Source organism: Mesorhizobium sp. WSM4976 (assembly GCF_029625685.1).
Taxonomy (GTDB): Bacteria; Pseudomonadota; Alphaproteobacteria; order Rhizobiales; family Rhizobiaceae; genus Mesorhizobium.
The window spans coordinates 16,636-131,978 of record NZ_JARTVT010000016.1; the positions used below are offsets into that span (position 1 = coordinate 16,636).

The 115,343-nt window shown below is 64.1% G+C and carries 106 protein-coding genes and 1 tRNA gene (1 of these 107 running past the window's edge); 38 read left to right on the top strand and 69 right to left on the bottom strand.

The window, feature by feature from the left end:
- Positions 1-183 precede the first annotated feature (183 nt).
- Positions 184-1,077: an MBL fold metallo-hydrolase gene (locus P9272_RS19850; protein ID WP_128256082.1), complete on the bottom strand. Its 894-nt coding sequence runs from the start codon at positions 1,075-1,077 to the stop codon at positions 184-186.
- Between the two features lie 22 nt (positions 1,078-1,099).
- On the bottom strand, positions 1,100-2,149 hold the full coding sequence (locus tag P9272_RS19855) for a low specificity L-threonine aldolase (RefSeq protein WP_278161855.1): 1,050 nt from the start codon (positions 2,147-2,149) through the stop codon (positions 1,100-1,102).
- A 492-nt stretch (positions 2,150-2,641) separates the two neighbouring features.
- Here P9272_RS19855 and gltB point away from each other — a divergent pair, with 492 nt between their 5' ends.
- Together gltB and P9272_RS19865 are read left to right on the top strand one after the other, a co-directional pair.
- On the top strand, positions 2,642-7,378 hold the full coding sequence (gltB, locus tag P9272_RS19860) for a glutamate synthase large subunit (protein WP_278161856.1): 4,737 nt from the start codon (positions 2,642-2,644) through the stop codon (positions 7,376-7,378).
- A 191-nt stretch (positions 7,379-7,569) separates the two neighbouring features.
- Entirely contained in the window at positions 7,570-9,024 is a 1,455-nt protein-coding gene (locus P9272_RS19865; RefSeq protein WP_128256079.1) for a glutamate synthase subunit beta, read from the top strand.
- Between the two features lie 98 nt (positions 9,025-9,122).
- On the opposite strand, the gene P9272_RS19870 is transcribed toward P9272_RS19865, so the two are convergent.
- Positions 9,123-10,331 (bottom strand): DUF459 domain-containing protein, encoded by a 1,209-nt coding sequence (locus P9272_RS19870; RefSeq protein WP_278161857.1) that lies wholly within the window; start codon positions 10,329-10,331, stop codon positions 9,123-9,125.
- A 103-nt stretch (positions 10,332-10,434) separates the two neighbouring features.
- Complete coding sequence (locus tag P9272_RS19875; RefSeq protein ID WP_128256077.1) at positions 10,435-11,655, bottom strand: lytic murein transglycosylase; 1,221 nt, start codon at positions 11,653-11,655, stop codon at positions 10,435-10,437.
- A gap of 239 nt (positions 11,656-11,894) precedes the next feature.
- Here P9272_RS19875 and galU point away from each other — a divergent pair, with 239 nt between their 5' ends.
- Positions 11,895-12,800 carry a UTP--glucose-1-phosphate uridylyltransferase GalU gene (gene galU, locus P9272_RS19880; RefSeq protein ID WP_128256076.1) on the top strand — a complete coding sequence of 302 codons (906 nt, stop codon included), beginning with the start codon at positions 11,895-11,897 and terminating at the stop codon, positions 12,798-12,800.
- 81 nt (positions 12,801-12,881) lie between these two features.
- Here galU and P9272_RS19885 read toward each other — a convergent pair whose 3' ends face one another.
- Complete coding sequence (locus P9272_RS19885; RefSeq protein ID WP_278161858.1) at positions 12,882-14,681, bottom strand: outer membrane beta-barrel protein; 1,800 nt, start codon at positions 14,679-14,681, stop codon at positions 12,882-12,884.
- 160 nt (positions 14,682-14,841) lie between these two features.
- Here P9272_RS19885 and P9272_RS19890 point away from each other — a divergent pair, with 160 nt between their 5' ends.
- Complete coding sequence (locus tag P9272_RS19890; protein ID WP_128256074.1) at positions 14,842-15,843, top strand: KpsF/GutQ family sugar-phosphate isomerase; 1,002 nt, start codon at positions 14,842-14,844, stop codon at positions 15,841-15,843.
- A 6-nt stretch (positions 15,844-15,849) separates the two neighbouring features.
- Here the strand turns inward: P9272_RS19890 and P9272_RS19895 are convergent, their stop codons facing one another.
- From P9272_RS19895 to P9272_RS19945, 11 genes are all read right to left on the bottom strand, one after another.
- Positions 15,850-16,314 carry an NfeD family protein gene (locus P9272_RS19895; RefSeq protein ID WP_278161859.1) on the bottom strand — a complete coding sequence of 155 codons (465 nt, stop codon included), beginning with the start codon at positions 16,312-16,314 and terminating at the stop codon, positions 15,850-15,852.
- Between the two features lie 30 nt (positions 16,315-16,344).
- Complete coding sequence (locus P9272_RS19900; RefSeq protein WP_128256072.1) at positions 16,345-17,295, bottom strand: SPFH domain-containing protein; 951 nt, start codon at positions 17,293-17,295, stop codon at positions 16,345-16,347.
- Between the two features lie 243 nt (positions 17,296-17,538).
- Positions 17,539-18,603, bottom strand: coding sequence for a ferrochelatase (hemH, locus tag P9272_RS19905; RefSeq protein ID WP_278161860.1), 1,065 nt, complete (start codon positions 18,601-18,603; stop codon positions 17,539-17,541).
- Between the two features lie 141 nt (positions 18,604-18,744).
- The gene (locus tag P9272_RS19910; RefSeq protein ID WP_278161861.1) at positions 18,745-20,691 is read right to left on the bottom strand and encodes a 5'-nucleotidase C-terminal domain-containing protein; all 1,947 of its coding nucleotides are present in this window, start codon (positions 20,689-20,691) and stop codon (positions 18,745-18,747) included.
- 189 nt (positions 20,692-20,880) lie between these two features.
- Entirely contained in the window at positions 20,881-21,255 is a 375-nt protein-coding gene (locus P9272_RS19915; protein ID WP_278161862.1) for a hypothetical protein, read from the bottom strand.
- Between the two features lie 85 nt (positions 21,256-21,340).
- Positions 21,341-22,786, bottom strand: coding sequence for a homospermidine synthase (locus P9272_RS19920; protein ID WP_128256068.1), 1,446 nt, complete (start codon positions 22,784-22,786; stop codon positions 21,341-21,343).
- Between the two features lie 132 nt (positions 22,787-22,918).
- On the bottom strand, positions 22,919-23,854 hold the full coding sequence (locus P9272_RS19925) for a DUF3445 domain-containing protein (RefSeq protein ID WP_278161863.1): 936 nt from the start codon (positions 23,852-23,854) through the stop codon (positions 22,919-22,921).
- Positions 23,855-23,892: 38 nt separating this feature from the next.
- Positions 23,893-24,555, bottom strand: a complete 663-nt coding sequence (locus tag P9272_RS19930; protein WP_278161864.1) for an aminotransferase class IV family protein — start codon at positions 24,553-24,555, stop codon at positions 23,893-23,895.
- On the bottom strand, positions 24,504-25,649 hold the full coding sequence (locus P9272_RS19935; RefSeq protein ID WP_278161865.1) for an aminodeoxychorismate synthase component I: 1,146 nt from the start codon (positions 25,647-25,649) through the stop codon (positions 24,504-24,506). The genes P9272_RS19930 and P9272_RS19935 overlap by 52 nt, the downstream gene beginning before the upstream one ends.
- 150 nt (positions 25,650-25,799) lie before the next feature.
- Complete coding sequence (locus P9272_RS19940) at positions 25,800-26,507, bottom strand: proton-conducting membrane transporter (protein WP_128256064.1); 708 nt, start codon at positions 26,505-26,507, stop codon at positions 25,800-25,802.
- A 350-nt stretch (positions 26,508-26,857) separates the two neighbouring features.
- Entirely contained in the window at positions 26,858-28,696 is a 1,839-nt protein-coding gene (locus tag P9272_RS19945) for a M3 family oligoendopeptidase (RefSeq protein WP_278161866.1), read from the bottom strand.
- A 159-nt stretch (positions 28,697-28,855) separates the two neighbouring features.
- Here P9272_RS19945 and P9272_RS19950 point away from each other — a divergent pair, with 159 nt between their 5' ends.
- From P9272_RS19950 to P9272_RS19960, 3 genes are all read left to right on the top strand, one after another.
- Positions 28,856-30,403 (top strand): sigma-54 dependent transcriptional regulator, encoded by a 1,548-nt coding sequence (locus P9272_RS19950; protein ID WP_278161867.1) that lies wholly within the window; start codon positions 28,856-28,858, stop codon positions 30,401-30,403.
- 377 nt (positions 30,404-30,780) lie between these two features.
- A complete protein-coding gene (locus tag P9272_RS19955; protein ID WP_278161868.1) occupies positions 30,781-32,640 on the top strand; it encodes a DUF882 domain-containing protein in 1,860 nt (619 codons plus the stop codon).
- Between the two features lie 85 nt (positions 32,641-32,725).
- Positions 32,726-32,799: transfer RNA gene (locus P9272_RS19960), tRNA-Gln, on the top strand.
- Between the two features lie 181 nt (positions 32,800-32,980).
- Here P9272_RS19960 and P9272_RS19965 read toward each other — a convergent pair.
- On the bottom strand, positions 32,981-33,874 hold the full coding sequence (locus P9272_RS19965) for an AraC family transcriptional regulator (protein WP_278161869.1): 894 nt from the start codon (positions 33,872-33,874) through the stop codon (positions 32,981-32,983).
- Between the two features lie 217 nt (positions 33,875-34,091).
- Here P9272_RS19965 and P9272_RS19970 point away from each other — a divergent pair, with 217 nt between their 5' ends.
- Positions 34,092-34,841, top strand: a complete 750-nt coding sequence (locus P9272_RS19970; protein WP_278161870.1) for an SDR family NAD(P)-dependent oxidoreductase — start codon at positions 34,092-34,094, stop codon at positions 34,839-34,841.
- A gap of 9 nt (positions 34,842-34,850) precedes the next feature.
- On the opposite strand, the gene P9272_RS19975 is transcribed toward P9272_RS19970, so the two are convergent.
- Positions 34,851-35,489, bottom strand: coding sequence for a 2-dehydro-3-deoxy-phosphogluconate aldolase (locus P9272_RS19975; protein WP_278161871.1), 639 nt, complete (start codon positions 35,487-35,489; stop codon positions 34,851-34,853).
- A gap of 145 nt (positions 35,490-35,634) precedes the next feature.
- Here P9272_RS19975 and P9272_RS19980 point away from each other — a divergent pair, with 145 nt between their 5' ends.
- From P9272_RS19980 to P9272_RS19990, 3 genes are all read left to right on the top strand, one after another.
- Positions 35,635-36,564, top strand: a complete 930-nt coding sequence (locus P9272_RS19980) for a rhodanese-related sulfurtransferase (RefSeq protein ID WP_278161872.1) — start codon at positions 35,635-35,637, stop codon at positions 36,562-36,564.
- A gap of 116 nt (positions 36,565-36,680) precedes the next feature.
- Entirely contained in the window at positions 36,681-37,412 is a 732-nt protein-coding gene (locus tag P9272_RS19985) for a tellurite resistance TerB family protein (RefSeq protein WP_278161873.1), read from the top strand.
- 238 nt (positions 37,413-37,650) lie between these two features.
- Positions 37,651-38,412, top strand: coding sequence for an SDR family oxidoreductase (locus P9272_RS19990; protein ID WP_278161874.1), 762 nt, complete (start codon positions 37,651-37,653; stop codon positions 38,410-38,412).
- 40 nt (positions 38,413-38,452) lie between these two features.
- Here the strand turns inward: P9272_RS19990 and P9272_RS19995 are convergent, their stop codons facing one another.
- Entirely contained in the window at positions 38,453-38,800 is a 348-nt protein-coding gene (locus P9272_RS19995; RefSeq protein WP_278161875.1) for an SHOCT domain-containing protein, read from the bottom strand.
- Positions 38,801-39,023: 223 nt separating this feature from the next.
- Positions 39,024-40,208, bottom strand: a complete 1,185-nt coding sequence (locus P9272_RS20000; protein ID WP_278161876.1) for a pyridoxal phosphate-dependent aminotransferase — start codon at positions 40,206-40,208, stop codon at positions 39,024-39,026.
- An 82-nt stretch (positions 40,209-40,290) separates the two neighbouring features.
- On the opposite strand from P9272_RS20000, the gene P9272_RS20005 reads away from it, so the two are divergent.
- Genes P9272_RS20005 through denD form a run of 4 tightly spaced genes read left to right on the top strand, consistent with a single transcriptional unit; the run spans position 40,291 to position 43,207 of the window.
- Positions 40,291-40,977, top strand: a complete 687-nt coding sequence (locus tag P9272_RS20005; protein WP_278161877.1) for a GNAT family protein — start codon at positions 40,291-40,293, stop codon at positions 40,975-40,977.
- A gap of 13 nt (positions 40,978-40,990) precedes the next feature.
- The gene (locus P9272_RS20010) at positions 40,991-41,980 is read left to right on the top strand and encodes a cation diffusion facilitator family transporter (RefSeq protein ID WP_278161878.1); all 990 of its coding nucleotides are present in this window, start codon (positions 40,991-40,993) and stop codon (positions 41,978-41,980) included.
- Positions 41,981-42,023: 43 nt separating this feature from the next.
- Positions 42,024-42,230: a hypothetical protein gene (locus P9272_RS20015; RefSeq protein ID WP_126059583.1), complete on the top strand. Its 207-nt coding sequence runs from the start codon at positions 42,024-42,026 to the stop codon at positions 42,228-42,230.
- 2 nt (positions 42,231-42,232) lie between these two features.
- The gene (denD, locus tag P9272_RS20020) at positions 42,233-43,207 is read left to right on the top strand and encodes a D-erythronate dehydrogenase (RefSeq protein WP_278161879.1); all 975 of its coding nucleotides are present in this window, start codon (positions 42,233-42,235) and stop codon (positions 43,205-43,207) included.
- A gap of 68 nt (positions 43,208-43,275) precedes the next feature.
- Here the strand turns inward: denD and P9272_RS20025 are convergent, their stop codons facing one another.
- From P9272_RS20025 to P9272_RS20040, 4 genes are all read right to left on the bottom strand, one after another.
- A complete protein-coding gene (locus tag P9272_RS20025; protein ID WP_278161880.1) occupies positions 43,276-44,496 on the bottom strand; it encodes a nickel/cobalt transporter in 1,221 nt (406 codons plus the stop codon).
- A 103-nt stretch (positions 44,497-44,599) separates the two neighbouring features.
- Positions 44,600-45,268, bottom strand: coding sequence for a DUF1007 family protein (locus tag P9272_RS20030; RefSeq protein ID WP_128256049.1), 669 nt, complete (start codon positions 45,266-45,268; stop codon positions 44,600-44,602).
- 75 nt (positions 45,269-45,343) lie between these two features.
- Entirely contained in the window at positions 45,344-46,246 is a 903-nt protein-coding gene (locus tag P9272_RS20035) for a LysR family transcriptional regulator (protein WP_128256048.1), read from the bottom strand.
- 2 nt (positions 46,247-46,248) lie between these two features.
- On the bottom strand, positions 46,249-47,445 hold the full coding sequence (locus P9272_RS20040) for an amidase (protein ID WP_278161881.1): 1,197 nt from the start codon (positions 47,443-47,445) through the stop codon (positions 46,249-46,251).
- 543 nt (positions 47,446-47,988) lie between these two features.
- On the opposite strand from P9272_RS20040, the gene odc2 reads away from it, so the two are divergent.
- On the top strand, positions 47,989-49,122 hold the full coding sequence (gene odc2 / locus P9272_RS20045) for an ornithine/lysine decarboxylase (RefSeq protein WP_278161882.1): 1,134 nt from the start codon (positions 47,989-47,991) through the stop codon (positions 49,120-49,122).
- 98 nt (positions 49,123-49,220) lie between these two features.
- On the top strand, positions 49,221-49,934 hold the full coding sequence (locus P9272_RS20050) for an N-acetyltransferase (protein WP_278161883.1): 714 nt from the start codon (positions 49,221-49,223) through the stop codon (positions 49,932-49,934).
- 93 nt (positions 49,935-50,027) lie between these two features.
- Here the strand turns inward: P9272_RS20050 and P9272_RS20055 are convergent, their stop codons facing one another.
- From P9272_RS20055 to flhA, 7 genes are all read right to left on the bottom strand, one after another.
- A complete protein-coding gene (locus P9272_RS20055) occupies positions 50,028-50,312 on the bottom strand; it encodes an SCP2 sterol-binding domain-containing protein (RefSeq protein ID WP_128256044.1) in 285 nt (94 codons plus the stop codon).
- A 195-nt stretch (positions 50,313-50,507) separates the two neighbouring features.
- Positions 50,508-51,038, bottom strand: coding sequence for a hypothetical protein (locus P9272_RS20060; protein ID WP_278161884.1), 531 nt, complete (start codon positions 51,036-51,038; stop codon positions 50,508-50,510).
- Positions 51,039-51,069: 31 nt separating this feature from the next.
- A complete protein-coding gene (locus P9272_RS20065; protein ID WP_128256042.1) occupies positions 51,070-51,489 on the bottom strand; it encodes a hypothetical protein in 420 nt (139 codons plus the stop codon).
- Between the two features lie 8 nt (positions 51,490-51,497).
- On the bottom strand, positions 51,498-52,067 hold the full coding sequence (locus tag P9272_RS20070; RefSeq protein ID WP_278161885.1) for a rod-binding protein: 570 nt from the start codon (positions 52,065-52,067) through the stop codon (positions 51,498-51,500).
- A 70-nt stretch (positions 52,068-52,137) separates the two neighbouring features.
- A complete protein-coding gene (locus P9272_RS20075; RefSeq protein WP_278161886.1) occupies positions 52,138-52,524 on the bottom strand; it encodes a hypothetical protein in 387 nt (128 codons plus the stop codon).
- A 2-nt stretch (positions 52,525-52,526) separates the two neighbouring features.
- Entirely contained in the window at positions 52,527-53,279 is a 753-nt protein-coding gene (gene fliR, locus P9272_RS20080; protein ID WP_278161887.1) for a flagellar biosynthetic protein FliR, read from the bottom strand.
- Complete coding sequence (flhA, locus tag P9272_RS20085; RefSeq protein WP_278161888.1) at positions 53,276-55,363, bottom strand: flagellar biosynthesis protein FlhA; 2,088 nt, start codon at positions 55,361-55,363, stop codon at positions 53,276-53,278. Before flhA ends, fliR begins: the two co-directional genes overlap by 4 nt.
- Before the next feature lie 122 nt (positions 55,364-55,485).
- On the opposite strand from flhA, the gene P9272_RS20090 reads away from it, so the two are divergent.
- On the top strand, positions 55,486-55,785 hold the full coding sequence (locus tag P9272_RS20090; RefSeq protein ID WP_278161889.1) for a putative quinol monooxygenase: 300 nt from the start codon (positions 55,486-55,488) through the stop codon (positions 55,783-55,785).
- Between the two features lie 13 nt (positions 55,786-55,798).
- Here P9272_RS20090 and P9272_RS20095 read toward each other — a convergent pair whose 3' ends face one another.
- A complete protein-coding gene (locus P9272_RS20095; protein WP_278161890.1) occupies positions 55,799-56,272 on the bottom strand; it encodes a MarR family transcriptional regulator in 474 nt (157 codons plus the stop codon).
- A gap of 62 nt (positions 56,273-56,334) precedes the next feature.
- Between P9272_RS20095 and P9272_RS20100 the strand changes: the two genes are divergently transcribed.
- From P9272_RS20100 to P9272_RS20115, 4 genes are all read left to right on the top strand, one after another.
- Positions 56,335-57,066, top strand: a complete 732-nt coding sequence (locus tag P9272_RS20100) for an NAD(P)-dependent oxidoreductase (protein ID WP_278161891.1) — start codon at positions 56,335-56,337, stop codon at positions 57,064-57,066.
- A 242-nt stretch (positions 57,067-57,308) separates the two neighbouring features.
- Entirely contained in the window at positions 57,309-57,584 is a 276-nt protein-coding gene (locus P9272_RS20105; RefSeq protein ID WP_278161961.1) for a cupin domain-containing protein, read from the top strand.
- Between the two features lie 157 nt (positions 57,585-57,741).
- Positions 57,742-59,523 (top strand): chloride channel protein, encoded by a 1,782-nt coding sequence (locus P9272_RS20110; protein WP_128256034.1) that lies wholly within the window; start codon positions 57,742-57,744, stop codon positions 59,521-59,523.
- A 49-nt stretch (positions 59,524-59,572) separates the two neighbouring features.
- On the top strand, positions 59,573-60,958 hold the full coding sequence (locus tag P9272_RS20115) for an FAD-binding oxidoreductase (RefSeq protein WP_278161892.1): 1,386 nt from the start codon (positions 59,573-59,575) through the stop codon (positions 60,956-60,958).
- Positions 60,959-60,970: 12 nt separating this feature from the next.
- On the opposite strand, the gene P9272_RS20120 is transcribed toward P9272_RS20115, so the two are convergent.
- The 32 genes from P9272_RS20120 to P9272_RS20275 form a co-directional block, all read right to left on the bottom strand.
- Positions 60,971-62,614 carry an MFS transporter gene (locus P9272_RS20120; RefSeq protein ID WP_278161894.1) on the bottom strand — a complete coding sequence of 548 codons (1,644 nt, stop codon included), beginning with the start codon at positions 62,612-62,614 and terminating at the stop codon, positions 60,971-60,973.
- Between the two features lie 149 nt (positions 62,615-62,763).
- Positions 62,764-64,629 carry an asparagine synthase (glutamine-hydrolyzing) gene (gene asnB, locus P9272_RS20125; RefSeq protein WP_278161895.1) on the bottom strand — a complete coding sequence of 622 codons (1,866 nt, stop codon included), beginning with the start codon at positions 64,627-64,629 and terminating at the stop codon, positions 62,764-62,766.
- 154 nt (positions 64,630-64,783) lie between these two features.
- On the bottom strand, positions 64,784-65,050 hold the full coding sequence (fliQ, locus tag P9272_RS20130; RefSeq protein ID WP_128256029.1) for a flagellar biosynthesis protein FliQ: 267 nt from the start codon (positions 65,048-65,050) through the stop codon (positions 64,784-64,786).
- Between the two features lie 22 nt (positions 65,051-65,072).
- Entirely contained in the window at positions 65,073-65,480 is a 408-nt protein-coding gene (gene flgD, locus P9272_RS20135; protein ID WP_278161896.1) for a flagellar hook assembly protein FlgD, read from the bottom strand.
- A 1-nt stretch (position 65,481) separates the two neighbouring features.
- The gene (gene flbT / locus P9272_RS20140; RefSeq protein ID WP_128256027.1) at positions 65,482-65,919 is read right to left on the bottom strand and encodes a flagellar biosynthesis repressor FlbT; all 438 of its coding nucleotides are present in this window, start codon (positions 65,917-65,919) and stop codon (positions 65,482-65,484) included.
- Positions 65,916-66,263 (bottom strand): flagellar biosynthesis regulator FlaF, encoded by a 348-nt coding sequence (gene flaF / locus P9272_RS20145; protein WP_027165130.1) that lies wholly within the window; start codon positions 66,261-66,263, stop codon positions 65,916-65,918. Before flaF ends, flbT begins: the two co-directional genes overlap by 4 nt.
- A 31-nt stretch (positions 66,264-66,294) precedes the next feature.
- Entirely contained in the window at positions 66,295-67,344 is a 1,050-nt protein-coding gene (locus P9272_RS20150) for a flagellar hook-associated family protein (protein WP_128256026.1), read from the bottom strand.
- Between the two features lie 3 nt (positions 67,345-67,347).
- Positions 67,348-68,802: a flagellar hook-associated protein FlgK gene (gene flgK, locus P9272_RS20155; protein WP_278161897.1), complete on the bottom strand. Its 1,455-nt coding sequence runs from the start codon at positions 68,800-68,802 to the stop codon at positions 67,348-67,350.
- Positions 68,803-68,832: 30 nt separating this feature from the next.
- Positions 68,833-70,089, bottom strand: coding sequence for a flagellar hook protein FlgE (locus P9272_RS20160; RefSeq protein ID WP_278161898.1), 1,257 nt, complete (start codon positions 70,087-70,089; stop codon positions 68,833-68,835).
- Between the two features lie 215 nt (positions 70,090-70,304).
- Positions 70,305-70,973 carry a response regulator transcription factor gene (locus tag P9272_RS20165; RefSeq protein WP_278161899.1) on the bottom strand — a complete coding sequence of 223 codons (669 nt, stop codon included), beginning with the start codon at positions 70,971-70,973 and terminating at the stop codon, positions 70,305-70,307.
- A gap of 221 nt (positions 70,974-71,194) precedes the next feature.
- A complete protein-coding gene (locus tag P9272_RS20170) occupies positions 71,195-71,785 on the bottom strand; it encodes a transglycosylase SLT domain-containing protein (RefSeq protein ID WP_278161900.1) in 591 nt (196 codons plus the stop codon).
- On the bottom strand, positions 71,715-73,079 hold the full coding sequence (locus P9272_RS20175; RefSeq protein WP_278161901.1) for a flagellar hook-length control protein FliK: 1,365 nt from the start codon (positions 73,077-73,079) through the stop codon (positions 71,715-71,717). Before P9272_RS20175 ends, P9272_RS20170 begins: the two co-directional genes overlap by 71 nt.
- Positions 73,076-74,533, bottom strand: a complete 1,458-nt coding sequence (locus P9272_RS20180; RefSeq protein ID WP_278161902.1) for a chemotaxis protein MotC — start codon at positions 74,531-74,533, stop codon at positions 73,076-73,078. The genes P9272_RS20175 and P9272_RS20180 overlap by 4 nt, the downstream gene beginning before the upstream one ends.
- Positions 74,530-75,948 (bottom strand): MotB family protein, encoded by a 1,419-nt coding sequence (locus P9272_RS20185; protein ID WP_278161903.1) that lies wholly within the window; start codon positions 75,946-75,948, stop codon positions 74,530-74,532. The genes P9272_RS20180 and P9272_RS20185 overlap by 4 nt, the downstream gene beginning before the upstream one ends.
- Entirely contained in the window at positions 75,945-76,580 is a 636-nt protein-coding gene (locus P9272_RS20190) for a hypothetical protein (RefSeq protein WP_128256019.1), read from the bottom strand. The genes P9272_RS20185 and P9272_RS20190 overlap by 4 nt, the downstream gene beginning before the upstream one ends.
- Before the next feature lie 3 nt (positions 76,581-76,583).
- The gene (gene fliF, locus P9272_RS20195; RefSeq protein ID WP_128256018.1) at positions 76,584-78,242 is read right to left on the bottom strand and encodes a flagellar basal-body MS-ring/collar protein FliF; all 1,659 of its coding nucleotides are present in this window, start codon (positions 78,240-78,242) and stop codon (positions 76,584-76,586) included.
- Between the two features lie 173 nt (positions 78,243-78,415).
- Positions 78,416-79,486, bottom strand: a complete 1,071-nt coding sequence (locus tag P9272_RS20200; RefSeq protein WP_278161904.1) for a flagellin — start codon at positions 79,484-79,486, stop codon at positions 78,416-78,418.
- A 255-nt stretch (positions 79,487-79,741) separates the two neighbouring features.
- Complete coding sequence (locus P9272_RS20205) at positions 79,742-80,737, bottom strand: flagellin (protein ID WP_128256016.1); 996 nt, start codon at positions 80,735-80,737, stop codon at positions 79,742-79,744.
- A gap of 214 nt (positions 80,738-80,951) precedes the next feature.
- On the bottom strand, positions 80,952-81,683 hold the full coding sequence (gene fliP, locus P9272_RS20210) for a flagellar type III secretion system pore protein FliP (RefSeq protein WP_140632294.1): 732 nt from the start codon (positions 81,681-81,683) through the stop codon (positions 80,952-80,954).
- Entirely contained in the window at positions 81,680-82,174 is a 495-nt protein-coding gene (locus tag P9272_RS20215; protein ID WP_278161905.1) for a flagellar basal body-associated FliL family protein, read from the bottom strand. The genes fliP and P9272_RS20215 overlap by 4 nt, the downstream gene beginning before the upstream one ends.
- Before the next feature lie 18 nt (positions 82,175-82,192).
- Positions 82,193-82,891: a flagellar basal body L-ring protein FlgH gene (flgH, locus tag P9272_RS20220; RefSeq protein WP_278161906.1), complete on the bottom strand. Its 699-nt coding sequence runs from the start codon at positions 82,889-82,891 to the stop codon at positions 82,193-82,195.
- Positions 82,888-83,508: a MotE family protein gene (locus P9272_RS20225; protein ID WP_278161907.1), complete on the bottom strand. Its 621-nt coding sequence runs from the start codon at positions 83,506-83,508 to the stop codon at positions 82,888-82,890. Before P9272_RS20225 ends, flgH begins: the two co-directional genes overlap by 4 nt.
- Positions 83,509-83,516: 8 nt before the next feature.
- Positions 83,517-84,605: a flagellar basal body P-ring protein FlgI gene (locus P9272_RS20230; protein ID WP_278161962.1), complete on the bottom strand. Its 1,089-nt coding sequence runs from the start codon at positions 84,603-84,605 to the stop codon at positions 83,517-83,519.
- Positions 84,606-84,754: 149 nt separating this feature from the next.
- Positions 84,755-85,276: a flagellar basal body P-ring formation chaperone FlgA gene (gene flgA / locus P9272_RS20235; RefSeq protein WP_278161908.1), complete on the bottom strand. Its 522-nt coding sequence runs from the start codon at positions 85,274-85,276 to the stop codon at positions 84,755-84,757.
- A 6-nt stretch (positions 85,277-85,282) separates the two neighbouring features.
- On the bottom strand, positions 85,283-86,071 hold the full coding sequence (gene flgG / locus P9272_RS20240; protein WP_112126591.1) for a flagellar basal-body rod protein FlgG: 789 nt from the start codon (positions 86,069-86,071) through the stop codon (positions 85,283-85,285).
- A 10-nt stretch (positions 86,072-86,081) separates the two neighbouring features.
- Positions 86,082-86,411, bottom strand: coding sequence for a flagellar hook-basal body complex protein FliE (locus P9272_RS20245; RefSeq protein WP_278161909.1), 330 nt, complete (start codon positions 86,409-86,411; stop codon positions 86,082-86,084).
- A complete protein-coding gene (gene flgC / locus P9272_RS20250) occupies positions 86,411-86,827 on the bottom strand; it encodes a flagellar basal body rod protein FlgC (protein WP_042640471.1) in 417 nt (138 codons plus the stop codon). The genes P9272_RS20245 and flgC overlap by 1 nt, the downstream gene beginning before the upstream one ends.
- A gap of 2 nt (positions 86,828-86,829) precedes the next feature.
- Positions 86,830-87,210 carry a flagellar basal body rod protein FlgB gene (gene flgB, locus P9272_RS20255; protein WP_278161910.1) on the bottom strand — a complete coding sequence of 127 codons (381 nt, stop codon included), beginning with the start codon at positions 87,208-87,210 and terminating at the stop codon, positions 86,830-86,832.
- An 88-nt stretch (positions 87,211-87,298) separates the two neighbouring features.
- Complete coding sequence (locus tag P9272_RS20260; RefSeq protein WP_278161911.1) at positions 87,299-88,087, bottom strand: hypothetical protein; 789 nt, start codon at positions 88,085-88,087, stop codon at positions 87,299-87,301.
- Entirely contained in the window at positions 88,068-89,471 is a 1,404-nt protein-coding gene (gene fliI, locus P9272_RS20265; protein WP_278161912.1) for a flagellar protein export ATPase FliI, read from the bottom strand. The genes P9272_RS20260 and fliI overlap by 20 nt, the downstream gene beginning before the upstream one ends.
- 4 nt (positions 89,472-89,475) lie before the next feature.
- Positions 89,476-90,198, bottom strand: a complete 723-nt coding sequence (flgF, locus tag P9272_RS20270; protein ID WP_128256005.1) for a flagellar basal-body rod protein FlgF — start codon at positions 90,196-90,198, stop codon at positions 89,476-89,478.
- A 7-nt stretch (positions 90,199-90,205) separates the two neighbouring features.
- Positions 90,206-91,327, bottom strand: coding sequence for a DUF1217 domain-containing protein (locus tag P9272_RS20275; RefSeq protein WP_278161913.1), 1,122 nt, complete (start codon positions 91,325-91,327; stop codon positions 90,206-90,208).
- 147 nt (positions 91,328-91,474) lie between these two features.
- Here P9272_RS20275 and motA point away from each other — a divergent pair, with 147 nt between their 5' ends.
- The 6 genes from motA to P9272_RS20305 are packed head-to-tail and all read left to right on the top strand — an operon-like array spanning position 91,475 to position 96,356.
- Complete coding sequence (gene motA, locus P9272_RS20280) at positions 91,475-92,350, top strand: flagellar motor stator protein MotA (RefSeq protein WP_278161914.1); 876 nt, start codon at positions 91,475-91,477, stop codon at positions 92,348-92,350.
- Between the two features lie 34 nt (positions 92,351-92,384).
- On the top strand, positions 92,385-93,323 hold the full coding sequence (locus tag P9272_RS20285; protein WP_278161915.1) for a FliM/FliN family flagellar motor switch protein: 939 nt from the start codon (positions 92,385-92,387) through the stop codon (positions 93,321-93,323).
- Between the two features lie 30 nt (positions 93,324-93,353).
- Positions 93,354-93,734, top strand: a complete 381-nt coding sequence (fliN, locus tag P9272_RS20290; RefSeq protein WP_278161916.1) for a flagellar motor switch protein FliN — start codon at positions 93,354-93,356, stop codon at positions 93,732-93,734.
- 43 nt (positions 93,735-93,777) lie between these two features.
- Positions 93,778-94,800, top strand: coding sequence for a flagellar motor switch protein FliG (locus P9272_RS20295; RefSeq protein WP_128256001.1), 1,023 nt, complete (start codon positions 93,778-93,780; stop codon positions 94,798-94,800).
- 18 nt (positions 94,801-94,818) lie between these two features.
- Positions 94,819-95,901 (top strand): flagellar biosynthesis protein FlhB, encoded by a 1,083-nt coding sequence (gene flhB, locus P9272_RS20300; protein ID WP_278161917.1) that lies wholly within the window; start codon positions 94,819-94,821, stop codon positions 95,899-95,901.
- A 17-nt stretch (positions 95,902-95,918) separates the two neighbouring features.
- Positions 95,919-96,356, top strand: a complete 438-nt coding sequence (locus P9272_RS20305; protein WP_278161918.1) for a hypothetical protein — start codon at positions 95,919-95,921, stop codon at positions 96,354-96,356.
- A 60-nt stretch (positions 96,357-96,416) separates the two neighbouring features.
- Here P9272_RS20305 and P9272_RS20310 read toward each other — a convergent pair whose 3' ends face one another.
- The 4 genes from P9272_RS20310 to P9272_RS20325 all read right to left on the bottom strand — a co-directional run bounded on the left by P9272_RS20310 (position 96,417) and on the right by P9272_RS20325 (position 100,124).
- Entirely contained in the window at positions 96,417-97,187 is a 771-nt protein-coding gene (locus tag P9272_RS20310; RefSeq protein ID WP_278161920.1) for a helix-turn-helix transcriptional regulator, read from the bottom strand.
- The gene (locus P9272_RS20315; protein ID WP_278161921.1) at positions 97,184-97,894 is read right to left on the bottom strand and encodes a LuxR family transcriptional regulator; all 711 of its coding nucleotides are present in this window, start codon (positions 97,892-97,894) and stop codon (positions 97,184-97,186) included. The genes P9272_RS20310 and P9272_RS20315 overlap by 4 nt, the downstream gene beginning before the upstream one ends.
- 439 nt (positions 97,895-98,333) lie before the next feature.
- Positions 98,334-99,365 (bottom strand): histone deacetylase family protein, encoded by a 1,032-nt coding sequence (locus P9272_RS20320; protein WP_278161922.1) that lies wholly within the window; start codon positions 99,363-99,365, stop codon positions 98,334-98,336.
- A gap of 42 nt (positions 99,366-99,407) precedes the next feature.
- Positions 99,408-100,124 (bottom strand): TetR/AcrR family transcriptional regulator, encoded by a 717-nt coding sequence (locus P9272_RS20325; protein WP_278161923.1) that lies wholly within the window; start codon positions 100,122-100,124, stop codon positions 99,408-99,410.
- Between the two features lie 192 nt (positions 100,125-100,316).
- Here P9272_RS20325 and P9272_RS20330 point away from each other — a divergent pair, with 192 nt between their 5' ends.
- The 8 genes from P9272_RS20330 (at position 100,317) to P9272_RS20365 (ending at position 110,994) form a co-directional block, all read left to right on the top strand.
- Complete coding sequence (locus P9272_RS20330) at positions 100,317-101,978, top strand: amidohydrolase (RefSeq protein ID WP_278161924.1); 1,662 nt, start codon at positions 100,317-100,319, stop codon at positions 101,976-101,978.
- Between the two features lie 128 nt (positions 101,979-102,106).
- Positions 102,107-103,207, top strand: coding sequence for an ABC transporter ATP-binding protein (locus tag P9272_RS20335; protein ID WP_278161925.1), 1,101 nt, complete (start codon positions 102,107-102,109; stop codon positions 103,205-103,207).
- Positions 103,207-104,154 (top strand): ABC transporter permease, encoded by a 948-nt coding sequence (locus P9272_RS20340; RefSeq protein WP_128255993.1) that lies wholly within the window; start codon positions 103,207-103,209, stop codon positions 104,152-104,154. The genes P9272_RS20335 and P9272_RS20340 overlap by 1 nt, the downstream gene beginning before the upstream one ends.
- Positions 104,147-104,959: an ABC transporter permease gene (locus P9272_RS20345; protein ID WP_278161926.1), complete on the top strand. Its 813-nt coding sequence runs from the start codon at positions 104,147-104,149 to the stop codon at positions 104,957-104,959. Before P9272_RS20340 ends, P9272_RS20345 begins: the two co-directional genes overlap by 8 nt.
- A 40-nt stretch (positions 104,960-104,999) precedes the next feature.
- On the top strand, positions 105,000-106,028 hold the full coding sequence (locus P9272_RS20350; RefSeq protein WP_278161927.1) for an extracellular solute-binding protein: 1,029 nt from the start codon (positions 105,000-105,002) through the stop codon (positions 106,026-106,028).
- Between the two features lie 117 nt (positions 106,029-106,145).
- Positions 106,146-107,342 carry a serine hydrolase gene (locus P9272_RS20355; RefSeq protein ID WP_278161928.1) on the top strand — a complete coding sequence of 399 codons (1,197 nt, stop codon included), beginning with the start codon at positions 106,146-106,148 and terminating at the stop codon, positions 107,340-107,342.
- Between the two features lie 30 nt (positions 107,343-107,372).
- Positions 107,373-108,551 carry a serine hydrolase gene (locus P9272_RS20360; RefSeq protein ID WP_278161929.1) on the top strand — a complete coding sequence of 393 codons (1,179 nt, stop codon included), beginning with the start codon at positions 107,373-107,375 and terminating at the stop codon, positions 108,549-108,551.
- A gap of 121 nt (positions 108,552-108,672) precedes the next feature.
- Positions 108,673-110,994: a Tex family protein gene (locus tag P9272_RS20365; RefSeq protein ID WP_278161930.1), complete on the top strand. Its 2,322-nt coding sequence runs from the start codon at positions 108,673-108,675 to the stop codon at positions 110,992-110,994.
- On the opposite strand, the gene P9272_RS20370 is transcribed toward P9272_RS20365, so the two are convergent.
- On the bottom strand, positions 110,995-111,906 hold the full coding sequence (locus P9272_RS20370) for a LysR family transcriptional regulator (protein ID WP_278161931.1): 912 nt from the start codon (positions 111,904-111,906) through the stop codon (positions 110,995-110,997).
- 103 nt (positions 111,907-112,009) lie between these two features.
- On the opposite strand from P9272_RS20370, the gene P9272_RS20375 reads away from it, so the two are divergent.
- Entirely contained in the window at positions 112,010-113,200 is a 1,191-nt protein-coding gene (locus P9272_RS20375) for an acyl-CoA dehydrogenase (RefSeq protein ID WP_278161932.1), read from the top strand.
- A 105-nt stretch (positions 113,201-113,305) separates the two neighbouring features.
- Positions 113,306-115,343 carry the 5' portion of a transglutaminase family protein gene (locus P9272_RS20380; RefSeq protein WP_278161933.1) on the top strand. Its footprint extends 1,322 nt past the window's final position, so only the first 2,038 of its 3,360 coding nucleotides appear in the window; it begins with the start codon at positions 113,306-113,308; its stop codon lies beyond the right edge, outside the window.

Here is a 115,343-nt window from a genome sequence, read left to right on the forward strand (position 1 = left end):
CCCCAAATATCTCTAAACCCCAGCCCTCGAAAACGCCCACCCATACCCCGCCAAACGGGGCCGCTAAACCCGCGGTCCCCACCCCACACACACACACCGCCCCCCCCCCCACCGGCACGCGGCGCCGCGCGGCGCCGCTTTTTATTGTGCCATCGGCAACGGGCCTTTCCGCCTTGGGGCACGTTAACGGCGCTTTGCCGCGACAACGGCCTCCACGTTCTGTCGGTGCACGATTTCGTATGGCGCAAAATATTCAACCGCCGTGGTTGAAAACATGCCGGCGCCGAAGGTCTTCAGATCCTGCTTGGCCAGGTCGGGGTCTTGCCGGCAGGCAAGCAGCCTTCGGACATAAGCCTCGGTCGCCGTGATGAAGCTTCTGTCGTAGCCGCCGGCTTCGATTGCCTCGAAGGAACCGTGATTGGGCAGGATCCGATCGAACACCCAACTGGCCATGCGCTCGAGGTCGATCAAGTGTTCCTCCAGATGCTCAGGCTCCGAGACATAAGTGATCGAATCCTCCAGCGTGTCGCCGGCCAGCAGCAAGCCGGCGTCGGGCATCAGCAGAACCGTGCCGTCATGGCTGTGGATTTCGACCTGACGCAGTTCGACGGGGATCGCCCCGACCGTCAGGCTGAGGCTGTCGTCGAACGTCCTGTCGGGCAGCACGAGCGGCCTGATCGGCGGATTGCCACTTTCGATCCCGGCGCGGCCGCGTCCAAGCGCCGATGCCGTGAGGCTGTTGGCGATGATCTCGCAATCCTTGAACACCTCATTGCCGGCGATATGGTCGTCATGCCAATGACTGAGCACAACGCGTATCGAAGTCACGCCCACCTCTTCGAGCGTGCGCCTGATGAAACGGGCATGCGCCAGGGAGATGTGCGTGTCATAGACAAGCGCCTGCGATCCATCGACGATCGCATAGGTGCAGATGCCGAGCGTATACGCCCCGTCGTCGAGCCAGTTCGGTTCGTCCGACCAAATACGAACCCCGTCGACGCGGCCGTCGTAGAAGCCCAACACATTTGGCGCTGGATGAACCAGCCGCATTGTTGAGCCGAGAGGCGGCCTGGTCATCGGCTTGCCCCCGACAGCAAGTTCAGGCCAGCAACTGGCCGAGGCGATCGATCTCCTCGGTCGTGGTCGCGAAGCTGGCGACGAAGCGGTGGATCGCCTCGTTGTCGCCGAGGTGGCCGTCGAATCCTGAAGGCACGCCCCATTCGTAGAATTTGGCGCCGGCCGCCTGCAGCTTCCCGGCGGTCTCGCGGTTGAGTATGGCGAATACCTCATTGGCCTGCGGCAGCCAGGCGAGCCTGCCTGCCGGTGCGTCCTCGATCGTCTCCGCCAGATGCGCGGCCATTTGATTGGCGCGACCGGCCATCCTCAGCCACAGATCGTCGGTGAAATAGGCTTCGAACTGGGCTGAGATGAACCGCGCCTTGGAGAAGGTCTGCCCGGCGCGCTGGCGCTGCAGGCGCAGGTCCTTGCCGACATCCGGATTGAGGATCACCACCGCGTCTGCCATCCAGCAGCCGTTCTTGGTAGCGCCGAAGGAGATGAGGTCGACGCCGCTCTTCCAGGTCATTTCGGCCGGGCTGACGCCCGTCGCCGCAATCGCATTGGCAAAGCGCGCGCCGTCCATGTGCAGTGGCAGCTTGTGGCGGCGGCTGATCTCGGCGATCGCTTTGACGTCGTCGACGCTGTAGACCGTGCCGACCTCTGTCGCTTGGGTGATGGTGACCGCCATCGGCTGACCGGCGGGAGCAAGATCCTGCGAATAGCGCCTGATAGCCCGGTCGAGCGCCTCGGGATCGATGCGCCCCAACGGCCCCGGGATCGGCGCCATGCGCGCGCCGCCGGTATAGAAACCCATCGCGCCGAACTCGTCGACATTCATATGCGCTTCGGAATGGCAAAGCGCGATGCCGCCGACACGGTTCACCGCGGCCATCGAAAGCGCGTTGGCCGCGGTGCCGGTCGCGACGAAGAAGACCTGCACCTCCCGCTCGAAAAGCTCGTTGAAGCGGCGATAGACGGCCCGGTCCAAATCGCCGTCGCCATAAGCGGTCGCGACGCCGTCGGCGTGGCGCGCCAGGTTGGCCGAAATGTCGGGATGGACGCCCGCCCAGTTGTCGGAAGCAAAGAACATCGAGAGGTCCGTTCGTGATTGGCAAAAGCGGCGGGACTTGACCGCTTCGGCGGGAGAAGCGCAAGGGCCAACCGCCGGCAAAGCGGTGAAGCCAGCGAGTCGTCTCGAAAGACCTGGACCAAAGCTTGCGTTTGCAGGGCTCGTCACGAAATTTTGTGTCGCGGCATACCTCAAGTTTTTTGTGAATCGGTCTTGTATAGGCTCTTGATTTCTGCCATAAAAAATTTAGGACAGTAGTGCTGTCTTATTTTGTCGCGCAAAACAGGCTGGACTGGCGTATCATAGCTGCCATTCCGGCCATTGTCGTGAGCGGCGGGTAGACGGCCTGGCTCTGGCCTGTACGATACCGGATGCGAACCGGGCGTATAGCCGTATGGTTCGATGGATTTCGCGAGACGTGCAGCAAGGATCAAGGGGAAGCCCTCTCGCTTCCCAAGGCAAGCCAGCGCCCTGAGACAATCAGGGCCAAGGTGAAGAACGGAGGACAGGACGATGACGGAACTGACGCCATCTGCGATCAACGGCCAGGCCGCGCAGACGAAAGCGGCAGCCGTTAAAAATACCGTCCGGACGCAAGCCCTCCGAACTTCCGGCGGTCCGGCCGCCCAGGGCCTCTATGATCCGCGCAACGAGCATGACGCCTGCGGCGTCGGCTTCATCGCCAACATGAAGGGCGTGAAGTCGCACGGGATCGTCGAGGACGGTCTGGCGATGCTGGAAAACCTCACCCATCGCGGCGCCGTCGGCGCCGATCCGCTGGTCGGCGACGGTGCCGGCGTGCTCGTGCAGATCCCGGATGCTTTCTTCCGTGAGGAAATGACGGCCAAGGGCATCGAACTGCCGCCGGCCGGCCAGTATGGCGTCGGCCATTGGTTCATGCCGCAGGACGCGGCGCTTCGCGCCCATATAGAAGAGATCATCGCTGAATCGGCGCAGTCGGAAGGGCTGCCGCTAATCGGCTTCCGCGACGTGCCGGTCGACAATTCGTCATTGTCGAAGGCGCCGGATATTGTGGCCTCGGAGCCGTTCCACCGGCAGGTGTTCATCGGCCGCACGGCCGACATCCCGGATGACGAGGAATATGAGGCGCGGCTCTATTTGCTGCGCAAGGTGATTTCGGGCCGCATCTATGCCGAGAACGACAATAAGGACATCGGCGCCTATTGCGTGTCGCTGTCGGCGCGCACCGTCGTCTACAAGGGCATGTTCCTGGCCTACCAGGTCGGCGCCTATTACAAGGACCTCAAGGATCCGCGCTTCGAAACGGCGCTGATCCTGGTCCACCAGCGCTTCTCGACCAACACCTTCCCGTCGTGGAAGCTGGCGCATCCCTACCGCATGGTCGCGCATAATGGCGAGATCAACACGGTGCGCGGCAACAACAACTGGATGGCGGCGCGTCAGGCCTCGGTCGATTCCGAGCTGTTCGGCAACAACATCTCGAAGCTGTGGCCGATCTCCTATGAGGGACAGTCGGACACGGCGTGCTTCGACAACGCGCTCGAGTTCCTGTTCCAGGGCGGCTATTCGCTCACCCACGCCATGATGATGCTGATCCCGGAAGCCTGGGCCGGCAACAAGCTCATGGACGCCGACCGTAAGGCTTTCTACGAGTACCATGCAGCGTTGATGGAGCCGTGGGACGGGCCGGCGGCGGTGGTGTTCACCGACGGCCGCCAGATCGGCGCCACGCTCGACCGCAACGGCCTGCGCCCGGCTCGCTACATCGTCACCGACGACGACCGCGTCATCATGGCGTCGGAAGCCGGCGCGCTGCCGGTGCCGGAGGAGAAGATCGTGCAGAAGTGGCGGCTGCAGCCCGGCCGCATGCTGCTTATCGATCTCGCCAAGGGCCGCATCGTCTCGGACGAGGAGATCAAGTCGGAGATCGCGACCAGGCATCCCTACAAGACCTGGCTCGCCAACACGCAGCTGATCCTCGAAGAGCTCAAGCCGGTCGAGCCGCGCGCGCTGCGCAAGGATGTCAGCCTGCTCGATCGCCAGCAGTCCTTCGGCTACACGCAGGAAGACACCAAGCTACTAATGGCGCCGATGGCGACCACCGGTCAGGAAGCGGTTGGCTCGATGGGCACCGACACGCCGATCTCGGCGATGTCGGACAAGTCGAAGCTGCTCTACACCTATTTCAAGCAGAACTTCGCCCAGGTCACCAACCCGCCGATCGACCCGATCCGCGAGGAGTTGGTGATGAGCCTGGTGTCCTTCATCGGGCCGCGGCCGAACATCTTCGACCTGGTCGGCACGTCGCGCCGCAAGCGGCTCGAAGTGCGCCAGCCGATCCTGACCAATGGCGATCTCGAGAAGATCCGTTCCATCGGCCACACCGAAGACCGTTTCGACACCAAGACGATCGACATCACCTACGGCTCGAACGAGGGCGCCGCGGGTATGCAAGGCGCCATCGACCGGCTTTGCGAGCGCGCGGAGGCGGCGGTCGCCGGCGGCTACAATATTATCATCCTGTCGGACCGCCAGGTCCAGCCCGACCGCATCGCCATTCCAGCCCTTCTGGCCACGGCGGCGGTGCACCACCACCTGATCCGCAAGGGGTTGCGCACGTCAGTGGGCCTCGTCGTTGAGTCCGGCGAGCCGCGCGAGGTGCATCATTTCTGCTGCCTCGCCGGCTATGGCGCCGAGGCGATCAACCCTTACCTTGCCTTCGACACGCTGCTCGACATGCACAAGCGCGGTGAACTGCCGGCTGAGGTGGACGAATACGAGGTGGTTTCGCGCTATATCAAGTCGATCGGCAAAGGCATCCTCAAGGTGATGTCCAAGATGGGCATCTCGACCTACCAGTCCTATTGCGGCGCGCAGATCTTCGACGCGATCGGGCTGAAGTCAGATTTCGTCGAGAAGTATTTCACCGGCACGGCGACGCTAATCGAAGGTGTCGGACTGGACGAGATTTCGACCGAGACGCTCAGCCGCCACTTGGACGCCTTCGGCAACGACCCAGTGCTGCGCAACACCCTGGAAGTCGGCGGCGAATACATGTTCCGCATGCGCGGCGAGGCGCATATGTGGTCGCCGGATGCGGTCGCTACCTTGCAGCATGCCGTGCGCCAGGGGTCCTGGGACACGTTCAAGGAGTATTCGGCGCAGATCGACAGCGCGACCGCGCGGGCACAAACCATCCGCGGCCTGTTCAAGATCAAGCTGGCCGACGAAACCGGCCGCAAGAAGGTCGCGCTCGAGGACGTCATGCCGGCGGCCGAGATCGTCAAGCGTTTCTCGACCGGGGCGATGTCTTTCGGCTCGATCTCCCGGGAAGCGCACACCACGCTGGCGCGCGCCATGAACCAGATCGGCGGCAAGTCGAACACCGGCGAGGGCGGCGAGGAGGCCGACCGATATCTGCCGCTGCCCGGCGGCGGCAAGAATCCGGAACGCTCGGCGATCAAGCAGGTCGCTTCAGGACGGTTCGGCGTGACGGCGGAGTATCTGGTTAATTCCGACGTCATGCAGATCAAGGTCGCGCAGGGCGCCAAGCCCGGCGAGGGCGGCCAGTTGCCTGGGCATAAGGTCGACGCCACTATCGCAAAGGTCAGGCATTCGACGCCCGGCGTCGGCCTGATCTCGCCGCCGCCGCATCATGACATCTATTCGATCGAGGATCTGGCGCAGCTTATCTACGACCTGAAGAACGTCAATCCGGCGGCCGACGTCTCCGTCAAGCTGGTGTCGGAAGTTGGCGTCGGCACGGTTGCGGCGGGCGTCGCCAAGGCGCGCGCCGACCACATCACCATCTCCGGCTATGACGGCGGCACCGGCGCTTCGCCGCTGACATCGCTCAAGCACGCCGGCAGCCCATGGGAAATGGGCCTTGCCGAGACGCATCAGACGCTGGTGCTCAACGGCCTGCGCAGCAGAGTCGCGCTGCAGGTCGATGGCGGCTTGCGCACCGGCCGCGACGTCATCATCGGTGCGCTGCTCGGCGCCGACGAGTTCGGCTTCTCGACCGCGCCGCTGATCGCGGCGGGCTGCATCATGATGCGGAAGTGTCACCTCAACACTTGCCCAGTCGGCGTGGCGACGCAGGACCCGGTGCTGCGCAAGCGCTTCAAGGGCACGCCCGAGCATGTCATCAACTTCTTCTTCTACGTGGCGGAAGAGGTGCGTGCACTGCTCGCCGAAATGGGCTTCACCAATCTCGACCAGATCATCGGCGACACCGATCTCCTGGAAAAGCGCGACGTGATCCAGCACTGGAAGGCGCGCGGGCTCGACTTCTCCAAGATGTTCTTCAAGCCCGACGCGTCGCATGAGGCGCTGCACTGGACCGAGCGGCAGAGGCATCCGATCGACGACGTGCTCGACCGTAAGCTGATCGAGCTGGCGAAGCCGGCGCTCGAATCCAAGCAGCCCGTCACCATCGAGCTGCCGATCCGCAATGTCGACCGCTCCGCCGGCGCGATGCTGTCGGGCGAAGTCGCCAAGCGCTTCAAGCACAAGGGCCTGCGCGAGGATACCATCCAGGTGAAGCTCACCGGCACGGCCGGCCAATCCTTCGGTGCGTTTCTCGCGCGCGGCGTCTCGTTCGAGCTGGTCGGCGCCGGCAACGACTATGTCGGCAAGGGCCTATCTGGCGGCCGCATCGTCATCCGCCCGCCGGAAGAAGCCAAGATCGTCGCGGCGGAATCGATCATCGTCGGCAACACGGTGCTGTATGGCGCCACCGAGGGCGAGGCCTATTTCGCCGGCGTCGCCGGCGAGCGTTTCGCCGTGCGCAATTCCGGCGTGGCCGCCGTCGTCGAAGGCGTCGGCGACCATGGCTGCGAATACATGACCGGCGGCATCGTCGTCGTGCTCGGCAAGACCGGGCGCAACTTCGCGGCCGGCATGTCGGGCGGCGTCGCCTATGTGCTGGACGAGAAGGGCGATTTCGCCGAACGCTGCAACATGGCGATGGTCGAGCTCGAGCCGGTCCCGGAGGAGGACGACCTGATGGAGAAACTGCTCCATCACGGCGGCGACCTCGACCACAAGGGCCGCGTCGACGTGTCGGGCGACATGACCAGCCATGACGAGGAGAGACTCTACCAGCTGATCTCGAACCACGTGCATTACACCGGCTCGGTGCGCGGCCGCGAGATCCTCGAAAACTGGCAGAACTTCCGGCCGAAATTCCGCAAGATCATGCCGGTGGAGTATCGCCGCGCCCTGATCGAGATGGAACGCATGCGCATGAGCGTGGCGGCCGAATAAGCATCGGGCATGGCCGGAAAGACGACTTCCGGCCGGCATCCTCACCAACAATCCTGACCCCGAGAGCATGGCCCCGAAACGTGGGAACTCGGCGAGGGTCATGCTCCAACAAGGTGCGGTTGCCATGGCGGCCTTATGGGGTTAACGGGTGCGCGATAAAAAGCGTGCCTTCGGACAGCAGGGACTGGACTATGGGCAAGGTAACAGGCTTTCTCGAGATCGACCGGCAGGTGCATAAGTACCAGCCGGCCTCGGACCGCATCCGGCATTTCCGCGAATTCACGCTGCCGATGTCGGACAAGGAGGTCGAGAAACAGGCCGCGCGCTGCATGGATTGCGGCATTCCGTATTGCCACGGACCGACGGGCTGCCCGATCCACAACCAGATCCCGGACTGGAACGACCTCGTCTACAATGGCGACTGGGACAGCGCGATCCGCAACCTGCATTCGACCAACAATTTCCCGGAGTTCACCGGCCGCATCTGCCCCGCGCCTTGCGAGGAAGCCTGCACGCTGAACCTCGAGGATATTCCGGTTGCCATCAAGACAGTCGAGCAGGCGATCGCCGACAAGGCTTATGAAACCGGCCACATCCGGCCCTATCCGCCGGAAAGGAAGACCGGCAAGCGTGTCGCCGTCATCGGCTCCGGCCCGGCCGGAATGGCGGCGGCGCAGCAGCTCGGCAGGGCCGGGCATGACGTGCATGTCTATGAGCGCGAAAGCCGCCCCGGCGGCCTCATGCGCTACGGCATCCCCGACTTCAAGATCGAGAAGCACTATATCGACCGGCGCATCGAGCAGATGCAGGGCGAGGGCGTGACCTTCCATTGCGGCGTCAATGTCGGCGTCGACATGAAGGTGGCCGACCTCATCGACGAATTCGATGCGGTGCTCTATTGCGGCGGCTCCGAAACGCCGCGTCCGGCTGGCATTCCGGGCAATGATCTCAGCGGCGTCTACGATGCCATGCCCTATCTGGTGCAGCAGAACCGCCGCGTCGGGGGCGAGCCGATCCAGTCTGTGGCTTGGCCTTCGCACCCGATCATCGCCGGCGGGCAGCATGTCGTGGTGGTCGGCGGCGGCGATACCGCGTCAGACTGCATCGGCACCGCCTTCCGCCAGGGTGCGGTGCGCGTCACGCAGCTCGACATCCGGCCGCAGCCGCCGGAGAAGGAAGACAAGCTCTCCGTATGGCCCTACTGGGCGACCAAGATGCGCACGTCCTCCTCGCAAGCCGAGGGCGCCGAGCGCGAATTCCAGGTGGCGACGCTCGAATTCATCGGCGAGGACGGCCAGTTGACCGGCGTGCGCTGCTGCGAGGTCGATGACAAGCGCAAGCCGATCCCCGGCACAGAGTTCGTCATCCGCGCCGACCTCGCCTTCATCGCCATCGGCTTTGCCGGGCCAGCGGGCGACAGCCTGATGAAGGAGCTGGACGGCAAGATCAAGGTCGTCACCGACAGCCGCCGCTCCCGGAATGTCGAGGCCAATGATCGCGATTACAGGACCAGCGTCGACAAGCTCTATGCCGCGGGCGACGTGCGCCGAGGCCAGTCGCTGGTGGTCTGGGCGATCCGCGAGGGCCGTCAGGCGGCGCGCTCGATCGACGAGGCGCTGATGGGATCGACGGTTCTGCCGCGCTAGAGCGTTTCACCGTTTCATAGAAGCGGGCGAACCGCTCTATCTCTTTGTTTTGACGCAATTCCTGACGGATAACCGCTCACACTTTTCCTGGAATTGCTCTAACGGCTGACGCCCGTCGTCGTGTCGGGTTGAGCGGCGGCGGTCGGCTTCGGCGGCCAGGAAAAATCGTCGGCGCGGCCGGGCGAGGCCGTAGGAGCCTTTCCTTCCAGGATCAGCTTTTCGCCGGGCAGGTTCGGGTCGGCCCTGGCCGGTTGCGTTGCGCCGAGCAGTTCGGTGCCGCCATCGAGAGATGGATCGCCGAGCAACATCGGTGCGGTGCGGTCGACGATGACGGGGGCGGCGGCCGGCTTGGTCGCCTCGACCGGAGCGCCCGCCGGCGCCGATACGGTCGTGACGCTTCCCGGCGCCGCCAGCCCGAGGATCTTTGCCAACGGCTTTTCCGTATAGAAGGCGAGCTTGCGCTTGCCAGCCTTGGTGACGTTGATGCCGTCGTCGGAACGCAGGCGCACCGGCTGGCCGTTGATGTCGGGGCCGGAGGTGACGAACGCGCCGTTCTCGTCGACGAACCCGTCCCAGACATCGACGAACTCGCCTCCATGATTTTGGGCGGCGGAGTGATAGATGTCGTTGAAAGCAAGCATGTCGGAGTTCATCTTCGACACACCGAAAGCCGGCATGCCGACCCACAGGAACGGCACCTTGGTCTCCTGAAGGGCCCTGCCGAGCGCATCGGTGCGGCGTTCATACTCCTTGGTCCAGTTCTCCGAGCGCGGCTGCTCGCGCACATCGCCGACCTTCATCTGCTGCCGGTCGTTAGAGCCCAGCATGACGATCACGGCGGCCGGTTTCTCAGTCTCGATCAGCGTCTTGATCTCAACCGGCCAGTTGTAGACGTCGTCGCGCACGAAGCCGGAGGAACCGTTGCTGCGAGCGACTATCCTGACGGCGGGATTGTCGGCAAAAGCGGCGTCCAGGCCTTCGGCCAGTCCGCCTGCCAGGAAATCGCCGACCACCAGGACGACGCGGGCGTCATTCGTCTTCTCGACGATCGGCGTCTCGGGCTGCGCCGGCGGGCGCGGCTTGGATTTCTTCTTCGGCTTTGGCCTTGGCTGGACTTCGACGGGTGGCTCGATGCGTTCGCTGCGGCGGGGGAACAGAAGGTCGCGCAGCGACCAGCCGCGGCTTTCCTCCTGCGCGAACGCAGGAGCGTGAAAGGCGCCTGCCGCGGTGACGACAAGCACGGCGAGGGCGAGAATCAGGATCGGCGCCCGGCGAATGCCCTGCCTGATGCGCGCGACCGAAACCAAACACGTCTCCATCCCTTGGCGCGCGGCACACGGCCGCGCACAGGTGCGAAGCGCTACAGCATCCTTGCCGTCTTTGAAAGGATGGCTGGCGCTTACGCCGGCTCTACTGCTTGCGGAGCCATTTGAGCACTTCCAGGCTCGGATAGCCATCCTGGGTCAGGCCAACCTTTGCCTGATAGGCCATGATGGCGGCCTTCGAGCCGTCACCGATCTTGCCGTCGAACTTGCCGTCATAATAGCCATGCTCGGAAAGACGTTTCTGCAGCTCCTGCCGCTCCTCGAAGGTGAGCTTGGTGAAGGGGCGCTGCCAGTCCTGCACCAGGCCGGTGCCGCCTGCGATCTCGTCGGCGAGAAGCCCGACGGCCAAAGCGTATTTGTCGGCATTGTTGTAGGCCTTGATGACCGAGAAGTTCCTGATCATCAGGAAGGCTGGGCCGCCCCGGCCGTCCGGCACCTTCAACGTCGCCTTGTCGGTCAGATTCCTGAACGGCTTGCCGCTGGCCCTGACGACGCCGAGCGCCTGCCACTGGGCGATCGTCTTTGCGCCGCCGGGCAGCTTGCCGGCCGGTATGGTGACCTCATAGCCCCAGGTCTTGCCGGCCTGCCAGCCATTCTTCATGAGCAGATTGGCGGAGGTCGCCAGCGCATCGGGGATCGAGTTCCAGATATCGCGCCTGCCGTTGCCGTCCATGTCGACCGCAAAGCGCTGATAGCTGGTCGGGATGAACTGGGTCTGGCCCATCGCGCCGGCCCAGGAGCCCATCAGATGGCTCTCGTCGATGTCGCCGGTCTGCAGGATCTTCAGCGCCGCGATCAACTGGGTGCGGGCATATTTCGCGCGCTTCGCGTCGCCATAGGCAAGCGTCGCCAGCGAGCGGACGACGTTGCGCATGATGTCGTCGCGCTTGAGGATCTCGCCATAGTTCGATTCCATCGACCAGATCGCCAGCAGGATGTTGCGATCGACGCCGAACCGCGCCTCGATGCGATCCAGCCACGGCTTCCATTTCCTCGCCATCGCGCGGCCATTGGCGACCGACTGGTCATGCACGCGGTTGTCGAAATAGTCCCAGGCGGGAGCGGTGAATTCCGGTTGGGTGCGGGCCTTTTCCAGCACGACCGGATCGGGCTCGATGCCTCTCATGGCCTGATCGTAGACAGCGCCCGAAACGCCGCCTGCCACTGCGGTGGCGCGGAAGCCGGCGACCCACTGGCGGAACCCGGCATCGGCGAAAGCGGGTCCGGCGGGCATCAGCAGCGCCAGCGTGACGCCGGCGGCGGTCGCCAATGCCGTCAGGCGCTTCGCGGTGTTGCGAACGGACATCATTTCCTCCTTCGTCAAATCAGGAAGGATCATTCAACGCCGAACTGGGTTAGTATTTAGTTTACCATAGGTGTCGCCGGGAACGAAAAGAGGTGTCGCGGCTTTTAGCTGTCACATTCAACCTCGCCGTTCGGTATTCCAACATTCCGGCGTGAAAATGATTTCGTCGTGAAAATGTTCGGGGGGATTGCGGAGCGTGCCGCCGAGCGGATAATTGGCCAAAAAGCAGGGGTGTCAGCATGAAGCGCGTTCGCAAGGCAGTTTTCCCGGTCGCCGGCCTCGGCACGCGGTTCCTCCCGGCCACCAAGGCCATCCCCAAGGAAATGCTGACCGTTGTCGACAGGCCGGTCATCCAATATGTGGTCGACGAGGCGCGCGAGGCCGGCATCGAGCATTTCATCTTCGTGACCGGGCGCAACAAGGCGGTCATCGAGGACCATTTCGACGTCCAATTCGAGCTCTACGACACGCTCGCCCAGCGCGGCAAGGACGACCAACTCGCCCGCCTGCAGCGGCTGCAGCCGGCGCCGGGACAGACGAGCTTCACGCGCCAGCAGGTGCCTATGGGCCTCGGCCACGCCGTCTGGTGCGCTCGCGAGCTGGTCGGCGACGAGCCCTTCGCGCTGCTTCTGCCGGACATGATCATGCAGTCGGAAAAGAGCTGCTTGAAGGGTATGGTCGAGCTTTACGACGAGACCGGCAACAACATCATCGCCGTGCAGGAATGCGACCCCCTCGAAGCGCATAAATACGGCATTGTCGGCCGCGGCGAGGACACGCATAACGGCTTCCGCATCACCGGCATGGTGGAGAAGCCGAAGCAGGGCACAGCGCCCTCCAATCTTTACATCAACGGCCGCTACATCCTGCAGCCGGAAATCTTCGGCATCCTGGAAAGCCAGGAACGCGGCGCCGGCAACGAGATCCAGCTGACCGACGCGATGCTGAAGCTGGAGAAACAGCAGCCCTTCTACGGCTATCACTACAAGGGCCGCACTTTCGACTGCGGCTCGCCGGAGGGTTTCGTCGAGGCCAACGTCGCCTTCGCGCTGTGGCGCAGCGACATGAACGCAAGCATGGCCGGCGTCATCCGCACGCTGCTCGACGAGGTGCGGCCGGTGGAGCGCCGCGGCGCGGCGTTCTAGCCTAAGCCGATATTCAGGTGAGGCCGGGCCGCGAACGGCAGGTTCCCGCGCTTCCCGTGCTCACGTACCTTGAGCAGCTCTTCAGCGCTGGACCTTCAGGCCGAGATAGACGCTGTTGGCCGTGTAGTCGCGTCCAGGCAGGTTGCTGGTCAGTTTCTCCGTCCGCACCCTCGTGGTGAGGCCGGTATAGCGGTTCAGCCACCAGGTCAGCCCGGCCTCGGCGCTCAGGATCAGGTCGTGGCCGTCGGAGCCGGTATAGTCGCGCCAATCGAGGCCAAGTGCCGAGTTCGCGGTCAGGTTGGCGCGGATTTGCCGCTCGCCCGTCAGCCGGCCCGAATAAAGGATATCGCCGCTCTGACCCGCCGTCGTGGTGGTCTCGACATTGGTCTTGCCGGTGAGCCCGATGATGGTGCCGCGTTCTGGCGACCACTTGAGATCGGCATTGATGGATGGCCCGGCGATTGCCGGAAGGCGGCTGTCGTCGAGCGCCTCACGCAACCAGCCGACAGAGAATTCGCCCGACAGCTTCTCGCCCATGTCGAGCTCGACGCCGGCGCGCGCGCCAAGCCGCTTCGAGGAACGCTCAAAGCCATCTGTGTCGAGGCGCTGATCATAGACCCTGCGGCCGAGCTCGACTTCCGTGAAAGGCGTCAGTGCCGGCGAGACCTCATAGCCCGTGCGCAACGTGGCGGTGTAGAGCGTGTTGTTGCGATCCTTCTGCGATATGCTGGTGCCGTCGGTGAGTTCGGCGTCGCCATAGAAATCATGCGAGACTGCGCCGGTCAGCGCGTAACGCATCTTGCCGACACTCTTTTCGAGACCGAGGCTGCCGTCCAGGGTCTGGCGCAGCGGCTGTTGATTGACGCCGGCGATCGCGTCGGGCGAGGAAGCGGATTCCGGTGCCGCCTCGTAGCCTAGCTTGGCGATGGCGCGCAGCTCGTTGTCGAGATCGACATTGAGCTGACCGTCGATGCGGCCCTGCGCATCGTTGATCTTCTCGCCTGAGACCGTGTTGCGGAACAGGCCGTGGCCGGTGATCAGAGCCGAATTCTCGCGCCAGTCGGAGGTCGCCGTGAACCGCAGCGACGTCTCGGACAGAACGGCGGATTTGCCGGTGCTGCTGGAATCAGCATTGGACGTCGCGGTGAAGCCTTGCTCGAGCGTCGGCCGGAAGACAAAGGTGCCGATCCCGACGCCGGGAGCGGCGAAGGGATCGTCCTCCGGCTTGACCTTCTGGCCGTCGATCGATCCGGTGCGCTCCTGGCTTGGGTCGAGCTTCCGCTTGTCGACGCTGTCGATGGTGACGGCGCGGCGGTTGCTGCCGTCGTCGTCGGTCGGCGCAGCATCGGTCTGGTCACCGGTGACGGCGATTCCGGCGGTGGTGGTGCTATCGGTAGACGCGCCCGCTTTCTTCTTGGTCTTCTTCTTGTCGGCGGTCTTGGTGTTCGCCTTTGTGTCGGCCTTGGAGTCGTGAGCGCGTTGAGCCGCCGTCGATGGCCGGCGCGGTTTTGCCGGCTTCGTCGTATCGGCCAATGGATCGTCCGTTGTCTGCGGCTGATCGAAGATGCCGTTCGACGCGCCCGCCGTCTGGCGGTCATCGGGAACCGCGCCGAGGCTTGCCGGCTGATAGGTCGTCGGTGCCGTGTCCTGGGCGGCCGCGGCGGATGCGTTCTGATCCTGCGATCCTTGCGCCCGCAATTGCCTGGCTTTGCGGTGCTGGTCGGCGAGTATGGCCGAGTCGGAAACGTCGCCGCGCAGCTCGGTCTCCTGCGAAAATGCCGGCGCCGGACGCAGCAAGGCTAACGCGCTCGCCGTCAGTAGCAGTGCTGCGACGGCAATGCCCCTCCGACCGATTTTCGTTTCAGGCTGGCCCCCGGACATCGTCACCACTGCTTGCGCGGCGCGGTCGCGCCATACTTACCGAACCGTAAATGCGGATGGTTAACGGAGGGTTGAGAGAGCCGCCTCTGAGCCCCTCCATTCCGAGGCTCAAGGCAATTCTGTTGGACAGGAGCGCGCCAAAGCGCTAATCGCTTCGCCCATGCATGCGGGGTCCCCAGAAAGAAAGCGGCCGGACAGTCAGGCTGCGATCGAATCGGCGCTGAGAACAGTGTCGACGGAGCAGGCCGGCATGGCGGCCCTGGCCGCCGGGCTAGCAAACGGACTGGCCGAGCCCTTCGCGGCGGCCATCGACCTGATTTCACGGATCGACGGCCGCGTTATCGTCACCGGCGTCGGCAAGAGCGGCCATATCGGTTCCAAGATCGCCGCCACGCTGGCCTCGACAGGCACGCCAGCCTTTTTCGTCCATCCGGCCGAGGCCAATCACGGCGATCTCGGCATGATCGCTCGGGACGACGCCATCATTGCCATGTCCTGGTCGGGCGAGAGCAAGGAATTGATGGGCATCGTCGCCTATTCCAGGCGCTTTTCCATCCCGCTGATCGCCATCACGTCGGGCGAGAGCTCTGCGCTGGCGCGGGCCGCCGATGTCGTGCTGTTGCTGCCGCCCGTACCCGAGGCCTGTCCGCATGGGTTGGCGCCCACAACCTCCGCCCTGCTGCAACTCGTCATGGGCGATGCCTTGGCGATCGCGCTGCTCGAGGCGCGCGGCTTCACCCCGGACCATTTCCGTACCTTCCATCCGGGCGGCCAGCTCGGCGCCAATCTGACTCAGTTGCGCGAGATCATGCATGTCGGCGAAAGACTGCCGCTGGTGCCGTCGGGAACCGGCATGCGCGAAGCGATCCTGGAATTGTCGCGCAAGGGCTTCGGCTGCGTGGCGATCACCGCCCCCGACGGCGCGCTGGCCGGCATCATCACCGACGGAGACATCCGCCGCCACATCGCCAGCGACCTGCTTTCCATGAACGTCGATCAGGTGATGACGAAGAAGCCGAAGACCGCAAGCCCCGACACGCTGGTAGCGACGGCGTTGCAGACGATCAACACCTCCGCCATCACCAGCCTGATGGTGATCGAGGGCAAACGGCCGGTTGGTCTGGTGCATCTGCACGATCTGCTGCGCATAGGCGCCGCCTAAACAAACTCAGATCGCCTCGACGATCAGCTCCAGATCGGTGTCCGCCGCCCCGGTCACCCGTACCTGCGTGCCGACCGGCAGGTCGGGGCCGGAGACGCGCCACAGCGTGTCGCCGAGCCGGATGCGGCCGCGGCCGTTCTTGATCGGCTCCGTCAATGTCGCTGTCTTGCCGACCATCTGCGCGCCGCGGCGGTTGAGCAGAGGCTGGTCGACGCTGCCTTGGCGCGACACCGCTATCTGCCTGCCGACATAGGCCGAGACCACCGCCAGCATGAGGAAAGCCAGCACCTGCACCTGCCAGGTCCAGAAGGCCGCGTGCCAGATTGCCAGCGACACCGCCCCGATGATGAGGGCCGCAATGCCGATCCACAGCATGAACACGCCGGGCGCCACGACTTCCATCACCAGAAGCACGATGCCGAGAACCATCCAGTTCCACGGACCGAGTTCCGAAACGATGCGGTCGATCATTGATGTTCTCCTACCCCAGACGGCGTCACATCAGTTGTCGCTGGGCTTGACGACTGGCGGGCGGGATGCCTGCCGCTGCGTGCCGGAAGAGCCGTCGCCCTTGAAAACTTCGCGGGCGATCTCGCCGATGCCGCCCAGCGTGCCGATGAGGGATGACGCCTCAAGCGGCATCAGCACGATCTTGTTGTTGGGCGCAGAGCCGATCTTGGACAGCGCCTCGGTGTATTTCTGGGCGACGAAGTAATTGAGCGCCTGCACGTCGCCCTTGGCGATGGCTTCCGACACGACCTGGGTCGCCTTGGCTTCGGCTTCCGCCGAGCGCTCGCGCGCTTCAGCATCACGGAAGGCGGCTTCCCGCCGACCCTCGGCCTCGAGGATCTGCGATTGCTTCAAGCCCTCGGCGGCGAGGATCTGGGCGCGCTTGTTGCGCTCGGCCGTCATTTGGCGGCCCATCGATTCAATAAGATTGGCCGGTGGGTTGATGTCCTTGATCTCGACGCGTGTGATCTTGATGCCCCAGGGGTGCGCCGCCTCGTCGACGACGCGCAGCAGGCGCTCGTTGATGGCGTCGCGATTGGAAAGCAATTCGTCGAGATCCATCGAGCCCATGACGGTACGGATGTTGGTCATGGTGAGGTTGAGGATGGCGTTCTGCAGGCCTGAGACCTGGTAGGCTGCCTGTGCGGCGTTGAGGATCTGAAAGAAGGCGATGCCGTCGACGCCGACGATGGCGTTATCGCGCGTGATGATCTCCTGCGTCGGGACATCGAGCACCTGTTCCATCATGTTCATCTTGGCACCGATGCGCTCGAAGATGGGGTTGATGATGTTGAGGCCGGGGGTCAGTGTCTTGGTGTAACGGCCGAAGCGCTCCACCGTGTAATTGTAACCTTGCGGCACCGTCCTTATGCCCTTGAAAAGCAGAATGATGACCAGGAAAACAAGAACAATGATGGCAATATCGAAACCGCTAAAGCCCATTTCGTTTCTCCCTCAAAGGCGGCGACCTCACGGAATCACTTAAGTGTGTTTCCGTAACGTTACAATCGGGTGATCGCCAGAGCGGATGATTTCAGGCCGGATCGACCTGAGATCATCCGCTCTAGGTCAATAGGGGGGAGCATGATGTCGTCCGAAAACCGCTCACACTTTCCGGCATCATGCATTGATATTGGTTAGCGGCGAGTTTTGCGCAGCAGCTTCAAAGCCTGTCGGTGAAGCCGGTCACACCCAGCCGGAAAGCTCGCGCCGGACCAGCGCCTCGATGACCGCCATGCCCTCGGCGCTGTCGTTGAGGCAGGGGATATGGGCGAAGTTCTTGCCGCCGGCGTGATGGAAGGTTTCGGCCGCTTCGCGGCCGATCTCGTCCAGCGTCTCAATGCAGTCGACGGAAAAGCCCGGATTGACGACGGCGATGGATTTCACCCCGTCCTTCGCCAGCTTCTCGACCGTGACATCGGTATAGGGCTGCAGCCATTCCTGAGCGCCGAAGCGCGACTGGAAGGTGGTGATGAGCTTGTTCTCGTCCCAGCCAAGCCTTGCCCGCAGCAGCCTGGTCGTCTTCAGGCAATGGCAATGGTAGGGGTCACCCTTCTCGAAGTAAGGTTTCGGGATGCCGTGGTAGGATGCGATAACGACCTCCGGCTTGAAGTCCAAGGTCGCAAGATGCCGCTCGATCGAATGAGCGAGAGCCTCGATGTAGACCGGTTCATCGTAATAGGGCGGCACGCTGCGGATCGCCGGCGCGTTTCTGATCTTCATCAGCGCGCGGAACAGCTGGTCGTTGGCGGTCGCCGTGGTCGTTGCCGAATACTGCGGATATACCGGGAAGGACAGGATGCGGTCGCAACCCTGCTCGACCAGCTTTTGCGCGACACTTGCCGTTGAAGGATTGCCGTAGCGCATCGCCCAATCGACCACGACGTTCGATTGATCGGCGAGGGCAACGGCGAGCTTCTCTGCCTGGGAACGGGTGAAGGTGCGCAGTGGCGACTCGTTCTTCTCCCGGTTCCAGATCCTGGCATAGTTGGCGCCGGACTTTTTCGGCCGGGTGGTCAGAACGAGGCCGTAAAGGATCGGGTACCAGATGGCCTTGTTGAGCTCGATGACGCGCGGGTCGGAGAGGAATTCCCTAAGGTACCGCCACATCGGCGCGAATTCGATTCCGTCGGGTGTGCCGAGATTGATCAGCATGACGCCGATCTTACCCTGCTTCACCGCCGGGTGGCCGGCAGGCAGCAGACCAGCGGTCCTCGCAGTGTTGACATTGGTGGGGGTGGCAAGCGTCATCAACGGTCTCCGATAGCGGCGCGGAAACTAGCGATGCCCTGCCGGTTTTCAATGCCGCGTCTGGCCGCACCTTATCGTGTTTGGCACCGGAAACGGAACACCGCCCGTCTCCGGGCGATGTCATGAATTCCGGGTGTCCGCTTACTTCGCAGCCGGCGGAATGGTCAGCGTCGCGCCCAGCGGCAGGCGGCGGGGCTTGTAATCCTTGTTGGCCTCGGAGATGAGCTTCCACTTGGTAGCGTCGCCATAGGCTTTCCTGGCCAGGTCCCAATAAGTATCGCCGGCAGCGACGGTGTGGCTGGTTTCTGCCGGCTTGACTTCAGCAGGTTTGGCCGGCTCGGCGGCGGGAGCAGGGGTCGCCGGTGCGGTCTCGGCCGGCTTTGCTGCCTCGGCCGCAGGCGCCTGGGTGGCGGCCGGAGCGGTCTCGGCAGGCTTTGCCGGTTCCGCGGGCTTGGCCGGCTCGGCCGCCGCCGTCGTTGCCGCAATCTCGGTGATGCGGCCGTCGAGCTTCGGCGTGTAGGGCCGATGAGCGCCGAGATAGTCGGCCACCACCTGCTCCAGGCCGGGACCATAATCATAGGCGTCCGTGGCCTTCTCGGCGAAGACCTTGTACCCGTCGCCGCCCTGGCGGACATAGTTGTTGGTGGCGACCAGATACTGCTTGTCGGGATTGATCGGCGTCCAGGCGCCGTTCTCCATCACTTCGACCGATTTGACGCGGCCGGCATTGGGCGCGACCGACTTGTCGAAGGAATATTTCAGCCCGGCGACCTGCGGGAAGCGGCCGGCACCGTCCTCGACCTGGCTGAGGCCGCTTTCGAGGCCCGCGACCAGGTCCTTGCCCAAAATCTTGAAGGTGGCCAGCGTGTTCTGGAACGGCAGCACGGTCAGCACCTCGCCCATGGTCACCGTGCCCTGGTCGATCGACGCACGCAGGCCGCCGCCATTGGAGATGACGATTTCGACGCCCTGGCCCTTGGTGCGGTCTAGGATGGCGTCGGAGACGAGATTGCCCATCTCGCATTCGCGCGCGCGGCAATTCTCGCGGCTGCCGTCGATCGCCTTGGTGGTCTCGGCCACTTCCTTGTTCTTCAGCGCCTCGATTGGCGCGCCGAGTTCCTTGATGCGGGCAAGAACAGCGGGATCGGGCGTGATCGACTTGTCGAGAAAGATCGGGGCGCCGCTGGCTTCCTTGACGTTGCCGTTGTCGTCGAAAACGACCTTGAACTCGCCGAGATATTTCGAATAGGACGCCGCTTGCACTACCGGCACCTTGGAGCCGTCCGGATTATCGACCATGGTCGGGTAGGGGCCTTCGGCCTTCGGGTCGGTGTTGGACAGAAGCGTGTGGCTGTGGCCGCCGACCACCACGTCGATACCCGGGATCTTGGCGATCACGTCGCGTTCGCGCCTGTAGCCGATGTGGGTGACGGCGATAATCTTGTTGATGCCTTGCGCCTTGAGCTTCTCGACTTCGGCCGTGATCGATTTGACATCGTCGGCAATGGCGATGTTCGGACCGGGCGAGGCGAGTTCCGGCGTGTCGTTGGTGACGGCGCCGATGATGCCGATCTTCTGGCCGCCGACCTCGACAATGATCGAAGGCTTGAACTTGCCGGCGGCGCCGGACTTGTCGTTGGGCACGACATTGGCGCTGACGACCGGGAACTTAGCTTTGTCGAGGAAAGGCACAAGCGCTGTCTCGCCATCGTCGAATTCGTGGTTGCCGAGCGTTACCGCGTCGGGCTTGATCTGGTTGAGGAACTCCTCTTCCACTGCGCCCTTGTAGGTGGTGTAGAACAGCGAGCCCTGGAAACTGTCGCCGGCATTGAGCAAGAGCACGTTCTGCCCTTCGAGCTTCTTGCGCTCCTCAGCGATCGCGGTGATCAGCCGGCCGGCGCCGCCGATGCATTCGCCCTTGGTCTCCTCTTCGGCGGAACAGGTCGACTCGTATTTGTTGTTGCCTTCGATACGGCTGTGCCAGTCGTTGAAATGCAGAATGTTCAATGTATAGTCGGCAAAGGACACGCCGGCCGACAGGCCAAGCGTCGAAGCGGACAGGGCTAGGATGGCGGCAATCTTCTTCATCTTCGTCTCCCGGATAAGCTGACTTCGACGGTGCTTAACGCATTCGCTTGACCGGAAAATAACAGTCAGCGTCGGATCATGTTCACATCGGGTCCTGACCGATGCAAGCACAAATGGGGGAGATATTTGCCGGCACAAAAAAGGACGGCGGTTCGCGCCGCCGTCCTTTTGGATGGATGTCTGCGAGCCTCAGGCTCGACGCGTCAGCACGAAATTCTGGCCGCTGGCGCTAGTGCAGTTGAGCTGGCTGATCGAGACCATCAGGCAGTTGAAGCTGACTGGCGTCTGGCGGATCAGCGAGGTGCCGTGGATCTCGACCGAGGTCGGTCCAGTCATGGTGTAGCTGCCTTCCGATAGCTTCTGGCCGGTGTCGGTGGCAACAGTGGTGAAGTTGCCGGCCGCGAAGGTCGACAGGCCAGTGCCCTTGGCGTCGATCCAGTTGCCTTCGACGCCCTTCGGTGCGGCCGCGGCCGGTGGTCCCGACGGACCGGTGGTGGTGCAGGCGGCGGCCGCCAGAAGGCTTGCCGCGGCGCCCGCCGAAAGCAGTTTGCGCGCAATAGTCATATGTAGGTCCTCTCCTCGGTCCGCATCTTCTCAATCGCCCGATTTCCGGGCGATTGCAAGGTGGAGGCGGCGGTAGGCCTGACCGCTATCGGACCAGGATGTTGCGGAACTGCCACGGGTCGTCCTTGTCCAGGTCCTCGGGGAAGAGGCCCGGGCGATTGTCCAGAGGAGTCCAGTCGGTATAGTAGCCCCTGACTGGCCCGAGATAAGGCGACTGCACCTCGAGGCAGCGCCGGTAATCCATCTCGTCGGCTTCCACGATGCCAGCGGCCGGATTCTCGAGGGCCCAGACCATGCCGGCGAGCACCGCCGAGGTCACCTGCAGGCCCGTTGCGTTCTGGTAGGGGGCGAGCTTGCGCGCCTCGGCGAGCGACAGCTGCGAGCCGTACCAGTAGGCGTTCTTGTCGTGGCCGTAGAGCAGCACGCCGAGCTCGTCGATGCCGTCGACCAGTTCGTTCTCGTCGAGCACGTGGTGAACCGGCTGCGGCTTGCCGGCGGCGCCGAACATCTCGTCGAGCGACAGCATGGCGTCGTTGCAGGGATGGTAGGCGTAATGGCAGGTGGGGCGGTATTGGACCTTGCCCTTCTTCGAGCGCACGGTGAAGAAGTCGGCGATCGAGATCGACTCGTTATGCGTCACCAGGAGGCCGTATTGCGCGCCCGGCGTCGGGCACCAACTGCGCACGCGCGTGTTGGCGCCGGGCTGTTCCAGATAGATCGCCGCCTTGGAGCCGTGCTTGTGCCTCTTGCCGTTCTTCGGCATCCAGGTTTCATGCGTGCCCCAGCCGAGCTCGGCCGGCTGCAGGCCTTCCGAGATGAAGCCTTCGACCGACCAGGTGTTCCAGAACACGTTCATCGGCTTCGGCTTCTTGGTGCGCTGGGTGTCGCGCTCGGCGATGTGGATGCCCTTGACGCCGGCCTTCTTCATCAGCCTGGCCCAACCCTCGCGGTCTTCCTGCGCGGGCTCGGAAAACTCGAGCCCGAGGTCGGTGGCGAGGTTGACCAGCGCCTTCTTGACGAACCACGAGACCATGCCGGGATTGGCACCGCAGGTGGAGACCGCAGTCGGGCCGCCAGGCTTGTCCTGCTTTTCCTTGATCATCGCCTCGCGCAGCGCGTAGTTGGTGCGGCTGGCATTGTCGGCCTCGGCGTTGAAATAGAAGCCCAGCCACGGCTCCACGACGGTGTCGATGTAAAGCACGCCAAGCTTGCGGCACAATTTCATCAGGTCCACCGAGCCGGTGTCGACCGACAGGTTGACGCAAAAGCCCTGGCCGCCGCCATTAGTCAGAAGCGGCGTGAGCAGCTTCTTGTAATTCTTCTCAGTCACAGCGTCCTGCATGAAGGTGATGCCGCGCTCGTCGAGCAGCTTGCGGTCGGTGTCGAGAGGGTCGATGACCGTCATGCGCGACTTGTCGAACTTGAAATGGCGTTCGATCAGCGGCAGCGTTCCCCGCCCGATCGAGCCGAAGCCGATCATCACGACGGGACCGGTGATTTCACCGTAAACGGGCCAGTTTTCATTCGCCATTTTTTCGCACACTCCTTCAAACACGCGCAAAACCGGGCGCCTTTGGCCCGACGGCCAAGCGCTACACCACAGATCATTGTCATAAACCAGCGAAAAGCGCCAACCGCCGGCCCAGCCGTTCTGGGCGTGTGGTTAAGCCGATCCGGCCATGCGGCCGAGGAATGCAACCAGCCGGTCGCGGTCGGCGGTCAGGCCCTTGTAGTCGAGCTGTTGCTGGTCGAGGGCCAGGAGTTGCTCCGCGAAGGAGGCCGCCAGTGTTGCCCGGTCCGGATGGCCGGCGAGCACCTTAAGCGGGTCGAGATGGATGCGGATGGTGAAGAGGATGTCGCGCGAGGCGGGGAGCTTGCGCAACGTCTGGCGTTCGACGCGGATAAAGGCATGGGCGTTGACGTCGCCGTCCGGAAAGCGGCTCGGGCGGTTCGTGGCGCGGTCGATGCGCTCGACATTGGAAAGCGGATGATAGAGCGCATCATTGGCCTGGATCGACCAGTTGAAGCGCTCGACCGCCTGGCCTTGCAGCCCGTCGAACATGCGGTTGATGAGCTCGGCCGGCCGCGTGCCAGGTCCGAATCCAGGCACGGGTTCGTGGATCTCCTGCAGCGGCTTGCCGAATTTTTCCTGCAGCGACCAGGATGAAGGAAAGCATAGCGAGCCGGCGGCGAGCCGCCAGCCGCGCTCGTCGCGGCGCATCAGGATCAGGTCCTCTTGAACAAGCAGCGAGGCCTTTGCCAGCGGCGCCTCGCGTAAGACAGGAGGCAGTCTGTCGGCTGTCCCCTCGAACCCGACCGGCTCGACATCGGCTCCGTTGCGGCGGTGCGTGGCGGGATGCGCAGCCTCGAGATGCGCAACGAGCAGGTCGAGCACTTCGCGCTGAGCGTCACGGGTGCCGGCTTCCTCGACAAAGACCTTTTCCGGGATTTCCGCGTAGAGCCGCTGCTTTTCGACCAGATGGGGCAGCAGGAACTCGTCGACCTCGATCCAGCGGTCGAAATCGAGCGGCTTCAACCCAATGGTGAACAGCCTCGAGGACCCGTCATAGGGCGTATGGGTCGGTTGGCGGACAGTCATGCCTGTTGGGTTGTTATCCAGTTTTGCCTCCAGCCCGGTCAGCCAAGCCGCGCCGGGATCAGCCCGCGCAGCGAGTTGCCGACGAAGATCGCCTTCGCCGCCTTCAGATCGTCGAAGCTGTAGATCGCTTCCACGGCGTGGCCTTCGTCCAGAAGCGCGCCGCGCAATATTCCAGGCAAAAGGCCGCAGTCGAGGCGGGGCGTGGCGAGCGGGCCGTTGCCGAAATCGGCGAAGAGATTGGTGATCGTGCCCTCGCAGATCTCTCCGCGCTCGTTGGCTAAAAGCACTTCGTCGGCGCGCGTGGCGAGATATTCCGCGCGGGCATGCGTGTAGACCTGACGCAGGCTGGTCTTGTGACGCAGCAGCGTGTTGGCTGAATCGAGACGAATCCGCGCCAGCTCCAGCTGCCAGACCTTGTCGGCGGGCAGCGGTTCATAGGCTTGAGCGGCGGCAGTCGCCTCGCCGTTGCGCTGCAAGGCAAGGCGCACGCGCAACGCGGTTCCATGCCCGCTGACGGTGTTCGAAAGCACTTCGCCGAGCCGTTCGGGATCGCAGGCGAAGCCGAGCTCGGCAGCGGACGCATAAAGCCTCGCCAGGTGGCGCTCGAAGCGCAGAAATCCGGAACCCGGCTCCCAGCGCATGGTCTCGATCAGCTCGAAGCCGGAACCGTTCCCGTCGCGAAGCGCGCTTTCAACAGACACTCCCGATACTCCTCCTCGGCGGTGGAATCGAAGACGACGCCGCCACCGACATTGTAGACGGCCTCGCCGTCGGCAAAGAGCGAGATGGTGCGGATCGCCACCGAAAAACGCATCCTGCCGCCAGGCGCGATCCAGCCGATGGCGCCGCAATAGACGTCGCGCGGCGCGCTCTCCAGTTCGTGCAGGATCTCCATGGCGCGGATTTTTGGCGCGCCGGTGATCGAGCCGCAAGGGAAGAGCGCGGCGAAAACCTGGCGGATGCCGATGCCGGGCAACAGCCTTGCCCGCACGCGACTGACCATCTGATGAACGGTCGGATAGGACTCGATGCGGAAAAGTTCCGGCACCTCCAGCGTGCCGACCTCGCTGATCAGTGAGATGTCGTTGCGCAGCAAATCGACGATCATCCTGTTCTCAGCCTGGTTCTTCCCGTCGTTGCGCAGGAAGGCCTTCAGCCGCGCGTCCTCGGACTTGGTCGCGCCGCGCGGCGCGGTGCCCTTCATCGGATGCGTCTCGATCATGCCGTCGGCGTCGATCTCGAAAAACAGTTCGGGCGAGCGCGACAGGACGATCGGATCGCCGAGCGAGACCAGCGCGCCATATTTCACTGGCTGGCGTTCCGTCAGCGCGTCGAAGGCCGCGAGCGGATCGCCGGACCACTGCGCGCGGACCGAGAAGGTGAGGTTGCCCTGGTAGCAGTCCCCCTTGCGGATATGGTTGTGCAGACGCGCGAAGCGGCCGGCATAGTCCTCCGCGGACCACGCTGCCCTGGCATTTAAGATCGGGCCGTTGCTGGCGGACCCGGTCTTTTGCGGCACGGCCTGTTCGACGGGCGCATCGAAGACGCCGAGACAGATCAGCGGCGCGCGCCGGCCTTCGGGCAGCAGCGGCACCAGTTTCGGCTCGAGCAGGTAGCCGGCCTCGTAGGAGAAATAGCCCGCCAGCCATTTGCCGGCGTCGGAAGCAGCCTGGGCTCGCTCGAGCGCCGGTACGAACTCCTCCGCAGTGCGCGCGAGAATGATCTCGTGCTGCCGCTCGAACACCAGCTGACGCGCGCTCTCGTCATTGCGGAATATGGCTGCGGGCAGGGGCATGAGCCTCGGAAGCGGACAATTCAGTCGATCGCTCTATATGGGGGGCCGGCGAGGCGCAATCGAGAGAGCGGCGTCGGGCGGCGCAAAGGCGGCTGGCCCAAAACAAAGACGGCGCCGTGTGGGCGCCGCCTAGTACCACCAGACGGATATTCAGGTGTTGCTTGCGGTTCCAGCCGTCGGAAACTGCCTGGCGAACTCGGCCTCGTCGCCGGCGGCCAGCAATTTCGCCTGCTCGATCCATTTCTCGCGCGCGATGCGGCCGTCAAAATTGAGCACCTCCTCGATGCGTTTGACGTCAGCGTCGGTCCAGGCGGCGATCTGGGCGTAGGTGGTGACGCCCTGGCCCTTGAGCAGCTTTTCGTTGACCGGGCCGATGCCGATGAGGCGACGCAGACTGTCGGCTTTGCCGCGCGCGGCTTTCGGCGCGGCAGCTTTCTTGGCGGGAGCCGCCTTCTTCGGCGCGGCTGGCTTCGCCGCGGGCTTCGCTGCCGCAGTTTTCGTGGCCGCCGGCTTCTTCGCTGCGGCGGGCTTCGCGGGAGCGACCTTCGCCGCTGCTGATGTCGCGCTCGCCGGGGTCGACATCAGCGCCGCTGGCGCCGGCGTGGCGGCCTTGTCGGCGCCGGCCTTGGCGGCAGGCGCGTTACGCAGCCGGCTTTCGAGATCGGCACGGGCACGGCCGCAGGCATCGAGCTCGCCCTTCAGCCGATCGCTGTCGGCGCGCAGCGTGTCGCGCTCGCTTCGCGTGCGGTCGAGATCGCCACGCAGACTGTCGAGTTCGCCGCGCAGGCGGCCCCAGATGAACCAGCCAACCAGGATACCCACAACGAACGCCAGGAGCATGTAGAAGAAAGTGCTCATTTTCCTCTCCAGTCCGATCCGTCGGCAGCGGCTGGCAGGACGCGCTTCCGCCAAGGATCGTCAAAGGTTCCGTGTTCGGTGGAACCGCCGGCTTCAATCGAGCCATCGGCGTTCGGTCTTGTCCGGACCGACGGCCATCATCGCATTCGCCGTAGCGGAGCGGCAGGCATCTCTGGCCTGCGCAATGCGTCCGGCTGAGCTTGGGGTCGGACGCTATCATATGGCTTGTCGAAAGCCAGTTGAAAATGCGCCGGAGAGTTATTGAAGAACAGCTATTTAGGGCAAGAATAGAGTCTGGCTAATATGCGTCTTGGCTAAACTACAGCCGCGGATGCACTCTTCGTTGCTGATCACTTGTCCAGCGCTTCCAATTCGTCGATCAGCGAACCGATCACGCCAAGGCCGATCTGCCAGAAAGCGGGATCGGTGGCGTCGAGGCCGAAGGGCGCCAGTAGCTCGGAGTGATGCTTGGTGCCGCCGGCGCGCAGCATTTCGAAATACTTCTCCTGAAACCCACGCTCGGCATTCTGGTAGACGGCGTAAAGCGAGTTCACCAGACAGTCGCCGAAGGCATAGGCATAGACATAGAAGGGCGAATGGATGAAGTGCGGGATATAGGTCCAGAAGACCTCGTAGCCGTCGCGCAGCTTGATCGCCGGTCCCAGGCTTTCGGCCTGCACCTCGAGCCAGAACTCGCCAAGCCTGTCCGACGTCAGCTCGCCGTTCTTGCGCTCGGTATGCACCTTGCGTTCGAACTCATAGAAGGCGATCTGGCGCACGACCGTGTTGATCATGTCCTCGACCTTCTGAGCGAGCATGGCCTTGCGCTCGCGTCTGTCGCTGGTCTGCTCGAGCAGGGAGCGGAAGGTCAGCATCTCGCCGAAGACGGAGGCGGTCTCGGCCAGCGTCAGCGGCGTCGAGGCCATCAGCGCGCCCTGGCCGGCGGCCAGCACTTGATGCACGCCATGACCGAGCTCATGCGCCAGGGTCATCACGTCGCGCGGCTTCCCCATGTAGTTGAGCAGCACGTAAGGATGTGCCGACGGCACTGTCGGGTGGGCGAAGGCGCCGGGCGACTTGCCCGGCCGCACTGGCGCGTCGATCCATCTGCGATCGAAAAAGCCGCGCGCGATTTCGGCCATGTCGGGCGAGAAGCGCTGGTAGGCGGAAAGCACCGTGTCCCTGGCGTCGTCCCAACGGATCACCGCCTTCGGCGTCTCCGGCAGCGGCGCGTTGCGGTCCCAGTGGTTCATCACTTCCATGCCAAGCCAGCGCGCCTTCATCGCGTAATAGCGGTGCGACAGCCGCGGATACGCCTCGCGCACGGCCGCGGCCAGCGCGTCGACGACGTCGCGCTCGACCCGGTTGGCGAGGTGGCGCGAGTCGGCGATATCCTGGAAGCCGCGCCAGCGGTCGGAGATTTCCTTGTCCTTGGCCAAGGTGTTGGTGATGAGCGTGAAGGTGCGCAGGTTCTTACGGAAGGTGGTGGCGAGCGCCTCGGAGGCGCGGCGGCGAACTTCGCCATTGGCATCCTGCAACCGATTGAGCGCAGGCTCAAGCGTCAGCTCCTCGCCGTCGACGTCGAAGCGCAGGTCGGTCATCGTCTCGTCGAACAGACGGTTCCAGGCGCCGCGCCCGGTGACCGACTTTTCGTGGAACAATTGCTCGACGCGATCCTCGAGCTGGTAGGGTTTGTCCTTCCTGAGGTCGAGCACCCAGGGCCGGTAGTGGCCGAAGGCCTTGTCGGCGGCCAAAGCGCTCTCGATCGCCGCATCATCGATCAGGTTGAGCTCAAGCGCAAAGAACAGAAGATGGGCGCTCGCGTCCGTCATCTTTTCCTGGACGTCGCCATAGAGCTTGGCGCGCTGCGGGTCGGCTGTGTTGCCGGCATAGACGAGGCCGGCATAGGAGACGATGCGGCCGATCAGCTCCTCGAGCGCCTCATAGGCTTTCAGCGCCTCGCCCAGCCGGCCGGCGCCGTCGCGCCCGGCTTCCGCAGCCAGCGTGCCTTTCCAGCGAGTTTCGAACGCGATGGCGTCGCTGGCCGCTTTGGCGATATCGCGCTTCAACTCGGGCGCTTCCATGCCGGAATAGAGATCGGCGAGATTCCACTCCGGCAGATCGCCAAGCTCCGTCGCGCCCTGGCCAGATGCCGGCGCCGCAAGCCGCCGACCAAACATCATGCGCATCAACAACACCTTCTTTGAATCAGACGGGCCAGAATCAAGGGGAAAGCAAAGCCGGTCAAATCCTAAGGAATTCGTTCACCGGGTTTTTTGAAACCTTATTTAGAACCCTGTGCCAAGATGATCCATGGGGATTTTCTCGGGCGGAAAACTCAAACAGTCATGACAGGTTCCATACTCATAGTCGATGACGATCCGGTGCAGCGCAGGCTTGTCGAGGCGGCGCTGACCAAGTTCGGGCACACCGCGATCGTCACCGATAGCGGCGAGGGCGGCCTCGACGTGCTCGACGGGCCGAACGCGCGCGAGGTCTCGGTCGTCATTCTCGACCTTGTCATGCCTGGCCTCGGCGGCATCGGTGTGCTGAAGGCGATGCGCGAGCGCGGCATCAACATTCCCGTCATCGTGCAGACGGCCCAGGGCGGCATCGAGACGGTCGTTTCGGCGATGCGGCACGGCGCCTTCGACTTCGTCGTCAAGCCGGCGTCGCCCGACAGGCTGCAGACCGCCATCTCCAACGCGCTCAAGGTCGAGGCCGTCGAGGATGAGATGAAGCGCGCGTCGCGGCGGCGCGGCGGCGGCCATCTCACCTTCAAGGACATGATCACGCGCAGCCCGGCAATGGACCGGGTGATCCGCCTTGGACAGAAGGCGGCGGCCTCCAACATCCCGATCCTGATCGAGGGCGAGTCTGGCGTCGGCAAGGAACTGGTGGCGCGCGCCATCCAGGGCAGCGGCGATCGCCGTTCGAAGCCCTTTGTCACCGTCAATTGCGGCGCAATCCCGGATAATCTCGTCGAATCGATCCTGTTCGGCCACGAGAAGGGGTCCTTCACGGGCGCCACCGAGAAGCATACGGGCAAATTCGTCGAGGCGAATTCCGGCACGCTGTTCCTCGACGAAATCGGCGATCTGCCGCTCGACGTTCAGGTCAAGCTGCTGCGTGCCGTGCAGGAGGGCGAGGTCGATCCTGTCGGCGGCCGTTCGACCGTCAAGGTCGATATCCGCCTGATCTCGGCTACGCACCGCAACCTTCTGCAGCAGGTCAAGGACGGCAAGTTCCGCGAAGACCTGTTCTATCGACTGAACGTCTATCCGATCTTCGTGCCGCCGCTGCGCGACCGCCGCGACGACATCCCCTATCTCGTCCGGCATTTCATGGAAAAGGTCGCTCCGGCCGATCCGCGTCGCCGCCTTGCCGGCATATCGGCGCCAGCGCTTGCGATGCTGCAGGCCTACGACTGGCCGGGCAACATTCGCCAACTGGAAAATGCGGTCTTCCGCGCGTCGGTGCTTGCCGAGGGGGACGTGCTGACCGAGGAGGAGTTCCCGCAGATCCGGGCGCAGGTGGAAGGCACGGTCAATCTCGGAGCGGAACCGGCGTCCGCCACAACCGAAACGGTTGCGGAAGGGGCTGTGCGAGCGGATGAGACGGTTGGCCAGACAACAGGATCTGCCTTGTCGGACGGCGAAATCCCGTCCAGGCCGCAGCCCCGGTTCGGAACGCTGCGGGCGCTGGACGAGCGGGGCAATGTGCGGGCGCTGGCCGACGTCGAACTCGAGATGATCAAGCTCGCGATCGACCACTACAATGGCCAGATGAGCGAAGTCGCGCGCCGGTTGGGCATCGGCCGATCGACTCTCTACCGCAAGTTGAAAGAATATGGCATTGATCCCGAAGCTGGTCGAGTCGACCGGCTTGCCTCCTGACAGGCAAGCCTCGAACCAGCTCGCCCGCCTAAAAACCGAGTCAAATTGTCGCTTTTGACGTGAAAACGCAGGGTTTTCAGCGGCTAAGGTTGCTGAGGATCACGCATTAACGCTAACGGTAACAGATCGTGTTCTGACCGGGGCCGGATTCTTGATCTAAACCAGCGGTTTACCACGAAATGCTTGCATCATTTTTGACGGGATATCGCCACGGTGTTACCGCATTTCGGCTTCAATAAACGATGATTAACCATTAGGATCGATATTCGGATGTGAAAACCATGCATCCGTTTGGTCAAATCCGGGGACAAACGGCAGCCTGAAAGCCATTTGATTTGAACAAAATCGAACGACACACAAACGGGCGGCATTTTCACATGAGCGTCTGGCCGAGGTGGCTGACGTTTGTGATTTTGGCTGTCGGGTTCCTGTCCGCAGCAATGTCGGGCGCGAGGGCTGAGGTTCGTACGCTCAAGCTCTATCACCTGCACACGCACGAGAAGGCCGAGATCGTCTACAAGCGCAATGGCCGCTACGATCCGGAAGGCTTGCGCAAGATCAACATCATCCTGCGCGACTGGCGCCGCAACGAGCCGACCAAGATGGATCCGCGGCTGCTCGACCTCGTCTGGGAAGCTTATCGCGAAGCCGGCGCGACCGACTACATCCAGGTCGTCTGCGGCTATCGCTCGCCGTCGACCAACGCGATGCTGCGCTCGCGCAGCCGCGGCGTCGCCGAGAAGAGCCAGCACATGCTGGGCAAGGCGATGGACTTCTACATCCCCGGCGTGCCGCTGAAGAAGCTGCGCAACATCGGCCTCAAGATGCAGGGAGGCGGCGTCGGCTACTACCCGACCTCCGGCTCGCCTTTCGTCCATATGGATGTCGGCAATGTCCGCCACTGGCCGGGCATCAGCCGCCAGGAGCTGGTCAGCCTGTTCCCGAATGGCAAGACGCTGCATGTGCCGAGCGACGGGCGTCCGCTGCCCGGCTATGAGCAGGCGCTGGCCGCCTATCAGGCGCGCAAGGGCGCCGGCACGCCCAATATCGAGCTGGCCAGCGCAGGCGGCTCGACCAAGCGGTCCGGCGGATTGCTTGCCGCCTTGTTCGGCGGTGGCGCCGACGAGGCGGATGACGCGGCCGATGAAAGCGCTCCGGCGCCTCAGCAGAAAGCTGTGAAGCAGGTTCAGGTCGCGAGCGCCGCGCCGGCCCGCAACAGTAATCTTCCGGGTATCGCGATCGTTGCGCCGAAGGATGCCAAGCGCGCCAACCTCCCGCAGGTCGCGGATGAGAGCGCCGACGATCAGCAGCAACCGGAGCAAGATACGCCGGAGACGATCATCGCCGCGTTGCCGCCCAAGGAAGTTCCGCTGCCCGACTTCGCGCCGCGCCCGAAGGTTGATGTCGGCCAGCAGACGCCGCAGAACGTGCCGTTCGCCATGGCGGATGCCTCGACGACGACCGAGCAGGCGGTTTCGACGGCGAAGGCGCCCTTGCCGGATAAGGTTCCGTTCGGCGCAGCCAGCGCCGCCGAGGCGGCGAGCACCGATCCAGCGCAGGTGGCGGTCAACAACATCCCGCTTCCGACCTGGCGCCCCGACCGCTCGATGCCGGCCGAATTGGAGTCGAAGGACAAGAACATGCTTCTGGCGCTGGCCGAAACGGCTTCGCAGGACAAGAGCGCCACCGACGCGTTTTCCGTGCTGCCGACCGCGCGGCCGCAGCCCGGCAAGCAGGATGAGGTCAAGGCCGTTCTCGAACAGGCCAACGCGACCGTCGAGGCCGGCGGCGCGGGCGCCGAATACCAGCTTGCGTCGCTGACCGAACCCGAGCCGCGCTCGGCGTTCAACGACCCGTCAGGGGCCGATGCGGCCTCGCCACGCCAAGCCATCGCCGCCCTTCCGGCCGGCAGCGATCCCGCGAAGGCGATCGGCGCCGGCGTGAAGACGACGGCCAAGGAAGGCAGAGCCTCGTCCCGCGACCTCAAGCCCGGACCGAAGGCCATGGTGGTGGCGGCACCGCCGCAGGCCGCGCGCTGGGCGCTGGGCAGCGGCGTGAACATTGCTTCGGTTTCCGACCCGACGACGGCTCCGCGTTATGCCTATAACATCGTGCATACGCCGCCGAGCGAAGTGTACACCGCCGGCTTCCAAACGAATGGCGAGATGCAAGATGCCAGCCGTTTCAGCGGCAACGCGGTCAAGTTCCTGTCGGTCGCCCGTTTCCAGACGAAATAGCGATCCCGCCAGACACCGGACAAGCCGCGTTGGGGACAGCGCGGCTTTTGTTTTCGTCCCAGAAAGATGTTTGATCGCCCGGTCTTCCCGCTTCGTCTAATGGTAGGACAGCGCCCTTTGAAGGCGTGAATCGTGGTTCGAATCCATGAGCGGGAACCAGTCCTCGGTCGGCGTTGTTTGGCGTTGCGGTGGCTGCATCGGCTTAGAGGTCGGCGCCAGCAGGCCCGTCCTAAAGCGCGTCGCGATCCTTCGGATTCGCTCCATGCGCTTTAGGTTTTCGATTTTACGCATGTCTTTATCACGAAACCGGTTCCCACTTTCGGGAGACTTGCTTTAATGTTCAGTCGACTTGCAGCGCAACCGCTTCGCCCATGGCCAGAAGCCGGGCGGCGTCGCGCCCCGGAGGCAATCCGAACTGGCGCGCATATTCGCGGCTGAACTGGGAGGCGCTTTCGTAGCCGACGGTGAAAGCAACCTGCGCCGCGCCGCCCGGTTGGGCAATCAGCAGATGACGGGCTTCCAGCAGGCGAAGCTGCTTCTGATACTGGATCGGGCTCATCGCCGTCGCCGCCTTGAAGTGGCGATGAAACGAAGCATTACTCATATTGGCGAGTGCAGCCAGTTCCGTCACATCGATGGGCTCATTGTAATGCCCGCGTATCCACGCGGTGGCGCGGCGGATCTGCGACAGGCGGCCGTCGGAGCTTGCAAGGTGCCGCAGTTTTCCGCCTTGCGGGCCCTGCAAGAGCCTGAAGGCGATCTCGCGTTCGAGCATGGGCGCCAGCACCGGAATCTCTTCCGGCCGGTCGAGCAGCCGCAGCATCCGTCGCCAGGCGTCGAGCAGGTCATCATCGGCCGTGTTGGTGACGAAGTTGTCGCCGTCGATCGCCGGCCGATGGTCGATAAGCAGGCCGGCGATCAGCTCGATATCGATGGCGAAGGCTAGAGCCATGTAGGGACAGGATCTGCTGGCCTCGATCAACTGGCTGGTGGCGGGCGCCTCCACCGCATAGACGAAATAGCTGCCGGCGCTGTAGGCAAGGGTGCGGTTGCCGATCAGCACCGTTTTAGTTCCCTGCAGGACCAGAAGCGCGGTCGGCTGGCAGAGCTCTGGCAGCGGCGGCGTTGGAACCTCGCTGCGACCGATGGTGACGCGCGGGATCACTGTTTTCGTCCGACGCCCCCGCGCATGACGCCCGGCCATGGCGATCAATTCCTGCAGTATGTCACTCATCTTTCAAGCATCGCCGATCGGAGAGGGTCTCGCAACCAAGCGGCGCGAAGACGCGCACCCGGATGACGCGCTAGCGCGCACCTGGGTGACGCGCAAGCGCGCACCTGGGGGACGCGAAGACGCGCCCCTGAGAGGATTAGGCAAGAGGACGCGAGTATCGGGCGTGCGAAGCGGACCGGCTCACGTCATGTCTAGGTCTCCAAAAGGAGACATCGATATGACGACGCGAAAGACTGCATTGGTGACCGGCGCCAACAAGGGTATCGGCCTTGAGACCGCCCGGCGGCTTGCTGCAATAGGATTCAAGGTCTGGCTCGGCGCACGCGACGCCGGGCGGGGCGAGGCCGCGGCGCAGGCATTGCGTGATGAGGGGCTTGATGTCGAGTGGCTCGAGCTCGACGTCGCGAGCGACGACAGCGTGGCGGTCGCGACCAGGGACCTGACGGCGCGCGTGTCCGCTCTCGATGCGCTGGTCAACAATGCCGGCGTGGCCCTTGGATATGTCGACGCGCTCGACGCGGACGGCCGCTATGAACGGCCGCCGAGCCGCGAGAATATCGCGGATGTGAAAGCCATTTACGACGTCAACGTCTTCGGTCCGGTGCGGGTCACCCAGGCGTTCCTGCCGCTGCTCCTGGCATCGCTCCCTTCACGTATCGTCATGGTGAGCAGCTATCTCGGATCGCTGGCGCGCGCGTCCGGCAACAGCCAGTCGCCCAACGTCATGGGCTATGGCAGCTCGAAGACCGCGCTCAACGCCGTCACGCTTGCCTTCGCCAGGGAACTCGCGCCGCACGGCATCATGGTCAATGCCGCCGCTCCCGGCTACACCGCGACGGACCTCAACGCCCACAGAGGTGGCCGCACGGTGCAGCAGGCGGCCGAGATCATCGTGCGGCTGGCGACGTTGGAACCAGGCGGACCGACTGGAGGCTATTTCGATGAGAACGGCGCGCTGCCCTGGTGAAAGCGCCGACTACTTCTTGAGCTTGCTCGCCTCGCGCGCCAGCGCTTCGATCTCGTCCCACTTGCCGGCTTTGATGAGATCGTCGGGCGCCACCCAGGAGCCGCCGACGCAGGTGACGTTGGGCAGGCTCAGATAGTCCGCAGCGTTCTTGGCCGTTATGCCGCCGGTCGGGCAGAATATCACGTCGGCGAGCGGCGATGCGAAAGCCTTCAGCGAAGCGATGCCGCCGGACTGCTCGGCCGGGAAGAATTTCAGGAAGCGCAGGCCGGCCTCGCGCGCGGCCATGATCTCGCCGGGCGTGATGGCGCCGGGCAGCAGCGGCACGGGGCTCTCCTTGGCCGCTTCGAGGAGCTGGCTGGTGATGCCCGGGCTAACGATGAATTTCGAGCCGGCGGCGGCCGCTTCATCGAACTGCTTTGCGTCGAGGATGGTGCCCGCCCCGACGACCGCGTCCTCGAGCTCGGCCGCGACGCGCCGGATCGCTTCCAGCGCATCGGCGGTGCGCAAGGTAATCTCGATCGCCCGCAAACCGCCGCGCGACAAAGCGCGGGCGAGCGGTACGGCATCGGCGACACTGGCGATCTTGAGCACCGGGATGACGGGCTGACCATTGAGGAGCGACAGGAGCTTTTCGGTCTTGCTGGTCACGTGCTGGTCTCCATTTCGATCGTTTTAAACCGATTAGCAGAAGGAATATGCCAAGTCCACGAAGGGTGGCGTGTCGTGATGCCGCGTGGCCAGTTGCATGTTGGTTGCCTTGAAAGCGCTTTCAGCACGGTCTAGTGGCATAGCCATGACAATAGCTTCGGAAATCCAGCCAATCCGCGTCGCCGCACTCTACAAATTCGCGCGGCTCGACGGATACGAAGCTCTGCGCGCGGAACTCGCCGCCTTCTGTTGCGGGCGGGGCATCAAGGGCACGCTCCTTCTGGCGCATGAAGGCATCAACGGGACCGTCGCCGGCAGCGGGGAAGCGATCGCCGCGCTGATGGATCATCTCGAGGCCATCGAAGGCCTGACCGGGCTGGAAGTCAAATACAGCAGCGCCGGCGAGATGCCGTTCCACCGCATGAAGGTTCGGCTGAAGCGCGAGATCGTCACCATGGGAGTGGAGGATATCGATCCGGCAACCAGCGCCGGGACCTATGTCGCGCCGGCCGACTGGAACGCGCTGATCTTAGATGCCGACACCGTCGTCATCGACACGCGCAACGCCTATGAAGTCTCGCTCGGCACCTTCAAGGGAGCGGTCGATCCGAAGACCTCCAGCTTCCGCGAGTTTCCGGCTTGGGTCGAGCAACATCGTGAGGATCTTGAAGGCCGCAAGGTGGCGATGTTCTGCACCGGCGGCATTCGCTGCGAGAAGGCGACGGCCTATGTGAAGTCCCTCGGCCTCAAGAATGTCTTCCATCTCAAGGGCGGCATCCTGAAATATCTCGAAGAGGTGCCGGCCGAAGAGAGCCTCTGGCAGGGCGAATGTTTCGTCTTCGACGAGCGGGTGTCCGTCTCGCATGGACTGAGCGAGGGCGAGGCGGAGCTTTGCCGCGCCTGTCGGCATCCGCTGACGGTCGAGGACCGGCTGTCGCCGAAATATGCGATCGGCGTTTCATGCCCGCATTGCTTTGAAACGCGCTCCGATGCGGATCGCGAGCGCTACGCCGAACGCCATCGGCAGGTGGAACTGGCGCAAGCGCGCGGCGGCAAGCGCCATATCGGCAATTAGGGCGCCCTGCGTCCGAAAAGCCGCCGTCATTGTAATGTCAAGACGCGGGGCCTACCTCTTGCCGGTCCGAAACTTTGCCCGCGCGCATTCGGCCGGGCCAATCCTGGAGGCATTTGATGCTCGACCCCAAGAAGCTGCTCGACGACCTTCTCGGATCGCAAATTCCCGGCACGGGCTCGACCCTGCGCGATAAGGCGGGGCAGGCGGTGCAGATGGCGAAGGACAATCCGCTGGCTGCGGGCGCGCTGGCCGCCGTGCTGCTCGGCACAGGCGCTGGCCGGCAGGTGACGGGCACGGCCATCAGGCTCGGCGGCCTGGCGGCGATCGGCGGCCTCGCCTACAAGGCCTACCAGAATTACAAGGCCGGCAACGAGCCGGCGCAGGCTCCCGCATCCGGTGAGCCGGAGCTGCTCCCGCCGCCGGCCGATACCGCTTTCGATCCAGCGCAGGCGCCGCAGGGCGAGGCCGAGTTCACGCTGACGCTGGTCAGGGCGATGATCTCTGCGGCGAAGGCCGACGGCCATATCGACGAGGAAGAGCGCAAGAAGATCGCCGACAAGCTTAAGCTCGCCGGTATCGGCGCGGAAGCGGAAGAATTCCTGCTCGCCGAGCTTGATAGCCCGCTTGATGTCGACAAGCTGGTCGCCGGCGCCAAGACCGATGCCCAGAAGCTCGAGCTCTATACCGCCTCGCGACTTACAATCGATCCCGACACGCGCGCCGAGCGCGGCTATCTCGACCTGCTTGCCGGCCGGCTCGGCCTGCCGGATGCTCTGGTCGATCATGTCGAGGCGACCGTTTCGGCGGCCAAGGTGCCGGCAGGCGACGCGCCCAATTCGCCGTGGTGAACCAGTGTTGGTAAACGCCGCTGCGCACCGCCTTGCCGGTCGTTAATGCCTCGTTAACTCAGCAAGCGCATTATTCTAATCAGTCGGACCGGCTTTTCCTCCTCCCAAGCGCGGTTCAGATCGGGGCGGTCGCCAATGGCCGCCCTTTTTGTTGGTCCTTTTATCGCCAACAGCGGCTTGCCATGATCCCCGGCATTTGCGATGCCACGTCTTTCCGTCGATGACCGGGAGGACGGCGATGACAGCCATAGCAGAGAAGACCGCCATCGTGACCGGCGCCGGCACCGGCATCGGCAGGAGCGTCGCCACGGCATTGCTCCAGGCAGGCTGGAACACAGTGTTCTGCGGGCGCCGCAAGGCGGTGCTGGAAGAGGCGATCGCCGAGGCGGGGAAGACGCACGCCAAGGCATTGGCCGTCGCCTGCGACATCAGCAAGGCCGACCAGGTCGACGATATGTTCGAGACCGTGCTCGAAGCCTTCGGCCGCGTCGACCTGCTCTTCAACAATGCCGGCATGGGCTACAAGTCGACGCTGATCGACGAGATCCCGGTCGAGGTCTGGAACGATCTCGTTGGCGTCAATCTCACTGGATCGTTCCTGTGCGCCCGCGCGGCCTTCGGCGCGATGCGAAGACAGAAGCCGATGGGTGGCCGCATCATCAACAACGGCTCGGTGTCGGCCTATGCGCCGCGTCCGGGTTCCGTGCCCTATACGGCGACCAAGCACGCAATCACCGGGCTCACCAAGACGCTGGCGCTCGACGGTCGGCCCTTCGACATCGCCTGCGGCCAGATCGACATCGGCAACGCGCTGACGGAGATGGCGCAGCCGATGACGGTGGGCGTGCCGCAGGCCAATGGCTCGATCGCCGCCGAGGCGGTGATGGATGTGCAGCGCGTCGCCGACGCAGTGCTGCATATGGCGAGCCTGCCGCTCGACGCCAACGTGCTGTTCATGACGGTGATGGCGACGAAAATGCCTTTTGTTGGGCGCGGATGAGCCAGCGCGCCGAGCCTAACCGCTCACACTTTTCCTGGAATTAGTCGCCGAGCACCCGGCGGCGTTCCTCGAACTCGTTCTTGTCGATCTCGCCGCGCGCGAAGCGCTCCTTGAGAATGTCGAGAGGCGTCCGGCCCGGCGGCGTCTGATGGGGCGATACCGGACCCAGTCCCCATTGCCAGCGAGTGACGAAACCCACAAGGACGACGAAAAAGAGGATCATGAACAAGGGACCGAAAATCATCGCCCAACCTCCGCCCCACCACATCATCCCGGGACCATAGGCATATCTGTCGGCATCCGATGCCTGTGCCCACGCGGCCCTGGGGACAAGGGCTAAGACCACGCTGATTGCGACGGCCGCCGATTCAATCAAGCCTTTACGCATGGGAGCTGTCCTGACGTTTCCATGGATAATCCTACGACTCTGGGCAGCCCGGCACCTTGCGCTGGATCAAACATCTGCTTTCGCTCAGCGCGGTGACAATGTTTGCGAAGACCATGTCGGCGGATTCCAGCCGGCCGCAAGGATGCAATGATTGTGGCTCGGGGCGGGGCAACTCACCAGAGCGGAACTGAGGTTTCGCCGACCTTGCCGCGGGGAGTGGAGTTCACTTCTTCAGAAACGCCTCGATCCGCTCCAGCGCGCGCAGGATATTCTGCTCGGAATTGGCGTATGAAAGCCGGATATAGCCTTCGCCAAGCACGCCGAAATCGGGGCCGCCGATCAGCGCCACGCCGGCATCCTCCAACAATGCCGAGGCGAGCTTTTTGGCTTTCCAGCCGGTCTTCGACACGTTGGGGAAGGCATAGAAGGCGCCTTTTGGGGTGATGCAGGAAATGCCGGGAAGCGCGTTCAACCCCTCGACCACAATCTTGCGGCGGTTGTCGAAGGCACGCATCATCTTCTCGACATCGTCCTGCGGGCCGTCGATCGCGGCGATCCCGGCAAACTGGCTCGGCGCATTGACGCAGGACCAGCAGTTCACAGCCAGCTTGCGCACCTTGTCGTAGAGATGAGCGCCCTTGTCGCCGTTCGGCCAGATCGACCAGCCCATGCGCCAGCCGGTCATCGCCCAGGTCTTCGACCAGCCGTTGAGCACGATCAGCCGGTCGCGGATCTCCGGAAAGTTGAGCAGGGAGCAGTGCTTCTCGCCGTCATAGGTCATGACGTCGTAGATCTCGTCCGACATGATCGCGACCTCAGGATGCTTCTCCAGGCCCTTGACCAGCTTCTCGATCTCGGCGCGGGGTGTGACACCGCCGGTTGGATTGGCGGGCGAGTTGAGGATGAGCAGCCTGGTCTTCGGCGTGATCAGCGCCAGCGTCTCATCCGCCGAGAAGGCAAAGCCGTTCTCCTCGCGGATCGGCACGGGCACCGGCGCCGCGCCGGTGAACTCGATCATCGAGCGGTAGATCGGAAAGCCGGGGTCGGGGTAGAGGATCTCGGCGCCCGGTTCGCCGAACATCAGGATTGCGGCGAACATCGTCGGCTTGCCGCCGGGCAGGACCATCACGTTCTCGGGCGAGACCTCGACGCCGGTGGTGGTCAGCGTGCGGCGCACGACCGCCTCGCGAGTGGCCAAGAGGCCGTTGGCCGGCGTGTAGCCGTGGTGGCCGTCGCGCAGCGCCTTAATCGCCGCCTCGACGATGTGCTGCGGTGTCTTGAAGTCCGGCTGGCCGATGCCGAGATTGATGATGTCGCGGCCCTGATGGGCAAGCGCGGTGGCCCTCGCCAGCACCGCGAAGGCATTTTCCTCGCCGAGACGATCGAAGGCGGCGACCGTGTGGAGCATTTTTCCCGTCCCTGTGGTTCTTTCTGTGAGCGAGCGTTTTTGTGACCGTCCGCTGGGAAAAGTCAACGGATTGGAGTGCTCGGTGTCGGAAGATCTGAAGAATTGGCAGCCGCGCCCACGGCCGGAACGCAAGGCGGTCGAGGGTCGCACAGTCAGGCTCGAGCCGCTGAGCGCGGCAAAGCATGGCGACGGCCTTTACGAGGCCTCCTCGGTTTCCGATGCCGGCGGGCGTTTCGCCTGGCTGCCTGATTACCCGCCGGAAACCCGCGCCGCCTTCCAGCCCTGGCTCGACAAGGCGGAAGCCAGCGAGGATCCGCTGTTCTTCACCGTCATCGACAAGGCGAGCGGCAAGATCGCCGGGCGCCAGACGCTGATGCGCATCGACGCAAGCAACGGCGTCGGTGAAATCGGCAACATCTATTGGGGGCCGCTGATCTCACGCAAGCCGGCGGCGACCGAGGCGCAGTTCCTGTTTGCGAGATATCTTTTCGACGACCTCGGCTACCGGCGCTACGAGTGGAAATGCAACAACCGCAACGAACCCTCGAAACGCGCCGCCGAGCGCTTCGGTTTCAAGTTCGAAGGCATCTTCCGCCAGCATCTTGTGGTCAAGGGTGAAAACCGCGATACGGCGTGGTATTCGATCATCGACAAGGAATGGCCGGCCTTGCGCAAGGCCTACGAAGCCTGGCTCGATCCGGCGAATTTCGATGACGAAGGCGGCCAGAAGCGGCGCCTTGAGGATTTCCGCGCCGAATTCGGAGCGTGACAGGAGTTTGACGATGGCGCACGCTTCGCATGATCACGGTTCCGCCGGTCATAGCCACGGCGCCGGGCATGTGCACGGCTCGGCCGACAAGAGGCGGGTGCTGATCGCGGCCTGTCTGACTGGCGGCTTCATGGTCGTCGAGGCGCTCGGCGGTCTGCTCACCGGATCGCTGGCGTTGCTCGCGGATTCCGGCCATATGCTTGCCGACTCGATTGCGCTCGGCCTCGCCTGGTACGCCTTCCATCTCGCCGGGCGGCCCGCCACCGGCCGTCTCACCTATGGCTTCGCCCGGGTGAAGACGCTGGTCGCCTACACCAACGGCATCGCCATCTTCGCCATCGCGCTCTGGATCGTCTACGAAGCCTGGGGGCGGCTGATGAACCCGGCGCCCGTGCTCGGCGGGCCGATGCTGGCGGTTGCGGTGGCAGGTCTGCTGGTCAACATCGCCTCCTTCTTCGTGCTGCATGGCGGGGACCGCGGGAGCCTCAACATGTGGGGCGCCATCCTGCATGTGCTGGGCGACCTGCTTGGCTCCGCCGCGGCAATCGCGGCAGCCCTCATCATCCTGGCAACCAGTTGGACGCCGATCGATCCTATCCTCTCCGTCTTGGTGTCGCTGCTGATCCTGTCGACGGCATGGTCGCTGATGCGCGAGGCGGCGCACGTCCTGCTCGAAGGCGTGCCGTCAAGCCTCGACCGCGATGTGATCGCCAAGGACATCGAAGGTGCAGTCAAGGGCGTGCGCGAGGTGCATCATATGCATGTCTGGTCGCTCGACGGGACCTCCAACATGGCGACGCTGCATGCCTGCCTGAACGACGGCGTCGATGCGCATGCGGCGGTCAGCGCCATCAAGAAGCGGCTTGCCGCCAAGCACGGGATCGATCATGCCACGGTCGAACCGGAATTCGGGCAATGCGCCGATAGCCATGACATGCACGACCACCACCACGATCATGATCACGCGCATGGCGCGCCCGCCGATCGCCGGCACTATCACTGATCGCGATTATGCCTAACAGCCTCGAAGCCAGGAAAGCCTGCTGATGGATCGTGACACACGCAACGCGGCGATCGCCGCGGCTGTGATACTGCTCGTGTTCGGTCTCGCCGCCTATTTCCTACCGGCCATCATGCTGGCCGCAGGCAAGGTGTCGACGGTGCTGGCGGCCGTCATCGCGGTGGTCTTCATGGTGGGGCTGTTCGTCGTCCTATGGCTGCGCGGACGCAGCCAACGCAAGAAAGGTCTCTGAAGATGAGAATTCTGGTCACGGGTGCGGCCGGCATGGTGGGCCGCAAACTTACAGCGCGGCTGGCGAGGGACGGCGCCTTGCGCGGGCGCAAGATAACGGCGCTCGACCTGCATGACATCGTGCCGCCGCAGGCGCCGGCGCTCGCGGGCGTAGATGTCTCGATCCACACCGGCGATCTATCCGCGCCAGGCGCCATGGCGACCCTCGTGGCTGCGCGTCCGGAAGTGATCTTCCACCTGGCGGGCATTGTCTCGGGCGAGGCGGAAGCCAATTTCGATCTCGGCTACCGGGTCAATCTCGACGGCACGCGCGCTTTGTTCGACGCGGTGCGGCTGGCGGCGTTCGCGCCGCGCCTCGTGTTCACCTCGTCGATCGCCGTGTTCGGCGCGCCGTTTCCGGATGTCATTCCGGACGAATTCCATCCGACGCCGCTCACCTCATACGGCACGCAGAAGCAGATGAGCGAAGCGCTGCTCGCCGATTACACGCGGCGCGGTTTCTTCGACGGCATCGGTATCCGGTTGCCGACGATCTGCGTGCGCCCCGGCAAGCCGAACAAGGCGGCCTCCAGCTTCTTCTCCGGCATCATCCGCGAGCCGCTCGCCGGGCAGGAGGCGATCCTGCCTGTGCCGCGCTCGGTGCTGCACACCCATGCCAGCCCGCGTTCGGCTGTGAATTTCCTCATCCATGCGGCCGAAATCGATGGCGACAAGGTCGGACCGCGCCGCAACCTCACCATGCCCGGCGTCGCCGTCACCGTCGGCGAGCAGATCGAGGCGCTGGAGCGCATTGCCGGCACCGAGGTCGCGAAGCGAATCCGCGAGCAGCCCGACGAGACCATCTGGGCGATCGTCAAAGGGTGGCCGACGCGGTTCGAGGCAAGGCGGGCGCGGGAACTCGGCTTTGCGGCTGAAAAGAATTTCGACGAGATCATCCGTGCGCATATTGAGGACGAGCTCGGCGGCAAGATCGCCTGACGTCCGTCGATACTGGGTGATGCTGGCCTAACCCGAAGCTCAATATCGCTTGGGGGCACTGCTCACAATCAGGCGCCGCCCGACAGGCTGGCCGACAGCAGCAGCAGTCCGACCAGGAAGATGAAGCCGGCGCCGCCGATCTCGACGATGGAATGGATGCGTTTGCCGATGCGTCCTTCGCCGGCGAAATAGACCGCCCAGTTCTTGGCCAGCACGGCGATCGTCGCCAGCGCCGAGACGGTGATCGCTGTGCCGATCGACATCGCCAGCACCGACAGCAGCCCGCCCATCCACAATCCATTGAGAAGCGCGAAGCTCAGCACGATCAGCGCGCCGGAGCAGGGGCGGATGCCGACGGCGGCCACCGCCGACCAGGCCGTGCGCCAGTCGAAGCGGTCGCCCGACAGCATTGCCGGATCCGGCGCATGCGAATGGCCGCAGGTTTCGCATACTTCGCCCGGGCCGTGGTCGTGATGCTGATGTTCATGACTGTGGCTGTGCGCGGCATGGTCGTGATGATGGAGATCGTGCGCGCCGTGATCATGGCTATGTGTATGGTCGTGGTGCGCGTGCAGGGCATGCGAATGAGCGGCATGGGCATGCGTTGGATGCGCAAGCCCGTGAGAATGGCCGGCATTGGAATGCGCGTGGGCGTGCGAGTGGGAATGGCCGCTATGCGAATGGCCGGCATGCGCGGCCGAGAGGCTGTAGGCAGGGGCTCTTCCGAACAGGCGCAGCACCGAGGGGCCGAGCTTGCGCCAAAGCAGCCAGGCGCCGAACAAGGTGACCAGCACAAAGCTGGAGATTTCGAGGAACCAGGCGGCGTCGGTCATCGAAACGGTAGTGCCGCGCAGCACGAAATAGGCAAGCATCATGACGACCACCGCCGTCAGGCCCTGCAGCAGCGCCGAGACGAAGGAGAGCATGATGCCGCGCCTCAGCGCGACTTCATTGGCGACCATGTAGGATGAGATCACCGCCTTGCCGTGGCCGGGGCCGGCGGCATGGAAGATGCCATAGGCGAAGGACAGGCCGATCAGCAGCCAGAGCTTGCTGCCGTCCTGGCGCATCGCCTTCATGGCGGCCGCCAGCGAATGGTAGAATTCCTGCTGCCTGAGATTGATCCACATCAGGATATGGGCGAACGGACCCGTGGTGGTCGGCGCCATGCCGTCATTGGTGCCGATCCCGAGCGAGCTTTGCGCATGCGCGGCACCGGGCAAATGGGTGATCACCAGAGTGGCGACCAGCAAGCCAAGCGCCAGGCGGATATTCGCGGGATGCCCCACGAATATCCGCCTGGATTCCCTTGTCTGTCGCAGGTTCCGATCGCAAAACTGTGGGACACTTCTGCGGAACCTGCTTGCGCGTAACGACGGTTTCATCACCAAATCATCCTTCCGGCGCGCAGTCCAATTCGAGCTTGGTGGCGAAGATCTTGCTCATGTCGGTGCCTGTCGGGTCGTTGAAGAATGCGTCCGTCAGGGTCTTCTGGTTTTCCTTGATCGCCTCGTCCGGATCGGGACGAATGACCCTCTTGGTGCAGGTCGAGGGCAGGCCTTCGACGGTCATGTTGGCGTCGTCGGTGAAGTCGATCGCGGTGTAAAAGGTCGGATCGTAGACGCCGATATCGATCTTCCCGGCAAGCTTGATCGGCGTCTTGGGCTGCGACTCGAACAGGATGATCAGCTGGTCGTTGTCGAAATTCGCCATCAGATGCGGCGGCGGCACCATGGGCACGTCTTTGCCGTCCTGGGTGACGAGCTGGAAGTAGTTGAACTCGGCCAGCGAGGAGTGGACGGTGTCGGCCACTTCCTTGAGTTCTTTGTCGTCAAGTTTCAGATCGGAATTCTTATCGAACTCCATCATCACTGTACTCGAAAACAGGTCGTCGAAGCGCCAAAGGTGGCGCAGCGCCGTCACACTTTGGTGATCCTGGCTGAGGATGACGTCGAGCCGGGCCTCGGCAAAGACATGCGGGTGGACTTCAGCCTGCTCGACCGACGCCAATATGGCCGCAAGGGCCGAAGCCAGCATGGTTGCTTGCCGTTTCAAATGCATTCCGTGCCGCGATTCCATTGACTTCGAGGGCGAGCCCGAGAGTTAGCAGAAAGGGGGCGAAATTGGGACGCTTGCTCAGGCTCCCGTATCGCGCGTCTTGAACCATTGTACCAGGAAGTCGACGAACACCCTTACCTTGGCCGGTAGATAGCGGCGGTGCGGGTAGACGGCGAAGATGCCGGTGCCGGCCAGGATGCGGTCGTCGAGCGCGGTGACCAGCTTGCCGGACGCAACGTCGGGGGCGGCGATGAAATCGGGCAGCATGGCAAAGCCCAGGCCGGAGAGCGCGGCGGCTCTCGCCACGATCGGGCTGTTGACCTCGATAGGCCCGGAAACGGCGACGCTGATGGATTCCTCGCCTTCGCCCTTGAAGCGCCAGTTGGCCAGCGAGCGGCCGTTGGTGTCGACGATACAGGGCAGGTTGGCGAGATCCTGGGGCCTCGTCGGCGCGCCATGCTTGGCGATCAGCTCCGGCGACGCGCACAGCCTGACCGAGAACGGCGCCAGCCGCCTGGCGATCAGCGAGGAGTTCTCCAGCCGCGAGATGCGCACGGCAAGGTCGAAACCTTCCTCGACAAGGTCGACGAAGCGGTCATCGAGATGGATGTCGAGCACGATGTCGGGATGCTGCTTGGCGAAGTCGACCAGCGACTGACCGATCGGCGCATCCGCGAAGGTGCGGGCGGCAGACAGCTTGATCCTGCCGCGGACGTCGCCGGAAGACTGGCGCACCGCCTCGGCGAGGCTGTCGACCTCGCGCACGATCTCCGAGGCGCGCTGATAATAGGTGTGGCCGGCTTCGGTCAGCGAGAACTGGCGCGTGGTGCGGTTCAAGAGCAGCGCGCCGAGCTCGTCCTCCAGCTCGCGCACATATTTCGACAAAAGCGCCTTGGAGCGGCCGATCTTGCGCGCCGCCGCCGAAAAGCCTTCCGCCTCCACCACATCGATGAAGGCGCGCATGCGGGTCAATGTATCCATGGTCAGACCTTTCGTGCCGCGTCGAGAATCCTGCGGCCGAGCCGTATCAGGGCAACGTCGCTGCCGGAAGGCCCAAGCAACGACAGGCCGAAAGGTGCGCCGTCAATGGAGCCGATCGGCAAGGTGATCTGCGGAAAGCCCGAAAGACCCGAAAGGCATAAGAGATGCAGCGCCCTTTCGCGGTAGGTCTGGAACTGTTCCGGGGTGCTGGCGGCGAGTGGCGCTGCGCCGGGAACGGTGGGCAGGACGAGAAAGCCGTTATTGCCAAGCAGGGCGCCAAGCTCGGCCCGGAAAGCCAGCCGCCGCGCCGCTTCGGCGCCGGCACTTTTGGCATCTATGGTGCGGCCGAAGGCAAAACGCTCCTCGACGCCCGGGCTGAGGCGGCCGCCGGCCGAAATCCACGGGCCATGCTCACGCCAGGCCTCGAAGGCCTGCAGGCGGCGAAAGCACCAGTAAAGCTCGTCGGGGAATGAGGCGATGGTGTATTCGGTCTCCACGGGCTGGCCTATGACAGAGGCGGCCAGCGCCTTCATCCGCGCATATTGCGCGGCCTCCGCCGGACCCATGACGAAGGCGTCGAGCCTGCCGATCGACAGCGGGCGGTTGAGCGGGTGCTGATGCGGGTCGCGGCCCAGCAGCAGCTTGCCAACCGTCTCATAGGTCTCGATATCGTCGGCGAACCAGCCGAAAGTGTCGAAGCTCGATGCCAGCTTCATCGCGCCGTCGAGGGAAATGCGGCCATGGGTGGTGCGCAGCCCGATCAGGCCGCAGAAGCTCGCTGGGGCGCGGATAGAGCCGCCGGTGTCGGAGCCCGTGGCTATGTTCGCAAGCCCGCCGGCAACCGCGGCGGCCGAACCGGAGGAGGAGCCGCCGGTGACGCGCTCGGGTGCGGCCGGATTGATCGGGTGGGGGAAATGCGCGTTCTGGCCAAACAGCGAGAAGGCCAGCTCGTCGGTCTGGGTCTTACCGACGAATCGCGCGCCGGCATCGAGGATCGCCTGCACCGCTTCGGCCGTGCGCGAGGCGGCATGCGCCTCCTCGAATTTCTGCGGGTTACCGCAGCCGGTGCGGTAGCCGGCGACGTCGTAGATGTCCTTGACCGCAAGGCGCAGGCCGGCGAGCGGGCCCAATTCCGCATTCGCCACAGGCATTTGGCGCAGATCGAGGAAGGCGTTCAGCGGTCCTTGAGTTCCTGGCATCGTTCGATTTCCGGATACAGTGCGACAAACATTGTTCGATGCCGGAAATTTTACAACCTGGGCTCACGATTTTTATTGATTGTGAAACCCTTCGCTTCTATATCGCGCTTGCCCAAAGTCGCACGTGCCTGTGGGTGTCCGCCGATCCTCGAATGGTGAGGGCAATCGGTAAGGTAACTGGAGCCAACCCCTCCAGTCGGTCAGTGGCCAACCACAAGACCGAGGACACCTTGAAGCAACGACGGTGCGGGCCTTTCTGGTTCTCTTCCGGTTGTCCAAAGACCGGGGTTACTAAAGAGGCACACCTTCATTGCCGGCAGTGCGGACGGGGTTCTCCCATCCAAGCCAAGGCAGACAAAGCGAACCGAGGCCGGGCAAGGCCAAGGTTCATCGCCGCGAGACGGCATTTCATGGTTCCGGGGTCTCCACCGGCTGGTTCCATGGATTTGACGTCCCGCCTTTGTTTGACCGCGAGTTCGCGAGGCTGAGCGCCCGCGTTCCGCAGCCTTTGTGCGCGCCGAAAGGCGTTATGGAGAGACCCCGATGGCCACCCAGCGCATCCTTGACTTCCTCGCCACCCGACGTCCGAACGGTCCCTGCCTCGTCGTCGACCTCGATGTCGTGCGCGACAATTTCCGTGCCTTCGAAAAGGCGTTGCCCGATTCCAGGATCTACTATGCGGTGAAAGCAAACCCGGCGCCGGAGATCCTGCGCCTCCTTACTGCGATGGGATCGTCCTTCGACACCGCATCGGTTGTCGAGGTCGAGATGGCTATGGACGCGGGTGCGCCCGCGGAACGCATTTCGTTCGGCAACACCATCAAGAAGGAGCGTGACATCGCGCGCGCCTATCAGCTCGGCATCCGCCTCTACGCCGTGGACTGCGTCGAGGAGGTCGAGAAGATCGCCCGCGTCGCGCCCGGCTCGCGCGTGTTCTGCCGCGTGCTGACCGACGGCGAAGGCGCGGAATGGCCGCTGTCGCGCAAGTTCGGCTGCGTGCCGGCGATGGCCGTCGACGTGCTGCGCCATGCCAAGGGCCTCGGCCTCGAAGCCTACGGCGTGTCGTTCCATGTCGGCTCGCAGCAGACCGACCTGTCGGCCTGGGATCGCGCGCTGGGCGACGCCAAGAAGGTGTTCGCGACGCTCGCCGAGGAAGGCATCGTGCTCAAGATGGTCAATATGGGCGGCGGTTTCCCGACCCGTTACCTGAAGGACGTGCCCGCCGCGCAGGCCTACGGCCAGGCGATCTTCTCGGCGCTGCGCAAGCATTTCGGCAACGCGCTGCCCGAGACGATCATCGAGCCGGGCCGCGGCATGGTCGGCAATGCCGGGGTCATCAAGTCGGAAGTCGTGCTGATCTCCAAGAAGGCCGACAACGACAGCGTGCGCTGGGTGTTCCTCGACATCGGCAAGTTCGGCGGTCTCGCCGAGACGATGGACGAGGCGATTCGCTATCCGCTGGTCACCCGCCATGACGGTTCGGAGACCGCGCCTTGCGTGCTCGCCGGCCCGACCTGCGATTCGGCCGACGTGATGTACGAGAAGACGCCTTATCCGCTGCCCTTGTCGCTGACCATCGGCGACGAGGTGCTGATCGAAGGCACCGGAGCCTACACGACCACCTATTCGGCGGTCGCCTTCAACGGCTTCGAGCCCCTCCGATCCTACGTGATCTGAGCAGTTCGCAAGAAACCGCTCAGATCAACCCGGGTGGGTGCTGTCATCCGCCCGGGCTCGCTTGTGGAACAGATCTCCGCTCGTGAAGGATCGCGGACATGGAATACTTGACCAAATCGGCCATCGCGGCCACCGAAATTGCCCCCTCGTCCGGACCGTCGGCTGAGCTTTTCTCCGCGGGGGAGAAAGGCTCGACGGCAGTGCTTGCGCCCTCCCTTGCCCTCCGGGGACAGGCTGGCTCGCGCGGCGCGCCGGACGAGGGGGCCGCCCAGGCGCCGGCCTTCGTCATCGTGGGCGAGGGCGCCGGCGATGCTGCGGCGCGCGAAGCGCTGCTCGACCGCGCCATGGGGCCGAAGCGCAAGAAGAAGTCGTCCGAGAAGCTGCGGCGTGGCCGTCGGCCCTCGGAGGGCCTGGCCTTCGTGGCCCGCGATGCGTCGGGCATCGTCGTCGGCACGGTGCGGCTTTGGGATGTGATGCTGGGTGAGGGCGGCCCGGCGGCGCTTCTGCTTGGCCCGCTGGCGGTCGAGCCTGGCTTGAAGAGCGGAGGCATCGGCTCGGCGCTGATGCGGCACGCGGTTGCCGAGGCCGCGCGGCTTGGCCATGGCACGATCCTGCTCGTCGGCGATGCGCCCTATTACGAGCGGTTCGGCTTCTCGGCCGGTCGCACCGGAGCGCTTGCCATGCCCGGCCCCTATGAGCGGCACCGGCTTCTGGCGTTGGAACTAAAGGACGGCGCGCTGGATGTGGCGAGAGGCACGATCAAGGCCGCCGGCCGCAAGATCAAGGGGCAGGCGCCGGGCTTCGTCGCCTGATACCTTTGTTTTCACGCAATTCCGGACGGAAAATCGCCTCGACAAATAAACATAACGCCGCCCATGGCGCGGCGTTCTTGTCTTCACGAGGGATCAGCCGAGCAACTGGCTGAGCGCCATGGCGACCGTCATGTCGCCCTCGACCTTGAGCTTGCCTGCCATGAAGGCCATGGTCGGATTGAGGTCGCCGGCGATCAGCGAATCCAGATCGTCGAGCGACAGCTTCACGGTGCAGTCGGACGGCGCGTCGGTGGTCGAGACGGTCGCGCCGTCGATGACGATGACGCCATCACTACCGGTGTCGAACTTGACCGAATGCTCGAAACCTGCGCTTGCCACGCGCGACCTGATCTTGTCGGCAATCTCCTGAACGCCCATGGCGGTTCTCCTCGTTGGTTGCGTTGACGCGCACCGGCGCTTGGCCGCTGGGCGAGGTAGGCGCGCCGCGCCTGCGCGGTGGCCCTGTCACCGGCGCATATAGCTTCGAGTTGACGTAAACGTCAACGCGGTCACCGTGCGTCATGTCGCAACAGGGGTAAGCGCGGTTGAGGGATCCGTGCCGAGCCTGGGCGATCAATGCTCCGGCGCGGCCTTGAACGCCTTGGTCATTGCCGCCGCGGTTTCTCCGGCGCCCCTGCGACGGCGCAGCGCGTTGTCGCGGATATCATCCTTGGAGAGGAAGTTGACCTGGTCGATCAGCACGTCGTGCACCAGCTCGACGCCAATGCGGGTGTTGATGGTGTCGCGGATCGACTTGCGGAAGGCGTCGAGATCGATCGATTCCTTCTTCGTGAAATCGATCTGCGGATTGGAATAGAGGTAGGAATAGACTTGGTCGGTCATCAGCGCCTGCGCCGGGACCGACAGCTTCTTCATCTGTTCCGGCTCGACCGTGTAGACGAGCTTGGTGAGGAAATAGCCGTCGATCGTGCCATCGCGCAGCAGCGGCACCGAGATCATGTCGCTCTTGACGTAATCGAGGCCGCCCAGCATCGGCTTCGGCGGTTCGGGCGCGCCGCGTTGGCTGGCCGCCTGGAAGGAATAGAAGACGGCACCGAGCGTCACGGCGCAAATCCACAGCGCGGCGGCGATGAATTTTATCACCGGACCTGCCCTCGGGCCGCGATCGTTGTCATCAGGCCCTGGCCATTCCGAACTCGCCGACCGAATAGGTGCCGTCGGTATCGGCGCGCTGGATGGCATTCCTCAGAAGCGTGGCGACCTCGTTGACGGCGTTGAGATGGGCAAGGATCGCCGCTTCGTTCTTGGCCAGTTTCTGGCGCAGCCTGAGCAGGCCCTCGCGATGCTGCTCGAGAAATTCGATCTCGTTGGCGCCCTTGAGCGCCCGGTTCAGCTCGTAAAGATACCGGCTCTTGCGCGCGTTCGAGGATTTGAGGTCGTAGGCCGTTCCGCTGCGGATGCCGGCAGTCTCCTCGTCCACGACTTCCTCGATGCGGCCGATGATGGCGGCGAGGTTGCCGGGTCGTGCGGCGGCGGGCGCCTCCATTGCATTGGCACGCGCGGGAAGGTTGGAAAGGTCCGTCTGGTCGGCCATGTAGGTCCCTAGATCTTGATGTCCGTTTTTATGGTCGTTTCGTCGCCGGTCATCGACCGTGCGGCCTTGCGCTCAAGCTCCTCGACCATCGAGGTCGAAAGCCTGGTTTGCTGGTCGATCTCCGCTTTTTGCGGTCCGCCGGTGACCGGGCCGACCGGCACCTTCTGCTTGCCGTCGAGATAGTGGTCGGCAAGCATTGATCGGGCGATGCCGATGCCGCCATGCGCGGCCATGACGTCGGCCACCTTTTCGGCGAGCTGCGACTTCCACATGTCGCCGGCCAGACCCTTGCCGTAAACGCCCTCGGTGTCCTTGGGCATCATGTTCTGAATGAAGGTCGTCAGCACCATCGCCTCGAAGCGCTGGAACTTCTTCGCGGGATTGGCGGCTTCCGCCTTGTCGGCAGTCGCGCGCGAGAGCACGGAGCCGGCATCGACAGTCGCAGACGGATCGAGGGCGAATGGCGCCGAAGCGCCGTTCGCTCGTCTGGCGAGCGCCGCCCGCGCGGCCTCGACATCTGCCGGCTCCGCTGCGCGGGCAACGTCCATGACGATGTCGCTTGGTGGGGAAATGGCCAAGAAAATTCGCCCTTTGCCGGTTTTGTTATCTGCACAATGGCTGAACAAGCTTGTGGCAGGCTTGCGAAGGCTAGTCGTCGTCCCTTCGCCTCTGCGTGATGAGGTCGAGCCGCTCGCGGTCGGAGCGCTCGCGCTCGTCGCGGCGGCGCACGTCCTTGTAGGCACGCTCGACCATGTTGGTGCGCGCCATCGCAGTTGCGATCAGCGCGGCCTCCTGCCTGGCATCTTCCAGGTTCTGTTTCTGCCGGCCGAGCGCATCGTTGATGCGCTTGTGGTAGAGCGCAGGAAAGAGGCCGGCGAGCGATTTGTCGGTGTCGAAATGCTCGATCAGCTCCTTGGCCTCCGCTTCGGCTTTGACGGCGGCGGCGACGAAACCGGCATGGCGGGTCTCGTGCAGCGCCTTCAACTGCTCCTGCACCTTGACCAGTTTCTTCAGGCGGTCCTTGCGCGCGGTCATGGCTATCTCGCCAATGTGAGGTCGACGAAGCCGTCGACGAAGAGCGACAGCAGTGTCCCGACGGCGAAATAGAAGATGATCATGCCGCCGGCGATGACGAAGGGGAGGGATATGAAATAGACCGGGATCTGCGGCGTCAGCTTATTGACGAAGCCGATCGTCAGATTGACCAGGATGGCATAGGCGACGAAAGGGCTGCCGAGGCGAATGACCAGGAAGAAGGCGTCCGACACGGTGTCGGTGACGTCGACCAATGCTGCCTGCGGATTGAAGAACACGTTGACCGGGGCGACCTGATAAGAGGCGACCAGCGCCTTGACGATCTCGTGATCGAAATCGAAGACGAAGAGCAAAAGCAGCGCCGAGAACGAGATGATGGCGGCGAGTGCTGCCTGCGGCTCCGGCTCCTCGATCGCAGGGCCGCCCGAGCCGCCATAGCCGATCAGCGTGGCGATGGCCGAGCCCATGAAACGCAGCGCTTCCATATAGAGCCTGGTCATGGCGCCGATCAGCCCGCCGACCAGCAGCTCGGAGACGATCATCGGCGCCAGGACCTGCGGGCGCGGATCGACGAACGGATAGATGCGGTCCCACAGGAAAGCGAGCAGGCCGCCAGTGGCGGCGACCGACACGAACAGCCTGATCTGCAGCGGCACGCGGGCGCTCGACAGGCCCGGCATCAGCATGAAGCAGGCACCGATGCGGCAGAAGGCGAGGAAGGCGGCGATGACGACGCCTTGCGAGAGCGCGTTCACGAGATCGTTCCGAGCACCTTGATCTCGACGCCCTTGGCGATCTCGACATGGCTGAGCACCGGCAATGTCGTGAAAAGCCGCTCGATGATCATGCGCACATAGGGACGCGCGTCGGGCGCGGTGACGAGCACGAAGCGCTCGCCGGCCTCAAGATGCTTGCGGATCGCCTTGGTGGCGTCTTGGCCGAATTCCTCGAGCTGGCGCGGATCGATGTCGAACTCGCGCACCTCGCCCTTGGCATCGCGCTTGAGGCTCTGGTGGAAGGCGAGGTCCCAGCGGTTGCCGAGGCGCAGCACCTTGAGCATGCCGCCTTCGGAGAGGTCGCCGCAGATCTGCTGCGCCATGCGGATGCGCACATGCTCGACGATCTGCTCGGTGCGGCGTACATGCGGTGCGATCTCCGCGATGGCCTCGATGATCAGGTGCAGGTTGCGGATCGAGACGCGCTCCGCGAGCAGCAGCTTGAGCACCGCCTGCAGGCCGGGGTAGGAGATGTGCGAGGTGCAGATCTCGTCGGCGAGCTTGCGGTATTCCGGATCGAGCCGTTCCAACAGCGCCTTCATGTCCTTGTAGGAGAGAAGCTGCGGCAGGTTGTTGCGGATCACCTCGGAAAGATGCGTGAGCAGCACCGACATGTTGTCGGCGAAGGTGAAGTTCTCGCGCCTCAGGTCCTCGGCGAAGGTCTCCAGCACCGAATAGGCCCGCATGCCGAAGGCCGGCTCGCGGATCTCCTCGCCGGGGATTTCCGGGATGCCGCGCGTGCCGAGCAGGACCATGATCTCGCCGACGCGCATCTGGTATTCGGCGACCACCGTGCCGTGCACCTTGATCTGATAGCTCTTGGGCGGAATGGCGAAGTCGTCGGCGACGCGGACCTCCGGCACCACGAAGCCGTATTGCTGGGCAAATTTCTTGCGCATCTTCGACATGCGGAACACCAGTTCCTGGTGCGCCACCATCAGCCGGGTCGACAGCTGCTTGCCGATCAGGAGCTCGATCTCGGCGGTCACCAGCGAAGCCTTGACCGAGTTCTTCTCTTCTTCGACCTTGTTCGCCTTCTCCTGCGTCTTCAAGGCATCCGCGGCGGCGCGTTCGCGGCTTTGGCGCAGCGGAATGATATAGCCGAGACCGGCCATGCCGCCGGCGAGCGCGAAGAAGGGGAACAGCGGCAGGCCGGGCATAAGGCCGAGGATGACCAGCAGCGAAGCCGCGACATAAAGCGCGCGCGGATGCGCGCCGAGCTGGCCGAACACCGCTTGGTTGGCCGAGCCGCGCGTGCCGCCCTTGGAGACGAGCATGCCAGCGGCGAGAGAGACGATAAGCGCTGGGATCTGGGTGACGAGGCCGTCGCCGACCGACAGCTTGATGAAGACGTCGGCCGCCTGGCCGAGGCCCATGCCGTGGCGCAGATAGCCGATGGCGATACCGCCGACGATGTTGATGGCGGTGATGATCAGGCCGGCGATGGCGTCGCCGCGGACGAATTTCGAGGCGCCGTCCATCGAGCCGAAGAAGGAGGATTCCTCCTCCAGCTCGCGGCGGCGCAGCTGCGCCGTCTTGTCGTCGATCATGCCGGCGGAGAGGTCGGCGTCGATCGACATCTGCTTGCCGGGGATGGCGTCGAGGGTGAAGCGCGCGCCGACCTCGGCGATACGGGTGGCGCCCTTGGTGATGACGATGAAGTTCACCACGATCAGGATCATGAAGACGATGAGGCCGATGACGAAGTCGCTCGACATCACCAGCTTCGAGAAGCCGGAGATCACATAGCCGGCGGCATGCGTGCCCTCATTGCCGTGTGACAGGATCATGCGCGTGGTGGCGATGTTGAGCGACAGCCTGAGCATCGTGGCGATCAGCAGCACGGTCGGGAAGGACGAGAAATCGAGCGGCCGCTGGATCCACAGCGCCACCATCAGGATCAGCACCGACAGCGCGATCGAGAAGGCAAGCCCGATGTCGATGAGGAAGGCGGGAATCGGCAGGAACAGCACCGCCAGAATGACGACGATGCCGAGCGCGAAGAAGACGTCGCGGCCGTTCTTCGCCACCATGCCGGACGGTAGTGTTTCGCTGATCGCCATGTCGTCCCCAAATCAAGACCCGCCACGCACAGGACAGGCCCTCGACCGTAACCGTCCAAGCTTGCGCGAAGGTGGGAGAGCGGCTACGCCGCCTCGACCCGTCGGAACGCAAGGAAAATCGCATGCTGCTGATCATCGGCACGGTTCGGCTGCCGGCCGACAAGCTCGAACAGGCAAAGCCCGCAATGCAACGCATGATCCTGGCAAGCCGCGCCGAGTCGGGCTGCCTCGGCTATTCCTACGCGCAGGATGTACTGGACCTGGGCTTAATCCATGTTTCGGAAGCCTGGAGCGATCGCGCCGCGCTCGAAGCCCATTTCAAATCGGCGCACATCGCGGAATGGCGCGCGAGCTGGGCGGAACTCGGCATCGTCGATCGCAAGCTCACACTTTACGAAACGGCCGGCGGTGCACCGATCTGACCCTTCGAGACATTTACGCCTGCGGCGCGTCCGCGGTCGCGACGGCAACCAGCCAGCGCCGCACGGCGCGTTCCTCCTCGGCGGAGAGGCTGGCGGTCAGCTCGCCCTCAAGCCTGTAGACGCGTTCCCGGCATTTCTTCAGCAGGCCGCGGCCGCTGTCCGTGAGGTCGAGATGCTGGATGCGGCCGTGAACGGCATGCGGCCGGCGGACGAGGGAGCCGGCTTTTTCCAGATTGCCGACAATCACGCTCACCGTCTGTGGCGTCAGCACGGCCAGCCGGGCCAGGTCGGCATTGGACAGGCCGGGATAGGCCGAGATCATGGTAAGCGCCGCAAACTGGGCCTGCGTCACGCCATATTCATCGAGCGCCCGCTCTACCTTCAAGCGGTAGGTGCCGGCCGCCTGGCGCAGTAGATATCCGAGATAGCTTGGCTCGCCGCGTTTGCCTTCACCGGCGGACGGAATGGAGGGATTCCCCTTGCGCATAATATCAGAACTCTTATATGTTGTTCGTATACTGATATTATCTTATCGAGGAGCGAAAGACGATGGGCCATCGCATTTTTCTCGCGGGCGCCTCGGGCGCAATCGGCCGCCGGCTGGTGCCGCAGCTGGTGGCTGCCGGGCATCAGGTGACGGCGACGACGCGCCAGGCGGCAAGAGCCGAGGACCTTCGCGCGCTCGGCGCCGATCCGGTGGTGGTCGACGTGTTCGATGCCAACGCGCTGCGCGCGGCAGTCGTGGCAGCCAGGTCCGAGATCGTCATTCATCAGCTCACAGACCTGCCGGCAGGGCTCGATCCGTCTAAGATGGCTGAGGCAACCACCCGCAACGCCCGCATCCGTGACGAAGGAACCCGCAACCTCGTCGAGGCGGCCAAGGCGGCTAACGCCAAGCGGCTGATCGCACAGAGCATCGCCTGGGTCTATGCGCCTGGTTCAGAACCGCATGCCGAGACGGATCCGCTGGACAGCGGCGCCGAGGGCGGCCGAGCCGTCAGCGTCGGCGGCGTCATTGCGCTGGAGAAGCATGTGCTCGGCGCTTCGCCGGTCACTGGCATCGTCCTGCGCTACGGCCATCTCTACGGACCGGGCACCGGAGCGGAAAGCGCCGCGGAGCCGGCCGTCCATGTCGACGCCGCCGCTTACGCGGCTCTGCTTGCCGTCGAACGGGGTGAACAGGGCGTCCTCAATGTCGCCGAGCCGAACAGCCACGTCACGACCGACAAAGCCGTCAGCGAGCTTGGCTGGCGCGCCGGTTTCAGGCTATCGGGTGAGTGAGGCCATCATGACCGAAGACGTTTCTTCGCCAGGCCTCGTGTTGCTCGGCGTCGCCGCGACCACAGCGGGACTGCTTGGCATGGCCGCAGTCCAGGCCAACAGGGCAACCACCGTGACCGGCGGAATGGACCTGCATATCCACAAGATGGGGGCCAATGCCGGGGAAGGGGCGGCGGCGCGTCCGACCACCACGGTGAAGCGGCTGTCCTGCGAAAAAACTGCCGAATGTTCCCGGGCATTCGATCACCACGGCTTTGGTCGAATTCCCGCCCAATGCCTACACGCCGCGACATCGTCATCCCGGCTCGGTCACGGCCTTCGTCATGAAGGGAGCGCTGCGCTCTCAGATGGAGGGCAGCCTGGCGGTGACCTACACTCAGGGCCAGACCTGGTTCGAAGCGCCTGGCGCGATCCATGCTTTCGCCGAAAACGCCAGCGCTACCGAGCCGGCTGAGTTGCTGGCGATCTTTGTCGCGGAGGACGACTGTGGCCCGCTGACCATTCCGGTAGCTGAGTAAGTCTATCTCCTTGGTTGCGCTGCAAGTCTTGTTTAAGGCTAATTCGCGCAACGCCAAAATGGCGCCACAAGCGGTCGGCATTGCGATTGCCACGCATAGCGGCCGCGCGTATCACCCACGGCAGCTGTTTTCTTCCGCATACCGGCGAGCCGTTCCGTTGCCTGCCAGAAACGACCCACAAGTCTATGCCCGCCGACTTCGCGCGGTGCTGATCAGCTCGATCCCCGTGCTCGAGGCGCGCGGCATCGTGATCGTTCTGATGGCGGGCCTGGTCGGCGTGATCGCGGGGGCGCTTGTCACCGGTATGAGCGCGCTGGTGCAAGGCATGCACTTTCTGCTGTTCGACGTGCAGCCGGGCGGCCGGCTGTCGGCGATGTTCTCGCTGGCCGACCCTGTGCAGGCGATGTTTCCGGCGATCGGCGGCCTGCTGCTGGGCCTTTCCGTCATTTGGCTCAGAAAGCGCAAGTTCCGCACGCCGGTCGATCCGATCGAGGCCAACGCGCTCTATGGCGGGCGCATGTCGCTCACCGACACTTTCATCATCGTGGCGCAAACAATGATTTCGAGCGGTTTCGGCGCCTCGGTCGGATTGGAGGCCGGCTACACGCAGGTCGGCTCCGGCATGGCTTCCCGGCTTGCACGCGCCTTCCACCTGCGCCGCAATGACGTGCGCATCCTGGTCGGCTGTGGGGCCGCCGGTGCGATCGCCGCCGCCTTCGACGCGCCGCTGACCGGCGCCTTCTATGGTTTCGAGCTGGTCATCGGCATCTACTCCGTCGCCAATGTGGCGCCGGTGATGGCGGCCGCGATCTCTGCCTCCCTGACGGCGGAAATGTTCGGTGGCGTGCCGTTTCCGCTGGAACTGTCGGGTCTGCCGAATTTGACCGCGAGTGAGTATGTGCCATTCCTGCTGCTGGGGCTGCTTGGCGGGGCAGCTTCGATCGCGATCATGCATCTGGTGAGCATCGTCGAGTCGCTCTTCGTGCGGTTGTCGATCGACGCGTCGGTCAGGCCCTTCATCGGCGGCATCTTCGTCGGTCTGCTCGGGCTGGTCACGCCTCAAGTGCTCTCCAGCGGCCATGGCGCGCTGCATCGCGAGTTTGCCATGAATTACGCGCTGCCGGTGGTGGCGAGTGTCTTCGTGATGAAGCTGGCCGCCTCGGCCATCTCGCTCGGCTCGGGCTTCCGCGGCGGCCTGTTCTTCGCCTCGCTGTTTTTGGGAGCGTTGCTCGGCAAGGTCTTTGCCGGCGTCATGGCGCTGACAGCGCCGTCGGCCGGCATCGACCCAGCGGTCGCTGCTGTCGTCGGCATGACCTCGCTTGCGGTCGGCGTCGTCGGCGGTCCGCTGACCATGACGTTCCTGGCGCTGGAATCGACCCGAGACCTGACGCTGACCGGCGTGGTGCTGGCGGCCTCGATCATGTCGGCGATCCTGGTGCGCGAGACCTTCGGCTACTCCTTCTCGACCTGGCGCTTCCACCTGCGCGGCGAAACGATCCGCAGTGCGCATGATGTAGGCTGGATGCGCAGCCTCACCGTCGGCTCGATGATGCGCAAGGACGTCCGCACCATTCCCGCTTCGACCACCCTTGCCGAATTTCGCAAGGAGATCCCGCTCGGCTCGGCGCAGCGCGTCATCGCCGTCGAGCAGGCTGACCAGTATGTCGGCATGCTGCTGGTGCCGGAACTGCATAGCGATCGCTCCGATGACGATACCCCCGTGAGCGCGCTTGCCCAGTTCAAGGACGCAGTGCTGGTGCCCTCGATGAACGTCCAGACCGCGGCCGAGACCTTCCAGCGGACGGGCGCCGAGGAACTGGCGGTGGTCGAGGACTTCGACGAACGCATCGTTCTCGGCCTGCTCACCGAAAGCCATCTGATGCGCCGCTACGCCGAGGAACTCGACAAGGCGCGGCGCGATCTGGCCGGCGAAGGTTGACCCCGATCGACAGCCCGGCCAATTAGACGTCACTCCCGGAAGCCACCCCATGCAAGTCAAGCGCAACGGCGACATCTCGTTCTGGTATGCGGATCTGGACCATGTTCCAACGCCGCGTCCGCCTCTGCCTGGCGACATCGAGGTCGATGTGGCGATCGTCGGCGCGGGCTATACCGGGCTTTGGACCGCCTACTACCTGAAGAAGGCCAGGCCCTCGTTGCGCATCGTGCTCGTAGAGCGCGAGTTTGCCGGCTTCGGCGCATCGGGGCGCAATGGCGGCTGGCTGTCGGGCGGCTTCGGCTGGTCGCGCGAGAAATATCTGAAGACCTCGACACGCCAGGGGGTCACCGCCATGCAGAAGGCAATGGCCGGCTGCGTCGATGAGGTGATCCGGGTGGCGACCGAAGAGGGCATCGACGCCGATATCCGCCGTGTCGACAATCTGACGGTTGCCACCAATCCGGCGCAGCTGGAACGCGCGCGCGAGGAATGCGAGACGATCCGCTCCTGGGACGCCGAGCCCGAACGGATCGAACTGCTGGACCAGGCTGCGACGCGGGCGCGCATCAACATCAAAGATGTCATGGGCGGCTTCGTCATCCACGGCCAGGCGCGGGTGCAGCCGGCAAAGCTGGTGCGCGGGCTGGCGGCGGTGGTCGAGCGTCTCGGTGTTTCGATCTACGAGAAGACGACGGTCACCGCGATCGCCAAGGGCGTGGTGAGTACGGATCGCGGCACGGTGCGAGCCGAAACCATCATCCGTGCCACCGAAGGGTTCACGGCAGGCATTCCGGGGGAAGAGAGGACCTGGCTGGCGCTGAATAGCGCGCAGATCGTCACCGAACCGCTGTCGGAAGAGCTCTGGCGCAAGATCGGCTGGGAAGGGCATGAGCTGCTCGGCAATGCCGCGCATGCCTATTGCTATGCGCAGCGCACGCGCGAGGGGCGCATCACCATGGGCGGCCGCGGCGTGCCTTACCGCTACGGCTCGCGCACCGACGTCAACGGCCAGACGCAGCAGGCGACGATCGACCAGCTGCACTCGATCCTGACGACGCTCCTGCCGCAGACAATTGGGTGCCGCATCGACCATGCCTGGTGCGGCGTGCTCGGCGTGCCGCGCGACTGGTGCACGACGGTCGGCCTCGATCCCGCGACCCGCATCGGCTGGGCCGGCGGCTATGTCGGACTCGGCGTGTCGAGCTCAAACCTGTCGGGACGCACGCTGACTGATCTCGTGCTCGGCCACGACAGCGAACTCACGCGGCTGCCCTGGGTCAACCGCAAGGTGCGGCCATGGGAGCCGGAGCCGTTCCGCTGGCTCGGCGTGCATTCGATGTACCAGCTCTACCGCATCGCCGATCAGCGCGAAGCGGAAGGGCTCGGCCACACTTCAAGGCTGGCTGCCCTCGCCGACAGCATCACAGGCCATTGATCGGCCAGAAGATCAGTGATCGATCGGGCCCTTGGGCGAGACAAGCGTCGTGCCTGCCCTGGTCGGGCGCTCGATCATGCGGCGTACGCGCGGCGGGTTCTCGCCGCTGTGCAGCGCGCGGATGCGTTCGCCGACCACGGCATCGGCATGGGTGGCGCGCCGGTTGTGGCGAATATACTCGACCCAGGTCGGCGTGTGATAGTGCTCGATCCACACCGACGGATTTTCGAGATCCCGCGCGAGCGTCCAGTTGCGCGCCCCGTCACGGCGGCGGATGCGGCCGCGCTCGGCCATGGTCGCCAGAAATTCCGGCACGTCGTCTTCGCGGATGATGTACTCGATCATGATGGCGATCGGGCCGCTGCGCGGCTTGAGGTCGAGCAACAGCGTCGGTTCCTTGAAGCGGTTGAGCGGATCGAGATTGAGCACCATCTGCTTCGGCAATGGCAGGACGAAGCCGATGGCCGCGCCGGCCAGCATCGCGACGGCCGCCGCGATCAGCGCGGCTTCGGCGCCATGCGCGTCGGCGACGACGCCCCAGATCCAGCTGCCCAGCGCGATGCCGCCGAAGGTCGCCGTCTGGTAGATCGACAGCACGCGGCCGACCACCCAGCGCGGCGTCGACATCTGCACCGTGACGTTGAAGTGCGAGAGCGCGATCACCCAGCAGGCGCCGCCGATGAGCAGGCCCGCGGACGTTTGCCAGCCATTATGGCTGACGGCGGCGTTGAGGGCGCAAAGCGCGAAGCCGGCAAACGCCATGCGCACCATCACCTCGCTCGACAGCAACTGCCTTAGCCGCACGCTGATCAGCGCGCCGCCGACCGCGCCGATGCCGAAGGCGCCGAGCATGATGCCGTAGGTGAGCGCATCACCCTTGACGACGTCGCGCGCCACCAGCGGAAGAAGCGCCAGCACCGCGCCTGCGCTGAAGCCGAAGGCCGAACCGCGCACCAGCACCTTGGCGATGTTGGGCGACATGGCGACATAACGCAGGCCCGCGCCCATCGCGGCGCCCAGCGACTCGCGCGGCAGAGTCTGCTCGGGTAGCGCCGGCTTCCAGCGGGCGAGCACGAAGATCAGGCCGATATAGCTGATGGCATTGGCGGCAAAGGCGGCCGCGGCACCGGCGGCGGCGACGATGACGCCGCCGATCGCCGGGCCGACACTGCGGGTGATGTTGAAGCCCAGCGAATTGAGCGCGACCGCCGCCGGCACCTTGGCGCGCGGCACCATGTCGCCGACCGAAGCCTGCCATGACGGGCTGTTCAGCGCCGTGCCGCTGTCGATCAGGAAGGTGAAGGCAAGCAGCGTCCACGGCGTCACCCAGCCTTGCCAGGTGAACAAGGTCAGCAGCGCCGAGACGACCAGCATGAAGGTCTGTGCCACCAGCATCACCTTGCGGCGGTTGAAGCTGTCGGCGATGGCGCCGGCGACGAGCGCGAACAGCATGATCGGCAAGGTGGTCGAGGCCTGGACCAGCGCCACCTGATAGGACGAGGTGGCGATCGTGGTCATCATCCAGGCGGCACCCACGCCCTGGATCAGCCCGCCGAAATTCGACACAAGGCTGGCCGCCCAGACGGCTCGAAAGATTCCATGCCGGAACGGCGCCAGCGCGGAGACGCGTTCGCTTTCCGGCTCGTCGTCGATCATGGGCGCGCCTTCGTCCGCTGTAGAGGTTCGCCGCGCCCGGAGAGGGAGGCGACTCGCCAAGAGTGCGGCCCAACAACAGGAAGGCAAAGGCGAAAATGCGTCGGCGAAGCTTTAAGTCAAGCATCTTGCCGGTCTGGACCAACTCTTGGCTATTTGGATTTTTTCGCCTCGGCATCCAGGGCCTCGGTCAGGTCGCCTGTGGTTTCGCCATTCATGTAAAGCCTGAGCAGCATTTCCATGCCGACGAGACGCAGGCGCGACGTTTCCTGGCTCCTTGCCAGGTCGATAAGATCGTCCAGCTCGGAGGACGACCATTTCATAGCGTCGCGCAACAGGCCGCGGCGCAGCATCCCTTGAGTCCCGGCTGAAAAGCCGTCCGCCATGTCGAAGCCGATCTTGGCGGCGCGGATGTTCTCGTGCGGCAGATGGCGTTCGGCGACCCTTTTCAGCAGCCATTTGCCGATCCCGCCGCGGTATTTCTGCCTGCGCGGCAGATGAAGGGCGAAGTCGATGAGGCGGTTTTCGAGGAACGGCACCCTGAGTTCGACCGAAGCTGCCATGCTCAACCGGTCGTGCCGATGCAGCAGATCCTGCAGGTGTGAGTAGAGGTCGTAAAAGCAGCTAGCGAGGAAGGCGCGGTCATCCAAGGGTTCGACGCCCTCGAGCCTGTCGAACAGCTTTGTCTGCAGGAAATTTAGCTCGGGGGACAGGGCTCTGAGCGCCAAGGTACGATCCGAGGGGGAGCCGCGACCGATCGAGTTGCGAAACGGGGTGCGGCGTAGTTCGCCGAATTTGCGGTCTCGTCTGGCCTTCGAGCGGAACAGGCTCTGCAGCCAGGATTCGCGCCAGAGCTTCATGGTCGACGCCTGCCATTTGTAGCCGCCGAAAAGCTCGTCGGAGCCCTCGCCGGTGAGCAAAACCTTGACGCCGTCGGCGCGGCATTGCTCGGCAAGCGCCAGCAGCGCCGCGTGGCTGGCGTGCCAACCATCGGTCTCGAGATGCCAGATCGCGCGCGGCCAGAGCTCGAAGAACCGGTCCCTGTCGAAAGGCACCCGGCGCAGGCCGACACCGACGTGGCGGCCGGTCCGCTCGGCGTCCGGCGCTTCGCTGCGGCCGAGCTTCGGGTCGACGACGTAGCCGTGCAACTGGGGCCTGAAGCGCTTGGCGAGCGCGGTGATCAGGCCGGAATCGACGCCGCCGCTGCAGGCGGTGGCCAGGCTGGCATCGGCGATGCAATGCAGCTCGACACTCTCCTCCAGCAGCCGCTCGAGCGTCGCCATGTGCTCGGTGTCGGACGTGTTGTCTTCGGTGATGCGCGCCGTCTCGATCACGTCGAGGACATGCCAGAAGCGGCGCTTCTCGATGCCCCCGCCGGTGATCCTCCAGAGGCCGGCGGGCGGCAGCCGCTCTATGCCGTCAAAGACACTGTAGCTCGAATCGCGGCTCTGCCATGCCAGCCGCAATGTCAGCTCGCGCGTGTCGACACGGCGCGCAGAGCCGTGGCAGGCGAGGACCGCCTTGTCTTCGGAGGCAAACAGCACGCGCTCGCCGGTATCGGCGACCGACAACGGCTTGATGCCCAGCCTGTCACGGGCAAGCCACAAGGCCCCTTCGCGGGCATCGAAATAGGCGAATGAGAACATGCCGTCGAACAGCGGCACTGCTTTTCGCGGGCCCCAGTGATGCAGGGCCTGGAGCACCACTTCGGTGTCTGACACCGTGCGGAACGCCAAGCCTTCCGCCTCCAGCGTCTTGCGCAGCGCGCGAAAATTATAGACCTCGCCATTGTAGCACAGCACGCCGTCGCCGGAGGCGGTCAGCATCGGCTCGCCCGCTTCCGGCGATGGATCGATAATGGTCAGCCGTCGATGCCCGAGCGCCAGGCGGGCGTTGTTCCAGTTGCCGTGGTCGTCGGGACCGCGATGCGCCAATGCCTGCATCATGCGGGCCACATCGGAAAGATCGCCGCTGCCGATCGGATCGCGCCTTCGCCAGACGCCGGCTATTCCGCACATGGCCTGCCGGCCGTTCTTGCCTGATGCATCGCTTCCTGAATCGCCTGAGACGTCGGCCGGCGCCGTCGCGCCTACAGTCTAGCTGCAAGAAACGCCGCCGCAAGCGATCCGGCAACTTGCGAACAGGCCGCCAGACGCTGGCCGCGACCTCGCGTCAGAAGCCGTGCTCGATGCGCTCGAAGATGACGTTGGTGAAGGCCGAGATCTGGCTGCCGATGAACGGGCCGGTCAGCGCCACCACCAGCATGATGGCGACGATCTTCGGCACGAAGGTCAGCGTGATTTCCTGGATCTGGGTCAGCGCCTGGATGAGCGCGATGCCGATGCCGACGACCATCGCCACCAGCACCACGGGAGCGGAAGCGGTAAGCACCGTCCACACTGCGTATTGGAGGATATCGAGGGCGTCGGCCTCGTTCATAGCTGCCCTCTGCGGTACCTGCTCAGGCGGCCGGCTTGATCGACACGCCCGCGCCGACGGGAACCTGGGTGCCGTCCTGCAGAACCGCGATCAGGCCGCTGCTGGAGAGCGTCACCGACGCCACCGTGCCCGTGGTCTTGCCGTCGGCCGAAGTGATCGAGCGGCCGATCAGCGCGTCGGCCTGCGAGAGCGCCGAGGATTGCATGATCTGGTCGAGCTTGGTGTTGGTCTGCACCGACTGCTCGACCTGGGAGAAGGTGGCGAGCTGCGCGACATATTGCGTGGAATCCATCGGCTTGGTCGGATCCTGATTCTTCATCTCGGCGATCAAGAGCTTCAGGAACGACTGGTAGTCCACCGCCGTCTTCGAGGTCTGCTGGCTGGCCTTGTTGGCGCCAACCGGGATCGTTGTCGTCATGTCGACAGCCATCTTATGCTCCTACAGCCAGTGCGCGCGGCTCTTCTGGAATGTCGTCATTGTCTTCGAGCGCCTTGCGCTCGAGCGGATAGAGCGCGCGGATCGCCTTCAGCGCCTCATAGATCTCGTCCTCGCCAACCATGCGGTCGATCTGCTTCAAGCTGTTGCAGATGTCCTGGTTGTCGAAGCTCGCGATCAGCATCGGCAGCGAGCGGCGGAACATGTCGCGCGCCTCCGCGGCGCCAGCGGGGTTGATCAGCATGATCTGCACGACGAAATAAAGCTGCCTGAGTGGCGTCGAGGCCTGGTCGGCCTGGATGACATGGCTTTCGAGCAGGAACTGCACATCGTTCATCAGCTCGATCGTGACCTTGCGGTCGACGCGGATGACCGCCCCGTTGATATAGATCTTCTCGTTGGGCTTCAGCGAGATCTTAAGCGTGTTGGTCATTGGATGCCGTCTCGGATAATCTGGGAGACCTCGATCAATCCTTCGAAATTGTTGGTGCGGCCCTGGCGGATGTCCTCCGTCTCGCGCAGCAGCCACAGCCCGATGGAGATCAGGTTGGCGCGCAGCTCCTTGGGGAGCGCGTTGTCGCTCGAGCCGAGATCCTCGACGAAAGTGGTCCAGACGCGATTGGTGAAATGCAGCGCCTCGACCGCCTCCATGGAGTCGGTGCCGACCGCGGCCGCCGCCGCCAGCATGTCGATCGAGCGGGTGAGCAGCTGCCGCTCCCGGTCCTTGGCATCGGCGACGGAGTCGGTCTGGATGTCGGCGTAGGAGAATTGATACATCGTCGGCGCTCTGGCGTTCCGGTTTACGTGTTCAAGTCAGATATTTGAGCAGGCTGAGCTGCTGCAGACGGGCGGTCAAGGCAAAGGATGTCTCGATATGCTGCGTCAGGTCGGCGACGCGGGTCGCCGCTTCCGCCGGGTTCACGCCTTCGAGATCGACAATATGCTTCTCGAAGAGGTCGACCTGGGTCTTCATGCGGTCGCTGGCATCGGACACGCGCTGCTGCGCAATGCCGGTTTCGGCCCGTATCTGCGTAATGCCGCCGATGGCTTCGCCGACCAGTGCCTGCGCGCGACTGACGACAGCATTCTGCGCGGCCTCGCTGATGCTGCCGGTCATCATGCTGCTGACCATGGCGGCCGCCATTGCTAGCTTGCGGATGCCTTGATCGTTGGCGCTGACCGAGGTCTGGGTGGTCTCGTTGAGCGAAATTCGGCTGGTGATCTGCTCGTCGGTGGCGCTCGACCAGTTGGCCTGCCAGCCGGAACCCAGGAATTGCGGCTCGACCTGCGTGGTGATGAAGTTGTCCATCTGCGCGGCGGTGATGTTGGCCGCAGCCGGATCGGTCTGAGTGAAGCCGAAATAGCTGGTGAAAGCGGCGTTGAACGCAGCCTTTGCCGGCGAGCCGGCGGCGTTGAAGTCGTCGATTGGCTTGACGTCGGTGTTGGTGCCGGCAAACAGATATTCGCCGTTGACGCTCGTGTTCAGGATGCCGGTCATCTGCTGCAGCGCCGAGGCGCCGGCGGTCTGCAGGATGCTGGTCGAGGAGTCGCCCGACACGCCGCTGGTCAGGGCGGACAGGAAGCTCTGCGCGCTGTCGGCGATCTGGCCGAGCGAATTCTGGGTCGATGTCAGGCGCGCGGTGACGAGCGCGTTGGAATCGACAATGCCGTTCAGCCGGTCGAGGTCGCGCTGAAAGGTGACGGCCTGGGTCGTGCGGCTGCCAAGCGCCAGGCCGATATCGGCGACCGTGCCGGTCTGAGATTCCTTCGTCGCCTTGATGAGGTCGGCCTGCATCTTCGCCTGCTGGTAGCGCAGCGCGTTGGATATGGCGGCCGAGGAAACGCCTGTCGCTTTCATGAATTATCCCACCGCCGCCAACAGGGAATCCAGCATGTCGCCTACCGTTTTCATCATATGCGCCGATGCCTGATAGGTGTGCTCGAGGTCGAGAAGCAGGGACATCTCCTGGTCGACATTGACCCCGGTGTCATTCGACAGCGCCTCGGCCGTGCGTGCGGCCAGCGCCTGTTTGCTGTCGGCATTGGTCGAGGCCTGCTGGCGCACGCCTTCGAACCACCCGATGGCGTTGGCCGCATAGTCGGAGACGCCAGAGCTGACGGCAATGCCGGTGGAAGTATCGAAGGCCATGGGCTGATCCAGCTTGTTGCCGTAACCGATCAGCAGGTCCGCATAGGATGCGCCGCCGCTGGTGTTGGCGACATAGGCCACGCCATTGGCGCCGCCGTCGCGCAGCAGCGCGGGATTGCCGCCGGCGCTCGGATCGAAGGCGGCGTTGACGCTGATCGACCCGGCGAGGCCGTCGACCAGGGTGCCGGCCGCCGGAATCGCCGGCGCGCCGGACCATGTGAACAGGCCGGTCGCATTGGGCTGCGACGGCGCAGTCTCGGCAAACGCCGTGATCAGGCCACGCGCGATTTCGTCGAGCTGGCTCTGCATGGTCGAGGCGACACCGTCGCGCAGCTTCAACAGGCCCGCCAGCTTGCCGTCGGCGGTGGTGTTGTCGCCGGTGCCCGCGGAAACCGGCACGTTGTCGATGTAGATCGTGTTGCCGGGCGTGCCGGCCGAATAGCCGGACGATGGCGTGAAGGTCACCGAGCGCGGCACGGTCTCGAACAACGTCGAGCCGTCCTTGGTGGTGATGACCATGTCGTTGTCGCCGCGCGTGAATGTCGAGACCGGGACATATTCCGATATCTTCTTCAAAAGCGCGTCGCGCTGGTCGAGCGCGTCGGATACATCGGTGCCCGAGCGGGTGCCGGAGATGACGGCCTTGTTGGCGTCCTGGAACTGGCTGAGCAGCGAGTTGAGGTCGTTGACGGCCGTGGCGATCTGGCTGTCCGCCTGGGTGCGGAAATCCTGGATCGCCTTGGTGCCGCTGTTCAGCGAATTCACCACCTGCTTGGCGGCGTCGACGACGCCGGTGCCGAGGTTCTGGTTCGACGGCGTGGTGGCGTAGAGCTGCAGGGCTTTCTGCAGGTTGGCGATTGCCGTCGAGGGCGATGACCCATTGTCGACCCCGTTGACCGACAGATCGAGCTGATCCATGCCGTCGTAGAGCGCGCTCTGGCCGCTCCATGCCGACAGTGCCGAAAGGTTCTGCCGGAACAGAAGGTCATTCGCGGTACGCTGGATTTCCACCATTCTGGCGCCGGGCGCCGTGCTGGTCACCACGGCGATGCGACGGGTATAGTCCGGGTTCGACGCATCGGCCACATTGCGCGATACGACGCTGGTCTGCTTGGACGTGGCCAGAAGCGCCGACTGGGCAATGCTTAGTGCGGAGGAAAGCGACATGCTGATCTTTCACGGGGCGGCGCCCGTCGTTTATCTCTTCAGGTTGACGAGGACGTCCATCAGGTCCGAGCCGGTCTGGAAGACCTTGGAATTGGCGGTGTAGCTGCGCTGCGCCGCGATCATGTTGGTCAATTCCTCGGCGATATCGACGTTGGAATTTTCAAGCGCTCCGGAGACGATGGAGCCGAGCTTGCCCTCGTTGGCAAATCCGATATGGACCGCGCCGGAATCGGTGCTCTGCACATAGACGTTGCCGGGCATGGCGGTGAGGTTGTCGGGGCTCTGAACGTCGGCAAGCGGGATCTTGTAAAGCGCCTTGGTCGAGCCGTCCGCGAACTGCGCGTAGATGACGCCGTCCTGGCCGATCTGCACCTTCTGGATGGAGCTCGGCGCGTTGCCGTTGACCTTGGCATCGGCGACGGTGAAGCCGGTGCCGAGCTGGGTCAGCTTGGAGAGATCGAGGTTGAGGGTCTGGCCGCCCGGAACGGTGAAGGAGACGCCCGAGGTCGCGCCGGTGAGCTTGCCGGTGGTGGTGTCGAAGGTGAGGTTGGCCGTACCCAGCGCGCCGCCCGTATAGGGGAATGAGGTGCCCGGCGTCGCCTTCGACTGATCAAAGACCGAGACCTCCCAGGTGCCGGCGCCGGTGTTGGTGAAGTAGACGTCGAGCAGCTTCTTGTTGCCGAGATTGTCGTAGGCGACCAGCGAGGTTTTCGACGTGTATTGGGCGGTCGCGCTGTTGGTGGAGGGCAGGCTGCCGGCCGCGACCGGAGTAGCGCCGGCCGGCAGGTTGCCGCTGAAGATTCCGTCCGTGCTCGGCGTCGCCGTCATCTCCTGGTCGGAAATCTGTACCGGCACGAGCCCTTCGAAGCCGTTGGCGGTCGCTGCAGGGTCGCCATTGGCGTAGCTGTAGGCCATGAGCTGGTAGCCTGCGGCGTTGACCAATCGGCCCTGCGCGTCCGGGACGAAGGACCCGGCGCGGGTCAGGTAAGGCGTGCCGCTGGCATCCTGCACCACGAAGAAGCCGTCGCCGTTGACGGCAAGATCCGACACCGAGGTGGTGTAGGTCATGACGCCCTGCGTGCTGATGGCGGAGCGGATCGCAGTCGTCACGCCGCCGGAATTATAGGCGCCGCCGGTGCCGGGCATGATCAGTGACGAGAACTCGGCCGAGGAGCGCTTGTAGCCGGTGGTGTCGGAGTTGGCGATGTTGTCAGCCACCGTGGACAATCGGTTGGCCTGCGCGTTCATACCGGAAACGCCGGTCCGCATCATTCCATAGAGGCTCATCGATTGATCTCCGCAGTGCCTGGGTAGGAGGCCATAAAACTATGCCTCGTGTCTTGCGCGAGGCTGGCGCGGGATGTGCCTTGTGCGTGATGGCGTTTCGTTGAATCGCCATCGCGCCCCAAACTCTTTGCTGGAGCATGATCTTTGTCCGAAAACCGTTTTCCACTTTTTGCTTTCGCTGACCTTCGGTTCGGGATCATGCTCTAGGGCGTCCATCAAAACACCAGCCGGTAGCCGAGAAACCGCTTGGAATCGATCGGGTCGTGGCCGAGCTTCTCGCGCAGCTTCTTGCGCAGCTTCGAGATGTGGCTCTCCACCACGTTCTCCTCGACCTCGTCGTCGAAGATGCCGTAGATGGCGTTGAAGACCTGCGTCTTGGTCACGCGCCGGCCGCGGTTGCTGGCCAGATATTCCAGGATGCGCCGCTCGCGCCGCGGCAGCGGCAGCGGCTCGCCGTCGATCTCCGGATCGCGGCCATCCATGAAGATGCGCATCGAGCCGACCTCGGTGTAGGCGGCCTCTTCGGAGCCTCGGCGTCGGATGGCGGTGATGCGGGCAAGGATCTCGCGGATATGGACAGGCTTGCGGACGACGTCGTCGACGCCGCTTTCGAACAGCCGCAGCGTATGTTCGAGCGAATGGTGTTCGCTGAGCGCGATGACCGGCGCGCCGGTCCGGTCGCGGATCTGGCGCGGCGATATCGCGCCTTCGCGGCAGTCGCCGATAAGAAAGGCCCTGACGGATCTGAGATCGGTGTCGGCGGCGGAGCTTACCCACTCGCCGAATTCGCCTGGCGCGAAGCCGGCCGTGGCCACCCCTTCGCGATCGAAAAGTGACGAGTACCCCTCTGTCACGAGCTCTCGCTCGTCAACGATCACGATCATCGGCCCGCCCTCCGAATCAATTCACTTGCCCCGTACGGAAAGGGGTAGCCGGGTCGACGAATCCTGAAAAACCATCATTTCTTGTAGCTATTTTCTTGGGAGTTTTTTTGGGAGCCGTAATAAAAGCGATTGCGCAGGTGTGTAGGTGCCAGCTGTTCGCGAATGAATATTTGCGCCGGCGTGCAGGCCTGCGGGGCCCATCGGTACTCAGGAGAAAGCAACTATTGATTGCAGAATGCGCTGGCGTTCGGCGTCCACTTGCCGAAGCCGGTGGCGACCATGTTGGCGATGACGCGGCAGACATAGACCTTCTGCGCCGGGTCGTTGTCAGGGCCGGCATGGTAGCGGGCGACGGCCATCGACCAGGTCATGTGCCGGGCGTGCAAGGCTGCCAGGAAGCGTGCGGCATAGTCGACATTCTGATGCGGGTCGAGCATGTCCCCGACGCTGCGGAAATGATCGCCATGATAGTACTGGTTGATCTGCATGCAGCCGAGGTCAATCAAGGTCTTGCCTTCGCGGCGGGCATTCTCGAAGGTGGAGAGCGCTTCATCCCGACTGCGCGGGAAAACTGCTTTTCCCTCTATATTCAACGCATTAGGCTGAAGGCTGCCTTTCTTTCCTGTCTCTGTCAAGCCGACCGCATAGAGAATGCCAGCCGGCACGCCGTACCGATCCGCGGCGCGCAGGATCTCCGGCTCGCACGGATTTGTGGCGGCGTTGGCAGCGCCTGCCGCTAAGCTAGATATACATATCGTCGCCAGCGCCCTCGCGAAGAGGCGAAGCCGGGCGAGCGAATTCCTGTGCGCCATTGCTGTCCTTCCTTCCCGGTTGCCGGTCGCCGCCCGCGCCGTTGCCTCCCGAGTTCCCAGGCTGGAACGAGGGCTGGTCGCGACCTGTCGACATGGGCATGGCGCTGTTGGCGTCGACGCGGCTCGCCGCATGTGTTGCTATCGAAGGTTGCAGAATAGTGACCTTGTCGACATCGAAGCCGAGGCTGCGCATCGACTTCACAATGGCGTCGCTGTCGGTGGTGAGACGGCGATATGCCTCGTGGGTTTCGGGCTTCATCTCAATCGAAAGTTGCTCGCCCGAGAGCCGCAGGCTGGCGGTGACCGATCCGAGCTCCGAAGGGTGGAGCTCGATCTTCAGCACATGTGTCGGAACAGCAACAGAATTGGTCCTCTGGGAGCCTGCCGAGGCGCTTGCGAAAGCCTGCTGAACGCCGTTGTCGGAGACAAGCGCCTCAACCAGCGCCGATGCGGTCTGGCCGATCGGGTTTTGCGCCGGGGCCGGGAAGCTTTGCTGGCTGACGATGTCTATGCGCTCGGCAGAAGAAGACGGCTTGGTCGCGGTCTGCTGTGCGGCCGGCTGCGATTGTTGCGACGCCTTGGACGTCGAAGCCGGTCGCCAGCCGTGCGGGGGCACAGGGCTATCGGCCCGCGGTTCGTTCCCTTGCGTCGGCAAGATCTTGGTTTCGCTGCGGTCGGGCATGTCGAGAGCCATATCCGCTTTCACCGGCTTCTGCCCGAAGTCTGGCCCGAACTCTTTCGTCGCCGTCGAACGAGCGGACCGCGACAGCGGCTCGGCGGAATTGCCGGCCATCGCGCGCTTGCCCGCGCGCAGTTGCAGCTCCAGCGCTTCGTGCTCGCCGGCGCCGTCTCCACCGGCAGCCGAGTCGTTCCCGCCAGCGCCCGGCGATTGCGCGAAGTGCTTCATGTCGCTCAACGCCATCAGCAACGGCAAGCGGTCCTGCAGCGGTCCGGAATCGATCGCTTGCGCCGTGGCACCTTTGTCGGTCGTCGGCTTCGCTTCATCGGCGCGGGCGGCGTTGGGCCTCGTGGACTTTGCCGCGGCTTTCTGCGCGCCGGTTTTGCCTTGCGTATCTTGGTCCGGCTCCTGCTTGCCGTTGTCGGCCGGCGAGCGCTTTGCGAGACGCGCGTCCGGCAATACCGGCCCGGCCGAGTGCCTGTCCTGCGGCCGATCAGGCTTCTCGGCCCCCTGCACAATCTCGCCGAAACTCTGATCCTTGTCCTTGCCGCCGGCGGCGTGCTGCCGGGGCTGGGTCGAAGCGAAGCCCAGCAGGGTCTGGTTGACGCTGGTCATTTAGGGGCCGCTCCGAGGAGTTGGTCGATCTGGTCGAGTTGGCGGCGCGCGCTGGCTACCGCCGCGTCGATGGGGTCTTGCGCATTCGAAGTCCCCGGCGCGGAGGCCTGAACCACGGGCGCGGCGTCAGCTTGCATCGGAGCGCCGGCCGGCGTTTCGGCCGTTGTTCGCGCCAGTGGCTGGGCAGACGGGGGCGAAGCTGCGGGTGGAGTGTCCTTCACCGGATCGCCCGACGCCACTGGCGGATTGCTTGCCGGTACCGGCGGACCGCTTGACGCGACCGCTGGCTGATCGGGCATCGCCCCTTCCACCGGAGGCAGATCCGCATTGGCCGGATCGGCCGAGGCCTCGACCGCTTCCTTCGCCCCGTCTCCCTTTGATGCGGCCGGCGCGGCTTCCGCCTTGGCGGGTGTCTTTACTGGCGCCACCACTTCGCCCGCCACGGCCTGGGCGGCGTCAAGCAGATCACGGTCGTTTTGCGAAAGCTTGCCGCGATCGATCTTTCCAAGCTTGGAGCGCACCTCGTCGACGCTGGCCGATGTCATTGTGGAAAGGCTGGAATAGAGCTGGGTGCGCGGGTCGTCCTGGCTGCTGCCGTTGCGGTCCAGTTCCGCCTTAGCCGCGGCAAAAGCCGAGAGCTCCGTCATCCCGTCGATCGCGGCGCGGCGCGCGATGCGCAGATAGATCACCTTCTCGCGCTCGGGATCCATCATCGAGGTGATGTCGGCGATCTTGTCCTGGCTAATGGCCATATGTAGCGTGATGACGCCGGAAACAAACGCGTCCGCGAACTGGCTGGCATAGGGTGAGTAGAGATACGACGCGACATATTGGGTCGAAGCCAGCGCGAAACGGGCGGCGTCGCCCTGCGCGGCTGCGATGCCCACGGAGCGGCGAAGCGCGGCCTCCTCGACCAGCGTGCCGGGGCTGAGCAGGCGCGCCTCGTCCAGCAGGGCGAGCCCCTGAGCAGGATCATCGGCCGCGAGCAGCGAACCCTTGACCAGCGCCAGAAAGGCGCCGATGTCGGCGGGCACGCTCATCGGATCGATCGGCTTGAGCATGTCGATCGCCTCGGCCGGCCGGCCGTTCAGATAGGCGACCACGCCCTTGGCTATGGCGAGGCTTTGCGGATCGGTCATCGCGCGCGAAGCCGCCGTCGCGACCGTCACCGGATTGCCGCCGCTCATGCCGTAGACCAGCAAGGCGCGGAAATTCTTCGGCTCCTTGAAATCCTCGGCATTGGCGTCGCGCATCCGGGCGTCGATCATTTCGAGGAGCTTCGCCTGCATTGGCAGCGCGGCATGATCGCCGCCGGCAATGCGGTCCTGGATCAGCTGCAGCGAACGCACCAGCTGATAGGGCTGCAGCGCGTCCTGCGCGAAGGCCGCCGATGTCGCCCCCGTTGCAAGCAATAGCAGCGCGATCGCGCCGCCGATGACGCTCCTGCCTTTCATCCGCCGGCCGTCATCAGGATTTCGATGCGGCGGTTCACGGCCGCCATCGGATCGGAGGCGATCTTGGGCTGCCGGTCGGCGAAGCCCGCGACCTCGGTGATGCGGCTTTCGTCGAGGCCGCCGCGCACCAGCATGTAGTAGGCCGCATGGGCACGCGCGGTGGACAGCCGCCAGTTGTCGTAGGTGTCGCTGTGGAACGGCCGCGCGTCCGTGTGGCCGCTGATGGTGATGGTGCCCTTCTTCTCGTTGATGATGCGGCCGATCTTTTCCATCGCCAGCACCAGCTCGCGGCGGGGCATGGCCGAGCCGATCTCGAACATGCCGAAATCGAGCTGATCGGTGATCGAAATGACAACGCCCTTGTCGGTGGCCTCGACCGAGACGCCGTCGGCGAGCTTTTCGCCCGGCAGGAATGCCTTGGCGAGCTCCTTCTTGATGTCCGCGGCTTGCTGGAGGGCGGCTTTACTCGGCGCCTTGTCGCCCTTGTCGGCTGCTTGGCCCTGTTCGGTTCTTTCCGCCTTCGCCGCACCGACCTTGACGTCGCCGGACATGGCCTCGCGCTTGTCAGCGCCGGCTTTCCCGCCTTGTGCTTTCTCGGTCTTATTGCCTTCACCCGACGGCTTCTCGGCCTCGGACTGCGCGACTTCTTGCCCGCTCCTGGTGTCTGCCTTCTCCTGGGTTGCCAGCGGCTCCAGCGGTGCAGCCGTGAGCGGAGGCGCGCCAGGAACGGCCTTCGCCTTCGGCGCCGTGACCGTTGCGACCTTCTCGCCCGGCTTGGCCGGGTCGCCCTCGATCTTGGCGCGTTCGGCGGTGGCCTCGGCGCCAGGCGCTGCCACCTGCTGCGACCAGAAATCAGGCGCGAAGGGGTCGCGATAGGATTCGCCGCCGGAGGCGCCGGTCGCCGGGCCGGCCGTCTGGGCGCCGCCTTCGCCCTTGGCGCTGACGTTCTGCAGCACCCCCGTATCGGCGGCGATCTCCGCCAGCACCGCATAGGGATCCGCAAACAGCTTTTCATCGGACAGCTGGGCATCCTGCGCGCCGTCCTTCGTCTGCCGGCGTTCGGACGAGCCGGCGCCGCCCTTGCCGTCCTCGCCCGCCTTGGTAGCGCCCTGCTGCGGATTGTCCGCGGTCAATCCCACCTTGCTCGGGCCGTCGCCGAGGTCTTCGAGGCCCTTGCGGCTGGAATTGCGGTCGATCAGCTCGACCGGATTGAAATAGCTGGCGACGGCTGCCTTGGTCTGCTCGTTGGCGGCGTTGATCAGCCACATGACGAGGAAGAAGCACATCATCGCCGTCATGAAGTCGGCGAAGGCGATCTTCCACACACCACCATGGTGATCATCGTCATGGCCGTTGTGATTGCGCTTGACGATGATGATCTCGTGCCGGGGTTCGGCATGATCTATGGCGCTCATGACAGAACCTCGGACAAGGACGCAGACCACTCGGCGATACGCGTCTCGAACACCGTTTCGTCGATGCTGACGGTCAGGTCGAAGCCCGGCGCCTCGGTGAAGTCGAGATTGGCGGCGCGCGATCCAAGCGCCGCCTTCAGGGGCTCGAACAGCGAAAGCGGTCCCCGAACACCGATCCGGACGGCTTCGTTGTCGGCGACGGCGGCGCCGATGGCGCGTGAAAGGGCCTGCAGCGAACGTTCCTGCAGGTCGTCGTTGAGAAGGCCGCCGATGATGCGGGCAACAGTCGAGCCGGCAAGCTCGGCAACGCGCTGCTCCATAGCCTCGATCCGCGCGGCTATAGCAGCGCCGAGGTCGCCGCCGAAGCTTTCAAGAAAGGCTCTCGCGGCATCGTCGCTGGCCTGTCGCTCGGCTTCGAGCGCGGCCTGATGGGCGACCGCAAGCCGTGACTCGAGCGCGGCCTCGGCATCGGCCACCGCCTCGGCGATCAGTACGCCGATGTCGGCCTGTGGCGCGGGCGGGGCCGGAGCGGCCGGCATATGTGCGGCGTCGCGCAGGGTCGCCGCCTGGTCGGTACGCGGGGCCAGGGAGCCGAAATCGGGTAGGAGATCGAAGAGAGCTGCCGAGGCCATAGCCTAACCCACGGCTTCCGGAGCGGCAGCCCATTTGCGCAGAATCTGCGCGGTGCGCTCCTCATTGAGGTCGACCATGCGGGCAAGCCGCTCCTGCGGCGCCGGCCGGATCTTCTGGCGCAGATCATCGAGCGGGGTTGCGCCGGCGCGCGCGCCGGGCAGGGGGCCGGCCGGGGTCTCGGCGGTGATCGCGGCGACCGGCGCGTCGGGCGTCGGCAGCGAGCGTTGCACATCGTCGAAGCTCGGGCCGGCGATGGCCGCGGGCTTTGCCGATGCCGTCAGCGCGGCGGCCATCGGCTTCAGGCCGAAGAAGGCAACCAGGAAAACGACGACAATGAAGGCACCGGCATTGATGAGCGTGCCGGTATAGGTGCCGATCGAGGCGAGGATGCCCGGCTGTTCGATCGGCTCACCGTCGAGGCCGTTGATGAACTCGACCGCCGACACATCGATGACGTCGCCGCGCTTGTCGTCGAAGCCGGTCGCCGAGGCCACCATCTTCTGGATATCGGCGACGCGCTTGGCGATCTGCTCCGGCGTGGCGTCCTTGCCGAGGATGGTCTTCAGCCGATCCTGGTTGACGACGACCGCGATCGACATCTTGTTGACCGTGTAGCCGTTGGAGACGGTTGCGATCTTCTTCGAGTTGATCTCGTAATTGGTGATCTCCTCCTTGCGATCGTTCTGCGAGGATGATTGCGGCCCCTCGGTGGTGCTCGTCTGCGTCTCGGGCAGGTTCTGCTCAACGCTGGCCGGGGCCGAGGTTTGTTTCTGGTTGCTGGCCTCGTTGGTCTTCACCGACTGCACCGAACGCTCGACGCGCGAGTTCGGATCGAAGATCGTCTCCTCGGTCTGGCGTGTGTCGGTGTTGACATCGGCCTTGACACTGGCGCGGAAATTGTCTGGGCCAAGATAAGGGGTGAGCGCGCGGCGGATGTTGTCGCCGATCTGCGCCTCCACCGTTTGTTCGACGCCCAGCGTGCGTGCGGCGCTGGTGTTGGAAGGATCGTCGCCGGTGGCCAGCAGATTGCCGTTGGAATCGAGCACGGTGACCTTGTCGGCCGAGAGGCCGGGAACCGCCGCCGCCACCAGATGACGGATCGACATGGCGCTCTTCTCGGCATCGTTGCCGGCGTAGCGGATCACCACCGAAGCGGAAGGCTGCTGCTCGTCGCGACGGAAATTGGCGCGCTCGGACATGACGATATGGACGCGCGCCGCCTTGACGCCGGAAATGGACTGGATAGTGCGCGCGATCTCACCTTCCAGCGCGCGCACACGGGTGATCTGCTGCATAAAGGAGGTCAGGCCGAGCGAGCCGACATTGTCAAACAGCTCGTAGCCGGCATTGGCGCTGGTCGGCAGGCCTTTCTCGGCAAGCAGCATGCGCGCCTGCGCGGTGGTGCCGGCAGGCACCAGCACCGAGGTGCCGTCCGAGCCGACATCGAAGCCGATGCCGGCATCAGCCAGCACCAGGCCGATCTGGTTCACGTCGGAACGATCGAGGCCGACATAGAGGGTCTCATAGGCCGGGCGATTGAGGTAGACAGAGCCGATGCCGATGACGGCCATGACCAGGGCCGCGATGCCGCCCATGAGCGCCAGACGCCTCACGCCGAAGCTCTTGAAATTCGCGATGATGCTCTGGATCTGTTCCGGCACGATTCAACGGCTCCCAGCACGACTGTCGCCGGAAGACTAGACCGTGAAGCTTGTGCGAGGATGATAGGGCACGCTGCCGAGGAACCAGAGAATTACCGAACCGGCGGGTTTTTCGGACCAACAAAAAAGGCCGCGCCCGAAGCGCGGCCTTTCGTTGATCGGGGTGGGTTGGCTTAGCCGTTCTTGAACAGCGACAGGATCGACTGCGAGGAGCTGTTGGCGATAGACAGGGACTGGATGCCGAGCTGCTGCTGGACCTGCAGCGCCTGCAGGCGGGTCGATTCCTTGTTCATGTCGGCATCGACGAGCTGGCCCACGCCGCGATCGATGGAGTCCATCAGGCTCTGCGTGAAGGTCTTCTGCAGGTCGATGGAGCTTTTGGCGGCCCCGAGCACGGTGGCGGCGTCAGTAAGCTGACTCATCACGTGGTCGATCTTGGTGACCATCTGCGTGATGATGTCGTCGGTCACGCCAGCTGCCGTGATGTCGAGATTGAACGCGGAGACATTGTCGATCTTGACGGGCGTGCCCGACACCGCGGCCTGGCCGGCGGTGTTGGCGGCGATGTCGGTGGCGCCGCCGGCGATCGCGGCCGCGTAGGCGGTATCGTACGCCGACTGGTCCGCGGCGGTCGAATAGATCGAGGTCTGACGATCGAGAATGCCCTGATTCTTGACGGCCGTGGAGAGGCCGGAATCGAACAGCTTGGTGCTCTCGACATTGATGTCGATGGTGCCGAGCGAGATGGCGCCGGACGAAGAGCGGTTGAACGAAGAGACGATCTTGGCGTCCGGCTGGACGCCGTCATTGGGGGCTGCCACCTGTGTGGACGTCACCGAAAGATAATTCGAGCCGGAGAAGGTGGCGGCGTCGGCGAAGGATTTCATCTGCGCTTGCAGCGAGGTGATTTCGGTCTGCGTCTTGGCTTTGTTGGCATCCGACTGGCCGACAGCCGACAGAAGCTTGGTCTTGATCTGGCCGATCGTCGAAAGGACGTTGTTCATGCCGGTATAGGCGGTGTCGACCTTCGAGGCGCCGAGGCCGAGCGCGTCCTGCACGGTCGACAGCGCCGAGTTGTCGGAGCGCATCGTGGTGGCGATCGACCAGTACGCGGCGTTGTCGGAGGCCTCGGAGACGCGGTAACCCGTCGAGATCCGGGCTTGCGTCTGCTGGAGCGATTTGTTGGTGGCGTTGAGGCTTTGAAGTGCAGTCAACGCCGCGGCGTTCGTCATGATGCTTGCCAAGAAACTCGCTCCTTCTCAAAAGCCGGCATGCCACAGGCCAGGCTTGACCTGCCATTGATCGCGATCGTGCCAGATTAGGCCGATACGGCAATCTAAGTCATTGGTTAACCATACCTAGCGCGATATGGTTAATGGCCTGTTAAAAACCGGCTTCGGAGGAATTAGGAAACGAGGGTTGCGCGAGCCTTGAGCAAACGCAAATCGGGCCGCGCGTTTTGCGCGGCCCGATGCCTTGTCCTGGTCAGTATAAAGCGATCAGCCGCGGAAGAGCGACAGGATCGACTGCGACGAGCCGTTGGCGATCGACAGCGCCTGGACGCCAAGCTGCTGCTGCACCTGCAGGGCCTGGAGGCGGGTCGATTCCTTGTTCATGTCGGCATCGACGAGCTGGCCGACGCCGCGATCGATGGAGTCCATCAGGCTCGAGGTGAAGGTCTTCTGCAGGTCGATCGAGCTCTTGGCGGCGCCGAGCTTGGTCGCGGCGGTCGTCATGTCCTTCAGAGCCGAGTCGACGACCTTCATCATGTCGGCGATCTGGGTATCGCTGGCAGCGGTGGTGCCGGAGAAGATCGTCATCGTGGCGACCGAATAGGTGTCGCCCGCCGCGGCTGCCGCACCAAGGGTCGGGTTTTGCGCGGTAGCGGTGACAGCGCCGGTCGCACCGACGCGGTCGGCGTCGAGGATGCCCTTCGACACGCCCGCCGCGGTGCCGGCCTCATACAGCTTGATGCTGTCCACGTTGACGTCGATCGTCGAGATCGAAACCGCGCCCGAAGCGTCGCGGTTGAAGGCCGAGACTATCTTGACGTCGGCGGCGCTCGTGGCGGTGGCGCCGCTGTTGACCGACAGCATGTTGGTGCCGGAGAAGGTGGCGCCGTCGGCATAGGCCTTCAGCTGGTCTTGAAGCGCCTTGATTTCAACCTGGGTCTTTTCCTTGGAAGCATCCGTCTGGCCGTAGGACGCGGTCAGCTTCTGCTGGATCTGGTTGATGGTCTTGATCGCGCTGTCCATGCCGGTGTAGGCGGTGTCGACCTTCGAGGCGCCGAGGCCGAGAGCATCCGAAACGGTGGACATGGCCTGGTTGTCGGAGCGCATCGTGGTGGCGATCGACCAGTAAGCGGCGTTGTCGGAAGCCTGCGAGACGCGGTAACCGGTGGAGATGCGGGTCTGGGTGGTCTGGAGCTGGTTCTGGGTGTTGTTGAGGCTCTGCAGCGCGGTCAACGCAGCGCTGTTGGTCATGATACTGGCCATGGTACTCGTACCCTATTTTTTACACGGATTTTTTTGACATACCGGCATGTCCGGTATGACGGTGCGGCATCATGCCAATGATCTGTGAAATCCGATCACCCGCCATCTGCGAGCAATATGCGGGCCAGTCCCTACCAAAGAGCTAAATCGCAGGGTTAATCGAAAATATATTGCCTAAAATTGGAGCGGGTATCCGGCGCCGGCATCTGCGACTTCAGGTGAAGGATCGCACCAGGCTGCCGACCAGAAGGTTCCAGCCGTCGATCAGCACGAAGAACAGAATCTTGAACGGCAGCGACACCACCGTCGGCGGCAGCATCATCATGCCCATGGCCATGGTCACGGTGGCGACGATGAGGTCGATGACGAGGAACGGCAGGACGATGAGAAAGCCGATCTCGAAGCCGCGGCGGATTTCTGAGATCATGAAGGCCGGCACCAGGATGCGCAGGTCGACGGTCTCGCGCGAGACAGTCTGGCCGCGCTCGCGGGCGAGGTCGGCGAAAAGGTCGAAGTCCTTGTCGCGCACATTGTGCAACATGAAGTCGCGAAACGGGCCGGAAATCTTCTCGAACGCCTCGCCTTGTGTGATCTGGTTGTCCATCAGCGGCTTCACGCCGGTGTTCCAGGCCTGGTCGAAGGTCGGCGCCATGACGTAGAAGGTCATGAACAGCGACAGCGAGATCAGGATCAGGTTTGCGGGCGTCGACTGCAGGCCGATGCCGGCCCGCAGGATCGAGAAGGCGATGACGAAGCGGGTGAAGCTCGTCACCATGATGAGCAGGCCCGGCGCCACCGAAAGCACGGTCAGCAGGCCGAACATCTGGATCAGGTAGCCAACGGTCGTGCCGTCGGCCTTGCCGATACCGCCGAGATCGAGCTGCTGGGCCGCGGCGACGGAGGTGGTGACGACGATGAGCGCCGTGGCTATGAGCAACTTTCTCATTCGAGCAGCATCGTCCTGACGAGAATCTGTTTGACGTGGCCGCCGCTGCGCAGCGCCGCGCGCTCATCGAGATCGGCCTTGAGATGCTGGTAGCCGCTGGCGCCTTCGATCTGATGCAGCTTGATCGTGCGCACGAAGGCGAGCAAATCCTGATGGATCTGCTCGGTCACTTCCGGCGCCTGCGGGGCGTCATAGAGCACCGATGCCTCCAGCCGGATCCAGACGTCCGATGGCGAGGCGAGATTGGTGGTAATCGGCGCCAGCTGAACCAGCGTCGGTCCGGCGCCCGCCTTGCCTGCTTCGCCGGGCTTTTCCGCTTTGCCGGCGTTCTCTGGCGCCGCGGGTACCGGCGCCGGCGTTTCACCCTGCTTGAGATAGCCCCCAGAAACCCAGCCCATGCCGATGGCAGCGCCCGTCATGACCAGGAGCATGGCGAGCTGGATCACCAGGGACGGTCCCTTCTTGGGCTGGACCTGCTCGACATTGGCCACGGCAGCGCTCTCCCGGCTCTAGAAAGGAAGAACCTGATCGAGGACCTGCTGGCCATAGGCCGGCTGTTGGACCTCGCTCACGCGGCCACGGCCGCCATAGGAGATGCGCGCCTCGGCGATGCGCTCGTAGGGGATGGTGTTCTCGGCGCCGATGTCGGACGGACGAACCATGCCGGCGATGGTCAGCACGCGAAGCTCGTAATTGACGCGGACCTCCTGCGAGCCCCTGATCAGCAGATTGCCGTTGGGCAGCACCTCCGTCACTACGGCGGCGACGTTGAGCTCGATGTCCTCCGAACGCTTGATCTCGCCGTCGGCATTGGTCTCGGTGCTGGAGCTCAAACCGGCGTCGCCCTTGCCGCTGGTACTCTTGCCGTCCCATCCGAGTGTGACGTCATAGCCGAGCTTGCGCGCGGCGGTGCGGCTGCGATCGTTCTGGTTCTTGAAATTGGCCCTGTCGTTGAGCTTGATGTTGACGGTTAGGATGTCGCCGGCGCGCAGCGCGCGCGGATCGGTGAAGAGTCGGCTCTGGCGGTCGTCCCACAGCGAAAATTTCCTCGGCCGCGGCGCTGGCGGCTCAGGATAGCTGTAAGGACCGGAGGCACCGATACCGGAACCGACGGGTGACATAGCAGGCTCCCGGCCGATCTCCTTGAAATTGGTGCCGCAGCCGGACAACCCCGCAACCGCGACGAGGACAAAGAACTTCAACTTCATGACGGGTCAACCCTTCGCGCCGCGCTGGCCATGATGCCGGTGAGCGTCGCCGCCGCCTTCTGGTCCATTTCATTCAGGATGACGCCGGCCTTGCGCGTATCGAGCTTCATCAAGATGGCCGCCGCGAGCTCGGCATTGACCATCGCCAGCCGCTCGGCGGCGGCGTCCGGCTTCATGCCGGCATAGATCTTGACGACGCCATCCTCGGCGCGCGCCAGGAACACTTCGCGGCGCTTCAGCCACTCTTCATATTCGGCTTTCTTTGCCTCCAGCGCTTTCATGCGCTCGTCGATACGGGCCTGCAGCTGCTTCAATTCCTCCGTCTGCAGGGCGTAGCGGCGGTCGCGTGCGGCATCCGCGATGTTGGAGCAGAAGCGCTGCACCTCGCTTTCGTCAGGCGCTCGTCCGCCTGCAAGTCCGGTTGGCAGGGCCAACGCCGTCTCCTGCGCGAGCTGGGCCGGCTGAGCCGGCGCCTGACCGCCGGGCAATACCTGGCGCACTTCATCCGCGCGGACCGCGCCGCCCGCCAACGCGACGATCGCGCCAACGGCGAGGAGTCCGGTCACGGGGTGAAGCGTTGGGCGACGATGGAGTGTTGGGGAGAGGAGCGCGATCATCGATGTGCCTATTGGAGAACCAGGTCGGCCTGCAGGGCGCCGGCCGACTTGATGCCTTGCAGGATGGCAATGATGCCGTCGGGTTTCACGCCGAGACGGTTGAGGCCGGAGACAAGCGTTTCGAGATCGGGGCCGTCGAGCACGGCGACGCGCGCATTGGGCCGGCTCGCATCGATAGCTGTGGACGGTTCTACCGCGGTCTCACCCCTGGAGAAGGGTTCGGGCTGAACGACCCTAGGCGCTTCGGTGATGCGTACGGTAAGCGTGCCGTGGCTGATCGCCACGCGCGAGATTCTGACATTGTTGCCGATGACGATGGTTCCGGTGCGCTCGTCGATGACGACGCGGGCAGGGGCATCCGACTCGACGACGAGGTTCTCGATCTCGGCATAGAAGCGCGCGGTGGAGACATTGCTCGGCCGCTTGATCTGCACCGTTCGGGCATCGCGCTCGGCGGCGACCCGCATGCCGAAGCGCTGCGAGGTGTAGTCGTTGACGGCATCGGCGATGCGGATGGCGGTCGAGAAATCGGGGTTGCGCAATTGCAGCGTCAGCACGCCCTGGTCGTCGAACTCGGCCGGCACCGCGCGCTCGACAATGGCGCCGTTGGGCACGCGGCCGGCGGTCGGCACGCCCTGAGTGAGTTCCTCGGCCTGACCCTTGGCGGTGAAGCCGCCGACAATCACGGAACCCTGGCCAACGGCGTAGATCTCGCCATCGGCCGCCTTCAGCGGCGTCATCACCAGAGTGCCGCCGGCAAGCGACGTGGCGTCGCCCATTGAGGACACGTCGATGTCGATGCGGGCGCCCGACTGGACGAAGGGCGGCATGTTGGCGGTGACGATGACGGCGGCCACGTTCTTGGCGCGCGCGCTGCCGCCTTCGGTGGCGATCCCGAGATTTTCCAGCATGGCGCGGATCGACTGTTCGGTGAACGGCGAATTGCGCAGGCTGTCGCCGGTGCCGGCAAGGCCGATGACCAGGCCGTAGCCGACGAGCTGGTTGTCGCGCGCGCTTTGCAGCTGTGCGATGTCCTTGATGCGCGCGGCGACCTGGCCGGGCGGCAGGGTGCTTGGTCCGGTGGAAACGCGGAACATGCGCTGGGTCGTCGCCGGATCATATTCCGGATCGTCGTAAACGCCGCCATTTTTCTGCGCCAGCTCGCGCTTGGCCTTGGGCGTCAGGCCATCCGCCAATGCCGGCTGAATGCCGATGGCAGCCGCGAGCAGAAGGACAAAGGCGCGCATCATGAGGCGCCGACCTGGATGGTGCCGTCGGCCATCACCGTGCCGGTGATGATCTTGCCGCTGTCGATGTTGCGGATCTTGATCTGGTCGCCGGCAGCGCCTGGCTGCAGCGTGACGCAGGCGGCCGAAATGGTCAGCGCGCCGGCGGTGAAATAGACCTGCACGGAAGCGCCCTGTTCGACCAGCCAGGCGTCGCGGATAGCGGTGACCGGGATATAGCGGCCGGGCAGAAGCGTGCGCTTGGCGACCTTGCCCTGGAGCTCCTCAGAGCGCGTCGCCATGCCGTCCGGCTTATGCTTGCCGGGTATGAGCGTCACCTGCTTGAGCGAGGCGGGCTCGATGGTCTCACCGGGATAGATGACCCGGTTGGGGATCAGCACGGCCTCGCCGACCGCCTGAGCGGCGGCGATCTGATTCGCCGACTGGCCGGTGGTGTCCTGCGCGAATGCCGGCGCGCCGGCGGCCACCAGGACGGTGGCCAGCATGGCGCAGCGGAGTGCGGGGAAGATCGGCCCGGCCATCATCCGTTACCTGATGTTCTTGGAGACCACCGAGGCCATGTCGTCTGCGGCCTGGATGACCTTGGAGTTCATTTCATAGGCGCGCTGCGCCGAGATCAGCTCGGTAATTTCCTTGACCGGATCGACATTGGAGGATTCGAGGTAACCCTGCTGGATCGTGGCGAAGCCCGGATCGCCTGGCACGCCGACATTGGCCGGACCCGAGGCGGCCGTTTCCTGGAAGAGATTGTCGCCGAGCGGCGCGAGGCCCGCCTCGTTGGCGAAATTGGCGATCTGAAGCTGGCCAAGCAGCTGGAGATTGGTCTGGCCCTGGAGACGGGCAAAGACCTGGCCGGTCTTGTTGACGATCACTTCGACGGCGTCGGTCGGCACGGTGATGGCCGGAATGACCTCGGCGCCGTCGACGGTCACCAGTTGCCCGGTGGCGTTGGTGTTGAAGGCGCCGGCGCGCGAGTAGAGCGTGCCACCGTCGGCGCCCTGGATCTGGAACCAGCCCCTGCCAGTCAGGGCCAGGTCGAAGCTGTTGCCGGTGCTGGCCAGCTCGCCCTGGGTGTGAACGTTGCGCACCGCCGTCGTCTTGACGCCAAGACCGATCGAAACGCCTTCCGGCACCAGCGAGGTGTTGGAACGGTTGGGCACGCCTTGCGTGCGGTCGACCTGGTAGAGCAGGTCGGAGAATTCGGCCCGCGCCCGCTTGTAGCCGGTGGTGTTGATGTTGGCGATGTTGTTGGCGATGACTTCCAGGTTGGTCTGCTGGGCATTCATGCCGGTGGCGGCGATGGCGAGTGCTTTCATGACGCGGTTCCTAGATACTCATGCGACTGATTTCGAGGTAAGCCGAGACGACCTTGTCGCGGATGGCAATGGTCGTCTGCAGCGCCTGCTGGGCGCTCAACACCGCATCGACAACCTGACGGGTGTCGGCGTCGCCCTTGAGCGCCTGTATCGACAGCTGCTCGGCACCCTGCAGCGTGTTGACGGTCTTCGTCGCGGCCTGGCTGAGGACGTCCGCGAAGCTGCTGCCGATGCTTTCGCTGGCCTGCGTTCCGACGCCGCCTTGCAAGAGGTTTGGTGACGCCGACTCAGCTCCGTCGACGGCCGTCTTGAATTGTATTGCCCCGATACCGCCGATCATTACTGGTTCCTCATCAGGTCGATGGTCATGGAAATCAGATCGCGAGCCTGCTTGATGACCTGCAGGTTGGCTTCATAGGAGCGGTTCGCCTCGCTCATGTCGGCCATTTCGACCAATGTGTTGACGTTGGGCATCTTGACGTACCCTTTGGCGTCGGCGGCTTCGTTGCCGGGTTGGAATTCGATCGGGAAATCCGAAGGATCGCGATTGATGCCGCTCACTTCCACCAGCGAGCCGCCGGTCGCGCGGTCGACCTCGGACTGGAAGGTAATCGTCTTGCGGCGATAGGGATCGGCGCCGGGCGTGCTGCCGGTCGACTGGGCGTTGGCGAGGTTTTCCGAGACCACGCGCAGGCGCTCCGACTGAGCACCGAGGCCGGATGCCGCGACTTTGAGGGCTGCTGTGAGGGCATCCATGGTCAGCTCTTCACCACCATGGTCATCATCGAATGGAAGGCCTTCACGATCGCCGTGTTGAGTTCGAAGGAGCGGCGAACCTCGCCGGCCTTCATCAGCTCCTGCTCGAGAACGACGGTGTTCTTCGACGGCATGATCGCGCCGTCAGGATCCTCCGGCTTGACGTTGAAGCCGGCATTGGTGGTCTCAGTGCCAAGATGGCCCGTCTGAGTTGCAGCCAGGGTCACCGCGGTGCGGTCGAGGACCTTTTCGAACGGCTCGACATCGTTGGCCGTATAGCCCGGCGTGTTGGCATTGGCGATGTTGGAGGCAATCGCCGACTGGCGCACGGCCAGCCATTGCGACTGGCGCGTGGCAAGATCGAAAAGATTTACGGGCTCCATGGGAATCTCCCGGACAAGTACGCGCAAGACTAGGCGGCCAGTCTTGCGCGGACCTTGCGCGGGGGCTGGGCGGTACGGCCCGGCTAGGTTACTTCGAGAGCTGGATCACCTTGTCTGTGCTGGTGACGATCACCCACTTGCCGCCGCGCTGCTCGATTGAGGCGACGCGACTCGAATCCGGCAGGACGGAGCCGCGCTGAACGACCCACAGACCCGTGTCGTCCTCGATCATGGCGCGGCCGTTGGCGACATGAACCATCTTGAATTCGGAGGCGACGGCCGGGAAGGGCTGGTCGGCGGGCGGCGGGGCGGGGTCGTCCTGCACGGTTCCGGTCGCGAACAAGTCGATATCGGGATTGGGAACGTCCTTGGCCGTCAGCGGTCCGCTGCGTTGAGCCACAACGCCGCCGCCCTCGCGACCGGAATTGCTGCCGCTGCCGCCGAACTTGATGGCCTGGACGCCGAACTGCTCCTGGTTGAAGAAGATGTACCAGGGAAACAGCGCGCAGATCAGGCCGAGCGTGATGCCCAGCGCGGCGATGACGAAGTCGCTGCGTCGGTCGGCGCTCCTGTCAGCCAGACGGGGGAACTGGACCTTCGGCGGGTCCGGCCACTCGGTCCGGGGGAAAAGCCCCTCGAGCAACGAATCGCGGCTGGCCTCTGCCGGGTCGGCGGTCTTGGCCGGCGATGTCCTCCGTGGATGAGGCCTGTCGGCTCTGCTTAGGAGCGCCGTTGCCTTCTCTGTCCTGGAGCGCGCGGCCTTGTCCCTGGCAATACTCGCCTTTTCAGCCTCGGCCCTTTCCGCCGCCTCGGCCTCTGCGAGCATGTCGCGCAACATGCGCTCCGTGTACTGGAGCTCAGTCTCCTTGATCGCCATTCAGCTTCCCCTTGAGATGGCGGGCGAGATCGGCAAACGGATCGACGGATGCGCGGTCCCTCGGCGATTGCGTGAGTGCCTCATAAATCAGCGGCACTTGGCGCACCGCATTGTCGAGCTCGGTATCGGCGCCGCTTTGGTAAGCGCCCAAAAGACGGATGTCGCGCGTATCCTCGAAGCGCGCGATCATCGATTTCAGCCTCGTCACCAGCACGCGCTGTTCCGGGCTCCAGGCCTTGTCGGCAAGGCGCGAGATGGACGACAGCGGATTGACCGGCGGGTAGCGGCCCTGCTCGGCAAGGGCGCGGTCGAGCACGACATGGCCGTCGAGGATGCCGCGCACCGAGTCGGCGACCGGGTCGTTGTGGTCGTCGCCGTCGACCAGCACGGAAATGATGGCGGTGATCGAGCCTTTTCCCTCGGCGCCGGGGCCGGCACGTTCGAGCAGCTTTGGCAGGTCGGTGAAGACCGAGGCCGGATAGCCGCGCGCGACAGGCGGCTCGCCGGTTCCCGTCGCAACCTCACGCAACGCATGCGCGAAGCGGGTGATGGAATCCAGCACCAGGAGCACGCGATGGCCCTGATCGCGGAAATGCTCGGCGACGCACATGGCCGTATCGGGCGCGCGGCGCCGCATCATGGCGCTTTCGTCGCTGGTGGCGACGACGGCGACGGTCTTGGCCATGCTCTCGGCGCCGATCGTGTCCTCGAGGAACTCGCGCACCTCGCGGCCGCGCTCGCCGATCAGCGCCACGACCACCGTATCGAAGGCCTCGGCGCCGGCGAGCATGGCAAGCAGCGTCGACTTGCCGACGCCGGAACCGGCGAAGATGCCGAGCCGCTGGCCGAAGCAGAGCGGGGTGAAGATATCGATCACCCTGACGCCGGTGAGAAAGCCGGTGCCGACGCGCTGGCGCGACAAGGCACCCGGCGCCGCTCCATGCGTGACATCGGCATTCGGCCGGATCAGCGCAGGTCTCCCGTCAATGGGCCGGGTCAAGGCGTCGATGGCGCGCCCGCGCCAGGAGACATGCGGCGTGACCGCAAGCGGGCCGCGGCGAAAGACGGCGTCGCCGATACCGGCATCGGCGCTGCGCTCGAAAGGCGCGATCACGACCTCGTCACTGCTGATCTTGACGATCTCGCCGCGTCGCGCGCCGGCCTTGCCGCGCTGCTCCACGATGTCGCCGAGCCTGGCGATTCCGGACAGGCCGCGGACCTTGTAATGCGTGGGCGATATCTCGACGACGCGGCCGCCGCGCGACAGCAGCGCCTGCGGATCGTCGAATCGGCGCCACACGCGTTCGAGCGCGGCCAGCCGGTCCGTCCTTCCAGAATCGGCCGGGCTCTCGGAAGCGCGCAACAGGGACGAGCCGGTCGTCATGCCGTCACTTCGAGCCGAGCGTCTTGATCGCGTCATCGGTGGAGGAATCGGTCTGCCGCATCAGCGCCGCCGTGTTCTCGAAGGCGCGCTGGACCTGGATAAGCCGGGTCATTTCCAGCACCGGATTGACGTTCGACTCTTCCAGAAATCCTTGCGCAATGCCGACGTCGGAGCGATCGGTGACTGGTTCGGGCGTGCGCGCCGGAACGATGCCTGAATTGCCATAGCGGACGAAATTCTCGCCGGGATCGAAATTGTAGAGGCCGATGGCGCCCACCAACAGGTCGTTCTGCCTGAGCGAGCCGTCCGCGCCTGCCTTGGGCGGTCCGTTGCGCGGATCGAGCTGGATCGGGGCGCCGCCGCTGTCCAGCACCGGATAGCCTTCGATCGACATCAGCTCGCCGTTCTCGTTCATGGAGAAACGGCCATCGCGCGTCATCACGGTGCCGGCGGGCGTGTCGATGGCGAACCAGGCGTCGCCCTGGACGGCGAAATCGAACGGGTTGCCGGTTTCAGTCAGCGCCCCATGCGCGCCGGAAAGATAGGTCTTGCCGGAGGAGGCGAACGAAACCGACTTTGGCCCTGTGCCGGAGACGACGTCCTCGAACTTCACGCCGGTGGCGCGAAAGCCGATGGTCGAGGCATTGGCGACATTGTCGGCGATGGTGTCGAGACGGCGCTCGAGCGCGATCTGGGAGGAAAGGGCGACGTAAAGACTGTCCTGCATGATCGTCTCAGAACTTCAATTGCTGCATGGCCATCATCAGATCGGTGGAGATGCCGATGGCGGTCGGCTGAGCGAAGAGCACGCTCACCGACGTCACGGCCGTCGAGGTCGGGTTGGCGATCTCGTACATGCTGGTGAAGCGGGTCAGGAACTTGCCGAGCTTCTCTGGGTCGGTGAAATCCTTGATGTCGAGCTTCTGCCCGAACAGCTGCGCCTGCTTGTCGATATCGGCGGTGGCGAAGGAATCAGGCAGACCGAGCGCGGTACGCACCACGCTGGCTAATGCGGTGTCGGCCAGCACGTCGTACCAGCTGGTGATGTCGGGCGCCTTGCGCTGGAAATAGAGCGCCAGCCGGACACCCTCGTTGGTCTGGCCGGCATTCTCTTCCAACGTCTGGCGCAGATACATGTCGACGGTCGGCTGCTGCGCCGCAACGCGAGTGGTGGTCGTGTCGCCGTACTGCGCGAAGTTGAAAGCGGCGGCGAGTCCGGCATAGGCCTTGTTGGTTTGCTGGTTCGCGACGCTGTTGGGATCCTTCACGCCGCCTTGCAGGACGGACTTGATCAGGTCCTTGTCCTCGGTGGCCGAATCCAGCCCGAACGCGGCCAGCGCGTAAGTGTAGAGCCGATTGTTCGACATCAGATCGTCGATCGACTTCACCTTGGTGATGTTGGCGAGATAGTAGGTCGTCTCGCCTTTCACATAGTCCGAGTTCGGATCGAGGCCGGCGATCTCGGCTTGTGTAGCGTAGTTCGCTGTAACCTGCTGCTGTGTCGGGTTGTAGACCGTCGCATTGGCGCCATCGGACGCGAAGTTGAAGGCCGCGACGAACTGGGCGTAGCGCTTGTCGGTCAGTTTGTTGGCGAAGCTGTCGGCGTCGGAGACGCCTTCCTTCAACGCCTTGACCATGAAGGCCTTGGCGTAGTCCATGTCCTCCAGCCCGTAAGCCTTCATGGCGTATTTGAACAGGCGGTCGTTGTTTACGAAATCGTCGATCGTTGTAACCTTGCCGATATTGGCAAGGTAATATTGCGTATCGCGATCAACCGTCGGCTGTTGCTCGACCTGGGTGATCGATTTGCTGATGTCTTTGGCGATCAACTGATAGCTGGTGTAGGTATTGAGCAAGGACACGCCTCCGGCCGAAGCTATCTCCGGACAATAACGCCACTTCCTTGCGCGAAGCTGAATCGCGTCTGCTGCTCTCGATTCAAGCCTCACACAAGGCACGGGGACTATCCCTGATCCACGACGTGACATGCGGAAGGACCTGTCGTGGGCATTCTGATCGGACTTGTGGTGACGCTCGGCTGCGTTCTCGGTGGCTTCATGGCCATGGGCGGCCATCTGCACGTGCTGTTGCAGCCCTGGGAAGCCGTGGTCATCTGCGGCGCTGCGCTCGGCACCTTCCTGGTCGCCAATCCGATGAAGACGGTCAAGGACACGGGCAAGGGCATTCTCGAAGCCTTCAAGCAGGCGGTGCCGAAGGAGCGCGATTATCTTGAGACGCTCGGCGTCCTGCACAGCCTGATGCGCGAGCTGCGATCGAAGTCGCGGAGCGAGGTCGAGGCGCATATCGACAATCCGGAGGAGTCCGCCATCTTCCAGGCTTTCCCGACCGTGCTCAAGAATCGTGACCTGACGAATTTCATCTGCGACTATTGCCGCATCATCATCATCGGCAATGCCCGCTCGCACGAGATCGAGGCACTGATGGATGAAGAGATCCAGACGATCCGCAGCGACAAGCTGAAGGCCTATCATGCGATGGTGGCGGTCGGCGACGGCCTACCGGCGCTGGGCATCGTGGCCGCCGTGCTCGGCGTGGTGAAGGCCATGGGCGCGCTGGACCAGTCGCCGGAGATCCTTGGCGGCCTGATCGGCGCCGCGCTCGTCGGAACCTTTCTCGGCATCTTCCTGTCCTATGCGGTGGTCGGCCCGGTCGCCACCAAGATCAAGACGGTGCGCGAAAAGAAGAACCGCCTCTACATCATCGTCAAGCAGACGCTGCTTGCGTATATGAACGGCGCCTTGCCGCAGGTGGCGATCGAGTTCGGCCGCAAGACCATCTCCTCCTATGAGCGTCCGACGATCGACGCGGTCGAGCAAAGCACCATGAACGCCGGCGCCGCCGAGAAGAAGGCGGCCTGAGCATGCAGCATCCGAGACAGGGCCGACTGCCGCCATGACCAGCCCGGCCAGTCCGTCAGAAACGCGGGCCTTGATCATCGAGCGGCTCGTCGGCGACAGCGGCGAGGCGGCACAGGTGGTCGGCGCCGGCCGTGGCATGGCCGAGCGGGCGGTGCCGGTGCTGCAAAAGGCGCTCACCGCGGAACTCGGCGCGCCGGTGACCGTCGATCTGCAAGCGGTGGAGGTCGGCCGCGTTCCCGAGGCGCGTTCGCGCGCCGGCGATGCCTTCGCGCTGACCATCGTTTCCTCGCCGTCCTCGGCTGATGCCATGACGCTGGTGATGGATGCGCAGGCGGTCGCCGTCATGGTAAGCGCTTTGTTCGGCGGCGATCCCGACCAGCCGGTCGCGCCGATCGAGCGCGACCTGTCGCAGATCGAAGCCGATGTCGCCACCGCCGTGTTCCAGCAGGTTGCGATGGCTCTCAACGGATCCGGCAAACGCTCGCTCGACCTGCGCCTGCCGGTGCCGAGGGCCATGGCCGGCAACGAGGCGAGGCGGCGCGTGTTGCGCGACGGCGCCGCCGTGCGCATCGTCTTTGGCCTTTCCACGCCGTCCGACAGCGGCATGCTCACGGTGATGATCCCGCAGCGCCTGCTGCTCATCTCGCGTGACGGCGAAGCCGCCGCGGGCAAGGATGGCGAGGCCACAGAGTTCGACTGGCGGGCCCGCTTCTCCGAAGAGGTGATGCGCTCGACCGTCCGGCTCGATGCGACCATGCCGCTCGCCAGGCTGACGCTCGGCGACCTTGCCGCGTTCGCGCCCGGCCAGGTGATCGAATTCGAGGAGAAGGCGCAGCTCAACGCCAGACTCAGCGCCCGCGACAAGACATTGTTCGTCTGCGAGTTCGGCAAGCTCGGACAGAACTACACCGTCCGCATCCGCCATCCACATGATGCCGGGCAGGATTTCATCGACGGACTGATGCCGGGCTGACGCCAGACCCGGGATTTATGGAGACGACAGATGGCACAAACCAAGGCGGAAGCCGAACCCGACCAGCCCGACGAACAGCTCGACCGAGCCATCGAGGAACTGCGCGGCGTGCTGCGGGAGGAGGAAAAGCGCCCGGGCGACGCCTTTCAGTCGGGCCCCAATTCCTCGATCATCATGACCATTCCGGTCGACGTGCAGATCATCCTCGGCAGCACGGAGATGCCGGTCTCGGAACTGATGGCGCTGCAGAAGGGCTCCACGGTCGCGCTCAACCGCCGCATAGGCGAGCCCGTCGACGTGGTCGTCAACGGCCGCAACATCGCGCGTGGGGAGATCACGGTGCTGGAAAGCGATCCGACGCGCTTCGGCATCAGGCTCACCGAGATCATCGCCGCGGCGAAGAGCGCCTGACAATGGTCGGCGGGCGAACCAATCGGCAGCGAGGGCAACACGCATGACGACGGCGTTGGCGCTTACACGTCCGCAAAAGGCGGCAGCCATACTGGTGGCCATGGGCAAGCCCGCGGCCAGCCGGCTGCTCAAATTCTTCAAACAGGACGAACTGAAGGCGCTGATCGAGGGCGCGCGTCTCTTACGCACCATCCCGCAGGCCGATCTGGAGCGCATCGTGGCCGAGTTCGAGGCCGAGTTCACGGAGGGCGCGGGCCTGCTGGATTCGGCCGACCGGATGGATACGATCCTCAACGAATCGCTGTCGCCCGAAGAGATGAGCGCCATAATGGGCGAGAAGAAGTTCGAGCCGGTCGAGGAAGGGCCCGCGCCGATCTGGCCGGACCTCGAAAAGCTCGAACCGGCGCGGCTGGGCGCTTTCCTTGCAGGCGAGCATCCGCAGACGTCTGCGATGGTGCTTTCGAAGCTTGCGCCGCAGGCCGCCGCCAATGTTCTGCTCACCGTGGAAAAGCCGATGCGCAGCCAGATCATCAAGCGCATGGTGACGATGGCCAACATCCCGGACGTGGCATCCCGGATCGTCGAGAACCAGCTGCGCGCGAGCGTTCTGTCTCAGAAAGCCAGCAGGGACACCACGGCCGGGCAGGAACGCGTCGCGAGCATGCTCAACGAGATCGCGAAGCCGGAACTGGACGACCTAATGCAGGACCTGGAGGAAGCCGGCACGCCCGATCTCGCCGGCGTCAGGTCGCGGCTGTTCGCCTTCGACGATCTGCCGCTGCTGCCGCAGAAAGCCCGGGTTCTGCTGTTCGATGGGCTGTCGACCGAGCTCGTCACGCTGGCGCTTCGTGGCGCGTCGCCGGAACTGGCCGAATCGGCGCTGTCGGCGATCGGCGCGCGCTCGCGCCGCATGATCGAATCCGAGCTTGGACAAGGATCGGAAGGCATTGCGCTTGCCGACATAATGGCGGCCCGCAAGAGCATATCGAGCGCGGCCATCCGGTTGTCGCGCGAAGGGGCTTTCGAGCTGCCTTCGACGCAGACCGCCACCGCCGAAGCCGCCTGACGACACGGTCAGAGCCCCATGGCTGACGCGGTCGACAAGGATTCCAAAACCGAGGAAGCCACAGAAAAGAAGATCCGCGACACGATCGAACAGGGCAAGCTGCCCCATTCGCGCGAGACCGCGATCTTCGCGTCCTTCCTTGCCATCCTGGTTTTCGCGGTGTTCTACGCCAAGGACGCGATCGTCGATCTCGGCATGTTCCTTTCGACCTTCCTGGAAAAGCCGGAAGCCTGGCCGATGAGCACAGCGACCGACGTCATCTCGCTCTACCGGCAGGTGATGAGGGAGATCGGTCGCGCCGTCGTCAGCCTGCTGGTGCTCCTGACGATTGCCGGCATCGGCGCCTCGATCTTCCAGAACTTGCCGCAGATCGTCGGTGAACGCATCAGGCCGCAGCTGTCGCGCATCTCGATCGCAAAGGGCTGGAGCCGGATGTTCGGCGTGCAGGGCTGGGTCGAATTCCTGAAGTCGCTGGCCAAGCTTGGCTTCGCGATCGCGGTGCTGAGCTTCACGCTTTCGCAAGATCATCGCAAGCTGCTCGCCGGCATGATCACCAACCCAGTCTCGTTCGGGCTGGTGATACGCGGCATCTTCGTCGACATATTGGTGGCGATCGTTTTCGTCATGGGCCTGATCGCGGTGGTCGACATCGTCTGGTCGCGTTTCCACTGGCGGCGCGACCTGCGCATGACCAAGCAGGAAGTCAAAGACGAGCTGAAGCAGTCGGAAGGCGATCCGATCGTCAAGTCGCGGTTGCGCTCGCTGGCGCGCGACCGGGCACGCAAACGCATGATGGCGGCGGTGCCGCGCGCGACGCTGGTGATCGCCAACCCGACGCACTATTCGATCGCGCTGAAATATGTGCGTGGGGAGGATTCCGCCCCCATGGTGCTCGCCAAGGGGCAGGATCTGGTGGCGCTCAAGATCCGCGAGATCGCCAGGGAGAACAGCATCCCGATCTTCGAGGACGTGGCGCTTGCGCGCTCCATGTACAAGCAAGTTTCGGTTGATAGCGTGATCCCGTCGCAATTCTACCAGGCGGTCGCCGAGTTGGTGCGGATCGTCTACTCGAAGAAGGCCGCCCGCAAGGCAACCCAATGAACGGACGCCGCTAATCCATGGACCGGCAACCACACGCCAATTCCCGCGAGCTGATCGTCGCCAGCGCCATCGAGCCTGTTGTGGGCGAGTTGAGGCTCATCGACGTTGCCGACTATATCGCCTTCATCCGGCTCGAGCATTTCGCCTGCCTGTCTGATCTGGTGGATTCGGCCGCCGAGCTTTACTTCCGGCCTGGCACGCTGCGGCTCGGCCATGGCGGCGAGGCGCATGTCGACTGGAGCGGCAGTCCGCGCATCGTGCTTGATCTCGAACTCCGGCCGCGCGGAGTGACGGTCTATTTCCAATTGACGCTGACCGAGCGCGAGCCTTCCGTGGTGGTCAACTACGTGTCGTTCGAGAAGCCTGGAGAGACGCCCGAGCACAACACCGGGTTGCTCGAGGACGCCGTAGAGGAGGCCCGCATCCGCAGGACCGAGCCGCTGGCATTTCCGTAATGATTTGACTGCGCGCTAGGCTGACTTGCCGCAAAGCATTCGAAACGCCGTGTCTTGCCCTTATTCGATCAGGCCGAGCCGCAAGGCCTTGGCGACCGCCTGGTTGCGGTTGACCGCGTTGAGCTTCTGCGTCGACTGGGTGAGGTACTGGTTGGCGGTGTGCACCGAGAGCTTGAGAAGCTTGGCGATCTCTTCGCTGGTGTTGCCGTTGGCGGTTAGCTTCAGGCATTCGAGCTCGCGCTTGGAGATCGAGCGCGTCCTGCCGGTGTCGCCGGGGCGGATGCGGGCGACCGCCGCGAAGAGCGCGAAGGAGCGCGCGTGGATCTCGCAAAGCGTGTCGTCGGACAATGTGATCTCAGAGCCCAGGAATACGACCAGACCGCATTGACCGCGGTCCGCATGCACTGGAAGGGCGATGCCGTTGGTGCCCGGCGCCAGCGGCGCGGTCGGCTCTGCCCAGGCGAGCGACTGGAGGACCCGCCGCGATCCGGCGATGCCGTCGTCGGCCCACCAACGCGGCGCGGTCGAGATGCGGCTGTGGCGCACGACATCCTCGCCATTGGCGCCGGAGATGAATTTGGTCGCGACCGCGGTGCTCGGATAGTCGGAATCGAAGCACGCGACGAGGCGAGCGCGTTCGGCCGACGGGCTGACGAAATAGAGCCCGAAGCCCGATGCGTTGATGTCGACCGCGATCCAGCGGCAACGGCGCACGGCATCCGGAATGGTGGCCGCATGATGCGTCTCCGAGCCCAGCGAGAAGGCGCCGAAAGGATTGCGCTGATCGTTGAAAAGGGCGGCGGCCGCCTCTCTGGCCTGTGCGCGTTTCAAATGATGCCGCTCCTGATGGCCGTCGCGATCGCCATCGCGCGGTTCGAGGCCGCGAACTTCTGGATGGCGTGCGTGATGTAGCTGTTGACGGTGTTGGACGAGACGCCGAGGATGACGGCCACCTCGTCGGTGGTCTTGCCTTCCGAAACCCAGAACAGGCATTCGCGTTCGCGGTCCGACAACGGATCCTGCATGGACGCCGCCGCGATCAGCTGCGGAATGCTGGAAAGCGCATAGCAGCATTTGAGCTGCGCCTTCATCAGGGCCGTCAGGTCGATCTTGCCAGCCTCGCCGGCCGAGAACAGCACGAACAGGCGCTGCCGCCCGACATTGAGCCGCAGCGAATAGATTTCGGCATGGCCGAGCACGTCGAGCAGTCGGGCCTCCTCGCCAGTCAGCAATGCGCCGGCGTCGGGGGCGTGCGCCGCCACCAACGGCTTCGGGCGCACGCCCGGCGCCACGGTCAAGGGGCCTAGCGCCAGGTTGGCAATCAGCCTTTTGCCGATCAGCTCTATGGCATCGAAGATCCAGTTCGAGGAGACGATGCGGGCGTCGTTGCGGTCCTGGTCATGCACAATGGCGACCAGCATGTAGCTGTCGGCGCCGATATCGGCGGCAAGTTGCATGAAGAAACCGGTGAGATCGCCGCGGGACGTCAGGCGCGAGCCTGAAGCATCGGGTTGGAGAAGCGCGGCGGAACTGCTCATTTTAATTCTTGGGTTCTTGCCGGAATCGATCCTTGTGCCCGGTGCTGGCGAAGCCAACGGCCGGACCCGAAACACGTCACGTTTACGAAGACACACTCACGGGCGCGAACGGCGCCCAATCGCGCCGAATCCTTCTAGGGAACGCGAAACCGTCCGCGTCTGGTGCCGGCCTGGCGCCGGAACTTGAGACTTTGGGTGGTCGCCGCGCCCCCCGTGGACCGGCTGATTCGGGTCTAATCTACCCGCAGATGAATCCGACATCAAACGCGATTTGACAAAATCGAATCCGATAGACTCGCATTGCGACTCAGTAGCCGGTTTTCGCGTTGCTTGGCGGTGATTCCAAAGCCGAATGAGCCGATGATTTCCCGGCCGGGGTCGCAAAAAAAGACGCCCCCGGTTGCATTCGGGGACGTCTGCCTTTCGGTCGAAATGCGCTTTAGCGATCCTCGAAACCCGTCAGCACGCCGACGGCGTTAATGCCGATCTCTTCGACCGCATAGCCGCCTTCCATGACGAAGAGCGTCGGCAGACCCAGCTTGGCGATGCGGCGGCCGATTTTGGGATAATCCTCGCTCTTCAGCTTGAACTGGCTGATCGGGTCCTTCTCGAAGGTGTCGACGCCGAGCGACACGATGACGATGTCGGGCGCGTAGGCCGCCAGCTTGGCGCAGGCATCCTCCAGCGATGCGCTCCAGCCGTCCCAGTTTGTACCGAAGGGCATTGGATAATTGATGTTGAAACCTTCGCCTTCGCCTTCGCCGCGTTCGTCGGCGTGGCCGAGGAAGAACGGATATTCAACCATCGGATCGCCATGCAGATTGAGGACCTGGATGTCGCCGCGGCGATAGAAGATCTCCTGCGTGCCGTTGCCGTGGTGGTAGTCGACATCGAGGATCGACACGCGCCTGGCGCCCTGGTCGCGGAACCACTGCGCCACGACGGCGGCGTTGTTGATGAAGCAATAGCCGCCCATGAAGGCAGCACCCGCATGGTGGCCGGGCGGGCGGCAAAGCGCGAAGGCGGTGCGCTCGCCGCTCTTGACGAGGGCCGCCGCCGTCAGCGCAACATCGTAGGACGACTTGATCGCTGCCCAGGTGCCTTCTACGAAAGTGGCGCCGGCATCGAAGGAATAGTAGCCGAGCAAGGCGTCGATGCGCTTCGGCGGAACGTCGCCGCGCAGGCCGCGCGTCGGCCAGGTGAAGCCCATGGCCGAGCCCGTGAAACCGGCGGCTATCCATTCCGGCCAGACCGTCGGCAGGAAATCGATGTAGTGAGCATCATGCACGCGCTTGGCGGCGGCGAGGTCGTGCTCGACCGGTGCGATGATCGGCCCGAGCTTCTCGCTCTCCACCCGCGCCTTGATGAATTCGGCCCGCGACGGTTTCTCGAAGCCGGGCACGATGGCCGATGTGACCAGTTCCATCTGGCCGGAATGACCGGCGTGAAGTGGCGAAAAGACAGTTTTCATGGAATTCCCCTGGAAAGTGCGAAGTCGGTTGGAGCTGCGAATTCAGTCGAGGTTGAGATAGGGGGTCACGAGAGCCAGCCACATGGCTTCCACATCGTCCTCGATGAGGTCGAATGTCTTGCGATCCCGTTTCAGTCCGACAAGCCTGCAGGCGTGCCCGACCTCCATCATCACCAGGCCCAGCCGCTTGGCGGTCTTTTCCTCAAGCGCCGGGTTCACATGCTGCAGCCAGGCTGCGTAGAGGGCGATGATCTCCTTGTCGTATCCGTCCTGGATCGGCCTGAGGTCGGCGTTGCCGGAGATCGCCTCGATCACCGGCATCAGGGTCGCGTTGTCGAGATAGATCCGGGACGTGTCGATGAAGAGCTTGCGCACTTCTCGGCGAAACTCTTCGCGGTTGGTGGGTGGGGCGACTTTGATGCGCTTGGCGATCACCTCGGGAAAGGACGACAGCCAGCGCCTGCCGAGCTCGAGAAGGATGGCTTCCTTGTTGGGGAAATATTGGTAGACCGAACCGACAGAAAGGCCTGCGCGCTGCGCGATGGCGAGCGTCGTCGGGGTCTTGGTTCCTTGCTCGCGAGTCAGGATCAGCGCCGCGTCCAGAATCCTGTCGACCACCTTGCTCGACCGTTGCTGCCGCGGCTGCTTGCGCGGTTCGAGCGCTATCTTGGTCTTGCGGTCGAGACTGCGCTTCACTGCTCGTTGCCCCCGTTCCCCGCTCGGCCCCACCATCGGCGCGCGGTGCAGTCCACTATACATGCCAAATTCCGGCTGTTGACAAACGCGAATAAACAGTCGCATTCTTTATCCACGCTGTCTTCAACGATAACAAGGGGAATTTGGAAGACGGCGCATCGGCATCGACTTTTCGTCCACGGCGTCGCCCCGGCGGAGCGGCCGCCTTTGAGGCGGTGTGGTGTTGTCGGTCCCTCAGCAAAATGTGGAGTCGCGATGTCGGTTGGTGGTGCGGATCTGGTGGTCGTCAACGGCCGTATGCTGACCATGGACGATGACAATCCCACTGCTGAGGCTGTTGCCGTCAAGGACGGCGTCATCATCGCCATCGGCAACGGCGCTTCCATCGAAGAACTCAAAGGACCGGCGACAAAGATTGTCGACGCCCAGGGCAGCTCGGTGCTGCCGGGTTTCATCGAGGCGCATATGCACCTCTTCGGCGGCGCGGCCGAGCTCGACAACCTGCATCTGGCGGGCGTGCATGGCTTCGACGCGCTGCGCGACTCGATCCAGGATTTCGCCGCCAAGCGTCCCGACGCCCGGCTGCTGATCGGCGCCGGTGTCGACTACGCGATCCTGCCGGAGCCGGTGACCCGCCACGACCTCGACCGCATCATTCCCGACCGGCCTTTCGTTATGTCCGCATCCGACCACCATACGATGTGGGCGAACACCAAGGCGCTGGAAGAGGCTGGACTTCTGCATGGCAGGCAAGTCGGGCAGGGCAACGAGGTGGTCATGGGCGCCGACGGGCTTGCCGCCGGCGAGCTGCGCGAGGGCGAGGCGTTCGGTCCAGTCCTTGATCACTACGGAGCGAACCGGACACGGCTTGGCCTCGAAGGCGCCGAACCGAATCCTTATCCTTCCGCGGAGGAGCTCGCGGCCGATCGCGATCTGATGCATCGTGGCCTTGAATGGTGCGCCAAGCACGGCATCACCTCGATCCAGAACATGGACGGAAACCTCTACCAGCTCGAGCTGCTGGCCGGTCTGGAGAAAGAGGGAAGATTGCTTTGCCGCACCAAAATCCCGTTCCACTTCAAGAACTTCATGAAGCTGGACATGCTGGAAAAAGCCTCGCGGATGGCCGCGACTTACAAGTCAGAGTGGCTGTCCTCCGGCATGGTCAAGGTCTTCTATGACGGGGTGCTGGATTCCTGGACCGCGGTGATGGTCGACGACTATGCCGACCGTCCCGGCTGGCGCGGCGAGCCGCTGTTTTCGCCTGAACATTTCGCCGAAGTGGCGGTCGAGGCCGACAGGCGCGGGCTGCAGATCGCCGTGCATTCGATCGGCGACGGCGCGGTTCGCGCGGTGCTCGACGGCTATCAGGCGGCGGCGAAGAAGAACGGCAGGCGCGACAGCCGCCATCGCGTCGAGCATATCGAGGTCATCACGGCCTCCGACGTGCCACGCTTTGCCGAACTCGGCGTTCTTGCCTCGATGCAACCGCCGCACCCGCCTGGCGCCATGAACTTTCCCCTGGAGCCGACGATCTCGCGCATCGGTCGGGCGAAATGGCCGCTGAGCTACGCCTGGCGCACGTTGAAGAACGCCGGTGCGCGCGTCGTCTTCGCCTCCGACTGGCCCGTTTCACCGGTTGACCCGATACTGGGCATCCAGGCGGCGGTCATGCGCAAGCCTTGGGCGGAAGGCATGCCGGACCAGAGCTTCTCGTTGCGGGAAGCGATCCAGGGTTACACGGTCGAGGGCGCCTATGCGGAGTTCATGGAAGATCGCAAAGGTCGGCTGAAAACCGGCTACCTCGGCGATATCGTCGTCTTGTCGGCCGATATCGAGGCGACCGCGCCGGAAGTGCTGCACACGGTGCACCCGGTCACCACGATTTGTGGCGGCAAGATCACCTACCAGGCCTGAGGTGTGGGATGGGAATTGCGTTTGAAAATCAGGTAGCAGCTCCGCAGTTGCCAAGCCGCCCGGGTTGTGGTGACAATCAAACAGGAACACACCTGCCGAAAAGAGCAGGCTCTCTCAATGGGGTAATCGTGCCGGAACAACCTGGTAAGAACGCGATCGAAGTTCGCGGCGTTCGCAAGGTCTTTGGAACCGGCGAAAACCAGGTAGCCGCCCTCGACACAGTGTCGGTGTCGATCCGCGAGAACGAGTTTTTCACACTGCTCGGCCCGTCGGGATGCGGAAAGACGACGCTGCTGAGATTGATTGCCGGCTTCGATTTCCCGACCGCCGGCGAGATCCTGCTGCACGGCCAGGACATCGCACCGCTGCCACCCTTCAAACGCCCGGTCAACACCGTCTTCCAGAGCTACGCGCTCTTCCCGCATATGACGGTGGCGCAGAATATCGGCTTCGGGCTGGAAATGCTCGGCAAGCCGAAGGCGGAGATAGAGGCGCGCGTCGCCCAGATGCTGAAGCTGGTCAAAATGGAAGCGCTGAAGGCGCGCCGCACCAGCCAGATCTCGGGCGGCCAGCAGCAACGCGTGGCTCTGGCCCGGGCGCTAGCCCCACAGCCGAAGGTGCTGCTGCTCGACGAGCCCCTGTCGGCGCTGGACTACAAGCTGCGCAAGGAAATGCAAATCGAGCTGAAGCGGCTGCAGCACGAAACCGGCATCACCTTCATCTTCGTCACTCATGACCAGGAAGAAGCGCTGACCATGTCGGACCGCATCGCGGTCATGTCGGCCGGCAAAATCCTGCAGGTCGGCACGCCGCGCGACATCTACGACCGCCCGGCCGAGCGCTTCGTCGCCGATTTCATCGGCGAGACGAATTTCCTGCCCGGCACCGTGTTGTCGAAGCAGGCCGGCGTGGCGACTGTGAAGTTCGCCAGCAACGCCGCGATCGCGGCGGGCTATCCGGAGGGTTTCGATCCGACGGGCGAGGTCACGCTGGTGATTCGTCCCGAGCACGCCGATCTGGTGTCCGACCCCGCCAAGGGCACGATCACCGGCACGCTCTCCAACATCGTCTATTTCGGCACCGACACCCATTATCACGTGAAGCTCGACGGTGGCGAAAACTTCATCGTGCGGCATCAGAACAGCCGCTCGTCGCCAGTGACCTACGAGACAGGTGCCAAGGTCGGCATCCAGTTCGAGGAGGGCGCCGCCCGCGTCCTGAAAGACTGATGACGACAGCAACGCTCTCCCCGACCGACCTCTCCAAGGCCGCGTTGTTCGAAGCCCAGGCGGTGAAAACCAGCGCGCGGCGAAACCGCCTTTTGTCGCTGCCGGCGCTGATCATCATCGGCGTTTTCGGCGTCCTGCCGCTTGTCATCATCTGCGTCTATTCGTTCCTCGTCGCCGCGCCCTATGGTGGCGTGCAATGGCAGTTCTCGACCGACGCCTATCTGAACTTCATGTTCCAGCGCGACATATTCGACGACACGCTGCAGTTCACGCCTGACTTCCTGATCATCTACCTTCGCTCCTTCCTGTTCGCGGTGGTGACGACGGTGATCTGCCTACTGCTCGGTTTTCCGACCGCTTATTTCATGGCCACGCGGCCGCCGGCGCAGCGCAACTGGTGGGTGCTGCTGATCACCATCCCGTTCTGGTCGAACCTTCTGGTCCGCACGCTGGCGATCATGTTCATCATCCGCGACGAGGGCCTGATCAACAACGCGCTGCTGGCGCTCGGCGTGATCGATAAGCCGATCACGATGCTCTACACCAACTTCGCCATCCAGCTCGGGCTGCTCTACGCCTTCCTGCCGTTCATGGTGCTGCCGCTCTATTCGAGCCTGGAGAAGCTCGACTTCCGGCTGGTCGAAGCAGCCTATGACCTCTACGCGACGCGCCGGCAGGTGCTGTGGCGGGTGATCATTCCGCTGTCCAAGCCCGGCATCATCGCCGGATGCCTGCTCGTCTTCATCCCGGCGCTCGGCGCCTATGTGACGCCGCTCATCCTTGGCGGCGGCATCCACCTGATGATCGGCGACCTGATCGCGCAGCAGTTCGGATCGGGGCGCAACTGGCCGCTCGGCTGCGCGCAGGCGCTGATCCTGATGGCCGCTGTGCTGGTTGCGCTTTACTTCTATGTCCGCAACACGTCGGGCAAGGTGCAGCATGGCTGAGCCTCGCGTCACGGATATCAAGGACCAGCCGGGCTTCCGCACGATCGCTATCATCTGCCTGCTGGTGCTCTATGTGCCGGTGCTGATCCTGATGGTCTTCTCGCTCAACAGCGGTTCACTGGTCACGCATTGGGAAGGCGTCACGCTCGGCTGGTACGGTACCGCGTTCCTTAACGAGGAATTCCATGCTGCTGCGCGCAACACGCTGATCATCTCGGTGACCGCGACGATCGTCTCGACGATCTGCGCGACGCTAGCGGCGATCGGCATGACCCGGGTAAAGCCGTGGCGCGGGCTCGCCGCGGCGTTCATGGTCATCAACCTGCCGCTGATGGTGCCGGAGATCATCACGGCGGTCGCGACGCTCTCCTTCTTCGCGCTGATCGCCGGCGCGTTCGGGCTGAACTTCGGCATAGGCAATCTGATCCTCGCCCACACCGTGTTCTGCATCCCCTTCGCCTATATGCCGATCAGGGCGCGGCTCGAAGACATGGACCTCACGCTCGAAAACGCCGCGGCCGATCTTTACGCCACGCCGTGGAATGCCTTCAAGCGCATCACGCTGCCACTCCTGGTTCCCGGCATCATGTCGGGCGCGGCGTTGGCTTTCATCGTATCATTCGACGATTTCACCATCACGCAGCTCGTCGCCGGCCCCGGCCAGACGACGCTGCCGCTTTACATCTGGAACCAGATCCGGCGGCCGATGACACCGGAGATCAATGCCATCTCCACCATTTTGCTGCTGGTATCGATCCTGTTCGTCTCGGTCTCGTTCCTGATTGCGCGTCGACGCGCCAAATGAGCTCCAACACACAACAATGGGAAGGCAAGGAGAACATAAAATGTCTGCAAAACTGATGGCGGCCGTTTCCGCGGCCGTGCTTTTATGGGCAGTGCCGGCGCTCGCCGACGGCGAACTGCATATCTACAATTGGGGCGACTACACCAACCCCAAGCTGATCGACAAGTTCCAGAAGCAATACAACATCAAGGTGACGCTGGACGACTACGACTCCAACGAAACCATGCTGTCCAAGGTGCGCGCGGGCAATTCCGGCTACGACATCGTGGTGCCGTCCGACTACACCGTGAAGATCATGGTCGAAGAGGGCCTGCTCGAAAAGACCGAGCCGAACGCAATGCCGAACGGCAAGAACATCGATCCGCGCTTCGTCGACGTCTATTGGGACAAGGGCCGCCACTACACCGCGCCCTGGCAGTTCGGCACGACGACTTTCTCCGTCAACATGGACAAGTTCAAAGGCGACATCGATACGCTGGCAATCCTTTTCAACCCGCCGGATGCGTTGAAGGGGCAGATCAACATGCTCGACGACGTCAATACCGTCATGCACGCGGCCGAGCGTTATGCTGGGGTGCCGCGCTGCGGCGCCGACAAGGCCAATCTGAAAAAGGTGAACGACATCCTCACGGCTGCCAAGCCTTCCTGGAAAACATTCAGCTATGACACCATCACCAAGATCACTTCCGGCGACGTGATCGTGACCGAACAGTGGAATGGCGCTGCCTATCGCTCGCGCCAGAAGATTCCGGCCATCAAATATGCCTATCCCAAGGAAGGCGTGGAGGGCTGGATGGACAACGTCGCGGTGCTGAAAGGCGCCAAAAATCTGGAGAACGCCAAGCTCTTCCAGGATTTCGTCATGGCGCCGGAAAACGCGGCGTTGATTTCGGAGTTCGCGGGCTACGACAACGGCATCGCCGGTAGCCACAAGTTCCTGCCGCCTGAATTTGCCAACTCACCGGAAATCAGCCCGCCGGCCGGCTCGCCGACGCCTGAATTCGTCCAGCCATGCCCGCCTGACGTGGTGGAGATCTACAACAAGATCTGGACCAACCTGCGCAAATAATCCCGCGCAAACGCATGAAGGAGGGGAGGCTCCGGCCTCCCTTTCTTATGACTGCTTCTGGCATACCGTCCGAGAGCCGCTCACGCACCTTGGGCGCCATCCATCGGGGAGGAAAACTTGTCGTCCTATCGCAACTCCGATCCGCGGCCGCCGATCATGCAGGGCTCGCCGCCGAAGCTGGTCCCTCCGAAGCTCGATTGGGACCGCGGCCCTTGGAATCGCTGGGCCTTCCAGCACATCCGCGAGGTCCTGCCGACCGTCGAGGTCTGGCGCGGCAGCGGCCATCGCCATCGCCTGGAGCGGGTGGAGGTCGATCTCGACAATCTGCCGGTGGTCGACAGCAAGGGTGGCCCAACCACACTTGCCGGCCTGCTGGACGAAACCTATGCCGACGGCTTCCTGGTGCTGAAGGACGGCAAGGTCGCCTATGAGCGCTATTTCAACGGCATGGACGAGCGCTCGCTGCATCTGTCGCAGTCGATGGCGAAGTCGGTGACCGGATCGGTGTTTGGCATCCTGGTCGGGCGCGGCCTGATCGACCCGGCCAAACTGGTGACCGATTATCTCCCGGAGCTCGGCGAGACTGCCTGGGCCGGCGCCACCGTGCAGCACGTGCTCGACATGACGACGGGCGTGCGTTTCTCGGAAGAATACACCGATCGCTATTCCGAAATCGGCCAGGTCGATGTCGCCAGCGGCTGGAAACCGGTGCCGCCGGGCAGCGATCCCAATTTCCAGTGGCCGGCGCATATGTTCGAGCTGATCCTGCGGCTGAGGGACAAGGTGCGCCCGCATGGCGAGGCCTTCGAATACCGCTCGATCGAGACCGATGTGCTCGCCTTTATCATGGAGCGCGTGACCGGCACGCGCTTGGCGCAGCTTGTCTCGGAAGAACTCTGGCAAAAGCTCGGCGCCGACGAGAGCGCCTGTTTCACGGTCGACAGTGCCGGCTATGCACTGGCCGAGGGCGGCTTCAACGCGACGTTGCGCGACTATGGCCGCTTCGGCCAGCTGATCCTCGACAATGGCGGCGGCGTGATCCCGGCCGAGTGGATCGAGGCCACGCGCGCCGGCAAGCACGGGCCGAATTTCAATCCGAGCCTGCCGGAGGGCAGCTATCATAACCAGTTCTGGATCGAGGATCCGCGCTCGCGCTCGCTGATGTGCCGCGGTGTGTTCGGGCAGTTGATCCATATCGATTGGGACAACAGGATGGTCGTGGTGAAGCTTTCGACCTATCCGGATTTCACCAACAAAGCCTATTCGGTGGCGACGCTGAAGGCCGTGCATGCCATCGCCGCCGCATTGGCCTGAACACCCCAAAATAGCAACCGTGAGAGCATCATGACCGGCAAAACCGCGTTCGAGACCCAATACGGCTTTGCTCGCAAGGATGTGCGGCTTGAGACCTGGCGGCTGGCGCCGTTCAACCGATGGTCGTTCCAGAATGTCGGCGAACTGGTGCCGAGCGCGCATGTCCCGGCGGCGCCCGGCGGCGAGGAGCAGGCGAAATCCCTGGAATCGCTGCTTGCGGAGAACATCTCGTTCGCTGGTGGCAGCGAACCCGTCGAGAGCTTCTTGAAGCGCTCCGATACGGACGGGCTCACGATCCTGAAAGGCGGCAAGCTGGTCGGCGACTGGTCGGCACCGCATATGCCGTTCGGCTCCCGCCACATCATCTTTTCGATCAGCAAGTCGGTGACGGCGATCCTGGCAGGCATACTGGAAGGCGAGGGGGTGTTCGACCCCAACGCGCCGGTGACGCGCTACATGCCTGAAGCCAAGGGCTCGGCCTATGGCGATGCGAGCGTGCGAAATGTGCTCGACATGACGGTGAGCCTCGATTTCGAGGAAGCTTATCTCGATCCGGAAAGCGCGTTTGCCCGTTATCGCCGTTCGACCTTGTGGAATCCGGGTGGCGGGTCGGAGAGCCTCGCGACTTTCCTGCTGACGCTGCAGCGTCTTTCTGAGCCGCACGGACAGACCTATCGCTACCGCTCGCCCAATTCGGACATGCTGGGCATCCTGGTGGAGCGGGCATCGGGCAAGCGTGTCAGCCAGTTGCTCAGCGAAAAACTGTGGCTGCCGCTGGGCGCCGCGAGCGAAATGTCGGTGACAGTCGACATGGAAGGCACGGCGCGCACCGCCGGCGGCATGTCGATGACGCCGCGCGATCTCGCCCGTATCGGCGAGATGATGCGGCAGGGCGGCACGGCGAACGGCCGCCGCATCATCCCGGAAGCCTGGGTACGCGACACGGTTTCCACCGGCGGCAGCCATGAAGCCTGGCAGCGCGGCACGATGGCTTTCCTGTTCCCCAAAGGCCGCTACCGCAACAAATGGTATCAGACCGGCCATGACAGCGGCGCCTTTTGCGGCATCGGCATTCACGGCCAGTGGCTATACGTCAATCCGAAGACAGAAGTGGTCATCGCCAAAATGTCGTCGCAGCCGGAGCCGGTAGACGACAAGCTGGATGAGGACATTGTGGCGTTCTTCGAGGCGTTGAGCCGGATGGTTTGAGTCGACCAGAGCTGGTCCAAGGGCTGTTTTTCTGTGGACCCTCGGCGCATGATGAAACCGTTGCGGTTGGCGTAGCAGCTCTCCCGGCCTATGGTCGCCCCTCTTTTCGACAGGGATCGGCATGGCATCGGACATCAAGCGCATCGCAGCAGTCATCGCGGCCGAGATCGGCGCGCGGCCGGAGCAGGCGGCGGCGGCGATCGGGCTGCTGGACGAAGGCGCGACGGTCCCGTTCGTGGCCCGCTATCGCAAGGAAGTCACCGGCGGGCTCGACGATACGCAGTTGCGCGATCTTTCCGAGCGGCTCGCCTATCTGCGCGAGCTCGACGCGCGGCGCGAGACGATCGTCAGTTCCATCCGCGAGCAGGGCAAGCTGACCGAGGAATTGGCAGCCAAGATAGCGGCGGCCGCCACAAAGGCGGAACTGGAAGACATCTATCTTCCCTACAAGCCGAAGCGCCGCACCAAGGCCGAGATCGCCAGGGAGCGTGGCCTCGGGCCGCTCGCCGAGGCGATCCTTGCCGATCGCTCGAAAGTACCGGCCGAGCTGGCGCTCGCCTATGTCACGGAAGAGGTGGCGGATGCCAAGGTGGCGCTCGAGGGCGCGCGCGACATCCTGTCGGAGCAGTTCGCCGAGAACGCCGATCTGGTCGGCAAGCTGCGCGCCTATATGAAGGAACGCGCCTTCCTGCGCGCAAAAGTCGTCGACGGAAAGCAGGAGGCCGGCGCGAAGTTCTCCGACTATTTTGATCATGTCGAGCGCTGGGCGGGCGTGCCAAGCCACCGCGCTCTAGCCATGCTGCGCGGCCGCAACGAAGAGGTTCTGTCGCTCGACATCGAGGTCGATGCGGACGATCAATCGCCGGTGAAGCCGGTCGAGCGCATGATCGCCAATGCCTATGCGATCGGCGGCAGCCTGCCCGGTGACAAATGGCTGATGGAGGTCGCCGGCTGGACCTGGCGGATAAAACTGTCCCTGCACCTGACGCTCGATCTGATGCGCGATCTGCGCGAGCGCGCCGAGGAAGAGGCGATCCATGTCTTCGCCCGCAATCTGAAGGATCTGCTGCTTGCCGCTCCCGCCGGCTCGCGGCCGACGATGGGTCTCGATCCGGGTATTCGCACCGGCGTCAAGGTGGCGGTGGTGGACGGCACCGGCAAGCTGGTGGCGACAACGACAGTCTATCCCTTCCCGCCGAAGAACGACGTGCGCGGCACGCAGTCCGAACTCGCAGCGCTTATCCGCGAGCATAAGGTCGAGCTGATCTCGATCGGCAACGGCACCGGCAGCCGCGAGACCGAGAAGCTGGTGACCGACATGCTGTCGGACCTGCCAGCCGGCGCCGGGCCGAAGCCGCTCAAAGTTATCGTCAGCGAGGCTGGTGCCTCGGTCTATTCAGCTTCGGCCACGGCTGCTGCGGAGTTCCCAGGCCTGGATGTCTCGCTGCGCGGCGCGGTGTCGATCGCCCGACGCCTGCAGGATCCGTTGGCCGAGCTGGTCAAGATCGAGCCGAAGTCGATCGGCGTCGGCCAGTACCAGCACGATGTCGACCAATACCGGCTCGGGCGCTCGCTGGAGGCGGTGGTGGAGGACGCGGTGAACGCCGTCGGCGTCGATCTCAACACGGCGTCGGCGCCGCTCTTGGCCCGTGTGTCGGGGCTCGGGCCGTCGCTCGCCGAGGCGATCGTCGCGCATCGCGACGCGGCCGGGCCGTTTGCCAGCCGCAAGGACCTGCTCAAGGTGTCGCGGCTCGGGCCGCGCGCGTTCGAGCAAAGCGCCGGCTTCCTGCGCATCCCGAACGGCTCGGAGCCGCTCGACGCGTCCTCGGTGCACCCGGAAGCCTACGGCGTGGCAAAGAAGATCGTTGCCGCCTGCGGCCGCGACGTGCGCGCATTGATGGGCGACAGCGCCGCGCTCAAGGCGCTGGATCTACGCGTATTCGTCGATGAGCGCTTCGGCCTGCCGACGGTGCGCGACATCATCGCCGAGCTGGAAAAGCCCGGACGCGATCCGCGCCCCGGCTTCAAGACTGCGACCTTCGCGGAAGGGGTGGACGACATCAAGGATTTGAAACCAGGCATGCTGCTCGAAGGCACCGTCACCAATGTCGCGGCCTTCGGCGCCTTCGTCGATATCGGCGTGCACCAGGACGGGCTGGTGCATGTCTCGCAACTCGCCGACCGCTTCATCAAGGACGCGCATGAGGTGGTGAAGGCCGGCGACGTGGTGAAAGTGCGTGTCGTCGATGTCGACATCAAGCGCAAGCGCATTGGATTATCGATGCGCAAGGACGGTGGCGAGGGCGGGGCGCCCCGTGGCGGCCAGCGCGACCACGGTCGCGGCAAGCCGGCGCCGCGATCTCAGGCGCCACAACGCCAGCCGGAGCGGCCTTCGCAGGGCGCGTTCGGGGCCGCGCTCGCGGAGGCGATGAAGCGCAAGTAGCTACCAGGCGAGGACAGCCGGCTCCTTGCCGATCTGGCCCAGCAGCCAGTCGCGAAAACTGGCGACCGGCGGGTGGCCGCGCTTGTCGTGCGGCACGATCAGATAATAGGCGCTGCGGCTCTGCATTGGTTCGCCGGGCGCCGGCACCAACTGGCCGCGCTGCAATTCGCCTGAGATCAGGATTTCCGGAAGCAGCGCGACGCCAAGCCCGGCCATGCAAGCCTGGGCGACCGTGCCGAACTGCTCGAACTGCATCCCGGGCCCGGTCGGCGCCTCGAGCCCCTGATGCTCGAACCATTCGCTCCAGGCGCCGGGACGGGTCGCCATATGCAGCAGCGGCAGGCGGCTAATGTCGGCCGCTGTGGCGATCGCGCGAGCAGCGAGAAACTCGGGTGAAACCACCGGCACCACGGTTTCGCGCGTCAAGAGTGTGCAGTCGGCGTCCGGCCAGTCGGGCATGCCGTGATGAATGGCGGCGTCGAGCCTCTCGCGGGCGAAGTCGAACCGGCCGATGCGGGTGGCGAAGTTGATCGTGATGTCAGGGTGGCGGGCGACGAAATCCGGGATCAGGGGCATCAGCCATCGCGTGCCGAAGGTCGGCAGGATGGCAAGATTGAGAACGCCGCTATGCCGATTGCTCATCAATCCGAGCGCAGCGTCGCGCAACTGGCCAAGTGCGGAACGTACCGCTTCGGCGTAGGTCTCGCCGGCCGCCGACAGCCGGACATTGCGGCTGTCGCGCTCGAAAAGCCGGCGACCGAACTGCTCTTCTAGCATATTTATCTGCCGACTGACCGCGCCCTGGGTCAGGTCGAGCTCGCGAGCCGCTGCAGTGAAGGAGCCGAGCCGTGCCACGGCCTCAAAGGCGGCAAGCGCGGCGGTGCTGGGCAAGAGGCGGCGCTGGGCGTTCATGATCCATTACTAACGCTCATTGATCCGCGATGCAATTTCGTTTGATTTTTTGCATGTGGAGGCCGATAAGCCGGGCACCTAAGAAATTGCCGGGAGAGCAGGCATGGCCGCCGAGAAGAATGCCTTTGTGTGGAACGATCCTTTCCTGATCGAGGACCAACTGTCCGAGGATGAGCGCATGGTGCGCGACGGCGCAGCCGCCTTCGCGGCCGACAAGCTGGCGCCGCGGATCGAGGAGGCTTACGCAGACGAGAAGACCGACCCCTCGATCTTCCGCGAGATGGGCGAGGCGGGCCTGCTCGGCATCACCATTCCGGAGGAATATGGCGGTCTTGGCGCCGGATACGTGACCTACGGCCTGGTGGCGCGCGAGGTCGAGCGCATCGATTCCGGCTACCGCTCGATGATGAGCGTGCAGTCCTCGCTTGTGATGTATCCGATCCATGCCTATGGCTCGGAAGCGCAGCGCAAGAAATACCTGCCGAAGCTGGCGTCGGGGGAATGGATCGGCTGCTTCGGTCTGACCGAGCCGGATGCCGGCTCCGATCCGGGCGGCATGAAGACGCGCGCCGAAAAGACGGCGAACGGCTACAAGCTCTCCGGCTCCAAGATGTGGATTTCCAACGCGCCGATCGCCGACGTGTTCGTCGTTTGGGCGAAGTCGGCCGCGCATGACAACCAGATTCGCGGCTTCATTCTGGAAAAGGGCATGAAGGGGCTTTCGGCGCCGAAGATCGGCGGCAAACTCAGCCTCCGCGCCTCGATCACCGGCGAAGTGGTGATGGAAGGCGTCGAGGTCGGCGAAGAGGCGCTGCTGCCCAACGCCAGGGGCCTCGGCGGTCCGTTCGGCTGCCTGAACCGGGCGCGCTATGGCATTTCCTGGGGCGCTATGGGCGCCGCCGAGGATTGCTGGCACCGGGCGCGGCAATACGGCCTCGATCGCAAGCAGTTCGGCAAGCCGCTCGCCGGCACGCAGCTCTTCCAGAAGAAGCTCGCCGACATGCAGACGGAGATCGCGCTCGGCCTGCAGGGCTCATTGCGCGTCGGCCGGCTGATGGACGAAGGCAAGATGGCGCCGGAGATGATCTCGATCGTCAAGCGCAACAATTGCGGCAAGGCGCTCGACATCGCCCGCCAGGCCCGCGACATGCATGGCGGCAACGGCATCCAGATCGGCTACCACGTCATGCGCCATGCGCAGAACCTGGAGACGGTGAACACCTATGAAGGCACGCATGACGTGCATGCGCTGATCCTCGGAAGGGCGCAGACCAGCATCCAGGCGTTTTTCTGAGCCGGCACGCTGCTTAAATTAGGTGCAGCGCAACATCTCTGCTTGGAGAATGGCCAGCATTTATGTCAGGGTTCGGCGGATTGAAACGCCGAACTCCGGGGCACCATGGCGATACTGGCAGCCGTCCATCACCTGACCCACTACAAATATGACCGGCCGGTGGTGCTCGGTCCCCAGGTGATCAGGCTGCAGCCGGCGCCGCATTCGCGCACCAAGGTGCTCAGCCATTCGCTCAAGGTCGAGCCGAAGAACCATTTCGTCAATCTGCAGCAGGACCCCTACGGAAACTTCCTCGCCCGCTTCGTCTTCCCGGAGCCGGTGACCGAGCTCAAGATCGAGGTCGACCTCGTCGCCGACATGACGGTCTACAATCCGTTCGATTTCTTCGTTGAGGAATCGGCTGAGAGCTTTCCCTTCGACTACCCGGAGGAGATACGGGAAGACCTCGCCATCTACAGGACGCCGGAGCCAGCCGGGCCACTATTGACGAAGTTTTTGGCGAGCATCGACCGCAGTCCGGCAAACACCGTCAATTTTCTGGTCGACCTCAATGCCAGGCTGCAGCGCGAGATCGCCTATATCGTGCGCATGGAGACCGGCGTCTATTCGCCGGAGGAGACACTCGCCGCGGCTAAGGGCTCGTGCCGGGATTCCAGCTGGCTGTTGGTGCAGATCCTGCGCAATCTGGGCATCGCCGCGCGTTTCGTCTCCGGCTATCTGATCCAGCTCAAGCCCGATCTGGTGTCGCTCGACGGGCCGCCCGGAACGTCGGTCGATTTCACTGATCTGCATGCCTGGTGCGAGGTCTATATTCCCGGTGCCGGCTGGATTGGCTTCGACCCGACCTCCGGCCTGCTCACCGGCGAAAGCCATGTGCCGCTGGCGGCGACGCCGCACTATCGCAATGCAGCGCCCATCTCCGGCATGGCGAGCTTCGCCAATGTGGATTTCGGCTTCGACATGCGAGTCGACCGGATCGCCGAGCATCCGCGCATCACCAGGCCGTTCTCGGACGAGAGCTGGGAAGCGCTCGATGCTCTCGGCAGCGAGGTGGATGCCGTTCTGCGCGAGCAGGACGTGCGGCTCACCATGGGGGGCGAGCCGACGTTTGTGTCGATCGACGATTTCGAATCCGCCGAATGGAACACGGCCGCCGTCGGCCCAACCAAGCGCGACAAGGCGGACCAACTTATCCGCCGGCTGCGCGAACGCTTCGCGCCGGGCGGTTTCCTGCATTATGGCCAGGGCAAGTGGTATCCGGGCGAGAGCCTGCCGCGATGGACCTTCTCCCTCTACTGGCGCACCGATGGCGAGCCGGTCTGGCGCGATCCGTCATTGATCGCCCGCGAGAACGGCAACGTCGCGGTCGGACCCGAACAGGCCGAAAGCCTGCTCACGGCGATCGCCGGCGAGCTCGGCATCGACAAGGCGATGGTGAGCGAGGCCTATGAGGATCCGGCCGAATGGCTGCTCAAGGAAGGCAGGCTGCCGGACAATGTCGATCCGTCCAATTCGAAGCTCGAAGACCCGGAGGAGCGCAGCCGCATGGCGCGTGTCTTCGAGCGCGGGCTGACCAAGCCATCGGGCTATGTGCTGCCGGTGCAGCGCTGGAACAGCCAGGCCGCTGGACAGCGCTGGCGCTCGGAGAAATGGAAGACAAGGCGGGGCCGCCTGTTCCTGGTGCCGGGCGACTCACCGGTCGGCTATCGCCTGCCGCTCGGCACACTGCCTTATGTTCCGCCGGCGCAATTCCCTTATGTTGTGCCGGTCGATCCCTCGGTGCCGCGCGGCGCGCTGCCGGTGCGCGACGCCATCTTGCCCCAACCGTCGCCAGCTGAGCTGGAAGGAGCGGACGAAATGGCACGCCGCCAGCAGGCCGTGTCTTTCACCTCAGCGACCGCGCAGCAGGACCGGGTCGAGCAGCAACTGACCGAGATCGGCGGCGCTGTGCGCACCGCGCTCACCGTCGAGCCGCGCGACGGCCGGCTCTGCGTGTTCATGCCGCCGGTCGAGGCGTTGGAAGACTATCTCGAACTGGTGGCGGCAGCGGAGAACGCGGCGAAGGCCATCGGCCTGCCGGTGCATATCGAAGGCTATGCTCCGCCGCACGATCCGCGCCTGAACGTCATCCGCGTGGCGCCGG

Bases quoted from the DNA above. Each gene is read 5' to 3' on its own strand.
- P9272_RS19850 (WP_128256082.1), bottom strand. From the start codon at position 1,077: ATGACCAGGCCGCCTCTCGGCTCAACAATGCGGCTGGTTCATCCAGCG.
- P9272_RS19855 (WP_278161855.1), bottom strand. From the start codon at position 2,149: ATGTTCTTTGCTTCCGACAACTGGGCGGGCGTCCATCCCGACATTTCG.
- gltB (WP_278161856.1), top strand. From the start codon at position 2,642: ATGACGGAACTGACGCCATCTGCGATCAACGGCCAGGCCGCGCAGACG.
- P9272_RS19865 (WP_128256079.1), top strand. From the start codon at position 7,570: ATGGGCAAGGTAACAGGCTTTCTCGAGATCGACCGGCAGGTGCATAAG.
- P9272_RS19875 (WP_128256077.1), bottom strand. From the start codon at position 11,655: ATGTCCGTTCGCAACACCGCGAAGCGCCTGACGGCATTGGCGACCGCC.
- galU (WP_128256076.1), top strand. From the start codon at position 11,895: ATGAAGCGCGTTCGCAAGGCAGTTTTCCCGGTCGCCGGCCTCGGCACG.
- P9272_RS19885 (WP_278161858.1), bottom strand. From the start codon at position 14,681: ATGTCCGGGGGCCAGCCTGAAACGAAAATCGGTCGGAGGGGCATTGCC.
- P9272_RS19890 (WP_128256074.1), top strand. From the start codon at position 14,842: ATGCATGCGGGGTCCCCAGAAAGAAAGCGGCCGGACAGTCAGGCTGCG.
- P9272_RS19895 (WP_278161859.1), bottom strand. From the start codon at position 16,314: ATGATCGACCGCATCGTTTCGGAACTCGGTCCGTGGAACTGGATGGTT.
- P9272_RS19900 (WP_128256072.1), bottom strand. From the start codon at position 17,295: ATGGGCTTTAGCGGTTTCGATATTGCCATCATTGTTCTTGTTTTCCTG.
- hemH (WP_278161860.1), bottom strand. From the start codon at position 18,603: ATGACGCTTGCCACCCCCACCAATGTCAACACTGCGAGGACCGCTGGT.
- P9272_RS19910 (WP_278161861.1), bottom strand. From the start codon at position 20,691: ATGAAGAAGATTGCCGCCATCCTAGCCCTGTCCGCTTCGACGCTTGGC.
- P9272_RS19915 (WP_278161862.1), bottom strand. From the start codon at position 21,255: ATGACTATTGCGCGCAAACTGCTTTCGGCGGGCGCCGCGGCAAGCCTT.
- P9272_RS19920 (WP_128256068.1), bottom strand. From the start codon at position 22,786: ATGGCGAATGAAAACTGGCCCGTTTACGGTGAAATCACCGGTCCCGTC.
- P9272_RS19925 (WP_278161863.1), bottom strand. From the start codon at position 23,854: ATGACTGTCCGCCAACCGACCCATACGCCCTATGACGGGTCCTCGAGG.
- P9272_RS19935 (WP_278161865.1), bottom strand. From the start codon at position 25,649: ATGCCCCTGCCCGCAGCCATATTCCGCAATGACGAGAGCGCGCGTCAG.
- P9272_RS19940 (WP_128256064.1), bottom strand. From the start codon at position 26,507: ATGAGCACTTTCTTCTACATGCTCCTGGCGTTCGTTGTGGGTATCCTG.
- P9272_RS19945 (WP_278161866.1), bottom strand. From the start codon at position 28,696: ATGCGCATGATGTTTGGTCGGCGGCTTGCGGCGCCGGCATCTGGCCAG.
- P9272_RS19950 (WP_278161867.1), top strand. From the start codon at position 28,856: ATGACAGGTTCCATACTCATAGTCGATGACGATCCGGTGCAGCGCAGG.
- P9272_RS19955 (WP_278161868.1), top strand. From the start codon at position 30,781: ATGAGCGTCTGGCCGAGGTGGCTGACGTTTGTGATTTTGGCTGTCGGG.
- P9272_RS19965 (WP_278161869.1), bottom strand. From the start codon at position 33,874: ATGAGTGACATACTGCAGGAATTGATCGCCATGGCCGGGCGTCATGCG.
- P9272_RS19970 (WP_278161870.1), top strand. From the start codon at position 34,092: ATGACGACGCGAAAGACTGCATTGGTGACCGGCGCCAACAAGGGTATC.
- P9272_RS19980 (WP_278161872.1), top strand. From the start codon at position 35,635: ATGACAATAGCTTCGGAAATCCAGCCAATCCGCGTCGCCGCACTCTAC.
- P9272_RS19985 (WP_278161873.1), top strand. From the start codon at position 36,681: ATGCTCGACCCCAAGAAGCTGCTCGACGACCTTCTCGGATCGCAAATT.
- P9272_RS19990 (WP_278161874.1), top strand. From the start codon at position 37,651: ATGACAGCCATAGCAGAGAAGACCGCCATCGTGACCGGCGCCGGCACC.
- P9272_RS19995 (WP_278161875.1), bottom strand. From the start codon at position 38,800: ATGCGTAAAGGCTTGATTGAATCGGCGGCCGTCGCAATCAGCGTGGTC.
- P9272_RS20000 (WP_278161876.1), bottom strand. From the start codon at position 40,208: ATGCTCCACACGGTCGCCGCCTTCGATCGTCTCGGCGAGGAAAATGCC.
- P9272_RS20010 (WP_278161878.1), top strand. From the start codon at position 40,991: ATGGCGCACGCTTCGCATGATCACGGTTCCGCCGGTCATAGCCACGGC.
- P9272_RS20015 (WP_126059583.1), top strand. From the start codon at position 42,024: ATGGATCGTGACACACGCAACGCGGCGATCGCCGCGGCTGTGATACTG.
- denD (WP_278161879.1), top strand. From the start codon at position 42,233: ATGAGAATTCTGGTCACGGGTGCGGCCGGCATGGTGGGCCGCAAACTT.
- P9272_RS20030 (WP_128256049.1), bottom strand. From the start codon at position 45,268: ATGCATTTGAAACGGCAAGCAACCATGCTGGCTTCGGCCCTTGCGGCC.
- P9272_RS20035 (WP_128256048.1), bottom strand. From the start codon at position 46,246: ATGGATACATTGACCCGCATGCGCGCCTTCATCGATGTGGTGGAGGCG.
- P9272_RS20040 (WP_278161881.1), bottom strand. From the start codon at position 47,445: ATGCCAGGAACTCAAGGACCGCTGAACGCCTTCCTCGATCTGCGCCAA.
- odc2 (WP_278161882.1), top strand. From the start codon at position 47,989: ATGGCCACCCAGCGCATCCTTGACTTCCTCGCCACCCGACGTCCGAAC.
- P9272_RS20050 (WP_278161883.1), top strand. From the start codon at position 49,221: ATGGAATACTTGACCAAATCGGCCATCGCGGCCACCGAAATTGCCCCC.
- P9272_RS20055 (WP_128256044.1), bottom strand. From the start codon at position 50,312: ATGGGCGTTCAGGAGATTGCCGACAAGATCAGGTCGCGCGTGGCAAGC.
- P9272_RS20065 (WP_128256042.1), bottom strand. From the start codon at position 51,489: ATGGCCGACCAGACGGACCTTTCCAACCTTCCCGCGCGTGCCAATGCA.
- P9272_RS20075 (WP_278161886.1), bottom strand. From the start codon at position 52,524: ATGACCGCGCGCAAGGACCGCCTGAAGAAACTGGTCAAGGTGCAGGAG.
- flhA (WP_278161888.1), bottom strand. From the start codon at position 55,363: ATGGCGATCAGCGAAACACTACCGTCCGGCATGGTGGCGAAGAACGGC.
- P9272_RS20090 (WP_278161889.1), top strand. From the start codon at position 55,486: ATGCTGCTGATCATCGGCACGGTTCGGCTGCCGGCCGACAAGCTCGAA.
- P9272_RS20095 (WP_278161890.1), bottom strand. From the start codon at position 56,272: ATGCGCAAGGGGAATCCCTCCATTCCGTCCGCCGGTGAAGGCAAACGC.
- P9272_RS20100 (WP_278161891.1), top strand. From the start codon at position 56,335: ATGGGCCATCGCATTTTTCTCGCGGGCGCCTCGGGCGCAATCGGCCGC.
- P9272_RS20115 (WP_278161892.1), top strand. From the start codon at position 59,573: ATGCAAGTCAAGCGCAACGGCGACATCTCGTTCTGGTATGCGGATCTG.
- P9272_RS20120 (WP_278161894.1), bottom strand. From the start codon at position 62,614: ATGATCGACGACGAGCCGGAAAGCGAACGCGTCTCCGCGCTGGCGCCG.
- asnB (WP_278161895.1), bottom strand. From the start codon at position 64,629: ATGTGCGGAATAGCCGGCGTCTGGCGAAGGCGCGATCCGATCGGCAGC.
- fliQ (WP_128256029.1), bottom strand. From the start codon at position 65,050: ATGAACGAGGCCGACGCCCTCGATATCCTCCAATACGCAGTGTGGACG.
- flgD (WP_278161896.1), bottom strand. From the start codon at position 65,480: ATGGCTGTCGACATGACGACAACGATCCCGGTTGGCGCCAACAAGGCC.
- flbT (WP_128256027.1), bottom strand. From the start codon at position 65,919: ATGACCAACACGCTTAAGATCTCGCTGAAGCCCAACGAGAAGATCTAT.
- flaF (WP_027165130.1), bottom strand. From the start codon at position 66,263: ATGTATCAATTCTCCTACGCCGACATCCAGACCGACTCCGTCGCCGAT.
- P9272_RS20150 (WP_128256026.1), bottom strand. From the start codon at position 67,344: ATGAAAGCGACAGGCGTTTCCTCGGCCGCCATATCCAACGCGCTGCGC.
- flgK (WP_278161897.1), bottom strand. From the start codon at position 68,802: ATGTCGCTTTCCTCCGCACTAAGCATTGCCCAGTCGGCGCTTCTGGCC.
- P9272_RS20160 (WP_278161898.1), bottom strand. From the start codon at position 70,089: ATGAGCCTCTATGGAATGATGCGGACCGGCGTTTCCGGTATGAACGCG.
- P9272_RS20165 (WP_278161899.1), bottom strand. From the start codon at position 70,973: ATGATCGTGATCGTTGACGAGCGAGAGCTCGTGACAGAGGGGTACTCG.
- P9272_RS20170 (WP_278161900.1), bottom strand. From the start codon at position 71,785: ATGGCGCACAGGAATTCGCTCGCCCGGCTTCGCCTCTTCGCGAGGGCG.
- P9272_RS20175 (WP_278161901.1), bottom strand. From the start codon at position 73,079: ATGACCAGCGTCAACCAGACCCTGCTGGGCTTCGCTTCGACCCAGCCC.
- P9272_RS20180 (WP_278161902.1), bottom strand. From the start codon at position 74,533: ATGAAAGGCAGGAGCGTCATCGGCGGCGCGATCGCGCTGCTATTGCTT.
- P9272_RS20185 (WP_278161903.1), bottom strand. From the start codon at position 75,948: ATGAGCGCCATAGATCATGCCGAACCCCGGCACGAGATCATCATCGTC.
- P9272_RS20190 (WP_128256019.1), bottom strand. From the start codon at position 76,580: ATGGCCTCGGCAGCTCTCTTCGATCTCCTACCCGATTTCGGCTCCCTG.
- P9272_RS20205 (WP_128256016.1), bottom strand. From the start codon at position 80,737: ATGGCCAGTATCATGACCAACAGCGCTGCGTTGACCGCGCTGCAGAGC.
- fliP (WP_140632294.1), bottom strand. From the start codon at position 81,683: ATGAGAAAGTTGCTCATAGCCACGGCGCTCATCGTCGTCACCACCTCC.
- flgH (WP_278161906.1), bottom strand. From the start codon at position 82,891: ATGAAGTTGAAGTTCTTTGTCCTCGTCGCGGTTGCGGGGTTGTCCGGC.
- P9272_RS20225 (WP_278161907.1), bottom strand. From the start codon at position 83,508: ATGATCGCGCTCCTCTCCCCAACACTCCATCGTCGCCCAACGCTTCAC.
- P9272_RS20230 (WP_278161962.1), bottom strand. From the start codon at position 84,605: ATGTTCCGCGTTTCCACCGGACCAAGCACCCTGCCGCCCGGCCAGGTC.
- flgA (WP_278161908.1), bottom strand. From the start codon at position 85,276: ATGGCCGGGCCGATCTTCCCCGCACTCCGCTGCGCCATGCTGGCCACC.
- flgG (WP_112126591.1), bottom strand. From the start codon at position 86,071: ATGAAAGCACTCGCCATCGCCGCCACCGGCATGAATGCCCAGCAGACC.
- P9272_RS20245 (WP_278161909.1), bottom strand. From the start codon at position 86,411: ATGATCGGCGGTATCGGGGCAATACAATTCAAGACGGCCGTCGACGGA.
- flgC (WP_042640471.1), bottom strand. From the start codon at position 86,827: ATGGATGCCCTCACAGCAGCCCTCAAAGTCGCGGCATCCGGCCTCGGT.
- flgB (WP_278161910.1), bottom strand. From the start codon at position 87,210: ATGGAGCCCGTAAATCTTTTCGATCTTGCCACGCGCCAGTCGCAATGG.
- P9272_RS20260 (WP_278161911.1), bottom strand. From the start codon at position 88,087: ATGGCGATCAAGGAGACTGAGCTCCAGTACACGGAGCGCATGTTGCGC.
- fliI (WP_278161912.1), bottom strand. From the start codon at position 89,471: ATGACGACCGGCTCGTCCCTGTTGCGCGCTTCCGAGAGCCCGGCCGAT.
- flgF (WP_128256005.1), bottom strand. From the start codon at position 90,198: ATGCAGGACAGTCTTTACGTCGCCCTTTCCTCCCAGATCGCGCTCGAG.
- P9272_RS20285 (WP_278161915.1), top strand. From the start codon at position 92,385: ATGACCAGCCCGGCCAGTCCGTCAGAAACGCGGGCCTTGATCATCGAG.
- fliN (WP_278161916.1), top strand. From the start codon at position 93,354: ATGGCACAAACCAAGGCGGAAGCCGAACCCGACCAGCCCGACGAACAG.
- P9272_RS20295 (WP_128256001.1), top strand. From the start codon at position 93,778: ATGACGACGGCGTTGGCGCTTACACGTCCGCAAAAGGCGGCAGCCATA.
- flhB (WP_278161917.1), top strand. From the start codon at position 94,819: ATGGCTGACGCGGTCGACAAGGATTCCAAAACCGAGGAAGCCACAGAA.
- P9272_RS20305 (WP_278161918.1), top strand. From the start codon at position 95,919: ATGGACCGGCAACCACACGCCAATTCCCGCGAGCTGATCGTCGCCAGC.
- P9272_RS20315 (WP_278161921.1), bottom strand. From the start codon at position 97,894: ATGAGCAGTTCCGCCGCGCTTCTCCAACCCGATGCTTCAGGCTCGCGC.
- P9272_RS20320 (WP_278161922.1), bottom strand. From the start codon at position 99,365: ATGAAAACTGTCTTTTCGCCACTTCACGCCGGTCATTCCGGCCAGATG.
- P9272_RS20325 (WP_278161923.1), bottom strand. From the start codon at position 100,124: ATGTATAGTGGACTGCACCGCGCGCCGATGGTGGGGCCGAGCGGGGAA.
- P9272_RS20330 (WP_278161924.1), top strand. From the start codon at position 100,317: ATGTCGGTTGGTGGTGCGGATCTGGTGGTCGTCAACGGCCGTATGCTG.
- P9272_RS20340 (WP_128255993.1), top strand. From the start codon at position 103,207: ATGACGACAGCAACGCTCTCCCCGACCGACCTCTCCAAGGCCGCGTTG.
- P9272_RS20345 (WP_278161926.1), top strand. From the start codon at position 104,147: ATGGCTGAGCCTCGCGTCACGGATATCAAGGACCAGCCGGGCTTCCGC.
- P9272_RS20350 (WP_278161927.1), top strand. From the start codon at position 105,000: ATGTCTGCAAAACTGATGGCGGCCGTTTCCGCGGCCGTGCTTTTATGG.
- P9272_RS20360 (WP_278161929.1), top strand. From the start codon at position 107,373: ATGACCGGCAAAACCGCGTTCGAGACCCAATACGGCTTTGCTCGCAAG.
- P9272_RS20365 (WP_278161930.1), top strand. From the start codon at position 108,673: ATGGCATCGGACATCAAGCGCATCGCAGCAGTCATCGCGGCCGAGATC.
- P9272_RS20370 (WP_278161931.1), bottom strand. From the start codon at position 111,906: ATGAACGCCCAGCGCCGCCTCTTGCCCAGCACCGCCGCGCTTGCCGCC.
- P9272_RS20375 (WP_278161932.1), top strand. From the start codon at position 112,010: ATGGCCGCCGAGAAGAATGCCTTTGTGTGGAACGATCCTTTCCTGATC.